The organism is Pseudomonas sp. NPDC087697, from assembly GCF_044743155.1.
Classification (GTDB): domain Bacteria; phylum Pseudomonadota; class Gammaproteobacteria; order Pseudomonadales; family Pseudomonadaceae; genus Aquipseudomonas.
The window spans coordinates 279,025-394,367 of record NZ_JBIUVW010000001.1; the positions used below are offsets into that span (position 1 = coordinate 279,025).

Sequence of the window (115,343 nt, forward strand, 5' to 3'; positions counted from 1 at the left end):
CCAAGCCGTCCACATTGACGAGCGCTTCGCACTCGAACGCCGGCTACGCCAGCTGCTACAAAAGCCACGGCGCATACATATCCGTAGCAGTTGCCGAAGGCGACGTTCGGCTGCGCAGCAGTCGTAAAACCATACCCTGCGGTACTTCAGGCTCACCGAGTCGTCCACATTGACGAGCGCTTCGCACTCGAACGCAGGCTACGCCAGCTGCTACAAAAGCCACGGCGCACACAATTCTGTAGCAGTTGCCGAAGGCGGCGTTCGGCTGCGCAGCAGTCGTAAAACCGGGCGCGTCAGTATCAGAACCAGCACGCGTCCCATAAGGGGTAATCATGAACCCGTTCAACCAACCCGGCACGAATCGGGTTTTGAATAACGTATCGCGCAAGGGTTTTCACGTCCTCGTCCTCACGAACAGCTCGATCGTGATACCCCTTCTGCCACAAACGTCCTTTACGCCCTAACGCCTGATTCACCGCCAGGCTGCTGCGTGACTTGATACGACACATCACTTGCGCCAACGTCTTTTCTCGCAGTTCAAGCAAGCAATGAAAATGGTTTGGCATCACGACCCAGGTCAAGAAGTCTGCCCAGTCATCTTCCTGAACGAGCCTAAGTTGCTCCACTACCAACCGCCCCAAGCGCCAATTCGCAAAAACCGGCTGGCGCTGATGGACGACCGCAGTCAGCAAGTAAATCCGCCCAGCCTCCGACACCCGCCCCTTGCGCAATCGTCCAGCATTCGTTGAAACAGGCATTCCTTGCCCTCTCATCCATTCATATGAGGCTCAGAACTTACAACGTTAACGACATTCAGGCTGGCGCAATGCTCAACGAGATGTAACCACTCAACTCCCGGTCCGAATCTTGTTCCATAACCGTGTGCGGACTCGGTCGATGTTCAGCGGCATGGACTCCAGAGCGAACAACTTGCCCATCATTTCCGGGCTTGGGTAGACCTTGGTATCGCTCTTGATGGCCGGGTCGATCAGGCTGTCGGCCTGTTCGTTGCCGTTGGCGTAGTGCACGTAGTTACTGATGCCGGCCATGACGTCCGGGCGCAGCAGGTAGTTCATGAAGGCGTAACCGGTCTTCTCATCCGGCGCGTCGGCCGGCATCGCGACCATGTCGAACCAGATAGCCGCGCCTTCCTTGGGGATCGAGTAGCCAATATCCACGCCATTCCTGGCTTCCTTGGCGCGGCTTTCAGCTTGCAGGATGTCGCCGGAGAAACCCACCGCCACACAGATGTCACCGTTAGCCAGGTCGCTGGTGTATTTGGATGAGTGGAAATAGCTGACGTAAGGCCGGACCTTCATCAGCAGCTCTTCAGCTTTTTTGTAGTCCGCCGGATTCTTGCTGTGATGCGGCAGGCCCAGGTAATTCAACGCAGCGGGCAGCAGTTCTGGACCGTTATCGAGAATCGCCACGCCGCACTTCTGCAGCTTTTTCATGTTCTCGGGTTTGAAGATCAGATCCCAGGAATCTACCGGCGCGTTATCACCGAGCACCGCTTTGACCTTGGCAATGTTGTAGCCAATCCCGGTGCTGCCCCACAGGTACGGGAAGCCGTGTTCGTTACCCGGATCGTTGTTTTGCAAAGCCTTGAGCAACACCGGGTTGAGGTTCTTCCAGTTCGGTAGCTGGTTCTTGTCAAGTTTCTTCAGCGCCCCGCCCTCGATCTGCCGCGCCATGAAGTGGTTGGACGGAAACACCACGTCATACCCCGATTTACCGGTCATCAGCTTGCCGTCGAGGGTTTCATTGCTGTCGTAGACGTCATAGCTGAAACCGATGCCGGTTTGCGTCTGGAAGTTTTTCATCGTGTCCGGGGCGATGTAGTCCGACCAGTTGTAGATCTTGACGGTCTCTGCGGCGTGGCTGAATGACGCAGCGAGCATCAGCGGAGCCAGCAGCAATGGGGTCAGCATTGATTGAGCTTTGGGCGTGCGGATCATGATTCGATTCCTGTATGGCGTTTTTATTGGCAGGTTTTCGGGTGATCAGAGGATCAAAAAATCAAGACGTAGGTTTTACGCACGGTTTCCTGGATGTCCCAGATTCCGGTGCTGTTGGCTGGCAACATCAGTGCATCGCCGGCTTCTATGTGCAGGGTTTCGCCGTTGTCCGGGGTGAACGTGCAACGCCCCTGGATGAAGTGACAGAACTCTTGAGCGACGATCTGTCGCCGCCAGCGTCCGGGGGTACATTCCCAAATGCCGGTTTCGACTCCGTCCGAGCGTTCCACGCTGGTGCTCGAAGTCACCGCCACCGGTGTGCCCAATGGCACGGCGACCGGTGCCGACTCTTCCAGAGTGACGAGATGAGTGTTCTTGAACTGGGTAATGCTCATGCTGATACCTGTCGAGGGTGGAAACGCGTTTACTGCATGAAACCTTCCATGAAACCCGCCACCTGACAGGCCAGTTTGCGGCGCCATGGCGCGCTGGTCGGGTCGGCCAGGGTCTGGTCCTCATGGATGAAACTACGAATGATCGCGTTGTAGCCCAACCAGCGCAGCGGCTCTGGCTCCCAGGCTTTGAGCACGTCGAGACCGCCCTGCGGATTAACCCACGGCTGACGAACCCGCTCGGTGTCGCGCCCAAGGATCAGGTCCGCCAGGGTCCTGCCGCCGAGATGGCTCGCGCCGACACCCTCGCCGCCGTAACCGCCAGACAAGGCGATGCCGCTGCGCTGATCGCAGAGCATGTGTGGCCTGAAGCGCCGGGACATGCCCAGGTTGCCGCCCCAGGAGTGGGTGATGTTGACGTTCTTCAGCTGCGGGAAAAGCTCGCCAAACAGATAGCGACGCAGCTCGACTTCACTCTGGCTCAGGTCAAAGTCGTGGCGCAGCTTGCCGGCGAACTGATAGCCGCCACGGGCGCCGAATACCAGACGATTGTCAGCGGTGCGTTGGCCGTAGGTCACCTGACGGCTACTTTCGCTGAAGGCCTGACCACGGCTGAGGCCTATCTCATCCCAGGTCGCGGCAGACAAGGGTTCGGTCGCCACCAGCAAACTCTGCACCGGCAACTGATAACGCCCCAACGGCGCCAACGTCACCGCGTAGCCTTCCACGGCCGGCACGACCCAGCGGCTGCGCACTGAAGCTTTGGCTGTACGCAAGCTGCCGGACTGCAACTGACTGACCGGACTGTTTTCATAGATGCTGACGCCCATGCGCTCCACCGTCCGCGCCAGGCCACGCACCAGCTTTGCCGGCTGGATAGTTGCGCAGTGCGGTGCATAAATTCCGCCATAGGGTTTGGCGACACGGATCTGTTGAGCGAGCTGCTCGGGGTTGAGCCAGCGGTAATCGGCCTCGTTCAGGCCCTGACGGTAGAGCGAGTCCAGATAGCGGCGCAGGCTGCTTTCCTGCTCGGGATAACGGGCGGCGCAATAGAGCACTCCGCCCTTGCGAAAGTCGCAGTCGATGCCTTCACGTTCGAGGACAATTTCCACTTCATCAGGAATGCTGTGCAGCAAATCAAAAGACGCGCGGCGCTGTTCCGCCGGCAAATCGGCAAGCAAACGATCCTCGCCCAGCAGATTGCCCATCAGCCAACCGCCGTTGCGGCCCGATGCGCCGAAACCGGCGGTCTGGGCTTCAATGATGGCGATCTTCAGGTCTGGCGCCTGGCGCTTGAGGTAGTAAGCGGTCCAGAGGCCGGTGTAGCCGGCACCGATGATTGCGACATCGACATCCAGATCCTTCTCAAGCGACGGCCGCGCCAGCAACGGCTCCTCAAGCTGGTCCATCCACAAACTGATAGTGCGCCACGCCGGCATGCAAGACTCCGCCACTCAAACTTCGATGGCGTCGATCCTAGTGCGTCAGTTCAGTGGCTGTCTTGCGCGCGTGCACGCAAAGAAATTTGCTTGGCATAGGCCTTGGGTGACAGGCCGGTGTGCTGGCGAAAGCAGCTATAGAACGCTGAGAGCGAGTTGAAACCGGCGGCGAACGCCAGCTCGTCGATGCGCAGCGGTGGCGTTGCCGTGTCCAGCGCCGTCAGCAAGTGCCGCAGGCGTGCCTGGTTGACGTAACGGTAAAAGCTTTGGCCAAGCACCTGGTTCAGCAGGTAGGAAATCTGATTGCGGCTATAACCGCACTCCTTCGCCACCCGTTGCAGGTCGAGCTCCGGGTCGAGATAGGGTTGCTGACGCTCGAAGTACTGCTGCAAGTCCTCGGCCATGAAACTCAGCTGACGCGGCGAAAGCCCCAGCCGACTGACGGCCGGACGCAAACTGACCGCCGATTTACTGGGCGCCTGTTCGTGCACCAGAGAGGCGTATTCATTGACGCGCCAGATCAGCCCGTCGCGCACGGTAATCGCCTCACTGGAGCGAAACGACACCAGACCTTCGCCGCCGCGTAAAGTCACACGGTACTGAATGAACGCGGTATTGCCGTCCAGGCGAATCCGGTCCGAATGCTCCAGTGCCTCATCCGGATCGCGCGGCATGCTGCTGCGCACATACTCACGCAGCTCACTCAAACCGAGGACGCGGTTCTGGAAAAAGTCGTTGTACTGGATGTCCGGGTGATACAGCGCCATGACGCCGTCCAGGTCCCGGTGCTTCCAGCACAAGTGATAACGCAGCACCGTCTCGCCGGTGGCCTGGGTTTGCAGCGGGCCATCATCATGGGCAGGCATAGAGCACTCACGACAGAAAAACCGAGCTTGCCGAACTTCGACCAAGGCTTCAATGCTCAATTCAACAGCCAGAAACAGCGGCGCTCTGCCCGGCGATCAACAGAACATGATCCAGCTCAAGGAAAACGCTTCAATCGCCAAACGGCCTGAAAGATTTCACGGGGTTTTCACGGGCGAGTGCTATTTTTAAACATTCAAACGGTTGGGCCAGTGAAGGCTCTTCCCTCCTAACCATGAGCTAAAGGAAGCGCTCGATGAAGAAGGCGGGCAACACATGAATAGAGTTTCGTTGAGCAAGGTTACGTTTCCGAACGCCTGCCAGCTGATGCGCTGGCATTTTCATCCCATGGGATTCGAGGCGAGCATGGATGCACCGGGCAGCATGATTGCCCGTTTGTTTGATCGTGCCAGTGGCGAGACCATGATCGCCATTGCCGGAATTCCCTGCGCCACGGTGATGAATGCCGCCGATGTCGAGCGGATAATCGAAGCGGTGGAAGATGAGCTTGAAGCCTTTGTTCCTCCTGTTGCCCTGAGAAGTCTTGCTTGAACCGCCATCTTTGACATCAAAGCCCACAGTCAGTGGGCTTTTTTATGTTCGAAGGTATTCCTGATTCCTGCGCCATCCTGCTCAGACTGAAAGCTTTCCGGCGCGCTGATCCGCGAAGAAGGGCTTGCCCTGCGCGATCCTGTCAGATGCCTTGGGCAGATTGACCGATTGATTGTCCTGGCCATCGACATACCAATAGCAATGCTTCACTGCTCGGGTGATGCCGACGTAAGCCAACCGCAAAATCTCGTCTTTCTGCGCACTGTCATAAGGCTCCGCGTCACCGTCCTTGCCCAACCCGGCCATGCGATAGACCTGATTCTTGTACGGTGAGCTGGTCAGGTGCTGGCAATCGCCCAGCAGGAATACCGCGTCTGCCTGAAGCCCCTTGGCACTGTGATAGGTCAACTGCTTGAGCCGTCGGGTTTCGAAAGGCAAGCTAGAATCAGCATTAACTACAGGTGAAATATGCTCTTCAATCAATAACTTATCGCTACTTTTTCGATACAACATCAAGATTGAATCACCGTTTCGATAGTGTTCCATCAGACGCTTGGCCATGGCCGCATCATCCCGATCATGGATGTTGACTGGCAACAGTTCCCCAGGCTCGCCACTGGCCTTGGCTTTTTTGCCCGGGATTGCCGGCGCGGCGCGCACGATATGCTCGGCGGCGTCGATGATGTGCTGATGGCTGCGATAGTTTTCGCTGAGCATCACCCGCGTGGTGCCGGGCGACGGGAACTCCTTGTTGAATTCCATGAAGTACTTCGGCGAACTGCCGCGCCAGCCATAGATCGACTGCCAGTCATCGCCGACACACAGCAGGGACGAGCGCTGAGCCCCACGCCCAACATGCATGGCCGGACCACGGCTGCGGATCTCCGTCAGAGTTGCACGAATCCAGGAGACAATTTGTGGGGATACGTCCTGAAATTCGTCGATCATCAAGTGCGACATCGGTCGCAGCAACTCATCGCTCAGCAGTTTGAGGTTTTCCGGCGAATGTTCGCTGAACAAGGCGAACATGCGGTTGTAGGTCATCACCGGCGGCGACTGATCCAGCAGGTGATCCTCCAGGGCTCGCCAGTACAGGCTAAGGGCCTCAAAGAACAAGCGATCCGGATCGTCCTTGGCGAAACTCATCTGACCCACGGCAGCAGGAACATCCAGCCCGAGGTTTTCGATAAAGCTGGCCGCCGCGACAAAACAATCGAGCAGCGGCGCGGAACCCAGTTCACCCTTGACCTTGTAGTCGAACCCCGGCCCGGCGCTGGCATCCCCTGCGAGCGTGGCCAAAACGCGCTTTGAAGATTCGTAACTATCTAGCCAAATCAAAGGTTTACGGCAGAAAGCTTGAAATAGGGTGCGCTTGACTGCCCATTCGGCGCGAACCGTCAGTTTGGCGTTGGGACGGCTGACTTGCGGGTTCTCACGGGGATCGAAGCCCAACACGACCCAGGCATCGAGCGTCGGGATATAACCGTGACAATGGAAGGTCGAACCGTTGATCTCGAATGTCTGGCGGCTGGGCTCAATGCCCTTGATCGGCCAGGCGCCTGCGCGAATCCACAGATCTTCGACGGTATCGCAGAGTTCTTCATCGCGCTTGGCTGCCAGCTCGGTCACCGCCATGCGCTTTTGCACATCCGGGTGATCGCGCTCCAGCTCCTTGAGCTGCAAGGCATGGCGCGACAGCGGCTTGATCAGTTCGCGAAAGCGCTCGTCTTGAGTAAACAGCCGGTGAAAACAGGCATTGAGTTGCTGGCGCTGAGTGTCGTTGATCCGCAGATCGAACGGGTTGCTGTCGACCTCTGCATCATCGAGCAGAGAACGTGCACTGAGGTTTTCGAAGGCTTGCAGCCGCTCGAATCCCGGCAGGCTGCGGACCATCGGCAGAATGCGTGAGTGAAAGGTTCGCACCAGGTCGCGGGCGTCTTTCTGAGAAAGTGTGCGACCCCATACGGCAAACAGCCCTATCAGCTTGTTGATGAAGTCCTTGCGCGATTCGCGGGTGAACGTCACCACGGTCAATGAGTCGAGTTCAAACCCCAGGTAATGGGTCAGCAGCAAAATGCGCAGCGCCAGGGTCGTCGACTTCCCGGCACCCGCGCCGGCGATCACCGAGGTCGAGGGGGTGTCGCTGAAAATCATTTTCCACTGTGCGGCGCTCGGCTGCGCCGACTCTGGCAACAGTCGGGCGACATCGGCCTTCATGCGTTTTTTGACATCGGCGCTCAATGGCAACCGCCAGTCGTCGAACAGGTTTTCATCGATACGCGGTGCCGGATGCTCGGTGGATCGGCTGTCGCGAATCAACAGCACCTGGCGGCCTTCTTCTATTCCTTCGAGCTTGCCTTCCTTGTAGCCGTAGTCCACGCCCGCGCTATGACCGCTGCGAAAGCCATCGGCCTGGCCGTGCAGCCAGGACGCCCGGTGTTGAGCGCGCAGGCGGTTGAGGCCGTGGCCAAAAAAACGCGCGGCCAGGCGTTTGAGCAACGGCATCTCGGCCAGGGGCAAAAGCTCGGAAGGAAGATCGGGATTGTGTCGCGGCACGCTGACTCCAGGGTGTGAGGCTGTTGCAGGCTATGGTGTCTTCATTTGCCGGCGAGTTCTAGTCAAATGCTTATCCATCATTGGCTTAAGCGATGAAGTGAATGCTGAAACGCAGAATTTAGCCTTCAATTTATATCTACTAAACTGATTGAATTGAGGCAGTTTTTACGCTTTTTATCGATTGTTAACTGATAGATGATGCTCGCCATCAACCACCGGTTCTCGTTTTGCGGCTCAAGCGTTCCGCCCCATGACGAACCTTTTCAGGAGACGATCATGCTTGAACTCAGACCCTTCAACTCCCTGGGCGGCGCCCATCATGGCTGGTTGGATGCCCATCACCACTTTTCGTTCGCCGAGTACCATGACCCAAAACGCATGAACTGGGGCAATCTGCGGGTGTGGAACGACGATGTGATTGCGCCGGGTACCGGTTTCCCGAAACACCCGCATCGGGACATGGAAATCATCACCTACGTTCGCGAAGGTGCGATCAGCCATGAAGACAACCTGGGTAACAAGGGCCGCACCGAAGCCGGTGATGTACAGGTCATGAGCGCCGGCACCGGGATTGCTCACAGCGAGTACAACCTGGAATCGACGGCGACGAAGATTTTCCAGATCTGGATCATCCCGAATGAAACCGGGCTGGCACCGTCCTGGGGCGCCAAACCGTTTCCTGAAGGTCAGCGCGAAGGTTTCGTGACCCTGGCCAGCGGCAAGGCCGGCGACGACCAAAGCCTGCGGATCCGTGCCGATGCAAGGTTGGTGGCGGCAAACCTGAAGGCCGGCGAAACCGCCGAGTACCGACTGGACAACGGTCGCCGGGCGTACCTCGTACCCGCCACTGGAGTCATTGAAGTCAATGGCTTGCGTGCACAAGCTCGAGACGGTGTAGCGGTTGCGCAGGAGCAACTTCTGCGAGTCACAGCGATAGAAGACAGTGAAATCGTGTTGGTGGACCTGGCTTGATGCGCTGAATGCCGGACAAAAAAAAGGGGTGACCATTTTGGTCACCCCTTTTTTGTGCCTTGTGGCAATTACTTCGCGCTGATCGCGCTATCCACCAGTGTCTGAGCTTCGCTGACCAACTGCTTGAGGTGATCGTCGCCAATGAAACTTTCGGCGTAGATCTTGTAAATATCCTCGGTGCCCGAAGGACGAGCCGCGAACCAGCCATTTTCGGTCATGACTTTCAGGCCGCCGATCGCCTGATCGTTGCCCGGCGCCTTGCTGAGAATGCTCTGGATCGCTTCGCCGGCCAGTTGTGTCGACTTGACCTGCTCCGGTGACAGCTTGCCGAGCAAGGCTTTTTGCTCAGGGTTGGCCTTGGCGTCGACGCGTACCGAGAACGGTTCACCCAGCTCATCGGTCAATGCGCGATAAGCCTGGCTTGGATCACGCCCGGTGCGAGCGGTCATTTCAGCCGCCAGCAAGGCTGGAATCAGGCCGTCCTTGTCGGTGCACCAGACGCTGCCATCCTTACGCAGGAACGACGCACCGGCGCTTTCTTCGCCACCAAAGCCCAGCGAGCCGTCGAACAAGCCGTCGGCGAACCATTTGAAACCGACCGGCACTTCGTACAGACGACGATTCAGGCGTTTGGCAACGCGGTCGATCAAGCCACTGCTGACCACGGTTTTACCCACGGCAGCGTCGGCGCGCCATTGCGGGCGGTTCTGGAACAGATAGTCGATGGACACGGCCAGGTAGTTGTTCGGCGCCAGCAAGCCACCGGACGGGGTGACTATGCCGTGACGGTCGTGGTCCGGGTCGCAGGCAAACGCCACGTCGAAACGCTCTTTCAAGCCGATCAGGCCTTGCATGGCATAGCTGGACGATGGGTCCATGCGAATCTGCCCGTCCCAGTCGACGGACATGAAACGGAACGTTGGATCAACCTGGGTGTTCACCACGTCAAGGTTCAGACGGTAATGCTCGGCAATGGCCGACCAGTAGCGCACCCCTGCTCCGCCCAACGGATCCACGCCCAGACGCAGATTGGCGCCACGAATGGCGTCGAAGTCGATCACGTTGACCAAGTCGGCGACGTAAGTATTGAGATAGTCGTGACGATGGGTGGTGCTGGCCTTGAGCGCCTGCTCGTAGCTGATGCGTTTGACCCCGGCGAGCTTGTTGGCCAGCAACTCGTTGGCCTTGGCCTCGATCCACTTGGTGATGTGGGTATCGGCCGGGCCACCGTTGGTGGGGTTGTACTTGTAGCCGCCGCTTTGCGGTGGGTTGTGGGACGGCGTGATGACGATGCCGTCCGCGAGCCCCGAAGTGCGGCCGCGGTTGTAGCAAAGAATGGCGTGGGAAATGGCCGGGGTCGGCGTGTACTCGTCGCCTTCAGCAATCATCACGGTCACGCCATTGGCGGCCAGGACTTCCAGCGCACTGGCGCCGGCCGGCGTCGATAGCGCGTGGGTGTCGATGCCGACAAACAACGGACCGTCAATGCCCTGGGCTTCGCGATACAGGCAGATGGCCTGGCTGATGGCCAGAACGTGCCATTCGTTGAAACTCAGCTCGAACGAACTGCCACGATGACCTGAAGTACCGAACGCAACGCGCTGGGTGGAGATCGAAGCATCGGGTTGGCCAGTGTAATAGGCCGTTACCAGTCGCGGGATGTCGACCAACAACTCTGCCGGCGCCGGTTTGCCCGCAAAAGGACTGAGTGTCATGCAAAACCTCTAAAGAAGAGTGGTTCAGGAATAGGGACGCAGTTTACTGACAGTTTGACCAGAGAGCGACGATATCTATCCAGACGAAATCTATCCAGCCTTCAGCAGGCTATTTTACTGCCCGGTCAATCGGTAAGTTCGAGCCTCAACGCATCCGCCAGCATCGTCAATGCAACATCGAGATCATGCTGTCCACTGAATGTGTGGCTTAGCCTGACGTTCTGCGAATGCAACCCATGCAGGCTGAACAACTCGCCTGGCGCAATCACCACGTGTTGCTTGAGCATGCGCTGGAAGACCCGACGCACATCGACCGGTCGCAATGAGCGCGCCCAGATGGTAGCTCCACCCACCGGCTCGACAAACTCCAGCGAGTCGCTCAAACGCTCCTGCAGCAGCTGGGTCATCCGGGTTTTGCGCTCTTTCAATAACCGACGCAGCACCAGCAAATGCTGATCAATACGGCCGCTGCTGTACAAACGTGCGATAGCTTTCTGACGGATCGGCGACAGGCGAAATGAGCGCAGCAAAAAGTGTCGTTGCAACTCCACGCTCAATTGTCGCGACAGCAGATACCCGTAAGGCGCCTCAGGCCCCATGAGCTTCTCGAAGGTGGAAAACACGATCAGGCGATCAGGATCGAGCAGATCGCGAAAGCGACTTTCATTCGGCTCGTGACCGAGTTCGCCGTACACATCGTTCTCCAGCACCCAACTGCCGTGTTGCTCCAACAGCTCGGCGGTGGACTGCCTGTTGTCGGACGGCATCAGGCTACCGCGCGGCATGCTGACGCCCGATGACAGCACTACCAGGCGAACCGCCTCGGTCTTGAGCAAATGCCCAAGCGACTCAAGGTCAAGGCAGCCGTTGTCGTCTATCGGCAATTCGATTACCTGCACACCGGCGGTCTGGAACAAACGCAAAATGGTCCAGTCACAGGGCGATTCGACCAACACAGTCGCGTCTTTGAGTCCGAGCACCGCGATCAGTATTTCCAGCACGCCACGCAAGTCGGCACCGATGTAAACGTCATCGGCATGCCAGCAGCGTGCCGGTGAAGTGGTGTAGCGTGCCGCCAGCGCGATACGTAGCTCCAGCTCGCCACATGGTTGCGAGTGAAGCTGCGGTTGCCGCGGATACTGGCGCACCAATTCGCGCTCCAGCAGTAACAACGGACTGTCCAGGGATTGCAAGAGCGCCGGCTCGTCGGTGCTCAAGATCAGCATCCCCGGGCGCCTTGCGCTGACATAGACCGATTCAAGCAGGTCGTTGACAATGCGGAGGGCATGGCGTACTGGATGGTTGAAATCGACACGCTCAACCGGTCTGCAAGCTGCCTCAACGAAGGCAGTTTGATCGGTGTTTCAGCCCCCATTTCATTGATCAGGCTGGTCAAGTATCGGTACACGGCCTGGTAGGCAAAATCGGTTTCTCTTTGTCCTTTCATGGGCGGTGGCCGATTGCTGTACGCGTGTTTTTTGAATCGGTCAAACCAGGCTCCTTCAACGTCTCGCCGACAGTTCACTCAGCGCATCAGCCTCCTCGAACTCTCCCTGCTCTTCAGTGTTCAAGCCCGGATCAGCCGTCTCAAGTCCGATTCCGGCAACCGAACGCATGCCGTAGAGTTTGCAGATCAAGCTGATGGACAAACCACTGACGTCGATCATCCATTGCACGACTTGCTCGGGAGCGGCATGGCCCTGCATCGCTTTGTGCAACTCGGGCATCGCTACCAACATGCCGGGATGACAGCGGCGTAAAAAGTTTTCCAACCCGGCACCTGCATCGACAAAGGGTGCAAAGAGCAGGCACAGCTGCTGTGTTTCATTGAGTCCCAGTGTTTGCTGAGCCTCGACCGCCGCCTGGGCCCGCAGTTCTGGCATTACCTGCCGATTGCCGTAAACGTCCAGCACCTGATCGCAAAGGCGCTCGGGCAGGCGTCGTCTGCGCATCATCAACAGCGCCCGCTGAATGTACGCTCTGAATCCGCTTTCGTAGGTCAGGCCTTTCACGAAACTGGCCTGCAAGCCCCGTAAATGGGCCGAAAGCAAAGGACTGGCGTATTCGTTTTCGCGCAGGTGGGCGTCAACTTCATCGGGTTGCAGCCCGAGAAAATCGGTGAGCAATGGCCAGCGCTCTTCCATGTTGCCGGTTACCAGGTCCTGGATATCGATGTAGTCCGCACCGCGTCGCGTCTCAAAACTCTCGCGTGGCCGCCACTCGACGGTTTCATGGCCCGCGTAAAGCTCGCGATAACAATCGCCACCCAACTGATCGAGCGTTGAAAACAACCCGTCGAAACTGCAGGCGGGATGAGTGATCGCCGGTAGACCGGCCTTTTGCGCACCTCGCGCCAGTCCCGCCAGAAACTGCTTCTGCTGACGCGCTGTCTCACCGCTGATCAACGCATCGACACCGCCTTCCCATCGGGTCATCTGCGTGTAGAACTCGCCTGTGGCCAGATAACAGTCGTCACACGCTTCGAACACCCCGTCTGTCCCTCGCAGGTGACCGAGCATCAGCATGTTTGTGCGATTCAAATCGCGGCCAGCGTCAGACATCGGTGCCAAATGACTGAATGGCAGCACCTCGCGGTTATCAACCATCAACACCTCGATCCGAGGATCGTCGTAGACAAACAGGGCACCGTAGCTGCGGTGAATATTCTCCATGATCGTCGATGTCGTCCCGCCCAGACGTAGCGTGGCGACACGCAGCTGGAAGGTCGCTGGTGCTCTGCCCGCGATACTCAACTGCGCGGCACGCAGGAACGCCAATGTGTAGCAACTGTCTCGTGTTCCCGAGTGCATCATCAGCACCTTGTAAGTGCCGATTCTCTCCATGCCCCCGGCAACCACCACCAGACGCTGGATTAAAAGCTGCAATGCAGTACGCTCCGCGCGGGAAAAGAAACTCAGCAACCGCTGCAAAACTTGCTGGTAGACATAGTTCATCGCTTGATCATGAATAGAGCTCATTGTCATTTACCTGATATTCAAAAAGTCGACATCGAACAAACAATCATTTGCTTGCACGACCTGCGATCGGTGATGGCTGATTACGGCTTGTCGTGAGTATCTGCTGTCAAATGCTAACACTTTGATTGTGGTAACTATTTGAAACGATTGTTTAGCAATAACTTTCATGAATGGACAAATCGCCTACACCGCCCGAGATAGAGAGCTCCAGCAGACAGGAAGGACGGCCTAGGACTATTCCGACAGCGTCCCACAGACAATGAGCACGAGAAATAAAGAAACCAGAGCAGTGCAATAGTTCGGCAACTAATAAGCGAACCGATTACTTCCCATATTTTAACGCGAGGCGCAGATGAGCAATGGTCCGCATACGTAGTACCAGAACCAGCACCGGTTAAAAGAAAATGCCCAGCCATGACTCATTCCTTGAGATGAAAGTAATCACTCAATTATCAGGGCTTATATGATGATTAGAAGATACAGATCAGGAGCAAAAACCAGTTCAGTTGCTGAACCAATAAATCACGAAGGGGGAATTAGAGGTTTGTAAGTCCAGCAAAAACGCAAGAGTCCGTAAACACGGACTCTTGCGCAAGGGTCATGCCGGTTCGACTTGAAGCGCCACACGTTCGCGACAAGGACACTCATCCATGTAACGGTGCGCCTCGACAAACGCGGTAAACGGGAAGACCCGGGTCTTGAGTGGCAGCAGAACACGGTCAGCCGTCAACTGGTTGATATCACGCAAGGCCCGTTGCAGTGCGACCTGATCCTGAACGATGCCAAGTTCCGGTTTGCCCGTGAAGTTGCCGATGCAGTGCACGAAGAACTGAATGTTTTTCTGGAACGCTGCACATGCCGGGAATGGTGTCTGGTTACCGCCTTGCAGACCATACAGCACCAGGCTGCCACGAGGCGCCAGCACGTCACCGAGCAACGACATCTGTGGACCGCCAAGGCCGTCGAATACCACGTCGACACCGCGATTGTCGGTGAGCTTGTTGATCTGCATGAGCAGATCCTGCTCTTCAGTGACAATCACCTTCTCGGCACCGAGGGACAACAGGTACTCGCGCTCTTCGGCGGTTTTGGTCGCGGCAATGACCCGCACACCCAGAGCCTTGCCCAGTTGCACAAAGGACGGTCCGGCGCAGTGGCTCGCGTCGGTTACCAGCGCAAACTGCCCCGGCTTGACCCGTGCCAGATCGGCGTAAGCAAAATAGGCAACCAACAGCGGCGTGTAATGCACGGCGGCTTCGACCGGACTCAGCACATCCGGGTAACGCGTCAGCGCCGAACGCGGCAGAACGATTTGCTCGCCATAAACGGGATAGTCATTGGGGCTTTCTGCCGGGAAGCTGGCGACCTTGTCACCCACCGCCAGATCATCGACACCTTCGCCGATGGCCGTCACCACGCCGGCCATTTCATGACCAAGGCCAGACGGTAACCGGGCATGGGAAGACGCCAGGTTCTGACGCCAGAGGATGTCATACCAACTGATGCCAATCGCCTCGACACGCACCTGCACTTCGCCCGGTGCTGGCAGAGCGGCCGCATGCTCTTCGCATTTGAGCACCTCGGCTGGACCAAACTTGTGAAAACGGATCGTGCGGGACATCGCAAACCTCGTCAAAGTAACCTCTAATGCCCTGAACTCTATCTGGGCTTTCTGGCCAAGACCATCAGTGGCTATTAATAGTCGACATGCCTGTCATTGATTCCGCAGCTCCGGCGATACGTCAATCAACGTAGAAAACCGAACCAGCATTTTGGGAAAACTGAATTACTCGGTGCAGAGTACCAGTCTTTCCCCGTAAGATTCATGCCGGCCATTGTTCTCATATGGCCGCTCCCGTCAAGTTTGCTGACTCTGCCAGGACTCCAGATGAATCGTAATGACCTGCGTCGTGTCGACCTGAACCTGTTGATCGTGTTCGAAACCCTCATGCATGAACGCAGCGTGACCCGCGCGGCAGAGAAACTGTTTCTCGGCCAGCCGGCCATCAGTGCCGCGTTGTCGCGCCTGCGCGGTCTGTTCGACGACCCGCTATTTGTGCGTACCGGCCGCAGCATGGAGCCTTCAGCCCGGGCAGTGGAAATCTTCGCCCTGCTCTCTCCGGCCTTGGACTCGATTTCTACCGCAGTCAGTCGCGCCGCAGAATTCGATCCGGCCACCAGCACCGCCGTGTTTCGCATTGGTCTCTCGGACGATGTCGAGTTTGCGCTGCTGCCAATGCTGTTGAAGCGCCTGCGTGCCGAGGCACCCGGCATCGTGCTGGTGGTGCGTCGAGTCAATTACCTGTTAATGCCGGGATTGTTGGCCTCGGGTGAAATCTCGATTGGCGTCAGCTACACCACGGATCTGCCAGCCAACGCCAAACGCAAAGTCCTGCGCCGCAGCATGCCGAAATTGCTGCGCGCCGACACCGTACCCGGCGCCTTGAGCCTGGACGATTTCTGCGCTCGCCCGCATGCGCTGGTGTCCTTTGCGGGCGACCTCAGTGGCTTCATCGATGAAGAATTGGAAAAACTTGGCCGCAAGCGTCATGTGGTGCTCGCGGTTCCGCAGTTCAATGGTTTGAGTACATTGCTGGCAGGCACCGACATCGTTGCCATGGTGCCGGACTACACCGCCGATGCGCTGACCGCTGCCGGTGGCGTGCGCGCTGAAGACCCACCGCTGCCGGTGAATGCCTTCGAGTTGCACATGGCCTGGCGCGGCTCCCAGGACAACGACCCGGGTGAACGCTGGCTAAGGTCGCGGATTCAGATGTTTTTTGGCGACCCTGAAAGTCTTTGAAAGGGGCTGGCACATCTCTCGCCAAGGGTGCGTTAGCTGGATTTATTACCATCCAAACGCCCGCTGCCGCCGATTGAGACCAGCTCTACTCCACCGCCATTTTGGGGGGGAGTTATTGGGGGCAAACTCTGTCCACTAAAAAGTATGCCCCCAACCATGATTTCCCACCTTGAGACATTACAAGGCGAAAGCTTCGGTGATGCTTGAGTCGGTCGCTTGGCGATCTCACGGTCAGCGAAAGATCGCCATTCGCAGCTGTAACTTATTTACTGCAAGCGCATTCGTTTTATGTCCCTCTGCGGCGGTTCTCCGAACAGACGGCTGTATTCGCGACTGAACTGCGACGAGCTTTCATAGCCCACCAATCCCCCCGCACTGCTTGCGTCGACATTCTGACTTAGCATCAACTGTCGAGCCGCTTGCAGCCGCAATTGTTTCTGATACTGCAGCGGACTCATGCCTGTTACGGTGCGGAAATGCTGGCGAAAGGTAGACGGACTCATGTGCGCATTCGCCGCCAAGTCGTCCATGCGTAGCGCATGGCGAAAGTTAAGTTTCAGCCAGGCAAGCGTCTTGGCGATGTGTTGGCTCGGTGAGCCCGCGGCGACGACATGTAGCAACTGCGAACCATGAGCGCCGCTTAACAGGCGAGCTATGATCTCTTCCTTGATCAGCGGCGCGAGTGTTTCAAGCAGTTCAGGCTCGCTGAGTAGTCCGACCAAACGCTCCAGCGCATCAAGCACCGCGGCGTCCAGCGCCTGTACGGTGATTGGGCGGAACCCTTCATCCTTCATGCGCTGTGACAACCGCATGCGCTCGGCGAGCTGTATCACCGTGGCGCTGTCGAACGTAAGCATCATGCCCAGAAACGGATGTGCAACGCTCGCTTGGGTCACATGTGAAATGACCGGTAGGTCAACGCTGGTAACCATGGACTGACCGGGCGCGTAACTAAGCACCTCCTCCCCCACCATGACCTGCTTGCAGCCTTGCAAGGTCACCCCAATCCCCAGTCCGTAAATACAGTGCACAGGCGCAGTGGAAGACTTGCGTCGATGCAGGCTCAGGCCGGGAACGGCGGTGATCAGGTCGCAATCACTGCGCACAATCTGGCTGACGATGCCGGCGAGACGACTTGTGTCGCTGACAATTTGCTGACTTTTGGTAGCAGGCTGCACAGTGGTCTCCTTGAAAACACGAGGTCTATAGCTGGTCACGAACGACACCGTTGCTGACACGAACAATGTCTGCCATGACCGCCAGGGCAATCTCCGCCGGGGTCTTGCTCCCCAGCCTTAAGCCGATAGGTGCATGAATCCGCTCAAGTACCTGATCTTTCGGTATACCGATGCGCCTGATCCGCTCAGTTGAGTTTTATAACGTCGACTAGCCGTAGCCAGATATTACGAAGTATTTCAGGCCATCTTAATGCCTAATCCAATGAACCCGTTCTACAGTCGATGGAAGATGTGGTCGACATGCGGCCACCCATCCGGAGCAACACCCGCCGCCTGCAGTTGCTGTTGTAACTCAGGGTCATCGATTCGTATCTTCCAGTCGGGGCTTGTTGCTGCCCTCATCCCGATGTCGTAATGATGAATGGCCCTAAGTAAAGACGTTCGATCAGGCAAATACACCGCCAGGGCATTGCCCTTCCAGGCGGCAAAGTTCAGCACCATGGCTTCACAAAACGCAATCTTGGTCTGTGCATCGTCCCTGTCGGCCTGACGGGAGCGATCGACTTGATCGGCAAGTACCGGGTCGACGATCCGGTCGGTGAGCAAGACCTCCGGGGCATTGCTTGCCTGATTCAAGCAGATTGCTGAGCGACCAACGCCCGGCACAGCTGCCAGGCGCTGGAAGTGTTGAGCACAGCCCCATGAGACAACGTCAGCCAATGTGCTTCGCGAACCAGTCCAGGATCAGTTTAGGGTACTGTCCGAAGTAGTTGTAACCCTGAAATCGAAGGTCTGTTCCTTCGATCCAGTACAGCTCTTTGTCTTTGGAAGACAGGGTGTCGAAGATCTCCTGAACATTGGAAGGCTTGGTCAGGAAGTCATTGCGCACTTGAGCGACAAAGGTCGGCAAGGTCACGGCTTTGGCATATTCCATGGGCCAGACATCCGACAAGTGATAGCCGGTGCGCCGATGCAGCGCGGCATCGAAGCGATCGACGCCATTAGCAATTTTTTGCCGCTCCACCGCTGTTTCCACAAATACCCTTGGCGTTACCGGCTGCAGCGCCACCAGCGCTTTGACGTGTTTGAATTCTTTCGGGTGCTTCTTGATCCCGACGATGGTGGCGTGTGAGGGTGTGCCAGGAGGGAGTTGCCGGTTCTGCTGCTTCTACTGCCTGATCCAGTGAATTGACGCTCAAGGTTAAAACAGGTGTCCGTTTGCGGATGCATGGACACCTGAGGCCGCCGTCCTGCATGGGCCACGGATGCCAATTACCCATGGCGACCATGCCCTGAGTTCGACCGTGGACCTATAGCGGTACCGCACCGATCTGCTGAAGCAGACCCAGCAGGTCAGGCTGACCATGCTCTTCAACTATTTGACCATCAGTGAACCGATAGAAATTTACCGCCTTGACCTCGATAGTCTTTCCGGAGGGTGGAACACCCAGGAAGCTTCCATGATGCGTACCGCGCATCGTGAAGCGCGCGGCCACCCTGTCGCCCTCAATAATCAGCTCCTCAAGCGTCCACTGAATATCTGGAAAGCCTGCGCGCATCATCGCAATGATCTCCTGATAGCCGTCCGGCCCCTGCAAAGGCTCAGAACGCCCCGGAACGAAAAACATCGCCTGCGGAGAAATTAGCTCCCCGGCCAACTCATCGCTCGCGGTGTTTATGAAATCAGTGAAGCGCTTCATCAGAAGCTTTTTTGATCCCGTTTCCATGTTGGTTTCCCTTTCTATGTGAGTCGCTTGTAAAACACCGCCTCGAGTTCGTTAGAGGGGCGACTCATAGAGAGCCCCTCGCTGAAGAGCCCTTAAGCCTGGTCGGTGGGCATGATCCACAGTTCGCTGATGGCGGCATGACGTGGGCGGGAGACCATGTAAACCACGCCATCGGCGATGTCCTCGGCCTGCAGCACCTCGGTGCTCTCGTAGAAAGCATCAATGCTGTCGCGCATCATTCCGCTGTTATGCGAGCCCAACTCCGTGTCGACACCGCCAGGCTCCAGCACGCCCACGCGGACATGCTTCTTGGTGATCTCCTGACGCAGGGATTCGGTGAATCCGTTCACGCCGAACTTGGTCATGTTGTAGACGCCATAGTTGGCCCAGGCTACACGGCCAGCGATTGATGAGATGTTGACGATATCGGCGACCCGGCGAGGCCCGTCTTCGGCTGCAGCCAGCAGGTGCGGCAAAGCCGCATTGGTCATGTACAACAGGCCTTTCTGGTTGATCGCAATCATCCGCTCCCATTCCTCGGGATCGGCGCCGACGATAGGGCCAAGCAGCATCAGCCCGGCGTTGTTGACCAGAATGTCCAGCCGCCCGAACCGTACGACGGCGGCCTGAACAGCCGCCTCGGATTGGGCGCGATCGGTGATATCGGCGAGCACCGTGAGGGCGCTGCCACCTACTGCCTGGATTTTCGCAGCGAGGGCATCCAGGCGATCCTGGCGACGAGCAACCAGGACGACACTGGCGCCCTGAGCGGCGAGCGCCCGCGCGGTGGCGTAGCCAATCCCGCTACTGGCGCCGGTGACAAGTGCAACGGTACCTGCAAGTGGTGATGTCATGAGCGTGTCCTTTGTGAACCAGGGTGAAAATCGAGCGTCAGGCGTCGTCGTGAGCAAGAGAGGACGACAACTGACGGTAGGCGTCGGCCTGTGCCAGTAGCGCATTGGCCTTGGACTCGAAGGTCTGCACCGCATCGGAGCCCGCGGCGAAACGAACCGGCGGCTCGTCGAGCCCTGCGAGGTGCACAATCGCGTCGGCGAGCTTGGCAGGGTCACCGCCCTGTTTGCCGTCCATGCCACTCCAGGCCGTGACGGTCTCTCGCGTCCGCTGGGCATAGTCGTCGATAGAGGGGAGCGCGAAGGTGGTGGAATCGGCCGTCAGCAGTTCTGTTCGGAAGAAACCGGGCTCGACCAACATCGTGCGAATGCCGAAGGGTTCGATCTCTGGCGCGAGCGACTCGATCCATCCTTCGAGGCCGAATTTCGCCGCCGCATAGGCCGTACAGAACATGCCGCCAGCGATGCCCGCCGTAGAGGAAATGGTCAGCAACAGACCGGAGCGCTGCTTGCGCATCACCGGCAGTGCTGCACGAGCGACATTCATCGGACCGAACAGCAGCGTTTCGATCTGGCTGCGCACCTGTTCCGGGCTGAGCTCTTCGAAGAAGCCCGCATAGAAGTTACCCGCGTTGTTGACCAGTACATCAATCCGTCCGAACTTGCCGATAGCGGCCTCGACGGCTTCTTGGGCGTCATCGGGACGGGTAACATCGAGCTTGAGGGTCAGCAAGTCTTCATGCTCGCCGATTGCCGCCAGCACTTTCCCGGCATCACGGCCGGTGGCAACGACGGCATGTCCGGCAGCGAGTGCCGCTTTGGCGATGTCTACACCCAGTCCACGGCCTGCACCGGTGATAAACCAAACTTTTCTCTCAGTCATGTGATTGCTCCTTTCTAACGAGTGCCTATTGTGTCGAGCCTCTCCTTTTGGTTGCTGCATCAATCGGCGTATTCATTGCCTAAAATGACGAATATTGTGTCAGTTCAGCCCTCTTCGCTCTGACCTCTCGCAGCAGTTCTTCACGGCTCGTGAAGGGGCCCTCCTTGGGCGAATACAAACTGCCAGTAACGAGAACGCAGTGACTCGGATCTCCAAGTCCTCCACCAGCTTTTAAAGTATGCGTCGACCAATCATCCATAGAGTTGCCCGATCCAGTTCTTTCATTGCCTTATTCAATCACCGCTTCAGGAATTTCAAGCGTCGTGAGTCGCGCGCTTTGAACGCTCAGCTCATCCGTCAAATTGGGCAATCATTGAAGCAGATCGCGCAATCGATCCAGGAAGCACAGCGCTACAGTTGGCAAACGCCCGGAACACGATCTCACTCATTCATGGAGAGCTGTCCCACTATGAGCGCCCTGAACATCAATGGCCGTGACTATACGGTTGACGTAGACCCTGGCACCCCGATTCTCTGGACTTTGCGCGACGCGCTGGGCATGACCGGCACCAAGTTTGGCTGCGGGGCAGCACTGTGCGGGGCTTGTACTGTTCACCTTGATGGACAGGCCATTCGTTCCTGTGTCACGCCTATCGCGGCCGCCGAGGGCAGGAAGATCACCACCATCGAAGCAGCAACCAATGGCAGCGACCCGGTTGGTACCGCCGTGCACGAGGCATGGGTCAAACACGACGTGGCGCAATGCGGTTATTGCCAGAGCGGCCAGATCATGAGCGCGACGGCTTTCCTCAAGACCCAACCCAAGGGAAAGCAACCCACGGCGGCCGAGATCGACTCGGCAATGGCTGGCAACATCTGCCGCTGCGGCACTTACGCTCGTATCCGCGCGGCGGTGGCTGATGCCGCCAAAGCCCTCGCCTGAATGGAGTTTTCGATGTTCAACGACACCTATCCAGACGAGCTCCCCCGCGCGTTGCAACACATGCTCGAACGCGACCAGATCGACGGCCCCACCACGCTCCCCCGCCGCAGTTTCCTGAAAATCCTTGGTGTCGGCGGCCTGGTGTTGGGGGCATTTCCTCACCTGGCCCTGGCGCAACAGCCTGGCGACAACCGCGCAGAAACTCTCAAGCCGAGTCAGCAACCCTCGGCATTCGTGCAGATAGCGCCCAATGGGGAAGTCACCGTAACCATCAACCGGTTGGAGTTCGGTCAGGGCGTGCAGACAGGCCTACCGATGATCCTCGCAGAAGAGCTTGATGCTGATTGGAGTCTCGTGCGCAGCCGCAATGGTACAAGCGACATCGCCTACCAGGACCCTCTCTTTGGCATGCACCTTACTGGCGGTTCCAATTCGATCAAGAACAGCTATACCCAGTACCGCGAACTGGGTGCCCGTGCTCGCGCCATGCTGCTCGCCGCGGCGGCCGCGCGCTGGAATGTGGATGTGGCCAGCCTGAGTACGGAATCCGGAATGGTGCTCGGCCCGGCGGGCCGCAAAGCGAGCTATGGCGAACTGTCGGAGGCCGCCATGGCGTTGCCTGTGCCCGAAACGATCACGCTCAAGAACCCCAAAGACTTCCGAATCATTGGCCATGCCACCACCCGCATCGATGCCAAGGCCAAGAGCAGTGGTCAGCAGGATTTCGGCATCGACATGAAACTGCCGGGGCAACTAACGGCCGTGGTGGCCCGACCGCCAGTATTCGGTGCCAAAATTTCCTCTTTAGATGACAGTGCTGCACGTGCCATCAAAGGCGTGAAAGCGGTGCTGCGTGTACCGCTCGATGGGGGGGCTGAAGGCGTAACCGTCGTCGCTGACGGTTACTGGCACGCCAAACAAGGGCGTGATGCACTCAAGCTGCAATGGGATACGACGACTATCGAAAAGGTCGATAGCGACAAGCAGTTGGCCGACTACCGGGAGCTGGCGGCTCGTCCTGGTCCACGGCTCTTCGAGGCGGACATGGCGCCACTGGAAACAGCACCACATCGATTGGAAACCGAGTTCGTGTTTCCTTACCTGGCCCATGCGCCAATGGAACCGTTGAACTGCACAGTCAAACTGTCCGGAGAACGCTGCGAACTATGGGTGGGCACCCAGTTTCCCGGGGCTGACAGCGCGGCAGCCGCACGTGTACTGAACCTTAAGCCCGAGCAAATTCAAATTAATGTACAGACCGCTGGCGGAGGTTTTGGCCGGCGTGGCATAGCCACCAGCGACATAGTGGTACTGGCATGCGAGGTGGCCAAGGCCGCGCGAATGGCCGGTTTAGATGTACCGGTGCGCACCCTGTGGAGCCGCGAGGACGATATCAAAGGCGGCTATTACCGCCCCATGCACCTGCACCGTGCTCGTATCGGTTTTGACGAAGCCGGCAAGGTGCTGGCCTGGGACCACGTGGTGGTAGGACAGTCCATCATCAGTGGCACCATGTTCGGGGGGCGGGTGAAAAACGGCATAGACCCCACGGCAACAGAAGGTATGCGCGATCCCTATCCACTGCCGATGCGTTTGACGGTGCATCACCCGAAACTCAACGTGCCGGTGTTGTGGTGGCGTAGCGTAGGGTCCACCCACACAGCTTTCGTGATGGAGACGGTGATCGATGAGATCGCCCGAACAACCAAACAAGATCCAGTGGCTTACAGGATGAAACTGTTTGCCGATCAAAGTCCGCGTCATCGCGCTGCATTGCAACTGGCGGTGGACAAGAGCGAGTACGGCAAACGCGAGCTGCCTGCTGGTCGAGCCTGGGGCGTTGCGGTACATGAGTCGTTCAGTTCGGTAGTGGCTTACGTCGTGGAAGCTTCGATGCAGAACGGCCGTCCGGTACTGCACCATGTGACCGCCGGCGTCCACTGCAACCTGGTCGTCAACCCGCGCAGCGTTGAGGCCCAAGTACAAGGTGCCGCCCTTATGGGGCTGTCAATGTGCTTACCGGGCGGCGCCATCACCTTAAAAGATGGCGTCGTGCAACAGAGTAATTTTGCAGACTTCAACGTTCCACGCATCACCGATATGCCGGAGTTTTCCATTCATGTCGTGCCAAGCGCCGAGCCTCCCACAGGGATGGGTGAACCCGGCCTTCCACCGTTGGCCCCCGCCTTTGCAAACGCGGTCGCACGCCTCACGGGTAAGTCGGTGCGTGAGCTGCCCTTCAAGCTGACGCGACAGAGCCGGGGGACTGACGGTCAAGAGCCTTAATCAGCCAGAGGCCCATCCACTTGAGAAAGCCTTTGGCAATAGGACCGGGATCGACGAGTCCGGACATACGGACTCGTGGTCCTCTCGGCTAATAACCATCACAGCCACTTTGCCGGTACTACGAATATGGGTACTTTCCTCGGTCGCTCGTGTTCTGCGTGCGAGCGGGGGCAATATTGGGGCAACGCAAGGTTTTTTCGCCTTGAAAACACTGACCTGGAGCCAAGTCAAAATGTTTTTTGGCGACCCTGAGAGTCTATGACTGCACTGAGATCAGCGATTACGCCGTCTGATTTCTAACCCACGGACACGATAAAGCCCCGAAGATTCGAGGCTTTATCGTTAAATCCAGCGAGAATTCCAGCGTGCCGTGTCGTACCGCCAAGACCGGAGAAAGTCGTAGAACTCTCCCCTGCCTCTTGGCTGGCCGACTGTCAGAAATCAACCGATGCCGAAAGCTGAAGGGTACGTGGCGCGCCCAGGCCGCCGGACAGGCCACTGCCGTCGCCGCCGCTGTAGGAACCGATCCAGTATGCCCGGTTGGCGATGTTCTCTACGTTAGCCCGTAAGGTCACAGGTTTGGACATAACCTTGGTGGTGTACCGACCGCCCACATCGAAAACGGTGTAAGACGGCAACTCCATCCGATGGTCGTCCGTGACGTAGCGGCTGCCTACGTAGTTCGTGCCTGCGGTCAGGGTCAACCCAGGGACCATCTCCAGGTCGTACTCGGCCCCAAGCTTGGCGATGATTTTCGGAACGCCGGTCACCTGATTGCCTTCGTTCGCCGTTACCAGCGCCTTCGTCAACACCGCCTGCGTGTAGGAAACACCGCCCATCAAACGCAGATCTGGTTGGGCTTCACCGAAGAAGCTCCATTCCACACCACGGTTGCGCTGCTCGCCATTGACGCCAAAAATATTGGTGATCGGGTCGGTAAAGGTGCTGGGTTTTTCGATCTGGAACACGGCCAACGTGGTGGCGAACGTACCCAGGTCAAGCTTGGCGCCCACTTCATACTGCTTTGTCTGAATCGGGCTCAGGATTTCACCCGAGTTGGCTGCCGTCGTCGGAGCCGTCCCCCCCTTAGACAGACCTTCGATGTAGTTCGCGTAGACCGACACATCGTCGGTGACCTTGACCAGCAACGCGGTAGCCGGCGAAACACGGCTCTCGTCGTAATGGGAAGTCTTGACCCGCGCCGGGGTCAGGTTTGAGCTTTCCACCGACTGATGTCGCCCGCCCAGCGTCCATTGGATACGACCATCAAGGAACGAAAGGGTATCGAGCAAAGCAACACTGCCCAGCTTGTCTTCGGTCCGGGAGGTGACAGCACCAAATTTGCCCAAGGGCGGCGTTGGGCCGAAGTCGAGGTTGTAGTAGTTGGTGGTCACGTAGTTGGGTATCTGAAGATCCTTGTAGCTCATCTCCGACTTGTACTGAGTGGCCGCCAGCGACCATTCGTGGCCTACGGGGCCGGTGTCGAAGCGGCCCTTCAGACCAGCCTCGCCCGATTTCTGGGTGCCCTGCCCATCCGAGCGATAAGCCAGAACATTGATATCACTGGCGTTGTTGACCAGCGTGTCGCGCGTCATCAGGGCGTTGCGGCCACCGTCCCTCTGCCCATAGGCCGCAAAGGCGGTGAGCGAGTCATTCAAATCGACCTCGCCTCTGAGCAAGAAGGTTTCGGTGTCGTTGGTGGTATATGCCCAGTCAGGTGCCAGCGCGTAATCACCCTTCTTCGCGCGGGGTACGTTGGTGACCTTAGGGTTGATCGAGGCAATACCGAAATAGTTGGCGCCCTCCAGATGTTCACGTTGCTTGTAGGCGTCCAACGACAGGCGGATGCGCTCGGCGCGCCAGTCCAGGCCCAGCGCATTGAGCTGCATGTTTTGTTTCTGATCGTCTACGGCGGTGTCGCCGTCGCGGTACACCCCGTTGTAGCGGATACCAAACTGATTCTGCTCGCCAAAGCGCCGACCCACGTCGGCATGCGCACCGTATAAACCATTGGATTCAAAAGAGGTCGTCAGGCGCGTCAGGGGTTCGTCGCCGGCGCGCTTGGGGACAATATTGATGCTGCCTGCGACGCTGCCATCTGGTGGCATGCCGTTCAGCAGAGCGGACGGGCCCTTGAGCACTTCGATGCGCTCGGCCAGCTCGGTCGCGCCACGCAGGTTCGGCGCCATACCGATCAGGCCGTTGTAGGTGATGTCGTTGGCGCTGGTATTGAAGCCACGAATAAAGAAGGTTTCGATGATGGCCCGTTTGGAGGGGACGTTCACCGATGGATCGGTTGCACCGATTACCGAACCGATGTCCTTCGCCTGGTGGTTGCGCACGAAGTCATCGGTGTAGCTGATGGCGCTGAAGGGAGTCTCCATAAAGTCCTTGGTGCCCAGCAGCCCGACTCGACTGCCAGTGGCAACCTGGCCTCCAGCATACGCAGGCGGCAGGTCGGCAGATGCGCCCATAGTACCCTCCACCGTCGTTTCAGACAGGACAAGGCTACCTTCGCCAGTGCCCGTCGGAGACTGCGTTGACGGCTCAGGGGCAGGCGCAGCGGCCACAGCCATCGCCCCCCCGGTCAGACCTAGCAGCAGCGCCATCTGTACGGCAGAGAAAGTGCGATTCAAGGTAAACGAAAAAGCGCGTTGCGTAGCCTGCGATGAATCAGGGTTGGCGCTATGTAGGCGGCCGTGTTCCGACATGCTGGATTCCTTTCGATGCAAATAATTGGAGTGCATTCACTAGGTTTCCGTACCAGAACGCCAAATCCTCAATCTAAATGATAAATATTTACAATCATTCGCCGCGCACTATTCGAAATGTCGCCCGCTACACCGCTGCTCTAAAATTGCTTTTGCTCCACTGGTCAGGCTGTAGCTCTTGTCGTGATTGCGGGTAATGACGCCCACGGAACAAAGGCGCTTGAGCGCATCACGAACGCTGACGAGCGATAACGCCAGCGCTCTAAGTTGATCATGTACCGACTTCGCATTCACCGTCGTCCCGTTGACAGCCGCAGCGCATAAAATATTGATGATTTTGAAGCGCAGTAAGCTGGTACGTAGCCCATAGCGATATAGCATCTCGCGAATGTGCTCGTTGTTACTGTCGCAATCGAAGGGGCGATGCGTGGATGAGCTTTGCAATTGCTGGGGCGCTAGAGCTTCTTGCGAGGCTGATCTGTGGTACATGCGAATAGTCCATTTCTATTGTTTTAGACGCCATGGGATGGCTGCCGTGCCTGAAATCACCAATGGCGATCCCCCATGACCGAAGCAAAATGCGAAATCCACAAAAAGGGCCGGCGCCTGAACAGGACCAGCCCTTTGTGCTGCAGATACACGTCGCGAATCAGCCCTTGTAGCCCTGAACCACCTCGTCAGCCATTCGATTGAGACAGGTCACGCTAGCGGTACACAGATACCAGGTCTGAGCATCGACAAAGATTACATGGCCGTTGTTCCAGGCCTTGGTCTTGCGCAGCAGCGGGTTATCCAGGCTCTTGATGTCCAGTGCCGGACGATGCTCCATCACCGCGGTACGGTCGATTACATAGAGAATGTCGGGATCGGCCTGCTGGATAAACTCATTGGAAATCGGCTGTCCATGCAAACCGGCTTCGATGTCAGTGCTGGCCGGTTTCACGCCCAAGGTGTCGAAGATAAAGCCGTAGCGCGACTTCACGCCGTAGGAGGTGAAGGCGCCGTTGTTATGCAGCACGATCAAGGCTTTCTCTGGACGCCCTTCGGTGACACGGCGGGTCTGTTCCACCTTGGCTTCCATTTCCGCGACTTTCTGGCGGGCCAGTTCCTCTTTGCCGAGGATGCGTCCCAAGAGGGTCAAATGCGCCTTGGCTGTGCCGATGAGATTGCCTTGCTTGTTGGTCAGGTCCACGTCGTCGTAGACGGTCGGGGCGATCTGGCTGAGCTCCTTATAGCTTTGTGCCTGGAGCGGAGAGATCAGAATCAGATCAGGCTTGAGCGCATGCAACCGCTCGAGATTGGGCTGAACAGTCGCCCCTACATCCATAACATTCGAGTCGTCACGGTATTGGGTGAGAAAGCTGGTGACGTAGTCCTTGGCGATGCCCACCACCGGTGCCCCCAACTGATCGAGTGTATCGAGCTCGCTCATATCGAAAGCCACTACGCGTTCGGGTAGTTTGGTCACCACGGTTGTGCCCAGAGGATGCTCGATCTTGACCGGCTCGTAGTGCGCCTGCGCACTCGCTGGCGGCGTGGCCTCTGCCGCCGGCTTGTCACATCCCTGCAGCCCGGCCGCTACGGTCATTGCCAGTAGCACTCCACAGAGTTTTTTCGGGTGATCAGTGCTCATATCAGTTCCCTTGAAGGTGATGGGTTGAAGTAGTTGCAGACGAACCCTTGTTCGCTCTGCAGGATTTCGAAATCCAGACCAAAAAGTTCGCGCAGGTGCGCCTCGGTAACAACCTCCGCGACCGGGCCGTGGCAGTGAATTCCCCCGCCTTTCATGGCAACGATATGATCGGAATAGTTGGCCGCGAAGTTGATGTCATGGACCACCAGGATCACTGTGCGGCCTTGCTCGTCACACAAGCGACGCAAGGCACGCATGATTTGTACGCCATGCTTCATGTCGAGGTTGTTGAGCGGCTCGTCCAGCAACAGGTAATCCGTTTGCTGGGCAATGGTCATCGCCAGGAACGCCATCTGCCGTTGTCCGCCGCTGAGCTCGTCAATGTAGGAGAGGCGCAGGGACTGCAAAGACAAGAACTCGATGGCCTCATCGATTGCCTCGCGATCCTGGGCGGTAAGCGCTCCACGACTGTAGGGGAAGCGCCCGAAGGCTACCAACTCCTCGACGGTCAGGCGCAGGCTGAAATCCGGGGACTGGCGCAAGGTGGCCACGCGCTTGGCATAGTCGCGAACGGGCACATCCAAAATGCTGCGCCCGCCTATCAGAACGTCGCCCCGGGTCGGCGCCAGCAGGCGTGCGATCAACATCAGCAGCGTGGTCTTGCCCGCCCCGTTCGGGCCGATCAGCGACGTGACCTGCCCCGGTGGAAACCGGACGCTGACGTCACTAAGGACATGCTTGGTGCCATAGGCCTTGTAAACGTGATTGAGGGAGATCATGGGGTGCCTCGGGTTCGAATCATCAGCGCGAGGAAATACACACCACACACCAGGTTGACGAGAATGCTGACGGAGGTGTTGTAGTTGAATATCTGCTCGACTAGGTATTGGGCGACAATGAAAATGCCAATGGCGATGGCGCAACTCATGGGCAACGTGACCCGGTGCCGAGCGGTTCGGGCAAGCGCATATGAGATGTTCGCAACGAACACTCCCATGAATGCCGTCGGCCCGACGAGGCTCGTCGAGATCGCCACCAGAATTGCAATAAGTGCCAGTTGAAGTCGCACGCTGCGCAGGTAATCGACCCCCAGGGAAATGGCTTGGTCACGTCCCAGGGAAAGCACATCGAGCACCGGCAGGGTTCGTTGGGCGATGCAGCACACCGCCGCGACCAGCACGCCCGAATAGATAACCTGCCCAGGTTGCGCCTTGTTGAAGGAGGCGTAGTTGAACCCTTGGAAAATCGAGAATTCTCCGGGGCTGATCTTCAGCTGGATAAATTGGGTAAACGTCCCCATCACCATACTCAGTACCAGTCCCAACAGGAGCAGCAGGTACACGTTGTTGCTCCCGTCACGGAACAGCCAACGGTGAATAAGCCATGAATAGCCGAGCATCAGCAGGACCGACAACAGGACGTTACCGTCACGCCCCAGCAATACCAGGCTCTGGGTGCCCAGCACCAGAATCAGCAGTGCCTGGAACAGCAGGTAGATCGCCTCATACCCCATGATCGCCGGCGTCAGTATCCGGTTGCCGGCGATGGTCTGGAAAATCACCGACGAATAGGCAATGCACACCCCGGCAATGCACATCGCCGCCAAACGGGTGAGTCGTTTGGGAATGACGTAGTCGAAGTCGAAGCCGGCCCCCAACAACAGGAACGCGATCGCCAGCGCCAAAACCAGCAGCCAGAGACCATAACGGGTAGCCACGCGCCTCATGTGTACTTCCTGATCAGCAGCACGAGAAATAATAGGCCGCCCACGCTGCCGGCGGTGAGGCCGATAGGCACTTCGAAGGGGTAGATCAGCAGGCGGCCGAGGATATCGCAGGCCAATAACAACGACGCGCCACACAAGGCGACGATGGGCAATGTTCGCTCCAGGTTTTCGCCGTAGTGCAGCGCCACCAGGTTGGGAATCACCAGCCCGACAAAGGGGATCGCCCCCACGGTGATGACCGTGGCGGAAACGGTGACCGCCACGAGCATCAGACCTAGCGCCGCATTGGCTGCGTAGTTCAAGCCCAGACTGCTGGCCATGCCCTCACCCATCCCCAGTACGGTAAAACGGTGCGCATAAAGGTAGGTGAGCACGACGATCGGCAGGATCAGATAGATGATCTCGTAATTGCCCTGCACGATTTTGGAGAAGTCACCGAGCATCCAGCCCTGCATGCTCTGCAAGATGTTCTGACGGTAGGCGTAGAACTCGGCGACGGCGCTCAATACGCTGCCATACATCAGACCTATGACCGGAACCATCACAGTGTTCTTGAACTTGATACGGCGGATGATCGCGACATAGATCAGGCTCGCGGCAAAACAGAACGCCAGGGCAAACAGCATCCTGCCGGCAGCACCAGCGGCGGGGGCCACCGTCAGTGAAATCAGAATGCCCAGCTTTGCAGAATCCAGTCCACCGGACGTGGCGGGCTCGACGAACCGGTTACGCACAATCTGCTGCAGGATCACGCCGCAGACGGCCAGCCCTACCCCGGTGAGTATCAGGGCCGCGAGACGCGGAAGGCGGCTGGCAGTCAGTGTCAGCCAGGCATCATCGGAAAATGTGAAAAGTGCTGTCCAGGAGACCTGCTTGACTCCCACCATCAGCGAAAGGCAACAGAACACAACAAACAGGATCAGTAAGGCTGCACGACTCAAGAATCGTCCTCACTGCCAAACGCCCCGGCAATGCGCCAGCCCTTTGCAGCCCGGCGCTGGGCGAGAAAGTGCGCGTAGAGCCCTGGCTTGGCACTCAATTGCGCGTGGGAACCTTGCTCGCTGAGCTGGCCGTTATCGAGCACCAGAATCTGGTCGGCCATGGCCACCGTCGAGAGCTGGTGCGCGATGACGATCAGCGTACGAGTACCACGCAAGCGTGCCAGTGCCTCAGCGATAGCGGCCTGGTTCTCGGCGTCGAGCGCGGCAGTAGCCTCATCGACCAACAGAATCGGTGCATCCTTGATCAGCGCACGGGCGATGGAAATCCGCTGACGCTCGCCACCAGACAGTCGGGCGCCGCCCTCGCCCACTGGTGTATCCAGGCCTTGAGGCAGTCGTTCGACGATCTCCACGACGCCGGCTTTTCTTGCCGCTTCCATCACCTGGGCATCACTGGCATCGGGTTTGCCGATGCGGATGTTATCGGCGATGCTGCCCTGGAACAGGTAAGCATCCTGGAATATCTGACTGATCTGGCCGGCCAGTTGCTCGCCGGACATCTGGCGCACATCCACACCGCCCACGATCACACAGCCTTGAGTCACGTCGAAGAAACGCGCGATCAGCCTCACCAGCGTGGTCTTGCCCGAGCCGGAAGCGCCGACCAGAGCGGTCATGCTGCCCGGCTCGATACGCAGGCTGACATCCCGTAATACATCAGCCTGGTCCTCGGCATAACGAAAGCTCACGTTGCGCAGTTCGACGGACCCATCGACGGGTGCCTGTGGCGTCTGCGGTTCAGGCAGCGGCTTGACCGCAAAGATCTCACGCACGGCTCCCAACTGGCCACGCGCGCCACGCAACACCTCGCTGTAGCCAGCCACTTCCAGCAACGGATCGATAAAGCGGCTGACCAGCAGCAGTGAAACAATGACCGCGATGACCGTTCCCGCCTCCAGGCTTGCGCCCAACAGCTCACCCAGCCATAGCGTGGCGGCCACCAGCAAGGCTGCGAAGCTCGCCTGTACAGCCCAGGCATTGAACACCACCGACATCGCCGAGACGTGAATCAACCGTCTCGCGGAGTGCTGCTGGCGCCCGATGGCCTGTTCAAGAAACTGAGTACCACCGTCCTCGCCATTGAACGCCCGCAGCACCGATTGCGCCTGGGCGAACTCGACCATGCGCTGGCTGGTGTGGGCCGCGTTGTGCTGGAAGTCCTGGTCTGCACGCTGCCCCAAGCGAGCGGTCAACACAAAGACACCCAACAGGATCGGCAGCGTCACCAGCGCGATCAGGCCCATCTGCCAGTGCAAGGCGAACAGTGCAATGAGGATCACTACCGGCGTGACCACGCCTGTCATCAGCGGCGTGAAAACGTGAGCGGGAAGCTGCGCCATTTCCATCATGCCCTGGGACGCGACATGGCTTAGCCGCGCGGTGTTTTGTGCGGTGAACCACCCCACCGGCAAACGCGCCACATGGTCGCCGAGCCGATGGCGGCCCCGCTGGAGAACGGCGATGCCTACACGGATACCGGCTTTCTCCACAGTGCGTCGTAGCGCCCAGCAAATCACCACGCCGATCACCAGCGCGACCAACCATTGCCCCGCTGCGCGTGTTTCACCGCCCAGCAGGCTGGTGAGTATCGGCACCAAGGTGACAATCGTCAGCCCGCAGAGCAGGCCGTAGACCAGAGTCATATAGAGATAGCGCCGCAGCACCGGGGCATCTTCACCCAACAGTTGAATAAAGGTTCTCAGCATGCCGATACCGCCTGTTCCTTGGCCTGTTCGTAGCCGCCCAGTGCCCACAGTCGGGCGTAGCGGCCTTTGCGGGCGAGCAGCTCGTGGTGACGTCCCTGCTCACAAATCGTACCGTTGTCGATCAGAATGATCTGGTCGGCGTGCTTCACCGTATCGAGCCGGTGAGCGATCACCATCAAGGTGCGGCCCTGGGCGAATCGCGACAGCGCTTGCTGGAGCTTCACCTCGTTCTCGGCATCGGCTGCCGCCGTGGCTTCATCAAGCACCAGCACCGGTGGGTCCAGCAACACGGCGCGGGCAATACTCACGCGCTGTAACTCGCCGCCGGAGAGCTGCACATCCTCACCGATCACCGAGTCATAACCCCGTGGCAAGGCGAGGATGCGCTCGTGAATATTCGCGGTGCGCGCTGCGTCTTCGATTTCCTGCTGGCTGGCCGATGGCCTGCCCAAGGCAATGTTGTCGCGCAGGCTGGCATGGATAAGACGCACTTCCTGCAACACAAAACCGATGCGCCGGTACAACTGCGCGCTTTCGATCTGCCTGATGTCGACGCCGCCCAGGGTAATGCGCCCTTCAGTCGGATCGAAGAAGCGCAGCAGCAGGCGCGCCAATGTCGACTTGCCGGAGCCGGAAGCACCGACAATCGCCGTCACGGTGCCGGGCTTGAGGGTGAAGCCAATGTCCTTGAGCACCGGGTTCTGGCCGTCGTAGCTATAGCCGAGTTGCTCGACGCGAATTTCGGCATTTTCGGGCAACTGCTGTGATTCGCCCGCCAGGGTTTCCAGTACCGGCGTTTCCAGTAGCGTATGCACACGCTGGGCAGCGGCGGTAGCATTGTTCAGGTCGTGGGTGATGTAGCTCAACAGCAGCAGTGGCGCACAGATGCCCGGCGCCACCAAGGCGAAGGGCAAGACCTCGACCGGGGTGATCCAGCCCAGGCTCACCAGCAAAGTGCCAAAGGCCAGCACCACCCCGAGTACCGCAACCGGGGTAATCATTGCATGGGCATTGGCCATCGCGCTGACCAGCGGCCGTGTGAAGTCGGTGAACGCCTCGGCGAAGGCATCCACCGCCTCACGGTAGCTGCCATGGGCCTTGCCCTCGACACCGAAGGCCTTGACCACGGGAATGCCGTTGACGAACTCAACCACTGCGTTGTTGATACGTGCCATACCGGCGCCGAACGATTGCATGTTCGCCCCACTGGCCTTGGTCGCCCTGGAGAAAAACAGGAAAAACAGCGGGAATGGCAGCAGGGAGACAATCGCCATGCGCCAGTCCATGGCAAACAGGTACAGGATGGCGATGAGGATCGCACCAACGGTACGGCCCAGCGTGGTAAAGAAATGCGCAGTCAGGCTGTGCAGCGTACCGATGTCATCCTGCATTGCCTGTTTGACTTCACCCGAAGCCCGACTGGTAAACCAACCCAGCGGCACCTTGGCCAGTCGACGAGTAATCGCCAAACGCAAATGGCCGGTGATGTGATTGTCGGCCAGGTGCGCGACCATCTCGCCCATCGAAATCAACGTCATGCCGAGGAACAGGCACACCAGGCTGACGCTGACAACCCGCCAGACCTGATTCTGCATCTGGACCCAGCCGGTAGCGACCTCGGCCTGCCCCATCGAGAACTGGGCGATATGGGCGATGCCGGCCAGTGGCACCATCGTCAGGATGGTCCCGATGGCGGCCAGTACCGCGGCGACAATCAGCCGGCCGCGTACGGGTCTCAGTATCCGAGATACCGAGCCGGCGGCGGGTTTGTCTTTAACACTCATGAGCTCTCCTGAATAACCACTGCCGGCAGCCTGAAGGCATGCCTGACTTCCTTTGTGTTCGAGCGTTTTGCGCGTTGCGTACCTTGTATTCCGAACGGCGACGCAAAATCCTCAATCGAAATACCGATTAATCCGTTTGCCGCGGTGAACCGAACGACCGATCACAGGCCCGCCCCCGACGCGAATGGGTGACAGGCCCGAAGGCCCGCAGCGATGTATTTCTCGACGGAGGACACCGACACCTTCAACTCGGCCGCGATATCCCGGTGACCCATGCCATGCAACTTGCACAGCAGCAACGCTTCGCGGGCCTTGAGTGGCTTGTTATGCAAGGCAACATCGATCTGAGACAGGGCCTCAGATGCCAGTGCGCGAACCTCTTCTGATGGCACCAGAGGCTCGGCTTGCTGCATCAGCCCTTCCAGATGGCTGGCCTCAAGATGCCGGCGGCGATACAGATCTATCACCATTCCTTTGGCGATTTGAGTCAGATAACTGCGCGAGTTCTCGGTCGAGGGAACCTGGCCCTTCCTGATGAGGTTGAGATAGACATCATGGGCAAGATCCGCGGCATCCACCGAATTGCCCAGCTTGCGACGCAACAAACTGCACAACCAGCGGTGATGGTCGACATACAGCTTTTCAAATTGCTCCTTGGACGCGAACGCTCCGTTGTCCACAACACCTCTCCTGAGACGATGGTCTTCGCGATCAGATTTTGACTAATGCGAATAGGTATGATTATTATTTAGCATCATACGGTGTTCATGGAGCCCCTGCAATGCGACCTCATTGCAACTCCTTTGACGCCCGGGATCCTGGGCGTTACACCAGACCGAGGATCGGTCTGTCGGCACTCGGTGCCACCTCTACTTCTTACTGTTCAGTTTGATAAGGCGGGAAATTTCCATGATGGAACTCAGTCCAGATTCGTTACCGAAGCTATCTGTCAACGGTTACGAGGAGCATATCTGGCTCTTGCAGCAGCAATACCCCGAACGCATCCTCAAACACCTCTGCGCCTGGCGGCTCGACGCTGATGTCGATCTTTCAAGGCTCGAGTTGGCGATCAAGGCCGTCATCGAAACACTGCCCGATCTGAATGCACGCTATCAATTCAACGACGACGGTGAAGTGGACAAAGTCCACGCCAGTGACTGGAAGTCCTGCGTCGAACTCATTCGTTCACACTCCGACGCCGAAGCCACCGAGCAATTGCTCTCGCGGCAAGCGGCATCGTGGGACGCGCAAAGCCAGCCGCCGTTCAAGGCGCTGATGATTCAAACCAGGCAGAACGTTATCCTGGCGTTCGTGATCCATCAGATCCTCGACCAGACCTGCCAGGAGATCGACCTGTATCGCGGGGTCCTGAACGCCTATGTCGGTCACTCGACCAGCGACACCCCCTGGTTGCGCCGTCAGGCAGATGGCAAGGTTGCAGCGCCAGCAGCCAGTGCACCCAGCGCCCGGCCAGTGGCCAACAGCAGTGAAGTGGCGACGATTATCCTTGGCGAATTCCGTGGTGCCCTGACCGAGCCCGACATGCAACTTACGGATGACTTCTTTGACTTCGGCGGCCACTCCCTGTTGGCCACCCGCATCATTGGCAAGCTATTGAGCAACCACGGCATTGAAGTCCAGTTCAATGACTTTTTCAGCGCCCCTACGGCCGAGGCCTTGGCATCGCGGGCCCACGTCATCGTGCAAAACAACCCGGCAGCGTCTGCGGCAGACTTGCCGCAAGACGTCCAGCGGGCGCCTTTCGCGCTGGCCCAGGCCTCCCTCGGGCGGGCCTATGTCGCTTATGAGTTCGGGACGATTTTCAACCTGCCCTTTGCCTTGGATTTCCTCGATAACGTGGATGAAGCGCTGTTCGAGCAAGCCTTCTGCGACCTGCTCATACGCCATGCCAGCCTGCGCGCTACCTTCCACTTCCAGGACGATGAGGCGTACCAGCAAATCGTGCCGATCGCACAACTGTCCCACTACAAATGGTTCTGGCCTAGCCATGAGAGCCAAGGCGCAACGCTGGAAAGCGAAGCCTCTTATCAGTTCGACCTGGCCCGCGAACTGCCCCTCAGGGTTCGCTTCATTTACGACTCGCAGCGCAAGCGCCAAACCCTGTCTTTGCTGATCCATCACATGGCCATTGATGAATGGTCGCTCAACGTCATGATGGAAGAACTGGCCCAGGCCTACCTCGCCCGTGCCGCCGACAAAGCGCCGACCTGGGAAGCGCCTGCACGCTCATTCCACGAATTCGCCGTGCAAGAACAGAGTACCGGCGTCAATCAGCAGCATCTCGACTATTGGACGAGCATGTTGCGTGATGCAACCCGCCACTTGACGCTGCCCTCCCCTGACCATCAGGCGAGCGCGCCTGCCAATGCCGTTTCGACGAAGGCTCAATGGTTCGAAATCAAACCCGACCAGGGCCTCACCGATAACCTGTATGCCTTCGCCAGACAGAACAACTCGTCGCTGTTCGGCGTGGTCTATACGGCCATTGCGCTATCCCTGCATAAACTGGGTGGCTTGCAAGATCTGGTGATCGGCACATCGGCTTCCGGGCGAACCGACCCCGGGTTTTACGAGACGGTCGGTTACTTCACCACCATGGTGGCGCACCGGGTGCAGTTCGATCCTCAGCAGACAGTGGGCACGCTGATCGAAAACGTCACCCACCTGATCAATGACTCCATGGCCTATGCCGATGTGCCGATGGAGTTGATTCAACAGGCCTTGGGCATGACGGCTGCGGACGGCCTGCTGTTCGACGTCTATATCCAGATTCACGCCAACAACGCCTTGAACGGCACCCTGAGCACGCCAGACTCAGAAACGATCCGCTACCGACAGATTGATCCGGACAAGAACCAGTCGATGTTCGGTATTCAGTTCGAGATCATGGAAAACCTGATCGACGGCAAACGCTCACTGCGCCTGGTGATCACCTACCGTTCGGATCGTTACAGCGCCGAACAGATGGCACGCCTCAGCGCCATGATCGATCACGTGTTCGCACTCTTCACAACGCCCGATGCAGCCGGCATCGCCCTGGATCATATCCGCGCATAACCCTCAACCAGGGTCTTGGTAACACCAAAGGTGTTAACAAGACCCTGCACATCAAGCTCTACGCCTCATGCATCCCGTAGCGCTGGAACGATGAGCGCTTGGGCAAGCGGTAGTGCGTTCGACCGAGTAACTGGTTGGCAATCGTCGCATTGCGAATGGCAGCTATCCCGAGATCCGGCGAACCAACACCATGCTGAAAGATCTCCGCGTTCTGCACGAATATACGGCCCGTGCCTTCGTCGCAGCGGCGCGCCGTAAAATCTTCCTGAACGATACAGTCACCATATTCATCGGTTTCAAGCACAGCGCCCTTGAGCCGTTCAAACCACTGCGGCCAAGCGTGCCCGTATCCCGTCGCCGCAACAATGGCATCTGCCTCGAGGGTACTGGTCTGATCCAGTTCACGGTGCCGGTAGGCAATTCGCAGCGTGCCGTCAACATCCTCCACGGTCTCGACCTCGCAGTTGGAAAGCAACGTCAGACCTGTATCAGCGCCGCCAATCGAGCGTTCGTAGATCAGGTCGTAGATGTCGGCAATGGTCGAAAAACTGATGCCCTTGTACAGCAACCCCTGCCCCGCAACGATGTCTCGGCGACGCTCCCGTGGAATACTGTGGAAGTACTCCATATAGGATGGCGTAAAGCACTCCTGCCCAAGTTTTGAATACTCCATGGGATGGAAGCCCGGCGAACGCGTGATCCAGCGAATCGAAGCACCGACCGCGATCCGCTCCGGGGTCAACTCGTTGAACAATGCCAGCACGCACTCCGCCGCACTCTGCCCGGAGCCAATGACCGTGACCCGCCGGCACTGCGCCAACTGCTCCCGCCTTTTACCGAACTCCGCCGAATGCATGACCGGCGCCGTGCTCTTGAGCTGGGCCCACTTCGGCAACAGCGGCACGGTGCCGACACCAATCGCCAGGTCCCGGCTGTAGTAACGGCGTTTGAAGCCGGACACGGACTGGCTTTCAATCAGGAATCGGTCAACGCTCGCGTCATAGCTCACATCACAGATGTCTTCGCCGAAGTGGCAGGCGGGCAACTGCTGCGACGCCCATCGGCAGTAATGGTCGTACTCGCGCCGCGGCACCTGAAAGTTCTCGTAGTAATAGAACGGGTACAGGCGATCGTGCTGATGCAGGTAGTTCAGATAACTCAGTTGATGCGTGGGGTCCGCCATCGTCACCAGGTCCGCCAGGAAGGGAACCTGAAGCGTCGTGCCTGGCAAGAGAAGCCCTTCATGCCAGCGAAATTCCGCTTTGCGATCGAGGAAAATACCCGTCACGCCCGGGTGTTTAGACAGTAATGCAGCCAACCCGAGGTTAAAGGGCCCAATGCCAACACCGGCAATATCTACAGTGGGTATATCCGTCATCCGATCCATCTCCCTAAGGACTGCTGTTTGGGTAGAAGGGAGCACGCTCTGTGGTGCCCCACTCCATTCATTTCAATATTATTCAGAGGCGCTCACGAACCTTCAGCCACGAGCAGCCGTTCGACGTCTTGTGCATTGCGGCAACGCAGCAATTGCCCGGGTGAAAGCACCACCGAAAAGTCTTCCTGGAACCGCGCCGAAATGGCTTTCAAATGCTGGGGACGCAACCCCAGGCTGATGAAATCCACCGCGTCATTGACCCCGTCTTCCAACGGGCGACCCAGTACACTCAAGTAGATGTCCAGCACCTTGTTTCTCTTGGTCGGCACGATCCTGGGGGCAGGCTCGGCCACTTCATTCGCCGGCGCAGTGAGCAGGCTGCGGGCACACTGGCGATCAGGCTTGCCGTTTTGCGACAGCGGCAACTCATCCACTCTCAAGAACCGCGTGGGTACATGGGAATGCGGCAGATGTTGGCGGGCATAGTTGCGCAACTCGGTTGCCGTCAGCTCTGCGGCACCCTGCTGGCCGACATACAGCGCACCGATGCAAACCTCACCTCGACGCTGCTCGCCATAATCCACGACCAGCACGTGCCTGACCGATGGGTGATTGATCAGTTCGATCTCGATATCCGGGAGCGACACCCGTACACCGCGAACTTTCACATAGCCATTGACCCGACTGTCGAAGATCAAGGTGCCATCGCGACGGTAGCGACCACAGTCACCGGTGCGGAAAGCACGGACGGCCTGGCCATGTTCATCGCTGACGGTCACGAACTCGCTCTGTGTCAGCTCGCCGTTTTCCAGGTATCCCAGTGCGAGATTGACACCAGCCGTGTGAATTCGGCCGACAACGCCCGCCGGGCAATGCTCACCCTGTGAATCAAGGGTGAAGTAACGGTTACCGGGCAAGGGCCTTCCGTAGGGGATCAGCGCTCGGTCATCGGCTGTGATTTCGTGCCAGATACTCCAGATGGTTGTCTCCGTCGGCCCCCCAAGGGAGATCAACCGAGAAACCGGCAGCAGCGCGCGCAGCTCGGCAATGACGGCGGGCTTAATGTAGTCACCGCCCTGCGCAATCAGGCGCAGGCTCTTCAAGTCATGAGTGGCGCGGCAAGAAAGGAGCATCTCCAGGATGGCGGGCACCGAACACCACAACGTCACCTGATGCCGGGCAATCAACTGATTCCAGCGCACCGCATCCTTTTCCTCGCCCTGGCCAGGAAGTACCAGCGTCGCCCCCGCTGTCAGGCAGCCCAGCACGTCGAAAACCGACATGTCATGGTGAAGCGGGGTTACGGACATGAACACATCGCGTTCGGTCACTGCCCAGCGCTCAAGGGTGCTGCCAATGACATTGGCTGTGGCTCGGTTGCTCAGCACCACACATTTTGGCTTTCCGGTGGTGCCCGAGGTATAGAGGTAATAGGCCGGCGCTTCGCTTGACGACAGGTCATCCATCACCGGTGGAACCTGGGCTTGCGCTGCCAGCAGCTCATTGGGTGTCGCGTAAGGATGCTCGACAGGCTCACCCTGGGTGATCACCACCAGATCAGGTCGACAGTTTTCCAGCAGGAAAAGCCGTCGTTCCTCAGGCGCTGAAGCATCGATGGGGACCCAGATCAAGCCCGTCAGTGCACAGGCCAACGTCACCATCGTGTGCTCCGGGCTGCGGGGCAGGCATATGGCAACCACATTGCGCCGAGAAACCCCGCGCGCTTTCAACGCCGCGATCACCCGGCATACGCCGTCGCCAAGTTCGGCATAGCTGATGTGCCGGTCGCCGCTGATGAGGGCGGTTCTGGCGTTGGTACGATCAAAGATATTGCTCGCGATCCGCCCGAGAAACGTTGCGTGGCACGCATCAGTAACCGGGCTATTCAGCCGGTAGTGGCGCCTGTCGATAATCGCCGGGGCATCAATGGCAAAAACACCGTTTGCCGTGATCTGACTGATCGCCCTTTCGAAGGCACTCAAGATATCGCTGACCACAGCCGGATCAAGTACTTCGCGTGCATAGTCAATGTCGAACACCAAGGCACCCTCGGCGTTGGCCGAGAAGCGAATATCCATCGCCACCTGTGGTGTCTGGGTCAGTCCGCCACACAGGCTCATGGGACTGTCCGTCGGCGAGACCGGCCAGGAGAAACCGTTGGTGATCACCACGGGCAGGACGGGGCCTGGACCGCGGGATTCGAACAGCAACCGGGCAAGATCAACCCCTGAAAAGGCCAGATGCTGCAAACCTTCCAGCACATCTACTTGCAGCTTGGTAGCCCGCTGCGCGAAACCGTCTGGATCGGAGTTCCAATTGACCGCGATAAAGCTTGAGCGATTGGCAAAGGCACCACCCGTTTGCGGAGCAACAGGCACCGCGACGCACAATCCCCCTTCATCGACCCAGTGGGAAAGCACTTCCAGCACCAGCGCCATCAGGGTGGAGTTCTTGAACAGCCGTTGCCGCGCTCCCAGTTTGCAGAACGCGCTGAACGCCGCTTTGGGCACCAACAGACTCTGTCGCTCATAGCGAGAAGCGCCCACCTGGTCCAGCGGAGTGATCCACGGCAAACGTGGAGCACCGCTCACGGAGGCGAGTTTGGCTTTCCAATAAGCGGCATCCGCCTTGCGTTGGCAGGCGAGGTCCTCTGGCTCGGAGGTAACCTCTGTGAACGGTTCCTCGCCGACGACACCGTCGAACAGTTCAACCATGAGGGTTGCGATCGATCGCCCATCGAGGATCAATGCATCAAGGCGCACAAAAACGCTCAGATGACCTTCCGGAAGCCGGAAGACCGTGACATTCCAGGGCGAGCGATCCAGTTCGAACAGCGCATGCGCATAAGCCTCACGACGCTCCTCAACGTAGCCAAGCGCATCTTCTGGCGACAGAGCAGTGAGGTCGATTTCCTGCAGGTTTATCTGCACCTCATCACTGACAAACTGCACGAGTTTTTGCGCATCGATCCGTGTTCTCAGGCTTTCGTGGCGCTGAACCATCCCGGCCAAACGGCTTTGCAGCAGAGCAGGATCCAAAGAACCGCGGTACTCGCGAAACTCCTGCATGGCCACGCCGCCCAGCGGCATCTGCGCGCTACGCCCAAGCAGATAGGCCTGCTGAAGAGCGGTCAACGGCAGCGTGCGCCGAGAAAACGGTTGATCCAGAACAGCAGAGCAGAAAGACACCTCACGCACGACCGCCACGAAGCGATCGAACAGATCCGACACCCAGGCTTCCGGCAGAGCATCAAGACGAATGTCCCAATTGATCAATATGCCGCCATCGGCGCAGGCAATCTGCGCGTCGAGTGCAACCTGGGGTCCTTGGGAGATCACCCAGTTCATCGGCCCGAAGACACGCCGGACGCGCTCCGAGAGAAGATCGCCGCCCGGCATGTCCAGCGCTGCGGTAAACACCACCGGCGCCAGTTGCGGCGAACCATGATGGCGAGAAAGATCGCGCATCAGATTCACTCCGGGATAGGCGCAATGTTCGAGCAAATCGACCATCTTTTTCGCCATCTGCGTGCAAAGGGCTGCGGGGCTCCGGGCCGACTCGATATCCACATCGAGAATCAGCACGTTGGCAAAATCGCCGACTACCCGCTCGACTTCATCCACCAGTGGCGGACGCCAGAACGTGGGCACGTTGAGGCGAAATTTCCGGTCCCCTGTCTGCGCCCCGAGTACAGCCGCGAAAAGCCCCATCATCAAGGTCGACAGGGTCATTCTTCGCTCACGGGCCAGACGCTGTAACGCCTGACGCTCATCGGGGCCAAGCCATGTGCTCAATCGATGGCTCCGGGCTTGATCAGGCTGAACCTCGAGAAACGGCAATGTGGGCGCAGGAGCGACTTCAGCCAGGCGCTCACGCCACCAAATGCGGTCTCGTTCTCGGGCGACTTTGAGCGAGGTATCGGTACGCGCCTTGTCGTACCAATCGAAGAAAGAAGGCGTGTGTGGAACCGGTCCGTCGGGGTCATCATAAAACCGTGCGAGGTCTTCGATTAACGTGCGGAAACTCGACGGGTCGATGGCGATCATGTCCGTATCGACGTGCAAGCGGCACTTATCGTCCGCCAGCAGGCTGACCGAGAAACGGGCGCCAGGGCAATGGCTGAGATCAAGCTGCTGATGAGTCCATTCCTCACGCTTGCAGAGCAGATGCCGTGCCACTTCCTGCTCGGTCATCAAGCGTAGATCTTCGACCTCCAACTGCGGTGACTGGTCCATCGAAGCAATGGATTGCAGCCCTTCTGCATTCAGCCGAACCCGCAGCATGGGATGCAGCAGGCATACCCGCTCAAGTGCCTTGCGAAGCCGCTCCAGGTCGATGGAACGACCATCAAACTCGGCATAAAGATGAGCCGAAACTCTCCCTAAAGACGCATGAGCAGCGCGCCCGATCCAACAGGCGGCTTGCATTGAAGTTAACTCTCTCATGGCTCACTCATGTGGTTGACAAATCTTAATGATTTACGTTCTTATTAAAAACGAAAATGATTATATTTCAAGATTTAATTTTTTGACCCATAGGCCACGGAGGCTTCCCCCAAATGAGAACGGGCACCCTGAGAGCGAATGACACGGATGAGGTGCAAGCCATTGATGGAAAAGAGAGTTTTTCATTCACCTCCGGCGATCGAGAACTAACAGTCGCCGGGATGCTTCAGCGAATCGAAACACCTGCCATCGGCGGCGATGACGCCAATAGCCTGTTTCAGAAAACCGTTGTGCAAGCCCTCGACCGGGCGCGCAAGGCCGGCCAGAGCAACCCGATAATCGTCGGTGCCATCCCCTTCGATCCTGCTGAAGCCTCTTGCCTCTACATCCCCGAACAGGCCGAGTGGCGAGCACGAAGCGCCACCGTGCAGACAGGCGTCGCAACATTGCCTGAACTGATCGAGCAAAAAAACATACCGGACGAGCAAGGTTTCAAACGCGCGGTAGAGCACGCCATCGTCAACTTCCGCCACAGTGACGTGCGCAAAGCCGTGCTCTCGGTGCAGCGCGAGTTGGTGTTTGCGCAGGATGTGGATGTGGGCGCCATGCAGAACAATCTGCGGGCCCAGAATCAAAGCGGCTATCACTTCCGTGTACCCATGCCGGACGGCGCTACGCTGATCGGCGTCAGCCCCGAGCTACTCGTCCACAAGGACGGTCTGAACTTCGTTTCCAACCCGCTGGCAGGTTCGGCCAAACGCATGGCTGATCCACAAGCGGACCGGCGCAACGCAGAGTGGCTATCAGCGTCGATAAAGGATCACTACGAGCACCGTCTCGTGACCGAGGACATCACCAGTCAACTTGGGGAGCTGTGCACACAGCTGAATGTACCCCAGCGCCCTACTCTCATCAGCACGCCCGCACTTTGGCATCTCTCCACGCGCATCGAAGGCACATTGGCGGACCCGACCGTCTCGGCCTTGCAGCTTGCCTGCCGCCTGCATCCAACCCCTGCCGTCTGTGGGTTTCCCACCGAACGCGCACGGCACCTGATCCGTTTCGTCGAACCCTTCGAGCGCGGCCTGTTCACCGGCATGGTTGGCTGGTGCGACGCCCAAGGCAATGGCGAGTGGGTGGTGACCATCCGCTGCGGCACCGTCAAGCGCAACAGGGTCCGCCTGTTCGCCGGTGCTGGCATCGTCGAAGCCTCGAGCCCCGATTCCGAATGGACAGAAGTCCAGACCAAACTCGGCACCATGCTGCGCGCATGCGGTTTGGCCCACTAATACGAACTTTTTCAGTAGTGACAATCATGACTTTAAAATTCAATCACTGGCCCCTCGACAGAGCACAGAGCTATCGGGAAAAAGGCTACTGGATCGACAAACCACTCACACAAATTCTCCAGGCACGCAGCCAGTCGCAACCTCACGCATCGGCGATTATTTGCGGTGATCGTCGTTTCAGCTATGCCGAGCTGGAGCAGCTGTCGTCCAACCTGGCTTCGCGCCTGGCGGCCAGCGGGCTTGGCAAAGGCGACACCGCTTTGGTGCAATTGCCCAATATTGCGGAGTTTTACATTGTCTTGTTCGCGCTGCTCAAGGCCGGGATTGCGCCCCTCAACGCGCTCTACAGCCATCGAAAACTGGAACTCAAGAGCTACGCCAAGCAAATCACGCCAAGGCTGCTGATCGCCTCTCGTGAGCATGAAGTCTTTCGCGACGACAGCTACATCGCAGACCTCAAGGAAGTGGGTTCCAGCCCTGAAATCACCCTGCTGCTGGGCGAACCGCGTCACGAAAACGACCTTGCCGCCTGGATCAAAACCCCAAGTGAGAGCCACGTGGACTTCTCCCCCAGCGAACCGGGTGAAGTGGCGCTATTCCAATTGTCGGGCGGCAGCACAGGCACCCCCAAACTCATCCCGCGCACCCATAACGACTATCACTACAACGCTCGGGCGAGTGCGCAAGTATGCGAGCTCACACCACAAACGCGCTTTCTGTGCGCCCTGCCTGCGGCGCACAACTTCTTGCTCAGCTCGCCCGGTGCCTTGGGTGTCCTGTATGCCGGCGGCACTATCGTCATGGCTCCCAGCCCGGAACCGTTGACTTGCTTTTCGATCATTGCGCGCCATGAAGTGAATACCGTGGCCCTGGTTCCAAGTGCGGTCGCCTTGTGGTTGCAGGCCGCACCGGAGCACAAAGAGCAACTGCAATCGTTGGAATTCCTCCAGGTCGGCGGCGCCTGCTTCGCCGACTCGCTGGCACGCCAGGTTCCCGGAGTGCTCGGCTGCAAGTTGCAGCAGGTGTTCGGCATGGCCGAGGGCCTGATCAACTACACCCGCCTGGACGACTCAAACGAACAGATCTTCACCACTCAAGGCCGTCCGATCAGCCCGGATGACGAAATCAAAATCGTCGACGAACAAGGCATTCCCGTCCCGCACGGCGAGCCTGGCATGCTCGCCACTCGCGGTCCTTACACGTTCTGCGGCTATTACCGAAGCCCCGAACAGAATGCCCAGGCGTTTGACAATGAGGGTTACTACTATTCCGGCGACCTCGTTCAGCTCACACCGACAGGCGATTTGCGGGTCGTCGGCAGGGTCAAGGATCAGATCAACCGCGGTGGCGAAAAAGTCGCCTCGGAGGAAATCGAAAACCTCATCGTCCTCCACCCGGACGTGACCCACGCCGGCCTGGTGGCCATGCCCGATGACAGACTAGGGGAAAAGAGCTGCGCCTTCGTCGTCTCCCGCAACCCCAATCTCAAACCACCCGCCTTGAGACGCCACTTGATGGAACTCGGCATCGCCGAATACAAACTGCCCGATCGCATCCGGCTCATCGAGACCATGCCGCTGACGGCCGTGGGCAAGATCGACAAAAAGCAACTACGCCAGCTCCTGGCGGCGGAAACCACCCGTGCCTGGTTACAAACCCGCGTACTGCAACTTGTCGAGGACTGTGAAGACCTGGACCCAGAGGAAAACCTGATTTTCTACGGCCTCGATTCCTTGCAGGTGATGAAGCTCGCTGCGGAGCTCAAAGAACGCGGCATCGCTGTCAGCTTCGAAGAGCTGGCGGCCTCGCCCACGCTCGCCAGTTGGTGGTCGCTGGTAGACACGAAGCAAAAAGCCGCCTGACCGGGCGGCCTCTAAAAGGAGTTGGAAATGACTTTATCCACTGCCGACCAAAGCAGGCTTGAGCGCTTCTGGCAGCACTGCGTGACGAATCAGTACTTCAATATCGGGTACCCCGAATCAGCGGACTTCGATTACTCCCAGTTGCATCGTTTCCTGCGTTTTTCGATCAACAACTGCGGGGATTGGAACGAGTACAGCAACTACCTGTTGAACTCATTCGACTTTGAAAAGGACGTCATGACGTACTTCTCCGAGCTGTTCAACATCGCGCTCGAAGACAGCTGGGGCTACGTCACCAACGGGGGGACCGAAGGCAACATGTTTGGCTGCTACCTGGGTCGCGAACTGTTCCCGGACGGCACCCTGTACTACTCCAAAGACACCCATTACTCCGTGGCGAAGATCGTCAAGTTGCTACGGATCAAATGTCGTGCAGTCGAGTCATTGGCCAATGGCGAAATCGACTACGACGACCTGATGGCAAAAATAATCGCCGACCAGGAACGCCACCCCATCATCTTCGCCAACATCGGCACCACCCTGCGTGGAGCGGTCGACAATATCGCCACCATTCAACAGCGTCTGCAGCAGGCGGGCATTGCCCGTCATGACTACTACCTGCACGCAGACGCAGCGCTGAGCGGGATGATCCTGCCCTTCGTCGATCATCCACAGCCCTTCTCGTTCGCCGATGGCATCGACTCGATCTGTGTCTCCGGCCACAAGATGATCGGCTCGCCCATTCCTTGCGGGATCGTCGTGGCCAAACGCAAGAACGTCGCGCGCATCTCGGTGGAAGTGGACTACATCCTGGCCCATGACAAGACCATCAGCGGCTCGCGCAATGGCCATACACCGTTGATGATGTGGGCGGCACTACGTAGCCACTCGTTCGCTGACTGGCGCCAGCGTATCCACCACAGCCTGGAAAAAGCACAGTATGCGGTGGATCGATTCCAGGTTGCGGGCATTGATGCCTGGCGCAACGAGAACTCCATCACCGTAGTGTTCCCTTGTCCGTCGCAGAGGATTGCGAAGAAATATTGCCTGGCGACGTCTGGCGATACAGCGCACTTGATAACGACACCCCATCATCACGACAACCTGATGATCGACGCATTGATCGATGAGGTCATTACCGAGCTTGAGACGGATGCCTGGCGATTTGGGGGGGCGCATGTCAAACAAGGGGGCAATGAGCGACGACCTTCAAACTCCGTCAGGGAGACGTGTCCCCGATTCGACGTCATCTGAAATTGGCTACTTCCATCACAAATCGAGACAAGCACTATGTCGCCACTTAAAACGCCTGAAGCCTGCGAAAACCTCAATGATATTCGGGCAGGCATCGATTTTTTTGATCGCCATATCCTTGAGTCCTTGAAACAACGCCTGGGTTATGTGAAAGCCGCTGTGCAATTCAAAGCCAATGAGCAGGCTATCCCCGCTCCTGAGCGGGTCGCGGCGATGCTCGAAGACCGCCGCGAGTGGGCAGTCGCCGCCGGTTTCGAAGTGGCCTTCGTCGAGAAGCTCTATGAGCACATTATCCATTGGAATATCCAACAGCAGATTCTGCACTGGCAGGTAACTTATCCCGACCGAAATCAGGCATAAGCCCACTTGTGAGCGTATGACCAGGGATACTGTGTAGACGTTTCTGAGTTTGTGGTTTTGAAAGGGCGCCAGAGAGGGGCGCCCTGCACTTTCAATCGGTTTATCGTCCGAGTGAATGGCCAGGCGTACAGAGTTCAATCATGGCTATTGCCAATCACCGGTCGCCACAATCGATACTCCTGAGCAGCAGGCTCAAGCCGTCTGAAAAACGGGTTGGAGCGGCCAAGGAAAAACGCTCAAGCAGTCGACTGTTGTCGGCTCGTGAATGCCTGATATCGCCGGAACGCGGCGTGTCGTAGTTCAACGCCAAAGGCCGGCCCAGAATATCGCTTAACGTTGCGGCCAGGTCGTTGATGCTGGTCGATCGGTTAAACCCGACATTGACCGGGTCGCTGCTCGTGCACGACTCGTCAAGCGCCTGTACCAACACCGTTACAAGATCCTCTACATAGACAAAGTCCCGTGTTTGTTCGCCATCACCATAAACAGTAATAGGGATGTTTTTGCGGGCTCTCTCGCTGAAAATACTGATGACCCCGGAGTAAGGCGACGAGGGGTCCTGACGCGGTCCGTAAATATTGAAGAACCGTAGAATGACCGGGTCCAGACCGTATTGGCGCCGATAGAAATCCAGGAAGTGCTCACTGGCCAGTTTGTCGGCGGCATAGGGTGTCAACGGGGCTTTAGGGCTGTCCTCGGTAATCGCCGTGCCTTCGCCATTGTTGCCATAGATCGCCGCACTGGATGCGAACACCACCCGTTTCACACCAGCCTCGCGCATGGCTTCGCAGATATTCAGCGTCCCGACGAAATTGCATTGGTGAGTGGCGACCGGGTCTTCGACCGAGGCCTGAACCGATGCAACCGCGGCCAGATGCACCACGGCCCTGCAATTTTTCAGAGCGCGCACCACGGTCGGTGCGTCTGCGACATCTCCCACCACCATGCTCAAATGCACACTATCCACCGGCAGGTTGGCCAATTTACCGGTTGAAAGATCGTCCAGCACCCTGACGCTATGCCCGTCTTCGAGCAGTGCGTCGACAAGGTGCGACCCAATGAACCCGGCTCCGCCCGTCACAAGAATTCGATCAGCAGACATGATTGATTCACTCCTGGGTGGTCGTGGTTCGATCCATTGCGATGAAGCCCTCGAATCGTTCGATGAGTTCACGGCTGCCACTGAACAGTTGTTGCCAATCGGTGGGAAAGCGAACATTCAACGGCAGTTGATCGATCCGCCAGCGCGGCGGCAGCGCTTCATCAAACCGGGCCGCGACCTGCAACCCCATTTCACTGGCGGCAAACGGCCCCCGTAATACCGTCGGCGTACGTCCGGCACTGTCTACAGCCTGGACCACATGGGCCGGTAACCAATCGCCGTTCGGCATGCGCACACGCAGGGGCTGACCGATAACGGCGTAGCTGATATTCAGCGGTTCCAGATAAATCCACAGCAGTGGTTCCTCCAATCGCTCCAGGCGCATCAGCAATGTGCCTGCACCGACGTTCTCGCCCGGATTGACCAGTACTTCGGCGATCCGACCACTCTGGGCCGCCTTGACGGACAAAGCGGCCAGGCGCGTCTTCAGCCATTGTTGTTCGGAGTTCTGTTGAATGATCTCCCGCTCAAAGCCGGATGGCGACTGGCGCGCCAATTGCTCTCGGCGCTCAAACGCCAACAGGTCTGACCGATACCCGTCGCGATCGGACTGCGCCGCCAGTACTTCCCCGCGTGTTGCGGCACCTTGTTCGACGAGGTTTTCCAGCGCCCGAACCCGTTGCTCCGCCCTGCCCACCCGGGTCTTGAGCAACTGACGCTCCTTCTCGCCCAGAGCAGATTGCCCGGGTGGCACAGCATTTACCGGCATGGCGGCCAGTTGCAGCAACCGGGCACGCCACTCGGGATTGTCCAGACTGATCAGCTGTTGGTCGGCCTGCACCTGCTCGCCAGCCGTCACAAATAACTGATCGACCCGGCCGGCCTCACGGGCGCGAACCTCCAGAATAGGCAGGCGCAATTGTGCCGGTGCGTCGATCATCAGCATGCCGTACACCAGTTTTCCACCCAGCCAGAGCAACGGACTGGCAACTAGCAGCAGGATCAGATACCAGCGCATGCGAAACGCCATGCGCTTGCCGGGCGCATACAACACACTCAGCCCGTGCTCCTGCGTGGGGTTCAGTTCTTTACGACTATCGAATCGAATTTTCATGAGCGGCTCACCGTTTTGGAAAGTCTCGCCAGTCTTGCCAGTCAATGCCGGCAATCCCATGAGGTTGCAACTGTTCGCGCCAGGCGCTCGCCTGGCGTTGCAACTGTTGCGTCGACGCCCCCGCCCAACTTTCCGTGGCGGGCAATTGCGATTCCGTGCTTTGCGCCAGGCGAAATTGCAGAACCGGCCAGCGTTTGGCGATCTGCTCTGCCAGTCGTGCGCTGCTTTGCGGGTTGCGGGTGTATATCATCAGGCTGACCTGACGCACGCCGACGTCAGGAAGTGCACACGGCACACAGGTCTGTCCCGGGGTTGCCTCAGAGAACCAGCGGTGATGACTGGAAATCTCGACCGGCCAGGGGCTCTCTTTTGACACCGCACGCAAGGTCTCGAGCCAGTTTTTCAGGCGCTGATCAGGCACTGGCATGCCCAATTGCTCGACCTCCAGGTCCAAATGAAGGCTTGCGAATGAAAGTCCCTTCAATGTCTTCAGCAGATCAATCAGTGACTGACGTTGCTGTGGCTCGATCCAGCCGGGGTCGCCGAGCAGAAGGCTCACTTGCAGCCCCTGGCGTGCCGCCTCCTGAAGCAGTTGCTCGATTCTCGGACGGGTGACGGCAAGATCGTTGAGTTGCGAGGCCTTGAGTCCGAGATAGATTTTATCCATACCGGCCTTGCGCAACGCCTGCAGCTGCGCCGAACGTCGGGCAGGATCGAGCAACGCCTCGCTGTCCCAGACGTAACTGGCCTGGGACCATTTGCCCGGCCCCGGTGATGGCAAGGTACGGCGTGGTTGCGCAGGATCGGCAAGACGGGACGCGGCCAGTGTGGTGTTCGGCGGTGACCATTGTTGTTGTTCCTCGCCCAACAGTGCCGCAAAGCGCGGGTTGTCATCGGTGAGGAGGTTCAAATCCGCCTGACGCAACCAGGCTGCATGCCAGGCCGCAATCGAATCGAAGGCTGTCTGAAAATAAATACGTTGAGTGGTGAGCGAGTTTTCCAGATTGCCACCCGGTGCCTGGCGTCGGCTTTCCTCTTCATCGAAGGCCCTTTGAGCAATTTGCGATTGCTGACGAGACTGATTGATCGTCGCCAATGCTCCGCTGTACGCCCGCAATACCCTGCTCAGCTCCAGCCCCAGTGCACGCTGTTCAGCGACGACACGCTCAGTGGCCGCTTCGTAGCGCGCATTGGCGACTTGTTGGCGAGCACGAGTATTGCCGACCAGGTCGAATGGCACGAAAAAAACCAGACTGGCCACCAGACTACTACCCGCTTTGTCAGAATTGTTGTTGTACTGCTGAGAGTCGGCCAGTACCACATCGGAATCGATGGAGGTGTACTAGGGGGTGTCGCGCTCACGATCAGCCTGGTCGCGCAGGCTCTGCTTTTCGGTCACCCGCGGATGCTGATTCAACAGTGCCTGCCATTGCACCAAAGGTTGTGGTCTTATCGCCAAAGGTTCCGCGACGGCCTCCGCGGCCGGGGGAATGTCGCTCATGCTGATGCGGGCCAGATCCTCGCGAATGTCAGCCTCGACCTGGCGCAACGCGTTGCAACGGTTTGCAACCCCCTCCCACTCGCTCATTTGCAACTCAGCCTCGGAACCTCGCATCAGCTGGGACTGCAACCGCGAGCGAAGGGTCGTGCCGGCCCGTTCGGCAACAGGAATGAGTTTGCCGCACAATGCGACTTCCTGTTGCACGCGCCACCAATCGGCGTATGCACTGCGCAGGGCCAGTCGCTGGCTGGCCTGTTCCAACGCAATGCGCAACTGCTGTCGTTGACGCTCGTATTGATTGGCTTGCACCAGATCCAGTTGGCGCTTGAGGCTCCCCAACAATGGGTGACGGATGCCCAGGCTGACATTGCGACCGTAGTAATCATTGCGGATATCTTGTGTCACCAGCTCTCGGTAGCGACCGACGCTAGCACCGGCAAAAGCATGCCATCCGGCCTCGTCTTCAGAAAGTTTGGACTCTGCTTCAAGCGCGTGCAGGTCAGCCTGGCCTGCAAGAAACAAAGGATCGGATTGTTGCTTGTCGATCAACGTCTGAAGGGTCAGGGGTTGCGCGACCAGCACCGCAGGGGGCAACGACAGCGTCAGGACCAGAAATATCGATCGCATATCAAAATCTCGTGGCTCGTTTGAGAACCCACCAAGGCGCCATCGAGGATTCCTCATGGCCACGACGAAATATCTCGTTGAGCATGGCCACTGCACTCCAGCACCGCATAAGCATCATGAACAACGGGAATAGCGGCACCAGCAATGCCAGACTCATGTCCTGTCGAGGTCGGTCGGACACCATCAACAGCATGGCGCCGAACATCATCGCGGTGATCATCAGGTACAAGAGATAAATCAGTGCAAACAGAAACAACAGCGTCGAACCGGGTAGCACAAATAACGCCAGCAAGGTGTAGCCGAAGATGATGAACGGCAGCACCAACTGAAAGAAAAAGCCGCTGACCAAAATCATCAGGAAGGCCGGCCAACCCAACAAAGCCGGGTTGATGCTGTGGTTGTGCTTTCTGACGTACAGGAAAAACAGGTCACCGTCCCAGCGCAGTCGTTGCATCAGAAACTGCCTTAGGGTCGCCGGTGCGTCGGTATGCCCGATCGCCTCCGGCTCGAACGGGATCCTCAAGCCGTGACGCTTGAAGTAGCTTTTGATCCGCAGCGTAAGATCGAGATCCTCCGCTGTATGGGTGTTCCAGCCGCCGATCTTCACCAGGAAACTACGACGGAATGCGCCAAAAGCACCGGAGACGTTGTTGACCAGATTCCATTCGGCCAAGCCGATTTTCGACATATGGATCGATAGCAGGTATTCCAGCGCCTGCATCGCGGTGACCCAGGAGCCCCATACATTACGTACACGCAGACTGCCGGCGACCGCAGGCACCAGGGGATCCTCGAAATTGCGCACGATGGCGCTGACCATCGTGTTATCGAAGGAGGTGTCACCATCAAGCGCCATCACGATTTCTCCGCTGGCATGGGCCAGGCCGGCGTTCAATGAAGACACCCGCCCCCCCCTTTGCCATTTGGCAATCGGGCGCAAATGGCGGCGAGGGTACAACTGCGGGTCGACCCGAAACTGGCGAACGGCACTGAGGGTCGGCTGGTTCATCGTGGCCCCATCGACCACCGGAATCATCTCGATGTGCCCGGGGTACGTTTGCTCGCACAGACTTAACAGCGTCGTCTGAACATCCATTCCTTCGCTGTAGCAGGTGATGATGCAGGACACTTTGGGTCGGTACAGGCTGAGCGGCACAACACTGCTGCGCTTGCGGGCAAACCAGCGCAAAACGCCCAGCATCACCATGAACGTCAGTGGCAGTTCAAAAAGCAGAAACATTGGAAAGAGCATGTAGAACAACCGACTCAATCCATCCGGTCCCGCGAGCGCGCCAAGCGCGTTATAGAGTTGCTCCAGTAATGGGCTCATGGTCACACCAGCTCGCTGGCCAGACGGGCCAGCAGTAGTTCGCCATCTTCTTGCTCAAACAAATCCTCAGGTGCAGTGAAACTGACGACACGCAGGGCGATGTCACTGACTTCTGGCGCGGAAAACAACTCAGCGACCCGGCTCAAGCGCTGTTTGACACTGACCAGGCCGGCCTTGTCGGTATGTGGAAGCATGATCCAGAAGAACTCTTCCGTACTCCGGGAACAACGGTCTGTTTCCCGGACGGTTTCTTTCAGCCTATCGGCAAGGCTATCGATGAAGGCATGCCCGCGGTGCTCGCCCAGACGAGACAACGTACTGGTCAGATTGACGAAACGCAGGCCGATCACTGAGAAAGCCGGAAGTTGATAACGGCGCACGACCTGGAGCTGCCAGGTCAGAAGTTCATAAAAGTCTTTGCCACCCAACAAATTCAGGCGGCCGAAGTGATCGACTGATCGGTCGTTGAATTCCTGACGACAGCGCAAACGCCCTGCCTCTGCCAGCCGGAAGTCTCTGACTTCCCGCACCCGCAACTTATCGGGTGCGTGCGAAAGGCCGCAGTCCAGACACCGCGCCTGCACATCAGCGTCGACAAAGAATGCCTGGCATGACCTGCAGCGATAATTCTCCAGCGGACGATCATAGTCACTGCCGATATGTCGCAAACGGTTCAGGCAATTGGGACACAGCAAAACGTTGTCTTTGAGAAAGGATTCCTGAGGCCCGACATGCCCACAGGTAAAACAGTGCAAGGAGGGCTGCCTTGAAATGTCCAAAGCCTGGCATTCGGCACACACGTCAATGTAATTAAGCCGGCCCGAGCCACAACCTGAACAGAGACGGATGCGATCGACCAGAACCCCCTCTTCGAGCCAGTCCTGTTGCACCATTAAACTGAGCCAGACGAAAGGATTGACCTGCTCGTTATCGGTCAGTGCTTCGAGCAAGGGATAGCGATAATGCTGGGGGACTTCCGGATCTCGCAGGGCAAACACATGGGCGTTGGCGCGCAACCACAACCATGACAGCACCCGACTTTCAAATCGTTCGGGAGCCGAACCCTGCGTGAATAACGCGAGGCGTTCTTGCCACACGTCCCATAGCATCTTTATTTCACCGGTTTCGGCAGGGCACGCTCCATCTCCCAACGCTTCACACCAGCCGTCCTGGTCTCGACAACAGTAAATGAGGTTGTAGCGATAAGGGGGAGCCGAGCGTAACTTGCGAAGCACTCGCCCAGCGTAAGTCGCCGGCATGTCCAGCAGCAGAACATCAAATACCGGAGCGGCCAGCAAGCTGCTTATATCAGTAAAGTGCTCAAATTCGAGAACATTAGAGCTGGAAACCCTATTGCCAAGAATCGCAATCCGAGGATTTGGAGCCAGCATGTCGCACTCCCCCCTTACAGGTAGGCGAAATGTGATTAATAGAAGATTACCAACACTAGCACCACATCAGGAAAGTGCCTGATCTATTGAAAAGTTTTTTCTGACACTAAAAACGCCAAAATATCGTCACCCTGACATGCTCAAACCAGCAACCATTAATAGCCCTATGTAATAAGTGGCGCTAAATCCAATAAATTACTTATTTTTCATATTGTTATGCTTCCGCAAATTACCGAGAAAATGTAAACCCAAGGTATCTATTATTTAACAGCCATTATTTAGCCATCCACCAACCGCACTGCCAAAGCGCCATAAAACAAACGCTCAATATTTTTCGGCAAAAATTTAACCTACCATGCCGCTTAACAATCGATGAACTCATGATTTTCGCTGGCACAGCAACCCATCAATATTTATTCCAGTGCTTAGTTAATGACTATAAGTTGTTACTCAGTCTTTACACTGCTAGCGCATTAATATCAGCTATTGAAAATACATTAATTAGCTTTGGGGACATTTAGTGCACACAGGTTTGGTGCCCGGCAAAGATCCACAGTGTGGGAGCGAGCCGGCTCGCGATGGCCGCGACCCTGTTTTCTGCCTGACCTTTGCATTCCGTGCAACACTGAATTGTCATCGCGCAGATTGATAGCCGCCTAACGAAAGCCCCATGCTAGAGGGCTCACTTGGGGCTTATATCATTCCGAATGATAGTTACCTTCGCTTCATTCGATTCGTGAGATACAAGCCCGCCGAGCATCATCCGTCCATCTCAATACAATTGGCGGATGCATCCATGGAACAGTCACTCAAACATTTGCGCTTCCCCTTGGCCGTCTTGGCCTTGCTGGTGATGAGCGCCTGCGGCAAGACCCCAGGCACCGCTGCCGCCATGCCTGCGGCCAAGGTCAGCGTGGCCAAGGTGCTGGAGCAGCCCGTCAACGAATGGGACGATTTCACCGGCCGCCTTGAAGCACCGGAAACCGTCGAGATTCGTCCTCGGGTGTCTGGCCAGATCGATGAAGTCGCTTTCACTGAAGGCGCACTGGTGAAAAAAGGCGACCTGCTGTTCCAGATCGACCCTCGACCGTTCCAGGCTGAGGTCCGCCGCCTTGAAGCCCTGGTTGCCCAGGGCCGCGCCAATGCTACCCGCAGCGAAAATGAAGCCCAACGCGGTGAGCGCCTGCGCACCAGCAACGCGATTTCCGCAGAACTGGCCGACTCGCGCACCAGCGCCGCCCAAGAGGCACGGGCTGCTGTCGGCGCTATCCAGGCGCAACTGGACCTGGCCAAATTGAACCTCAGTTTCACCCGCGTTACCGCGCCCATCAGCGGTCGTGTCAGCCGTGCCGAAATCACCGCCGGTAACCTCGTGACCGCCGATGTCACCGCGCTGACCAGCGTGGTCTCCACCGACAAAATCTACGCCTACTTCGACGCCGATGAGCGTGTGTACCTCAAGTACACCCAGCTCGCCCGCCAGGGCCAACGCGGTCAAACCACTCCGGTTTACCTTGGTCTGTCCAATGAAGATGGCAACCCGCACTTGGGCCAGATGAATTTCGTCGACAACCAGGTCAACCCGAAAACCGGCACCATCCGTGGTCGCGCCGTGTTTGATAACAGCAAGGGTGAATACACTCCTGGTCTGTATGCGCGCCTGAAACTGGTGGGCAGTGGGACCTACTCTGCCGTGCTGATCAACGACGAAGCCGTCGGTACCGACCTTGGTAAAAAGTTCGTGCTGGTGATGGACGCCGACAACAAACCGGCCTATCGCGCCGTCGAGCTGGGGCCGAAGATCGAAGGTTTGCGCATCGTGCGCAGCGGCCTGAACAAGGACGACACGATCATCGTCAAGGGTTTGCAACGGGTACGCCCGGGCTCCCCGGTGACGCCTGAAGTGATTCCGATGGCCAGCCAGGAAACCCTCGCGGCTCTTGCTCAACAACGCCAGGCGCTTGAAGCCAGCAACCTGCCCCAAGTCGCACCTGCCAAGGTTGCGCCGGGTACGGCTGTGAAGCTCGCCGCTGCGACTCCACGCGGTTAAGGGACGACAACTCCGATGAATTTTTCCCAATTCTTCATTTCACGGCCGATCTTCGCAGCGGTGCTCTCGCTGCTGATCCTGATCGCCGGCAGCATCTCGCTGTTCCAGCTACCAATCAGCGAATACCCGGAAGTGGTGCCACCGACCGTGGTGGTCCGCGCCAACTTCCCGGGTGCCAACCCTAAAGTCATCGGTGAAACCGTGGCCGCTCCGCTGGAGCAAGCCATCACCGGCGTCGAGAACATGCTGTACATGTCCTCGCAGTCCACCGCTGACGGCAAGATCACCCTGACCATCACCTTTGCGCTGGGCACCGACCTGGACAACGCTCAGGTGCAGGTGCAGAACCGCGTCACCCGCTCCGAGCCCAAGCTGCCCGCAGAAGTGACCCGGATCGGCATCACGGTGGACAAAGCCTCGCCCGACCTGACCATGGTTGTGCACTTGACCTCGCCGGACAAGCGCTACGACATGCTCTACCTGTCCAACTACGCCCTGCTCAACATCAAGGATGAGCTCGCACGGCTGGGCGGCGTGGGTGACGTGCAACTGTTCGGTATGGGCGATTACTCGCTGCGGGTCTGGCTCGATCCGAACAAGACCGCTTCGCGTAACCTGACCGCGACCGATGTGGTCAACGCAATTCGCGAACAGAACCGTCAGGTTGCCGCCGGTGCCCTGGGTGCGCCGCCTGCACCGAACGCCACTGCGTTCCAGCTCTCGGTCAATACTCAAGGTCGCCTGGTCTCCGAGGAAGAGTTCGAGAACATCATTATTCGCTCTGGCGAAAACGGTGAAATCACTCGTCTCAAAGACATCGCTCGCGTCGAACTGGGTTCCAGTCAGTACGCCTTGCGTTCCCTGCTGAACAACCAACCGGCGGTGGCGATCCCGATCTTCCAGCGTCCAGGCTCCAACGCCATCGAGATCTCCAACGAAGTGCGCGCCAAAATGGCCGAGCTGAAGAAGAGCTTCCCCGAAGGCATGGACTTCAGCATCGTGTATGACCCGACGATTTTCGTTCGCGGTTCCATCGAGGCTGTGGTGCACACGCTGTTCGAAGCACTGATTCTGGTCGTGCTGGTAGTAATCCTGTTCCTGCAAACCTGGCGCGCCTCGATCATTCCGTTGGTGGCGGTACCGGTATCGCTGATCGGTACGTTCGCAGTGATGCACCTGTTCGGCTTCTCGCTTAACGCGCTGTCGTTGTTCGGATTGGTATTGGCCATCGGTATCGTGGTCGACGACGCCATCGTGGTGGTGGAAAACGTCGAACGAAACATCGGACTGGGGCTCACGCCAGTCGAAGCGACCAAGCGCGCCATGCGTGAAGTAACCGGCCCGATCATCGCCACCGCGCTGGTGCTGTGTGCGGTGTTTATCCCGGCCGCGTTCATCTCCGGGTTGACCGGACAGTTCTACAAACAGTTCGCCTTGACCATTGCGATTTCCACGGTGATCTCGGCCTTCAACTCACTGACCCTGTCGCCAGCCCTGGCTGCCGTCTTGCTCAAAAGCCATGACGCGCCCAAGGACCGCTTCTCGAAAGTCCTCGACGGGATCTTCGGTGGCTGGTTGTTCCGTCCGTTCAACCGCTTCTTTGATCGTGCCAGCCATAGCTACGTGGGCACCGTGGGTCGTGTGATCCGCAGCAGCGGCATCGCCCTGCTGCTGTACGCCGGCCTGATGGCGCTGACGTTCCTCGGTTTCTCCAGCACACCGACCGGTTTCGTACCGGGCCAGGACAAGCAATACCTGGTGGCCTTCGCCCAACTGCCGGACGCGGCGAGCCTGGACCGTACTGAAGATGTGATCAAGCGCATGTCCGACCTGGCCCTGAAACAGCCGGGCGTGGAAAGCGCAGTGGCCTTCCCTGGTCTGTCGATCAATGGTTTCACCAACAGCCCTAACGCCGGCATCGTGTTCGTCACCCTGAAACCGTTCGACCAACGCAAGGATCCAAGCCAGTCGGCCGGTGCGATTGCCGGAGCCTTGAACGGCCAGTACGCCGGGATTCAGGAAGCCTACATGGCGATCTTCCCACCGCCGCCGGTACAGGGCCTGGGCACCATCGGTGGTTTCCGCCTGCAGATCGAAGACCGGGGCAACCTGGGGTATGACGAGCTGTACAAAGAAACCATGAACATCATCACCAAGAGCCGCAGCGTGCCGGAACTGGCCGGGCTGTTCACCAGTTACACCGTGAACGTGCCACAGGTCGATGCCGCCATCGACCGTGAAAAAGCCAAGACCCACGGCGTGGCCGTCAGCGACATCTTCGACACCCTGCAGATCTATCTGGGTTCGTTGTATGCCAACGACTTCAACCGCTTCGGTCGCACCTATCAGGTCAACGTTCAGGCCGAGCAACAGTTCCGCCTCGAACCGGATCAGATCGGTCAGCTGAAAGTGCGCAACAACAAAGGCGAGATGATCCCGCTGGCGACCTTCATCAAGGTCAGCGACACCTCGGGCCCGGACCGCGTGATGCACTACAACGGCTTTATCACCGCTGAAATCAACGGTGCCGCCGCCCCAGGCTACAGCTCCGGCCAAGCGCAAAAGGCCATTGAAAAACTGCTCAAGGACGAACTGCCTAACGGCATGACCTACGAGTGGACCGACCTGACCTACCAGCAGATTCTGTCCGGCAACACCGCGTTGTTCGTGTTCCCGCTCTGCGTACTGCTGGCGTTCCTGGTACTGGCCGCGCAATACGAGAGCTGGAGCCTGCCACTGGCGGTGATCCTGATCGTACCGATGACCCTGCTGTCGGCGATTACCGGGGTGATTTTCTCCGGTGGCGACAACAACATCTTCACCCAGATCGGCTTGATCGTTCTGGTGGGACTGGCCTGTAAGAACGCGATCCTGATCGTCGAGTTCGCCAAGGACAAGCAAGAGGAAGGTATGGACTCGCTCAGCGCGGTACTGGAAGCCTGCCGTCTGCGTCTGCGGCCGATCCTGATGACCTCCTTCGCCTTCATCATGGGTGTGGTGCCTCTGGTGTTCTCCAGCGGTGCCGGTGCAGAAATGCGTCATGCCATGGGTGTGACGGTGTTCTCCGGGATGCTCGGGGTGACCTTCTTCGGTCTGTTGCTGACGCCAGTGTTCTACATATTGATCCGTCGTTTTGTGGAGCGCGGCGACGCACGCAAAGCGGCCAAGGCCCTGAAACTGGAGGCGCAACAATGAGTCTGAAAGTCTTCCTGCCGAGCTTGCTGGTACTGGCCCTGAGTGCCTGTGCCGTAGGCCCGGACTACAAGACGCCGCTTACTGCGGCGGCCAACATCACGGCCGCCACCGACGGCGCAAACGGTCAGAAGAACTTCGACCGCGCACGCTTCGAAGGTATCTGGTGGAAGCAGTTCGACGACCCGGTCCTCAATCAGTTGGTGACCCAGTCGTTGCAGGGCAACCGTGATCTGCGAGTGGCGTATGCCCGCTTGAAGGCGTCTCGTGCGTTTCGTGATGACGCGGCCACCCAGACCACCCCCAACGTCACCGCCCGCGCCAGCAGCGATTTGGCCAAGGGCCAGATTCCCGGCCAGACCACCGACCGCGTCAACAGCGAGCGCTATGATCTGGGCCTGGACATGGCCTGGGAAGTCGACCTGTTCGGGCGTATCCAGCGCAATCTGGAAGCGGCCGATGCCGATCAGCAAGTCGCCGAAGCCGATCTGTACCAACTGCAAGTCAGCATGATTGCCGAACTGGTGGATGCTTATGGTCAACTGCGCGGTGCGCAACTTCGGGAAAAGATCGCGCTGGCCAACCTGAAGAACCAGCAAGAGTCGAGCAAGATCACCGTGAGCCTGCGTGATGCCGGCGTCGGTGATCAGCTCGATGTGGTTCGCGCCGATGCCCGCCTCGCTTCCGTCGAAGCCAGTGTGCCGCAGTTGCAAGAGGTGCAGACACGCCAACGCAACCGGATTGCCACCCTGCTGGGTGAACGGCCGGACAAGCTGACCGTCGACCTCAGCCCGGCCAACTTGCCGGCGATTGCCAAGGCTTTGCCAATTGGTGATCCGGGTGAACTGCTGCAACGCCGTCCGGACATCCGCAGTGCCGAACGCAAACTGGCCGCCGCCACCGCCCGCATCGGCGTGGCCAAGGCTGATCTGTTTCCACGGGTCAGCCTCAGCGGCTTCCTCGGCTTCACCGCCGGGCGTGGTTCGCAGATCGGTTCGTCGGCAGCCAGTGCCTGGGCACTTGGCCCTAGCATTACCTGGGCAGCGTTTGATCTCGGCAGCGTGCGCGCTCGCTTGCGGGCAGCCGATGCTAACGCCGAAGGCGCACTGGCGACCTACGAACAGCAAGTGTTGTTAGCGTTGGAAGAGTCGGAGAACGCCTTCTCCGATTACGGTAAACGTCAGCAACGCCTGATCTCGCTGATCCGCCAAAGCGAATCGAGCCGCGCTGCGGCCGACCTGGCGGAAATTCGCTACCGCGAAGGCACCGCGGATTTCCTGGTGCTGCTCGACGCGCAACGCGAACGCCTGGCGGCCGAGGATTCCCAGGCTCAGGCCGAGGTTGACCTTTACCGTGGCATCGTCGCCATCTACAAGGCGCTCGGCGGCGGCTGGCAACCCGAGACAGTCGCCAGCAAGTAACCCAGTCAAGAGCTCCTTTGGTTGGCCGCAACCAACCAGTTTTTTTGCCCCGCGCCTCATTCGGTCGCGGGGCTTTTTTTTGATCTTTTGCAGGAGCACGGCTTGCGGCGATGGCGGTCTCACGGACGCCATCGCTGGCATGCTCCTACGGGGGTGGGGGGTGCCGAGATTACGGGCTTGCGCAAATCCTGTAGGAGCACGGCTTGCCGGCGATGGCGGTCTCACGGTCGCCATCGCGGGCAAGCCATGCTCCTACGGTTTGGTGGTTTCCAGAACCGTCACCGTTGCGGTGGTGCCCGCGCGCAGGCGGTTTTTGCCAGCATAGTCGGCGTCGATATCGATCCGTACCGGCACCCGTTGTGCCAGTTTGACCCAGGTGTAGCTGGGATTGATGCTGGCCAACAATCGACTGCCCGGCGAGTTCTCCCGGTCAGCAATGGCGAACGCGATGCTTTGAACCTTGCCGCCAAACGTTTCGCCACTCATCAGCTGAATCCTGACCCGGGCCCCCTCCTCGATTCGCGGTAATTTGGTTTCTTCGAAATAGCCGCTGACATAAAAAGAATCGCTGTCGACCAATGCCAGCAGTGCGCTGCCGGCAGCGGCATAATCCCCCTGACGGGTCAGCAGGTTGGTGACGTAACCACTGACCGGCGCCTCGACCCGTGTGCGCTGTAAATCCAGCTCAGCCTGGGTCAACGCGGCAATCGCCAGTTGCACATTGGCTTGAGCCAACCCCAGATTGGCTTGATTGCGCAGCAGGTCCGCCTGCGCCACCGCCACTTCAGTACTGGACTTCTCCCACTCTTCCCCGGAAACCGCAAACCTCTGCTTGAGGGTGCGCCGCCGCTGCTCTTCGCTCTGGCGTTGCTTGAGCAACGCATCACTGGCGACGATCGCAGCGTGTGACTGACCCAGCGCCGCCTTGGCCACCTCCACCGAACGCTTGGCACGCTCGACCGCCAGGGTGTAGCGGGCAGGATCGATTTCCAGCAGCAGGTCGCCCTTCGTTACATGCTGGTTGTCCTGGACATGCAGACCGACAATGCGTCCGGACACGTCGGCGGACAGTGTCACCACGTCGGCGCGAACCCGTGCATCGCGAGTCCAGGGCGCACGGGTGTAATGCTCCCAGGCAAACCAGCCAAGCACGATGGCCAGCACCACCACCATCAGGGTCAAGCTTTGAGCGAGGATTTTCTTCAACGTCATCAAGCTCCCATCAGCAGAATCACGGTCGCGCAGACGCACGCGTACAGCGCCCCCTCGAACAGCGCCTCATGCCAGACCAGGCGCAGCAGGCCGACACGGCGCAAGGCCCAGTCCAGCAGCAAAAAGATCGGCAGCGCCAGCAACAAAGCCTGGGCGATCGGCGGCAAGTAAACGCCACCTATTTCGAAATCAATGGGCAAGAACCGGCACTCCTTCTTCTGATGGCACCAGCAGTGAACGATAGCGCTCCAGAAACGCCGCGACGATCAACAACGAAACGCGCATGCGGAATATCGACCACAAGGTGTCGTGGGCGGTCTGCTGTTCATCGGCGTGCAGGTCGTCGAGTTCATCACCGAGGATCCGCAAGTCATTGAGCAACGGCGCGAGCTCGACATCGCGCCGGCCGGCAACCAGTCTTCCCGCCTGGCGTACAGCTGTCAGCAGACGTGCTCGCATGTCCTGGTTCAGCAAGACGCTGCTCAGGCTTTGCTGTTTCAATTGGTTCAAGGCCACGCCGAATGCCATACACCCGAGGCTGGCTTCAAAAAGCTCGTTGGAGCGCGGGTTATTGGCGGCCGGCAATACCCCCAACATCATGGTCAAGCGGTCGACCATGCGACTTTCAAAAGCAAACTGCTGTTCATCGGTGGCCGAGGTTTTCTGCAAGGCGTACACCTGCTCGCGGTTCTCTTTGAACAATCGACGAATACGCAGCGCCGGATTGAAGGGAAAAATCAACGCATACACCATTACTGCAAGCACACACGCACTGCTATAGGCGCCCGCAAACTCGAACCACTGGCTTGCCGTGTTCTGCCCAATACCGATGTTCTGCGGAGCGATCATCAGAAAGCCCGAAAGCCCCAGCCCCATGCCGATGCCGGCGGTCGCAGGGCTCGACAATCCCACGGCAACCACATAGAGCAGTGGCGCAAATATCAGCGCCAGCAACTCGAAGCTGTTAATCGCCGGCACCAGCATGAACTGGTAGAACGCCGATACCACCAATCCCAGCCCTAGCCCCCTGGCGTAGTTCAGGCTAGCCAGCAACGGACGGGGCAACGTCGCCATCAGCGAGCAGAGGATGCCTATCAGGACCATCCCGGCACGAGCGCCGTCCCAACCGGTTTCGATCCAGATCACACCGCCAACCACCAATGCCGTAAACGCTCGAATAGCGTTCATCGTCGCCAGGGTGAAATCCAGGTGCAAATGATTGGTCTGGCCCTCCCGGTAAATACAACTGGCCACGCGTCCTTCCTGTATCGCCTCGCTGAGCTCAAGAATCTGCTCCAGTTGCTGCAGCATCCGGGCCTGCTCCCACCGTAGCGCCCAAGCCAGTGAGCGCAAGGTCGCCGGCATCGCCTCGACCCGTTGTTCGGCTTTTTGCGCCTGTCGGTCGAAGCGTTGCTGCAGGGCGACAAAGTGCTGGCGAGACTCAGTCGAAAGCGCGCGCCCGTGAACGGCTAACTCATCAAGAAACGCCAGTTCTTCTGCTCGCAAACGCTGGATATCCTCAGGAAGCTCGCCTTTCCAGCGCTCACTGAGTAGCAGCCGCTGATGGCGCAGGACGGTCAACCGCGAACTCAGCAACACCAGTTGGTTACCCAGCAACTGCACCAGACCATTGGCCTCGCGCAAGCGTGGCGCATCGAAATACAAATGCCGACGCAAGCCCTCCAGCGCGCTGATCTCGCCCAGGAGTTTCATTTGCCGTTGATGAAAATCGGCCTCGCTTTCTTCGGTACGAATCACCGCCGCCGCGTGAGTTGCCGTTAGTTTGATCAATTGGTCGACCTTGGCGAAGTAACCGCGCGCCACGGCTTCCGGCCGTGCTGTCAGCAAACTCACGACACAGACACACGCCACCGCCAGCAGGTTTTCAGTCACCCGGGTGATGGCCAGCATCAAGGTGTTGTCTTGATCGGGTTGAGCCAGCAGCGCGACGACTACCGCGGTGTAGCCGCTCAACACAAATGCCTGGGAACTGGTGTAACGCAGCAATGTGCCGCCTGCGGTGCAAAGCCCCAGCCATATCGCCAGTGTGACAATGAACGGCAGCGGCGCTTGCGGAAAAATCGCCATGATCAGTACCGCTACAGCGGCACCGAGAGTGGTGCCGATGACCTGACCGAAACTCCGTGCCAACGCCATACCGCCCAACGGTTGGCTGACAATCACCACGGTCATGATTGACCATTTGGGTTGATCCAGATCGAAGAGAAACGCCAGATAAAGGGTCAACAGGCCAGCCGCGATGGTCCTCAACGCAAACAGCAACGTTGCCTGACCAGGGTTCATGACCAGTTTGAAATAGTGGATCAGCGGCTGCATGGGTTAGCTCGATCAGTCATCTCCAGCAAGCGTAGTCACTGCAACGCCACGTTGAGAGGTTTCAGCAGCTACAGGTCAGCTTGAGCCGATCGAGTACGTGTTGAACTGAGTCCGGGTTTGACTCACAGCGCCAGCTGACCGAAGCTGACAGCTTTGCAAACGCTGTCAGATTCCGGATTCCTGCATGTCCAAGCCTCGCCGCCACCTGTTCATCAGCCTGCTCGTCCTGTTTGCCGTCGGCATTGCCTGGTTTTCTCTGCGCAGCACGACGCCCGAGGTGCCGCTCGCGATCAAGCAGGGCTATCACGACGCCATGGAAAAAGCCCGCAATGGCCAGCCTGGTGCGGCGCGCGTGCTTTATCAGCAACTGGCGCGCCCGGACTTGTCAGACACGCGCCGTGTCTTGTTGCATGCCGAACTGCCGAATTACCCGAGCCCGCAGGCGCTGAAACTGGCAGACGCCGACCTGCAAAACCCGGTGGTCGAGGTTCGCCTGGCCGCAATAAAAAGCATTGTCGGGCTGGTGCCCAATGGCCAGCGCAGCCTGTTGCTCGGGCCATTGCTCGATGACAGCGAGCAAGCCGTGCGTTTTGCCACAGCGAACGCATTATTGGGGCTTTCGCCGGATGATCTGGGGTTGTACTTCGGCCCCTTGCAACAGGTCATTGATCAGTATGAGCACACGCTCAAAGGTCAGCCCGAAAGCGCCGAGACCCACTATCAACTGGCTCGCCTGCACCTGCACAACGCCGAACTGAAGGAAGCACAGCAAGCGCTCGATCAGACATTACACCTGGATCCGGGCAACCTGCCGGCATTGGTGATGCAGATAGAAGTGCTGGATAAACAGGGTCAGGTCGATGCTGCCCAGCAAATGCTGGCCAAACAGCTGAAAACCCAACCTGATTCTGCCTATCTGCAGCACGCGCTGGGGTTGTGGTTGCTGCATCACGGACAAAGCGAGTTCGCACTGCTCGGTCTTTCAAAAGCCGTGGAGCTGGAACCCAACAACAAGGAATACCGCTACGACCTGGCGACTACCTTGCACGCTCAGGAAGAGCTGGAAGCTGCGCAAAAGCAGCTGCAAGAGATCGTTCAGCGCCACCCGGCCGATCGCAAGGCACGGGTGTTGCTGATCAAGTACTGGAAGGAAAGCGGCCAGCTGCAGAACGTTCAGGTGCTGCTGGCACAGCTTGAGCAGATGAATCCGGATGATCCGGCGTTGCAGCAGGGGCTGTAAAAGATGAGCCGTGGAGCGTAGGAGCTGCCGAAGGCTGCGATCTTTTGATCCTGAAAAGATCGCAGCCTTCGGCAGCTCCTACGGGTATTGAGTGGGGCTTACGAAAGCATTTCCTGCATCAATACCTGCAATTCATCCAGGTCGAACGGTTTGGCGAGGATCGGGGCCTTTTGCGCGATTGGACTGCCAGACTCACGAATTTCCTGCGGGTAACCACTGATGAAAATCACTTTGAGCTCCGGTCGCAGCTTCACCGCCGGTTCGGCGATCTGCACACCGGAGATGCCACCGGGCAGACGGTAATCGGTGATCATCATATCCAGGTGCGGTTTGCTGGCCAGAATTTCGAAGGCCTGCTCACCATCTTCAGCCTGCAAAACCCGATAGCCTTCACCCGACAGATAGGCGACCAGTACCATCAGGATCGAGGGGTCATCTTCGACGATCAATACGACGTCTTGTGCATCTTCACTCATGGGAAGCCTTTGTTCGGTCAATAGCTGCTGATACGACCCGAAGGTCACGCAGAGGTTGCGTTGCTTTGGCAGTTTTCCTACAGAGGTAGGCAAACACGAAATAACGAGCCTTGATTAATCTTGCTCTCAACCGTGATAGATCCGCCATGGGCAGCGACGATCTGCTCGGAAATAAACAGCCCCAAGCCGAGTCCGGCCACCGCGGTTTTCGCCGACACACGCTCGAACTGCTGGAAAATACGTTTCTGGTTTTCCTCATTGATACCAATCCCCTGGTCGCGGACCTCCATCCGTGCTTCGCCGTCCTGACTGTACACGTGTACCTCAATCGGACTCTTGGCACCGTAACGCAGAGCGTTGGTCAGCAAGTTGGACACCACCTGCTCGATGCGGAACTCATCCCAATTACCTTCCACCGGTTGCGGCGCGACAAACGTCACCGACGATTCAGCGGACTCCACCTGCGGTGCAAAATTCAGCAACAGGTTGCCCACCAACTGCGCCAGGTCAAAACGGCTGGGGCGGATGGACAACTTGCCGGTGCGAATCCGAGATACATCGAGCATGTCCTCGATCAAGCGAATCAGGCTCTTGATCTGCCGCTCATCGCGATCGACCATCGCATGCATCTTGTCCAGGGTAAACGCCGCAGCATTATCCCGGGCCAGGTGCATCTTGCGCAGCTGGGTTTCGAGGATCAGGCCGTTCAAGGGCGTGCGCACCTCGTGAGCGACGATCGACATGAAGTCATCGCGCATGCGCACGGCCTGCTCCAGTTCGTTCTGAGTGGCCTGCAACTGTTTGAGTAACGCTTCCTGCTCACGACGGCTTTGCTCCAGAGCTTCGACCTGCAGCTTCATCGCCTTGCGCTGTCGGTAGAGGTCGACAAACACATTGACCTTGCTTTTCACCGCGTGGATATCCAGCGGTTTATGCAAAAAGTCCACAGCGCCACTTTCGTAACCCTTGAACGCGTAATTGCGCTCTCGCCCAGCCGCACTGACGAAAATAATCGGAATGCTCCGGGTTTTCTCGGTACCGCGCATCAATTCGGCCAGTTCGAAGCCATTCATGCCGGGCATCTGCACATCGAGGATGGCGATGGCGAACTCGTGTTGTAGCAACAATGACAAGGCTTCGTCTGCCGATAGCGCCTTGTACACCGTACGGTCTTCACGCTTGATCAGCGCTTCGAGCGCCAGCAGGTTCTCTGGCAGATCGTCGACGATCAGCAATTTGGCCTGGATATGACTCAGCATGATTTGCGGTAGATCCGTTCTTGTTTGACCAACGGCTCGAACTGCTTGCCGTAGGTCGAGAAATCCAGGGTTTCCTTGCTGCCCAGCACCAGGAAACCACGGTGACAAAGCGACTCATGAAACAGACCGAAGGCGCGATCCTGTAGTTTTTTATTGAAATAAATCAATACGTTGCGACATGAAATTAATTGAGTTTCTGAAAATACACTGTCGGTCGCCAGGCTGTGGTCGGCGAAGGTGACGTTCTCGCACAGGGCCTTGTCGAAAATCGCGTAGTCATACGCTGCCGTATAGTAGTCGGCGAACGAGCGCAGACCACCGGCTTGTTGGTAGTTGTGGGTGTAGGCGCGAATGTTCTCCAGCGAGAAGATCCCTTGTTTGGCCTTTTCCAGCGAGCGCGGGTTGATATCAGTGGCGTAGATGATGGTGCGCTCCAGCAAGCCCTCTTCGCGCAGCAGAATCGCCATCGAATAGACCTCTTCGCCCGTGCTGCAACCGGCAATCCAGATTTTGATCGAGGGATAGGTCTTGAGCAGCGGCACCACTTCCTGACGGATCGCCTGGAAGTGCGCAGGGTCGCGAAACATCTCGCTGACCGGAATCGTCAATAACTGCAGCAACTGCATGAACGCCTTCGGGTCGTGCAACACCCGTTCCTGCAACGCGGAAATGGTCTTGCACTCGAACTGATGCAAGGCGTGATTGACCCGACGCTTGATCGAAGCGCAGGAGTAGTCACGAAAATCGTAGCTGTATTTGAGGTAGATCGCTTCGATCAACAGTCGCAGCTCGATTTCACTATTTCGCTCCACTAAATTCTTTCCATCTTCGGTAACCACACGCGAATCAGCGAGAACAGGCGATCCAGATCGATGGGCTTGGCCAGGTAATCGTTGGAGCCTGCTTGCAGGCAGCGTTCCTGATCGTCCTTCATGGCCTTGGCCGTCACCGCGATGATCGGCAGCTTGCGCCAGCGAGGGTCCTTGCGGATCTCGATGGTGGCTTCAAAACCGTCCATCTCCGGCATCATCACGTCCATCAGCACCAGGTCGATGTCATCCACTTCATTGAGTTTCTCGATCGCTTCACGGCCGTTACGGCCAATGACCACGATCGCGCCCTTGTGCTCCAGTGCGCTGGTGAGGGCAAAGATATTGCGCACATCATCATCCACCAACAGCACCTTGCGACCTTCGAAAACCTTGTCGCGACTGCGGGCAGTCTTGAGCATCGTTTGCCGCTCATGGGACAACCGCGATTCGACTTTGTGCAGAAAAAGTGTCACTTCGTCGAGCAGGCGCTCTGGCGAACGTGCGCCCTTGATGATGATCGAGCGTGAGTACTTGCGCAGATCCGCCTCTTCATCACGGGTCAGGTTGCGCCCGGTGTAGACGATCACTGGCGGGAACGAGCAGATGTCTTCGGTGGACATGCGCTTGAGCAAGTCATTGCCGAGCATGTCCGGCAGTTTGAGGTCGATGATCATGCAGTCATAGATAGTGTCGCGCAGCAGGTCCAGCGCCTCCTGGGCCAAGCCGACGGCGGTGATTTCGATGTCATCGTCACCGATCAGCCGGGCAATGCTGTCGCGTTGCAGGTCATCGTCTTCCACCAGCAGCACGCGTTTGACCTTTTGCGTCAACTTGGCTTCCAGTCGCGCGAATACATCCTTGAGCTCTTCGCGAGTAGTCGGCTTGACCGCATAACCGATGGCGCCCATGTGCATGGCGGCTTCGACACGGTCCTCGACGGAAATCACGTGGACAGGGATGTGGCGGGTTTCGGCATGTTCTTTCAGGCGCTGCAATACCGTCAGCCCGGAATGGTCCGGCAGACGCATGTCCAGCAAGATGGCGTCCGGAATGAACTGTGTCGCCAGGTCATACCCTTCATCGGCACCGTGAGCCACCAGACATTGATACCCCAGTTCGTGGGCCAGATCGAAGAGGATGTGCGCAAAGTTCGCTTCATCTTCCACCACCAGGATGCAGCGGGTGGTGAATGGCGCGTTACCACGGTCATCGGCAAAGCGCGGAATGTCCACTTCAGCGATCGGCGGTACGGGCACGGCGCAAACCTTGTGTGCAGCGACGACTGACGCGATCTTCATCGGCTCAATAGGCTCGTCACCGGGTTCGACGTACTGCTTGGGCAACACCAGCGTGAATGAACTGCCCTGCCCCGGTTCGCTGATAAGGCCGATCGAACCGCCGAGCAACGCCGCCAGGTCACGCGAAATCGACAGGCCCAGCCCCGTGCCGCCGTAACGACGGTTGGTGGTGCCATCGGCCTGGCGGAAGGCCTCGAAAATACTTTCCTGCTGATCACTGGCGATGCCGATACCCGAGTCACGGACGATAAAAGCAATACCCTCGCCCGGCTGCCGGGTGACGGTCAGACTGACGCTGCCCTTCTCGGTAAATTTGACGGCATTCGACAGCAGGTTCTTGAGCACTTGCTCCAGACGCTGACGATCGGTGAACAGCACCAACGGCGCATCCGACTGCAATTCGACATTGAACGCCAGGTGTTTGTCCGCTGCCAGCGGTTCAATCATGTCGCGCAAGCCGTCCACCAGACGCGCGACGCTGGTGTTTTCGGGGCGTATTTCAAGCTTGCCGGCCTCGACCTTGGAAATGTCGAGAATGTCGTTGATCAGGTTGAGCAGATCGTTTCCAGCCGAATAGATCGACTCGGCAAACTTTACCTGCTCGACGCTGAGGTTTTCGTGTGGGTTCTCTGCCAGCAACTTGGCGAGGATCAACGAACTGTTCAGCGGCGTGCGCAGTTCGTGGGACATATTGGCGAGGAATTCGGACTTGTATTGGCTCCGCTCCTCAAGCTGTACCTGGGCCAGATTCAGCTCACCGTTCTTGAGATCCATCGCATCGCGCTGCTCGGCCAGGATTTGTGCCTGTTCAGCAAGCTGCTCGTTGGTCTGCTCAAGCTCGATCTGCTGAGTCTCCAGGTGCGCCTGAGACTCTTTGAGCACCCGCGATTGTTCTTCCAGCTCTTCGTTGGCGGTCTTCAGTTCTTCTTGCTGCACCTGCAACTCTTCATTGAGCTGCTGGGTTTGGGCGAGCACTACCTGCAGCCGCTGGCGATAGCGCGCCGCTTCTATGGAAGTACCGATATTCCCGGCAATCAGCTCCAGCAACTCGACATCGCGCTCGGTCAGGGCGCGCAGGAAACCCAGTTCGATCACACCGTTGACCCGGTCGTCATCACTGGTTGGCACCACCAGCACACTGCGCGGCACGCCCTCACCCAACCCGGAGCTGACCTTGAAATAGTCGGCAGGCACTTCATCCAGACGAATCAGCCGACCTTGTTGTGCCGCCTGGCCGGTAATGCCCTCGCCACTGTCGATCGCTTGCTCGCGCTCTTCCTGCTCACGGGAGAAGCCATAAGAGGCTATGCGCTTGAGGCCTCCGTGTTCTTCTTTGACGTACAACGCGCCGACAGCAGTGCCCAGGTACTGCGCGCAGAATTGCAGGATATTGCGACCCAGCAAGTTCAACGTCAGTTGCCCAAGTACCTGTTCCGCCAACTCGGTCTGGCCGTTGCGCAGCCAGGCTTGCTGTTCCAGACGTTGCGCGCTCTTCTGTTGCTCGGCGAGGTTGAAACTGTAGCTTTTCGTCAGGCCGAGCAGATCGCGCCGGCCGACATAGGCCAATAAGCCACTGACACCGGCTACAAACAGCACATACAGGGAAATGGTCCAGATCGTCGTGCGCCGAACCTCTTCGTTGCGCGTGGTGCGCAACTGTTGCTCCGTGTCGATGACATCTTCGTATTGCTTGCGGATTTCATCGGTCAGTCGCTTACCCCGGCCAGACTTCACGGCAGCCCGATAATCACCGCTGTTGCGCTGCAAATCGATCATGGTCTGCGCGTAATCGTTCCACTCGACCTGCAAAGCCTCGAGCCTGTGCAAGCGATCCACCTGTGGCGGGTTGTCGGCCGTCAGTTCCTGCAAGGTCTTGAGTGCGACAATGATTCTCGGTTTGGCCGTTTCGTAGGGATCGAGAAAATGCTCGTCACCGGACAACAGAAAACCACGCATCCCGGTTTCCAGGTCGACCGTCAGCTTGACCGCTTCGTTGGCGTTATTGATCACCCGGTCCGTGTGCTCGACCCACTGGATCACCGACAACAGATAGGTGATCAAAGAGACGAAAAACACCGCGCTAAGCACGCCCACACCCAGCGGCAAACTGACGTTGCGGCTCAGGAGTTTGCGGAAACGTTGCTCATCAGCCGAAGACGAAGAAGTCATTGGGTGGCCTTGGTGAACTGTTGTAAATGGCGGAGTTTGCCCCATAAACGCGTTCAGGATCTATTTTTCTGACGCCTGCGCCAACGATATCCTGCAGCGCTCTACAATGACTCAAGAAGAACGGTTCTGCTGTCGACTCCTGTACAGTGGTTCTCTTTTGTACAGCGTCGGGAACTTGTCGGGATCCGCCACTTACTGATGCAAGAGGCCGGTGTTTTCGATCGACCGATGACCGCACCTACTGTTGAGAGCCACGCCTATGTCCGCCACAGCGCCCACCATCCTTGTAGTCGAAGACGACACCATCGTGCGCATGCTGATTGTCGACGTGCTGGAAGAACTGGAGTTCAAGGTGCTTGAGGCCGACTGTGGCAAAGCAGCGCTTGCCCTGATCAAAGATAGCGCTCAAATCATCGATCTGCTGATGACCGATGTCGGATTGCCGGGGATGGATGGCCGAGAGCTGGCTGCACAGGCGCACGTGCTGCGCCCGGTGTTGCCGATTCTGTTTGCCAGTGGTTATGCGGAAAGTATCGAGGTGCCCGAAGGCATGTCGGTGATTGGCAAGCCTTTCTCTATCGATCAGTTGCGGGACAAGATTCGCGGCATGCTCTGAAAATATTTTCCGGGTACCCGTCTGGATGTATTTTTGATATCGATATTTTCCACAATCGTTATTTACCAAAGATGTAAGTCACAGGCAGCGCCGTCACGTAACAAATATGAATCACGCAACGAGGGTGATTGACCGTTTTAGCACTGCTCCAGCGCCCGCCCATGCCCCGCCACAAGTTCTACTATTTTATTGCACTGACTGCGCCTGCTACTTGAGCGTAACTGCAGCATGCCTGCTCACGCCCGCTAAACGGTCGAAATATCGATTTATATATAATCGCTTGCTTGTCCGCGAGAGATACAGAAGTATTTCACTCACAACTAACCAAACTAACAAATGGACTTCCCGTGATCGAATACTTCAAACCAACTTATCGAATAGAGGCATATGAGTCTGCAGATGCGACCGACATCAAATACAAAAAGCAGGAAAATAGTGATCGCCTTGAGCGCCGACAAATCATCGAGGATCTGAAAGTCAAGACGAACGGAAAGTCGGAAAAAAAATACGACAATCTGAAGGTCGACTGGAGTCAATCCAACATCCCCTTGATCGGCGGATCGTCACTGCATGTAGCCCATGAGCCCGGCGAAGTGATAATGGCGAGAATGATAATAAAACCAGCATTTATAATGCATTTGCGAACAGTTGGGGATTACTGAAAAGAATTCGCGGGTAGAGAGTAGCGGTCAAATCCTTTCGCTTCGAAAGCGTCGCTGGGAGAATATTACAGAGTGGGTCAAGCGTGATCCCGATCTGGACAATGATTTACGGGTCATAGCTGACATCGCTGCAACCACTGGAGGTCTGGTAGATCAGATCGGGCTCACAGGGATTACACATTGGCTTGATTTTCATGAGTACAACGTACCGGAAAAAATTGCACAGACAAGAAACCTGATCCGCTTTCTGGAAATGAAGTTACCCTCTGCCCCAGCGCTTGGAGACTACTGGGAAATACTGACAGCAGCCCAGAATATGCCACTGTCCCTGAGTGCCTCGCAGCGACAGAAGATTCGCAGTTTGACTTCAGATTTCCTGGAAGGCTCAAAAAAACTGCTCGATCATCTACAGCAATATACCTTTGGTAATCAGGTATTTAATCCTTCACGCTCCGAGAGCGATGAGACCTTACAGACCTTACTCTCCAGCTACGAATCCCTATCCTTGGCCAAAGCCTACATAGCTGAACTCGGCTGGTATGGTTCTAAGCCAGGTCAAACAACATCGGATGATGTATCTTCAGCAAGTTATCGCAACGGCCATTCTTTTAGACCTCCATCCGGAAATAGGAGAAGCAACAGCTAGAAACCATGTCGCGGGCTACGACATCTACTCACCTGAAAACGTTGAAAAAACCCTGTCCAGCGTTCACTCCGAACTGGAAAGCCATCTCGTTAACAACCTCAAGGTATCCAACGCTACTGCCTCTTTAGCCTCGCACATACTGTTGTCAGGTATCGCACCCGAGTTTCTGGTCAAGGACCTGCCTGCCTCCCTTCTTCTTGGCTCTATCGACTGGGTCACCTTGCGCCGGGCAGTGGCGCTGGCAGAACTGAACGCGCCTGGCACCTCCCGGTTGATGACCTACTCGCAAGTACTGGCGTTCGTAGAGGTTGAGCCTGTTAACAAACACCTTGAACTTCTAAACAGCCTGACAGCACTAGACCCTATCGTCGACTGGGCGCTAATCAACAACATTATTAGCGCCCATGCTTTAGAGCAACCTGATACACAGGCTACGGACAAGGCCATTTCGGCCTATGAGCAGTTCATAGGCGTGTTCGCTCATGTCGCGGATGTACTGTCTACCCCTCTGCCCACCAGGAAAGATGTCGGGCTGCAAGTACTTAAAACCTTTGTGCCTGAGTGCAGTTTTCTCGAAGAGGAAATACTTCTTCATAAAAACGCTCGCCCTTTCTCGCTGTTCACCCCCCCGCCACCGAGCACTATCGTAACAAACGCCGTTTCTACTGACAGCTCATACCTGGCAATGTCCCCAGTGGATCTATATATCTCCCATGACCTTGCCAGCGGCATTTGGGATCGAGCTACCGGCACAAGTATTTATGAAGAGTTTCCGCGCCTGCGCACGCTGTATCCGGTTGAAAGTACATTCTATGAAAATTTCGACACTCATTACACCGATCGCAAGACCGCTTCCATCGAGAACATCAAACTTCTCCTTTCGTCAGTCCCCTATGAGGACCGAATATATTTTCAGCGTGGAGAAGTCAGCTTTTATACCATTCGTTCCTCTGTAGCGGTCGAACATAACTCTACGGCGAACTCGGCTGGCATATCATATATTGGAACGCGACGTCCAGTTCTCCTGGAAAGCCAAAAAGACAAGGATGCCGCGACAGGTCGTTATGGCGTAGTGATGTGTGCATATTATCAAGGCAGGGTTATTTGTTATGAGGTACTCACCCTGCAACGCCAATGTCGAAAAAACATCCCATTGGCAAAGCTGATCATAGAATCTGGAACCTATCATTCGCCTTCAAAGTTAGCATTCACGGAGAACCCCAAAGCATACAGTAAGCCAGTACGCCCTCTCGAACTGCCTGTTGATATTGAGTGTTACACACACGGCGTTGAACCGCGCCAGGGTATTTCCAGCATGGCAGTCATAGAAAAGCTAGGAGAACTGCCCGCCCCTGCGTCATCGACAGAGAGCCAACGCAGTGCCTATCAGAGTTACCACAACAACCCACAACTCGATGCTATCGCGAAATTCATCGAAACACATCGACCGCTGGCAACGTATGAAGAGTTGAGGCACCAGGCGTGGGGGCAGACCAAGTTGGAGCTGGAGCGGGAAACGACGAACAACCGTATTGAGATCGCGATTAATATACTGGTTCCGTTCAAATCGTGTATTGAAGATATACTTTCAGATGATGAAGAGCAGCGGGCTGAGGGCGTACTCTCGTGCACACTGGAGGCCGCTTCGTTAATCTTTGTGGTCATCGCCGCGGCCGGGAAAATTGTCGGCATTGCAACAAAGTCCATATCGGCGGCATCAAAAGCTGCCAGCATGGCAAAAGCCGCCATCCGGTTAGGTATTTCTGTTCTTAACCCACTGGATGGAGCTCCACAGTTACTTTATGGCGGTGTAAAGTTATTAAATAAAGGCGCCGTGCGATTGGGTAAATACGGACTGGAAGCACTGGACACTGCAACTTTCCAGTTACGCAGACTTACCGGCAGCGCACAATCTTATGATCTAATCAAAGCAGCCCAGCGCAATGATACCGTACGCGGCATCATCCGGACGCTGGGGAATTCAGGAGAAGACGTCGTTGTGTGGGCAACTCGCGAGAACGGTCAATTTTATGCCTTCAATACCACGCATCGAGACATAAGAGGCGGCATCCTGAAAGAGTTCCGAATCAGCGATGAACTCATGCACGTACCGCTGCTCGGTAAACTTGCACCTAAAAGCTATGCAAGAACCATCATTGCCAACGGCATCCCTATTGGGCATCGCAAGGTTGATTTCGCCATTGCCACCTTAAATAAGTCAGTTGTCGACAGTGACAGCAAGCTTTTGCTAAAGGCCTTCTTTGGCTCCGATTCCGATGACGTGACCGAGTGGTTCCTGGATGGACTTAACGCCATGAAAGAAGACTACAAAATGCTCTCAATCACTAATATCGAAGTTAAAAGCCTTGGCGATAAAATGTAATGGGTGGGCTTTACACCAACCGTTACAAGGCGTGGCAGGCAGCGACAAAAGCAGATGGCGTGCACGAAAAGTTTATTCAGTTTGATCCTGCCTCATTGAATAACTATTACCGACACTCGAAATTCGACGACGGCCGGATTGGCGACTTGATGAATCATGAGCTGTCCCATGGCCGCCAGGGCACACAGGACTTTATTTACGCGGACATCTCCCACATCGATAAGAGCACCCCTGGCAGCACCGATATCTCCCAACTGCTCAATCTCGGTAAAGGGCCTGAATTTGTCGACTTTTCCGGAACGAACCGGTTTCGTGGTGCGGACCTTGACAAACTTCGCAATCCACCCCTTGGAGAAGGTACAGCTATCTGGAGTTTTCTGGATGAGGCGCCAGGCATGCTCAACGCCGACTCCCAGTCAGTAGTCATATCGCTGATGAGCCAAGCCAAAACGAATGCTCCAGCCTTTAGGAAAAATCTTGCCACGCTGCGCCAAGCGCTGAACCAGGCTCATGGCAAGTCCCTGACGAGGCCCGTACGACTGGCTCTGGGGCAAGGGGCGTAAAGCGTTTTAACTTCAGTGCCTCTTGCTCACGTCATTGAGCATACTCGCCACTTTCAAGTGCCGATAAAGTAGGGTCGACGCCCATTCCCGGTCGCCCTGTTCCAGCGCTTCGATAATTTCCAGGTGTTCACGGCAGGAGGTACGAACCCGCTCCAGGTTCGACACGGTATGAAACTCGGTAAGCCTGCGCAGGCGATTTTGCTGCTGCACGGTTTGCAAAATGAAGCTATTGCCCGAGGCGGCGGCGAGTAACTCGTGGAACTCGGCGTTGGCTTCGAAAAAACTCAGGCTATCGGGAGTGCCTTCGAGCAGCGCCTGCTGTTTTTCACGGCAGCGCTGCAAGCGCTCGCGGGGCAGATTGAAGGTCGGTTCGAGCAGACCGGCAGGTTCCAGAAGCATGCGAAAGCGATAACTTTCGAAGCGCTTCTCGGCCGAACTCAAGGTTGGCAAAAACATCCAGCCGTGTCCGTGCTTGCGCTGCATCACGCCTTCGTCGGACAAACGCAGCAAGCAACGGCGCAATACCGCCTTGCTTGCACCATAACGACGCAATAGATCACTCTCCATCACCTGATCGGGTATCGCCTGCGCCAGTCGATCATCAATCAGTCGCTGATACAGCTCCTCATCCTCGCCGACCGGCAGGCTGACCTTGGCCAACTCGTCGCTGAGCGGTGTATCCAGTACACAGTAACCCTGATGAGGCAACCGTCCGATTACCTGCTCTTGCGCCAGATAGATCAGCGCCCCCCGGATCGGCGAGCGCGACACGCTAAAGCGTTCGGCCAGTTCGACCTCTTTGAGGTGACTGCCGGGTGTTAACTCGCCAGACCGGATCGCAATGAGAATCTGCGAGGCGACTTTAGTCTGAAGTGCGGTGGGTTGGGTCATTGAAAAACGTCCATGGATCAGCAGCCAGACGCTAACTCATGAACTGAAAAACTTCCAGTCAATACAAGCGCATAACGTACCCTGGGGCGATTGCCGGGCACAATCGACACCGCCAGCTGTGGTTTAATTGCGCCCCTCGTTTCTCCCCTGTCTTCTGCCTGCATCAAGGAAATCCCGTTCATGAGTCAGCCTCGCGCAACCAAAGTCCTGGTCATTGGTTACGTGTGGCCCGAGCCACGCTCGTCTGCGGCCAGCGGCCACGTGATGCAAATCCTTGAAACGTTTTTGCAGGAAGGCTGGGACATCACCTTCAGCAGCCCGGCCGGTGTCGGTGAACACAAGGCAGACTTGGCTGAGCTGGGTATTCGTGAAGTCTCCATCGAGCTGAACAACAGCAGTTTCGATGCCTTCATTAGCGATCTGGCTCCGGATATCGTGCTGTTCGATCAGTTCATGATGGAAGAGCAGTTCGGTTGGCGCGTCGAGAAACATTGCCCTGACGCCTTACGCGTACTTGAGACCTCTGATCTGCAAAGCTTGCGACATGCCCGGCACCAACGTCTCAAGGAGCGCTTGAAGGCCAGTGACGACGCCAATGACTTCAGCACGTTGTTTGCACCGGCGTTGCGTGAAGAGTTCGAACTCATGGCCGATACCGATCTGGCCAAGCGCGAAATTGCCGCGCTGTACCGCTGTGACCTGAACCTGATGATTTCGCAGGTGGAAATCGAGTTGCTGGTGGAACAGTTCAAACTGCCACGCCAGTTGCTGCACTGGTGTCCACTGATGATCGACCCGATCACTCAGCCGTTCACACCCTTCGAAGACCGCGCGCACTTCCTCAGCATCGGCAATTTCCGCCACGCCCCGAACTGGGATGCGGTGCTCTGGATGAAAACCACGCTCTGGCCACTGATTCGTCAGCAACTCCCGGGGGCACAGTTGCATATATACGGCGCGTACACACCGCCCAAGGCCACCGCCTTGCACAATGCGGCGCAAGGCTTTCACGTCATGAACTGGGCCGAAGACGCACTGCAAGTGATGTCGAGCGCACGGATCTGCCTGGCACCCTTGCGTTTTGGCGCGGGCATCAAAGGCAAAATTATCGACGCGATGCTCTGCGGCACACCGAACGTCACCACGCCTGTTGGTGCCGAAGGTATGCACGGCGGCTTACCTTGGGCTGGCGCGATAGCCACGTCGGCCAGCGCCATGGCACACGCCGCTGTTGAGCTTTATTCAGACAGGACCTGCTGGGAACAGGCTCAGCATGCCGGTACACAATTACTGACCACTCAATATCAGAGAAACACTCATGGTCCTGCACTGGTGGATCGACTCAATAGTTGTCGTCTGAATCTGGAGCAATTACGGCGCGATAATTTTATCGGAAGCATGTTGCGCCACCATCACCATAAAAGCACTCAATACATGGCACAGTGGATTGAAGCGAAAAACCGTTAGCACCGAGGCACGCATAACAACATCAATACATCACGACAACTTCCCGACACCGAGAACAACTCTTTCTCGGTATTTCCAGTCATTGCCTATTTAAACATCCCACCTTATAAATACCCGCGACTCGTTTGCGCGCACTGCACCGCAACGCGATTACCACTCAACCTATTTATAATCTGGATTCTTAATGGACATTACTAACGCACGTTATCGCGCCACCCGTAACTGGATGAGTTCCTCTCCCGGTATCGATACATTGACCTTTGGCCAAATCATCTGGCCGGGCGCTCATAATTCGGGGATGGACTGGGGCCTTCCCCAACCTTTATACGACTCCGTGATATCGAACTGGATCTTGTGCCAGAACCAGGACTTCCTCTGGCAATTGAGAAACGGTGCCAGGGCCCTGGACCTCAGGTTTGTCAAAGCCCAATCAGGTTTCAGGACATTCCATGGACACGTTCTTGGCCGGTCCCTGGGGGAACTTGTCTCAGCCGTGAATGCCTTTCTGAATGAAAATCCGGATGAATTCATTATTCTTGATCTTCATCAACTCGAAGGGACCGGAAACATCAACTTCGACTACAAAATCTTCAATCAAGCGTTTCTATCAGGGTTAGAGTCCAGACTTGTCCCTTGGGAGCATCAACACCACACCTTGCAACAGCTGAAAACAAATAAGCGGCGACGCGTGGTCGTTGCGGCCTCTTATCACCCTGATCTTGATAGGCGTTATTTCTGGGCCGGCATACGCCATAAGTGGGCGGGTGAGGCAATCGTTAATACCGCTGATATTAGTCGACATATTGGAGATGTATTGAAGAGTCCCCCAACGAATACGCCGTGGTCGTTATCCGCCACGAGCTATAGCCCGTTCAAAGGCCCAACAAAACTGACGAAAGAACTTAATGATTGGTTCTTTCCTGGCGGAGGACTTATTGAGTACGCGAGCATTATCAATGTCGATTTTTTTGATGAGAGCGAGATCGTTAAGTATTGCGCAATGGCGACCGATCGCGTTGCCGAGAATCAAGCCCTGCACCGATAAGCACCAAAAGTATTCCGTGCCCTATCATGGCCATTCTTGAGCAAATATTTCAGCGCCTTGAAATAACGTAATGCACTGCTACCCTTCCAAGTACTTCAATCACAGAATATTTCGACACTCTCCCTTCACGGATGACAGGGGATAGTTTAACTAACAGGGAGTAACCATGCCACAAATGACCACTGGACACCTCAACAAGCAGGGCTGGATGGGTGAAGTACTTAATATTCAGTTCATGAAGCTCACTGACATTATCTGGCCCAGCGCGCACAACTGCGGCATGGATAAAAAAGCCCCCAACTACGAGGTCGTTATCGGTAACTGGACCACCTGCCAGAACGACTCTTTTGGCTGGCAGTTATCAAGCGGGGCGCGGGTATTCGACATCCGACTGGGATACAAGCGCGGTCTAGACCAGGATATTTTCTACTTCCATCACAACGGGCATGAGTCCCACCGGGTGCTGGAAGAACTGATAGACGCTGTCTTGAGTTTTCTGGCGCAACACTCAACCGAGTTCATCATTCTTGACTTTCACGCATTGGCTGACGGTGACAAACCGTTCAACTTCAAAGCCTTCAACGATCTACTTATACGCAGACTCGGTTCCAGAATCATCCCACCCTCGAACATGGAAAAGTCTATTGGTGAACTAAAACGCATCAGTGATTTAAAAAGAATAGTCATGAGGGCTCCCGCTTCGCGGGATCTCAACGATGATTATTTCGGGTACACGATTCCGCATAAATGGAATGGAACAACGTTCACCGATGCTGACGATCTGAAAACACACATAACCAGCACACTGGATACCCTCTACCCGCGCCTTACCTGTGGTCCTTGTCGGCAACCAGCTTTACGTTTCTGGGCGGCCCCATCGACATCAAGAACCATATCAACGACTGGTTTCATTCATCCCGCGACTGGATTGCGCGGTGCAGCATCATTAATACCGATTTCATCGATGAGTCCGAGATTGTTCGCTACTGCTGGGTTGGCAGCAGCATGAAAGGCGCTTACATCAGAGGCTGATGGATAGGCGCCCAAAGGCTGGTGCTACACCACGCTAAAGAGGCATGATCAGGGCGCAATAACAATAAAAGTGCCCAGACATGACCCGAGCAGCCAGAGTCACCGACCCTTCCTACGAATTGATGGACGACCATAACGGGTTGTCCATCATCTATCGCCAGCACGGATTTCCCTGCCCGCTGGTGCGCTGGCATTTTCACAAGGAATACGAACTGCACCTGATTGTCGCAAGCTCGGGCAAGGTGTTCATCGGCGACTACATCGGCAACTTCTATCCCGAAACACTGTTCCTGACCGGCCCCAACCTGCCCCACAACTGGATCAGCCAGGTCGCCGAAGACGAAGTGGTGCCCAAGCGCGACATGCTGGTGAACTTCACCGATGAGTTGTTCGAAAGTGGCCATCAGGTGTTTGCCGAACTCAAGAGCCTGACGCCCCTGCTGGAGCGTGCGCAGTACGGCATCGAGTTTCGCTGTAAACAGACGATCCGCCAGGCCATGACCTTGATGCAGCGGATTGCCGACGCCAAAGGCGTTACCCGCCTCGGGTACTTTTTCATCCTGCTGGAGCTGTTGGTTGCCTGCGACGACTACCAGTTACTGTCCGGGGCAACCACGCCACAGCTAGCCGACGAACATAACATCGACCGCACCAACCGGGCGGTGGATTACATCTTTGCCCATTACGCTCGCGAACTGCCGCTGGAAGAAGTCGCCGAATATCTGGGCATGAAGCCGACCTATTTCTCCCGGGTTTTCAAGCAGGCCACCGGGCGTTGTTTTGTCGAGTTCGTCAATCGCTTGCGCATCAGCAAATCCTGCGAGTTACTGGCCGATGGCGATAAACCGGTGACCGATGTGTGTTTCGAGTCGGGCTTCAACAATATTTCCAACTTCAACCGGCGTTTTCAGCAACTCAAAGGCATGACCCCTTCCCATTACCGTCGCCTGGCGGTGCAACGTTTGACTGAGCAAAATCTCGGTTAGCCCAAGAGATCGTCCGAACGCGGCCCGAACCTTCGGCAGCTCCTACGTGGGTAATCCTCTGTAGGAGCTGCCGAAGGCTGCGATCTTTTCATGTGCAAAATAGTATCAGTACTCGTGCTACCAACGATTTGTCATCGCGTGTGTTGAGAGCTGTAATTGGTCTCAGATTCTTCCTACCTCCGGAAGACACAAAAACAATAACTGTCCTTCTGCTGTCCCCTGGACTCAGAAGAGGAGTGCGTGATGAAACCCACTGTAAAAGCTCTGCTTGCCTGCACCTGCATGACCCTCAGCGGCGTCAGCCTTGGCGCACAAACCCTGACCATTGCCACCGTCAACAACAGCGACATGATCCGCATGCAGAAGCTCTCGAAAACCTTCGAGGCCGAGCACCCGGAGATCAAGCTCAATTGGGTAGTGCTGGAAGAAAACGTGCTGCGTCAACGTCTGACCACCGACATCGCCACCCAGGGCGGCCAGTTCGATGTGCTAACTATCGGCATGTACGAAGCTGCACTCTGGGGCGCCAAGGGTTGGCTGGAACCGATGAGGGATCTACCCGCCAGTTACGCCCTCGACGACGTATTCCCCTCGGTGCGTGAAGGCCTGTCGGTCAAGGGCACGCTCTACGCCCTGCCGTTCTACGCCGAAAGCTCCATGACCTATTACCGCACCGACCTGTTCAAGGACGCAGGCCTTGCCATGCCCGAGCATCCGACCTGGGAGCAGATCGGCGAATTCGCCGGCAAACTCAACAAACCCGATCAGGAACAGTACGGTATCTGCCTGCGCGGCAAGGCCGGTTGGGGCGAGAACATGGCATTGATCACCACCATCGCCAATGCCTACGGCGCACGCTGGTTCGATGAGAAGTGGCAACCGGAATTCAGCGGTCTGGAGTGGAAGAATGCGCTGAACTTCTACGTCGAGACCATGAAGAGTTCCGGCCCGCCCGGTGCTTCCAGCAACGGTTTCAACGAGAACCTCGCACTGTTCAATAGCGGCAAGTGCGCGATCTGGGTCGACGCCAGCGTCGCTGGCTCGTTCGTCACCGACAAGACTCAAAGCAAAGTCAGCGACCACGTCGGCTTCACCTACGCCCCCCATCAAGTGACCGACAAAGGCTCGGCCTGGTTGTACTCCTGGGCGCTGGCGATCCCCTCCAGCTCCAAAGCCAAGGATGCGGCGAAAACCTTCAGCGCCTGGGCCACCTCCAAAGAGTACGGCGCACTGGTGGCCGAGAAGGACGGCATCGCCAACGTGCCGCCAGGCACCCGCGCTTCGACCTACAGCGACGCTTACATGAGCGCCGCGCCGTTCGCCAAGGTCACGCTGGAGTCGTTGAAGGTTGCCGATCCGGGCAAACCGACCCTCAAACCGGTGCCTTACATCGGCATCCAGTTAGTGACCATTCCTGAGTTCCAGGCTGTTGGCACCCAGGTCGGCAAGCTGTTCTCCGCCGCGCTGATCGGCCAGACCACGGTCGACCAGGCGCTGGCGGCCGCCCAGCAAACCACCGAACGTGAAATGAAGCGCGCGGGTTATCCCAAATAATAACTGCCTCTGTAGGAGCAAGGCTTGCCCGCGATTGCCGCAATGCGGTCTGTCAGATGAACCTCATTATCGTTCATCGCTAGCAAGCTCAGCTCCTACAAGAGCTGTCACCAATCGGTTCTGATCGCCATGAATACCTCGACTATCAAAGCACATATGGAAATCCCGGCGCCGCTGCGTAAGAGCCGGCTGACCAACCCAGGCTGGTTTCTGGTCAGCCCTTCGGTGGCCCTGTTGCTGCTGTGGATGATCGTGCCACTAGGCATGACCCTGTACTTTTCATTGATCCGCTACAACCTGCTCTACCCCGGCGACAACGCGTTCGTGGGGCTGGAGAACTTCAGCTACTTCCTGACCGACTCGGGCTTCCTGCCGGGCGCCACCAACACCTTATTACTGGTCGGCAGCGTGCTGTTGATCAGCGTGGTGTTCGGGGTACTGATCAGCGCCCTGCTGGAAGCCAGTGAGTTCCTGGGGCGCGGTATCGTGCGGGTGATGTTGATCTCGCCGTTCTTCATCATGCCCACCGTCGGTGCGCTGATCTGGAAGAACCTGATTTTCCATCCGGTCTCGGGGATTCTCGCTGCCGCGTGGAAGCTCTTCGGCGCTCAACCCGTGGACTGGCTGGCGCACTACCCGCTGCTGTCGATCATCATCATTGTCTCGTGGCAATGGCTGCCCTTCGCGATCCTGATCCTGATGACCGCCATGCAGTCGCTGGACCAGGAACAGAAAGAAGCGGCACGCCTGGATGGCGCCGGACCGATCGCGATCTTCTGGCACCTGACCTTGCCGCACCTGGCACGGCCGATTGCCGTGGTGGTAATGATCGAAACTATCTTCCTGCTCTCGGTATTCGCCGAAATCTTCACCACCACCAACGGCGGCCCCGGCTACGCCTCGACCAACCTCGCCTACCTGATCTACAACCAGGCGCTGGTGCAGTTCGACGTCGGCATGGCCTCCGCCGGAGGGTTGATCGCGGTGGTGATTGCCAACATCGCAGCGATCATCCTGGTGCGGATGCTCGGCAAAAACCTGACTGACAAAGCCTGAGGCCTGCCATGACCCTTCAACAATCCCGTCGTTTGCAAAGCCTGTTGCTCGGCACCCTGGCCTGGGCCATCGCGATCCTGATTTTCTTCCCGATCTTCTGGATGGTGCTGACCAGTTTCAAAACCGAAATCGATGCGTTCGCCACGCCGCCGCAGTTCATCTTCACCCCCACTCTGGAGAACTATCTGCACATCGAGGAGCGCAGCGGTTACTTCAGTTTTGCCTGGAACTCGGTGGTGATTTCGTTCAGCGCTACAGCTCTGTGCCTGCTGATCGCAGTGCCGGCGGCGTACTCCATGGCGTTCTACGAAACCCAGCGCACCAAAGGCACGCTGCTGTGGATGCTCTCGACCAAAATGCTGCCGCCGGTGGGCGTGCTGATGCCGATCTACCTGCTGGCCAAGAGTTTCGGCCTGCTCGATACACGGATCGCGCTGATCATCATCTACACGCTGATCAATCTGCCGATTGTGGTCTGGATGATTTACACCTACTTCAAGGACATCCCCAAGGACATCCTCGAAGCCGCCCGCCTGGATGGCGCCACCCTGTGGCAGGAAATGGTCCGGGTGCTGCTGCCGATCGCCAAGGGCGGGCTGGCGTCGACCGTGTTGCTGTCGCTGATCCTGTGCTGGAACGAGGCGTTCTGGTCACTGAACCTGACCTCATCCAAAGCCGCGCCGCTGACCGCGTTGATCGCCTCCTACTCAAGCCCCGAAGGCTTGTTCTGGGCCAAGCTCTCGGCGGTCTCAACACTGGCCTGCGCACCGATCCTGATCTTCGGCTGGATCAGCCAGAAACAACTGGTCCGCGGCCTGTCCTTCGGCGCCGTGAAATAACGCCCCTTTCGAATTATTAAAAGCGGAGGCCCGTCATGGCCCACCTGAAAATCAAGAATCTGCAAAAAGGTTTCGAAGGCTTTTCCATCATCAAAGGCATCGACCTTGAAGTGAACGACCGCGAGTTCGTGGTCTTCGTCGGCCCGTCCGGCTGCGGTAAATCGACTCTGCTGCGGTTGATTGCCGGGCTTGAAGAAGTCACCGCTGGCACCATCGAACTGGATGGGCGCGACATCACCGAAGTCAGCCCGGCCAAGCGTGACCTGGCGATGGTGTTCCAGACTTATGCCCTGTATCCGCACATGAGCGTGCGCAAAAACATGTCTTTCGCCCTCGACCTGGCCGGCGTGAACAAGGCTGAGGTGGAGAAAAAGGTCAACGAAGCGGCGCGTATTCTCGAACTCGGGCCGATGCTCGAACGCAAGCCGAAACAGCTCTCCGGTGGCCAGCGTCAGCGCGTAGCGATTGGCCGGGCGATTGTGCGCAACCCGAAGATCTTCCTGTTCGACGAACCACTGTCCAACCTCGACGCCGCCCTGCGGGTACAGATGCGCCTGGAACTGGCGCGCCTGCATAAAGAACTGCAAGCGACGATGATCTACGTGACCCACGACCAGGTTGAAGCCATGACCCTGGCCGACAAAGTCGTGGTGCTCAACGGTGGCCGGATCGAACAGGTCGGCTCGCCGCTGGAGCTCTATCACCAGCCGGCCAACCTGTTTGTCGCAGGCTTTCTCGGCACACCGAAAATGGGCTTTCTCAAGGGCAAGGTCAGCCGCATCGATCGCCAGGGCTGTGAAGTCCGGCTCGATGCCGGGACGCGCATCAGCCTGCCGCTGAGCGGCGCCAATCTCAACGTCGGTGACGCAGTGACGCTGGGTATTCGCCCGGAACACCTGAACCTCGCGCAACCCGGCGACTGCACCTTGCAGGTCACCGCCGATGTCAGCGAACGCTTGGGCAGCGACACCTTCTGCCACGTTCTGACCGCCTCCGGTGAAGCCCTGACCATGCGTATTCGCGGTGATCTGGCGAGTCGCTATGGCGAGCAACTGAACCTGCATCTGGACGCCGAACACTGCCACTTATTCGATGCCAACGGGGTGGCCGTGGCCAGACCGCTGCGCGCCGCTGCCTGATTGCCGAGACCCGACATGAAATTGAATAAACCCAACCTCACCCGTCTGGCACCAGAAGTGGCTCTGCCCGCCTACGCCCTGAGCGCTACCCGCCACGGCATCGCCCACATCGGCGTCGGCGGTTTCCATCGCGCCCATCAGGCCTATTACACCGATGCCTTGATGAACTTGGGCGAAGGTCTGGACTGGAGCATTTGCGGCGTTGGCCTGCGCGCCGAAGATCGCCGCGCCCGGGACGATCTGGCCGGCCAGGACTACCTGTTCACCCTGTTTGAACTGGGCGATACCGATGACACTCAGGTCCGGGTCATCGGCGCCATCAGCGACATGCTGCTGGCCGAAGACGGCACTCAGGTGCTGATCGATAAACTCGCCAGTCCGGACATACGCATCGTCTCGCTGACCATCACCGAGGGTGGTTACTGCATTGACGACAGCAGCGGCGAGTTCATGGCCCAGCTGCCACAGATCCAGCATGACCTGGCTCACCCAAACAGTCCGAAAACCGTGTTCGGTTTCCTCTGCGCAGCCCTGGCCAAACGCCGTGCCGCCGGCACTCCAGCATTCACTTTGATGTCCTGCGATAACCTGCCACACAACGGCGCGGTCACCCGCAAGGCCCTGCTGGCCTTCGCCGCGCTGCGCGATGCGGACTTGCGGGACTGGATCGCCGCGAACGTCAGTTTCCCCAACGCCATGGTCGACCGCATCACCCCGATGACCAGCTCGGCTCACCGCTTGCAACTGCACGACGAGCACGGCATTGACGATGCCTGGCCAGTGGTCTGTGAACCCTTCGCGCAATGGGTGCTGGAAGACAACTTCGTCAATGGCCGCCCGGCCTGGGAGAAGGTCGGGGTGCAGTTCACCGACGACGTGACGCCCTATGAAGAGATGAAAATCAAACTGCTCAACGGCAGCCACCTGGCCCTGACCTATCTGGGCTTTCTCAAAGGCTATCGCTTCGTCCACGAAACCATGAACGACCCGCTGTTCGTGCGTTATATGCGCGCCTACATGGACCTGGACATAACCCCGCAATTGGCACCCGTGCCGGGCATCAACCTGGCGGATTACAAGAACACCCTGGTCGAGCGTTTCTCCAATCAGGCGATTGCCGATCAGCTGGAGCGCGTTTGCTCCGACGGTTCGTCGAAGTTTCCCAAGTTCACCGTGCCGACCATCAACCGCTTGATTGCCGATGGACGAGAGACCAAGCGTGCGGCGTTGGTAGTGGCGGCGTGGGCCTTGTATCTGAAGGGTGTCGATGAGAACGGCGATACCTACTTGATTCCTGATCCACGGGCGGAATTCTGTCAGGCACTGGTGGCCGATGATCCGTTGATCACTCAGCGACTGCTGGAAGTTGAAGAGATCTTTGGCACGGCGATACCCCATTCTCCGGAATTTGTTGCAGCGTTCGAGTGGTGCTGTAACAGCCTGCGTGAACATGGCGTGACACGGACCCTGGAGCGGGTGTTGGCGTGAGCACGGTGGTGAACGTGCTGCCGTCTTCGCGAGCAAGCCCGCTCCCACATTAATCGTTGTCGAACACAAGATCTGTGTTCACTGAAGATCTACTGTGGGAGCGGGCTTGCTCGCGAATGGGTTCACCGAGATCGACCTGACACACCTAGGATCTTCCATGACAAACCAATTATTCCTCGGCATCGACTGCGGCACCCAAGGGACCAAAGCGCTGGTCCTCGATTCGAGCAGCGGTAAAGTCCTCGGCCAAGGCGCCGCCGCCCACAACCTGATCAGCGGCGCCAATGGCCGTCGTGAGCAAGACCCGGCCCAATGGCTAGAGGCATTAACCCTCGCCACTCGCCGGGCCTTGCTCGCCGCCAACATCAGCGGCCAGGAGATTCTTGGTATCGGCATCTCAGGTCAGCAACACGGGCTAGTCCTGCTCGATGAACAAGGCCAGGTCCTGCGCCCGGCCAAGCTGTGGTGCGACACCGAAACCACCGCAGAAAACCACCGGTTGCTGGCTCATCTGGGCGGTGAAAGCGGCTCGCTGGAACGTCTCGGCGTGGTCATCGCACCGGGTTATACCGTGTCCAAACTGTTGTGGACCCAAGAGCAGCATCCGCAGATTTTCGCCCGCATCGCTCACATTCTGTTGCCCCACGACTACCTCAACTATTGGCTGACCGGGCGCTGTTGCAGTGAGTTCGGCGACGCTTCGGGCACCGGCTACTTCAATGTGCGAAGCCGCCAGTGGGACGAAGAGCTACTGGGTGACATCGACCCCAGCGGACGTTTGCAAGCGGCGCTGCCCGAACTGCTGGAAGCGCATCAAGAGGTCGGCACGATTTTGCCGAACATTGCCGAGCAGTTGGGCATCAACCCTCGGGCATTGGTTGCCAGCGGCGGTGGCGACAACATGATGGGCGCCCTCGGCACCGGCAATATCCAGCCTGGCGCGATCACCATGAGCCTGGGCTCTTCGGGCACCGTGTATGCCTACGCCGAGCAACCCAAGGTCAGCCCGGACGCGTCGGTCGCCACATTCTGCTCCTCCAGCGGTGGCTGGCTGCCGTTGATTTGCACGATGAACCTGACCAATGCGACCAGCGCGGTTCGTGAGCTGTTCGATCTGGACCTTTCGCAGTTCAATGCGCGGGTCGAACAGTCACCGATTGGCGCCGAAGGTGTGAGCATGCTGCCGTTCCTCAACGGCGAGCGCGTTCCCGCCCTGCCCCATGCCACCGGTAGCTTGCTGGGGCTGAATATGAGCAACCTGACCCAGGCCAACCTCTGCCGTGCAGTGGTCGAAGGCACGACCTTCGGTTTGCGTTATGGTCTTGACCTGCTGCGCCACAACGGATTGCACAGCCGCAGCATTCGCCTCACCGGTGGCGGCTCAAAAAGCCCGGTATGGCGGCAGATGGTCGCGGACATTATGAACACCCCTGTGATTTGCACCGAACACAGCGAGGCCGCGGCACTCGGCGCGGCGATTCAGGCAGCGTGGTGCGAGTCGCAGACCGGGACCCAGCAAAGCCTGTTGGCGTTGTGTGAGCGCTGTGTCAGCCTCGATCCCACCAGCGAAACCCAACCCGTCGCGGCGAATGTAGCGGCCTACCAACAGGCCTATGAGCGCTATCGACAACAGGTCGCAACCCTTTAAAGAGTGAACAATTATGTATCTGGTGTGTGGCGAAGCGCTGTTCGATTTCTTCAGCGAAAACGAGGCCAGCGGTCAGGCTTCAAAAGTGAATTACAAGGCGATTGCCGGCGGATCACCGTTCAACGTCGCAGTCGGCCTACGTCGTTTGGGGGTGGACGCGGCGCTGTTCGCCGGGCTGTCCACCGACTACCTCGGCCGCCGCTTGCAACAAGTGCTGGCGGACGAAGGGGTATGTCCGGACTATCTGCTGGACTTCGATGCGCCCACCACTCTGGCGATGGTCGCGGTGGGCGCCAACGGCTCGCCGCATTACAGCTTTCGCGGTGAAGGCTGCGCTGATCGTCAACTCACGCTTGCCCATCTGCCAGAGTTGAACGACCAGGTGCGTGGTCTGCACATCGGCTCGTTCTCGCTGGTGGTGCAACCGATTGCCGACACACTGCTTGCGCTGGTGCGCCGGGAAAGCGGCAAACGCCTGATCAGCCTCGACCCGAATGTGCGACTCAATCCCGAGCCGAACATCGAATTGTGGCGTTCGCGGATTGCGGAGTTGGTCACGCATGCCGACCTGATCAAAGTCAGCGACGAAGACTTGAGCCTGCTGTATCCGGATCGCGACCCGCAGAGCGTGATCGACGGCTGGCTGGAGCATCGCTGCCAATTGGTGTTCCTGACCCGTGGCGGTCAGGGCGCGACGGTGTTCAGTCGTCGCCACGGCAGTTGGTCCGCGCCGGCGAGCCCGGTGGTCATTGCGGACACCGTCGGTGCCGGCGACACCTTCCAGGCCGCGTTGATTACCTGGCTGACCGAGCAACAGCTCGATTCGGTCGACGGCTTGCAGCGCTTGAGCCGCGAACAGATCGACGCGATGCTCAGGTTCGCAATAAGCGCTGCAGCCCTGACCTGCAGCAAGACCGGACCGGATTTGCCGTATCGACATCAGTTGGAAATGCGCTGAATGTGAGGGACTCTTCGCGAGCAAGCCCGCTCCCACACTTGATCTGAGGTGCTCACAAATTTTGTGTCCACCGACAATCCAATGTGGGAGCGGGCTTGCTCGCGAAGGCGGTCTATTTCAAACCGCCATTCTCACAGTCACAACACCGAAAAGTTGTAACTCACCGGCCATTTGCGCCTTGAACCGATGGATTTAATCCTGCACCATCGCGCCCTGGTTATTCAAAGGACGGAATCAAAGGCATGCTGGATGCTAACGCTACCCATATTTCTCTTACGCTCGAAGGTGTTTCCACTGACCTTCAGGTGCTCAGTTTCGTAGGCCGCGAAGCCCTCAATCAGCCGTTCTGCTTTGACATCGAGCTGGTCAGTTCCCGTCCCGACCTCAAGCTTGAAGAGTTGCTGCACAAACCCGCCTGCCTGACCTTCGGCAGCACCGGTGAAGGCATCATTCATGGCCTGGTCTACCGCATCGCTCAGGGCGATTCGGGCAAAAGCCTGACGCGCTACAGCATCAGCCTGACCCCGCAGCTCAACTACCTGCGGCACAACCATGACCAGCAGATATTCCAGCAGTTGAGCGTGCCGAAGATCATCGCCCAGGTCCTCGAAGCCCGCGGCATTCTGTCCGACGCCTACCGCTTCCAGCTTGGCGCGATCTACCCCGAGCGCGTGTACTGCGTGCAGTACGACGAGTCCGACCTGCATTTCATCCAGCGCCTGTGTGAAGAAGAAGGCATTCACTTCCACTTCCAGCACAGTGCCAGCGGCCACACCCTGGTGTTCGGCGATGACCAGACGGTGTTCCGCAAACTCGCGCCCGTGAGCTATCAGCAAGACTCCGGCATGAGCGCCGACAAGCCGGTGATCAAGCGTTTCAACCTGCGCCTTGAAACCCGCACCAGTCGCGTCAGCCGCCGCGACTACGACTTCGAAAAACCGCGCATCCTTCCTGAAGGCGCGGCCAGCAGCACGTTCCTGCCAGACCTGGAAGACTACGACTACCCCGGCCGCTTCACCGACCGTTTGCGCGGTAAACAGCTGGCGACCCGTGCCCAGGAGCGCCACCGCAGTGACTACCAGTTGGCCGAAGGCAAAAGCGATCAACCGATCCTGGTCAGCGGTCACTTCCTGGCCTTGAGCGAACACCCCAGGTCTGAGTGGAACGATCTCTGGCTGCTGCTGGAGGTCATTCACGAAGGCAAGCAACCGCAAGTGCTGGGCGAATCCATCACCAGTGACGTCACCCAGAACAAGGATGACTTCCACCAGGGTTACCGCAACCGCTTCCTCGCGACCCCGTGGGACGCGCACTTCCGCCCTGCCCTCGAACACCCGAAACCAAAAGTACTGGGCAGCCAGACCGCTGTGGTCACCGGCCCCAACGGCGAAGAAATCCACTGTGACGAATACGGCCGCATCAAGGTGCAATTTTACTGGGACCGCGACGGCCAGGCCGACGACAAAACCAGTTGCTGGGTTCGCGTAGCCAGCGGCTGGGCCGGTAGCGCCTACGGCGGCATCGCCATCCCGCGCATCGGCATGGAAGTGCTGGTGACCTTCCTCGAAGGCGATCCCGACCAGCCTTTGGTCACCGGTTGCCTGTACCACAAGGAAAACGTCGTCCCCTACGACCTGCCGGCGAACAAAACCCGCAGCACCTTCAAGACCCTCAGCTCACCGGGCGGCAAGGGCTACAACGAGCTGCGCATCGAAGACAAGAAAGGCGCCGAGCAAATCTACCTGCACGCCCAGCGCGACTGGGACGAAAACGTCGAGCACGACCAGAAAATCCGCGTCGGCAACGAACGCCACGACACCGTCGAAGCCAACACCCTCACCGAACTCAAGGCCGAAGAGCACCGCATCACCCATCTGGATCGCAAGACCGAAGCGCGGGCGGACGACCACCTGACAGTCGGCGTGACTCAGCATGTGAAGGTTGGCACTGCGCAGTTTGTCGAGGCAAGTCAGGAAATTCATTACCACGCCGGTGAAAAGGTCGTGGTGGAAGGCGGGATGGAACTGACGGCCAAGGCTGGTGGGAGTTTTGTCAAGGTTGATGCAGGGGGTGTGACTATCAGCGGTGCCAACGTCAAGGTTAACTCCGGCGGCGCTCCAGGTGCGGGGACAGGCATTCAGATTCTCGAACCGGTCATCCCATGGGCTGCCGCCAAGGACGAGGCTGGCGCCCTGCTCGTCCCGGCTGCCGTGCAAATGTCCATGGCCAAAGCCGCCCGCGCGGCCGGCGATACTCGCTGCCCGATTTGCGAAGCCTGCCGTGAAGGCAAATGCGATTTGGGGACGGCGGCATGAGCGATGTACTCAACAGCTGGCTCAGCGAACAGGCCCAACTCAACCGTGTCCTGATCCTGTCCCTGGACAGCCTCGCCGAACCGAACCCGGTCAACTCGCTGTACAGCGCCGGCCTGATGCAACGCTCGGTACAACTCTATCGACGCACCCCATACGCCGACTTCGCCGCCATCAGCCCTTGGCTGACCGAACTGCACAACCCCGGCGCCGAGGCCTTCCGCCAACTGCTGGACGACCCTCAGCGCAATTGGGGCTGGATTGGCAGCATGGACAAAGCCGACCTCGACGCTCTGACCCAACACTGGCAAGCGCGAATGGTCATCGATGAAGACGGCGAGCGTTCGTTGTTCCGTTTTCAGGACAACCGGGTGATCGCTCGCTGCCTGACCACCCTCAACGAAACCGAATACCCGCTGCTACTTGGCCCGATCAGCAGCGTGCTGTATTGGGATGTAGACCAGTGGAAAAGCGTGGACAACGCCAGACCCGGTGTGTACCCGGTGCCGAATCCAGCGCCTTGGTTGCGCACCCCGGAGTCAGGCGAACAAGCCCGCAGCATCCTGCGCGACAACCTCAAACGCTGGCTGCTGACCTACCACGTCGAAGCCGCCGCCGGCCTGGCAGAAACCCGTGTGGTCAGCGAGTGGCTTGAGGAACAGATGGACCTGATGGACCTGTGGCAATGGAAAACCCCGGAACAAAGGGAGTTGATGCTGAGCCGCAGATTGAATCCCAAGTGCATGGAAGATGCAGCCTGGGAGCCATTGCCGGGTGAAACGCCGGATGTGCATTTTGCGCGGTGCCAGCGAGTGTTTGCTGATACGAATGTGGATACTGACGTTTGAGTGCCAGTAAATGGGCAATGCTGGGGTTAGGACTGGCGCTTGGCGGGTGTAGTTGGGTTGGCCAGATGGCGCAGGACAGTGTTGAGGGTGCCACCAGTTATTACAGCTCAGACCATTTCACTTTGGTGGTGACGGTGCCTGCGAATTTTGGGTTTACCTCTAAAGCACAGTATTCGCCTAAAGAGCGTCAGGACTGCACGGTTTACAGTCCGGGGTTGGGCGGTTCTGTTACTCGCCAGCAGCAGAAATCCGATAAGACCGTTGCAAAAAGTACTGAGCAAACCCTCTCAACGGAAATACCGTTGGAATACCACATTGCGGGTTGCGCGATGGAAATTACCAGGGTGGATTATGAGGTTGATGCTACTTATGGTTCCGACGCTTGGGACCATGATCTCGACCATGCAGGTGGATTGGCAATTGTAGAGACAGCATCGGCAACGACTCCCGACGGCACCGAACAAAGAGGTTTGTGTACTTGGCTTTTCCAAATAAGTACTGCAAAAGCTAAAAAAGGTGAGATTGAAAAAATCCTGTCTTGCTCCGCTGCAGATATCGCATGGAATGTTCCTGAGGATCGGTTCAAAAAACGTAAACCCGGAGGTGTCGCCGTGAGAAGTGAACTGACAAATAAAACCGTCAGCGTGACGTTCAGGCAGTCTGCTAAGGAAAAACCTAGCTACCAAGGGTATTGGTTCAAAGCTCCAGACGGCTGGAAACCTTGTACTGGTAGGTGGGGCACTGAACGTGAAGAGCTGTGTACAACTCCTCCAAAATTTAGAACTTTTAAGATGGGCGTTCATGAATGTACCGTCTATCCAAACTGTACTGAGCAGGGAGCATTAAATGACTAACAATTTTTTTTCATGCGGCTTCAGGTCTGTATTTTTTCTTGCTCTACCGATGATGGGCGCTTGCAGCTGGGCCGGCCAAATGGCCAAGGACACAGCTGAAGGTATCACCAGCAATTACGGGAGCGAACATTTCACTCTGGTGGCCAGCCTCCCTGCGAATTTCGGTTTTACCTCCAAGGCTCAGTACACACCCAAAGAAGGCCAGGACTGTCAGGTTTACAGCCCAGGCTTAGGTGGCTCGGTGACTCGCCAACAACAGAAATCAGATAAGACCGTTGCAAAAAATACGGAACAGACGGTTTCTACAGAAATACCGCTGGAGTACCACATTGCAGGGTGCGCGATGGAGCTCGCCAGAGTGGATTACGAAATTAATGCCACGTACGGTCCTGACGCTTGGGATCATGGCTTGGATCATGCTGGAGGACTGTCAGTGATAACCTCTTCTACTGACAGCGAATCCAGATCATATTCAAATATTCAAGAACAACGTGCGCTGTGTACGTGGTTATTTCAAATCAGTACGGCGAAAGCAAAAAAGGATGGCATTGAAAAAATCCTGTCATGCAGTGCAGCTGATGATAACTGGAAAATATCAAGCAACTACTTTGAACGACGAAAGCCTGGTGGCGTAGTAAACAAAGAAGTACTAAACCAAAAAACAGTGAAGATTACCTTTCGCCAATCGGAAGTTGAAGAGCCTTCAAAAAACAACCGTTGGATTCAGACCGCTACTGGTTGGAAGCCGTGCCAAGGCACTGCCACGTCAAACCGTTGTGCGTCTCCCCCAATCTTTAAAACATTCAAAATGAATGGACGCGATTGTGCGGTTTATCCAGCCTGCAGTGAATAAGGACGTTACTAATGCAGACTCAGCAAAATAGCTTACTAGGCGATCAGTCGCGATCCTGCCCACTGAAAGGTGATTGGCTTAGTTTCAGACTTGTAGATGAATTCGGTGATGGCAAACCTTATGCGAGTTTAAAATTTGAGCTCACCGATTCAGAAGGTGAAAAACAATCTGGCACGTTGGACGCCGATGGATATGCAAAGGTTATTGGACATTATAGTGGTCCGCTAATACTGACTCTTGCTAATGGCTATTCAGGTAAAGAAAGCTGGTACGAAGATCTATACGATAGAAAGGATTACCGAATTCCACTGACGGACCTTCAAGTAGCTGCTGAAAAAACTCTACGTCGTCCTATTGGCAGCACCGGAAAAACGGGCGCGTATCGAGCAGCGGCAGAAAAAGGCGAGTATCACAATGTAGAAGTGCGCGAGCTTGTTAAGTTTACAAAGCATCTGCCTCCGGCAGCAAAGCTGTCCAATCCTGTTCCAGCCGGTTGCGCCAAACTGGCTCGTGATTTCGCAGGCGATAAAGTGCCGAGTTTTGGCGTAGGGCTGCTCCCGGAAAAGCATTACGTATTGGAAGTGCGGGCGCTGCGTGCATTTCGACCGTTGCTGTCACTGGCCCCTGAATTCAGCGCCCTCAACCTTTATCAGTTGTCGCTGCTGGCCACACTGAGTTACGGCGCCTTCGGCCAGGTCCCGGAAACGCTGGCAAAATCCGAAAAGCCCAAAAAAGACTTTGCCTTTTCCTATCCGCAGAAAGGCACTATCGGGCACGTGTTGAATACATGCCTGGCCTGTTACGAGGAGCCAACGCGTTACGCGGACTCCAAGCAATCCGCTTATCCGCTGGTTGAAGATGTGCCCTATTCAAAACGCTTGGAAATCGTTCCCTTTGACCCGGAGCGTTATCCGCAAAATGACCCTGCATCAGGGGAGAAGCTGGAAACACCATCGTCAGTACACTTCTTCAACGATGCCAGGCAGGGAGCAACTGACTGGACAAATACCGATACGCAAGCCTATGCCACCCATGATGATCGAGTAGTGTTGATTGGCGTCCGGGGAACAGCTGAAGGCTGGGACGGCTGGCGTGACGCAGATGCCCAGCAAGTACCCATTGAAGGTGGAGCAGGCAAAGCACACCAGGGTTTCTATGAAGCCTTCATGGCGCTCCGCCCTTTCATAGAAGATTACATACGCCGTTTCCGTACGGACCAAAAAATCCTCGTCTGTGGCCATAGCCTCGGCGGTGCTATTGCTTTGTTACTTGCGGAATGGCTGCGCCGCAACATCACAGATGACGTAATTCTCTACACCTTCGGCTCGCCACGTGCTGGCGACAAGGATTTCGTCGAAGGTGCGGCAGCACTGGTTCATCACCGCATCGTCAATCAAAACGACCCGGTTCCCAGCGTCCCCGCTGGCTGGATGGATACCAAGAAGCCGATCTGGATCACTGGCCTCGCCGCAACGGTGTCAGGTGTTCTGACACCGGCTGTCGGTGGCCTGGTATTCGCAGCGGGCATGACTCGTTTTGGTGGCAAGCCTTACTGGCACCATGGAGAACAGCGGCACTTCATGCCACTGCAGTTACCGGGACGGGTCGTATCCTCCGTACTGTGGAAGCCGGGTTGCGAAGGTTACGAAGAGGCCGCAATGGCACGCTGTGTTGCGCAGATGAAAAACAATGACATGCCTGATCGCAGCCAATTCATGAAACAGGTAATGAACGCAGCCGATCACAAGATGCTCGACGGTTACATTCCAGCATGCTGGGCGTCGTTGCGGCGATGGCAGGAAACACAAAAGACCGGCGGCTGCGTCATCAGCACGACAGAATCGAGTCGATTGCAGCTAGAGGTCGAGACCTATCGTACCGAGCTGAAAAAGTGGCAGAGCAGCACCAACTCAGAGTTTCCCGGTGGAACCTTCGAAGGCCGGCCACGGGATCAGGACCGCCAAACGGCCATCAACCAAGCTGTACGACACAATGAAAAAGAACTGGCAGCCATCGAAACTACGCTTAAGAAGCTCACTGTGTTGAGCAGCACCAAGCTTACGCTCGCCGATGTCTATGGTGATCGCACCGAACTGGCTGATCTTGGTGTCCACATCGACCGCTGGTCCGCGCACACGGAAAACCAGGCGTCAGTGCGGATCGCTCAGATTCCGCCGTCCACCTCGGTGAGCATGGCCTGATCAGGGCATTAACGGTCGGTTTGAAGCGGGCATGGTTTATGGCGGGGCGGAGGGTTATATGCGCCCTGCCCCTGCAGCCCGACTCAACGCAGGTATTCAGGAATATGGTCAGATGAGAACACAGGAAAGGAGGACAGATTTATTTAAATGCCTTTTCTGATGAAATTGGCTCTTAAACAAACCTATCCCCTATCTTCTCAACCAGCGACTAACCCTACACCTTAACCCGATACTCCACCGGATTCGGTGGGTCGAGGTTGTCCATGGCGCGGTCTATCAGCAGTTGTGCGCCTTCGGCCATGCGGTAGATGGCCAGGGCGACGTTGCGGCGCGAGCCTTCGATTTCGAAAGCGAGGTCGCCGGCGATGGCTTTGATGGAGGCGATGTCTTCGGAGGCGTTGGCCAGGAGGCTGTCGGTGTCGACGTCTGGGGCGACGATGAAGAGTTGGCCTTTGCGGGCATCGGCGAGATGGATTTTGTTGCGTGGTGGGATCAGGTGGTGGTCGAGGGCGCGTTCGGCGGCTTCGTGGAGTTTTTTCGAATCCAGAGATTCGTAGGGGGAAGTTGCTGGGTCTTCTGGTGGGTTCGGTGTTGGTTTGAACATGATCGGGCTCCACTTTATCTATGGAAGCTGACCCGGTTCGCTTGCACGCGAATGAGGGTGGCAGCCATGTGCGGGGTGCAAGACCGAGTAAACCGCCCACAAAACCTCGGCAGACCCGAAGGTCTCCCGCACACAGCCGCCATAAAGCATAAGTAACGAGCATAGATCGCCCGATGCATGGCTAGTGGTTTTTGAAAGGTGGTTCTTGTACTCGGACTTGCACGTCCGTGTCACCGTTTTTTGGTGACAGGGTGAGACTAGCCCTGACTCGCAGGCCGGGATAGTTACTGAACACCGCTACAAGTTGAAGGAAATTTCCGAGGGGGCGCAAACCGGTACGCATCCCGAATCCTGACCAGCTTCACAGCTACTCGCCTTACGGCGATTGCTTCGAGCAGGAAAGCACCAACCGTTGGTACGCACGCTTTGATCAGGAATCTGAAATCTAAAAAGCCTACGTCAAAAAATTCGGCATGCCTTACGGCTCTTGGTAACTGAAGAAACGGAGATCCAATGAAAGGAATCGTTCAACTGGCCTACAGTCTCGCGCTGATCAGCTTTGCCAGCGTGCAGGCATCAGAACAGAAAGAGTTGGCGGGGCATTACTATCTGCAAGGTGCGATGGAGATGGGGTCGGAGTTGTTGCTGCGCGACAACGGTCGGTTTGAAGCAGGCATGGTGTATGGCGGTGCCGAAGGTTATGCCAAGGGCGACTGGACGTTGGAGGGGCAGAATCTGACGCTTCATCGCGACCCTGCCGGCCCCGTTTCGAAGGACGATATCGGGCAGTTGTTTGATGGTCTGATACTCCTCGTTCGTCCTGGCTGCCTGGCACTGCAAGAGGATGGCGGGTGTTACGTCAAAAGCGTCAAGAAAGGTTTGGCCCAGTAGTCGGTGACTACACTGAAAAATCACCGTTTCGGCACCATCCTCCGCATCAAAACATCCACCACTGCCCGCACGCTGGGCAGTTAGCGACGTTAGTGCTCTTTACCCTGACTCAATACAGGTCTTACGGCATATCATTCAAATGAGACAAATTTCGCTTGGCATCTCGCTTGTCCTATTCTGCATTCATACCTTTGCTGCACAACCACAGATAAAAGTTGTCGCCAGCTGTGAATTGGCAGGCCCCAAGAACACGGTCGAACTGTTACGTGATTCACCCATTGCTGACTCTTACGTCTACAAAATCCGCTATACCCAAAAAAGCCGATTCATCTTTGACGGCCTGGAGGCCTCTCGAGGTGCCTCGGTTCAGTGGCAGTGCGCATCCACTCAATCGAACATGAAAGTACTGGTGGTCTCTGGTGAGTTCACTTCGAACTATCTCCAGGGGGCTTTTTTCTACTTTGACCCGAAAGCAGGAAAAATAGAGCGTGTCGATTTCGCCGAAAGAAATCGCCCGCGCTGGGTGCAGATGTCCGAGCAAGGGGCTCGCGTGATTTTCGAGAACATCGGTAATGAGAGCTCGCACAAGTATTTGGTCTACGGAAAAGGTGACACTTATCTGGAGCTCGACGAGTTGCCGCACGCATCTAATGCAAATGAGGGCCCCCTGATCGAACTGAATGCCCCCCAGCAGTAGTCGATCAACCCGCTACGTCCGTCAGAAGCCCCCACAAAATTTAACCCTTGGTTAATCCTGCGGTCCAACAGTTACTGGACCGCGTTCGCGCAGAACCTTCTGACGCCCTCCGCGGCAGGGCCGACATCGTCAGGTGTCGCGCTGACTTCAAGTCTGCACCGGAGATTTCTCATGAACATGCGTATGTTGCTGGTGGCCTCTGCCCTCGCCTGCACCGGATTTGCCGGGCTGGCGCTTGCCGACACGGCGCCCACTCAGCCTGTGCCGTATCACTACGGAATGCCGCTGCACGTGGAAAAAGTCATTTCAATGACCGAACCCACGACGCACGACTGCGTGGTGGTGACGGCGGAAATGAAATTCATCGACACTGCGGGTAAACAGGAGGACATCAGCTACCTCAAGCTGTCGGATGCCTGTAACTATCAGAACTGAGTGATCGCTGTGCGTAACAGTCATTGATGATGGGCGGGAGCCAGGCCAAAGGTTATGCTTTGGCCTTCGCTCTCACTGCCGCAAGGATTCGCCATGCAGATTTCGTTTCGCACACTCTCTACATTTACCGCCGGCCTGTGTTTTGTTCTGGCGCTGATCTGGGGCTTGATGCCCGAAGTGATGCTGGCGATCTGGAGTGTGGGGTACTCAGAGGCAACAGGTTTGGTAGCCAGACGCGGCGCGGTGTTGTTTGTGGCGCTAGGCGTGATGTTTTACCTGGCTCGAAATACGCCACCGTCCGCTACGCGCAGTGCACTGAGCAGCGGTTTGATGGTGGGGGTATTCGGGTTGGCGGCGCTGGGTGTCGGCGAATGGCTCAACGGCCATGCCGGCCCCGGCATCTTGCTGGCAGTTGCGGTGGAGATCGCGCTGGGCCTGGCATTTCTCCAGACCCAGCGTATCCCCGTCGAACTCGCAGAAACCGTGGATTAATGCGCGCGGGCTTTTGACTCGATCAGGTAGCTCCCGGGCTTGTGCTCAAGGTCGTGGCGCAACTCGGCGATCAGTTCGTTGATTTCACGACAGCCGTTAAGAACGGTCGCGTCGATACCGGTCACCACCAGGTCCAGTTGGTCCGTCTGGTGGTCGCCGTAGACCTTGACGGTCATCGACAGGTCCGGTGACAAGGTGCATTGGCAGCGTTTAGGCAAAAAACTGCTTTCAATGATATTGCGAAGTTCCAAGGCAGAAAGAAACATTACGACCCTCCCTTTTTATAAGACCGCCGAACATTCATCGGGTTAACCGCAGTCGGTTGTGCCTGTCCTTATCTCGCGGTTTTTCCTCAGCTGCATAAAGCATAAAGCACGCCCGGGAATTCGCACGACGGACCGTCGGTAATTCAGGGATTTGTGACGAGCCAGCCAATGACCTCGTGCAAAACGCGAGAACCACCACACATGACCCCGCCATTTTCCAGCTTCGCCGTCGTAGTTTGCATTGAGCGGTCAGCACAGTAAGAATGCTTGCGTTCACTGACTCAACCCAGAGCAAGGAGGCGTCATGCGCTCAACTACCCTCACCGCGGCGGCGGTGCTGCTGTCCGGTCTGTCCACCCTCGCCTGTGCTGCGAAACTCGAAGACGTTGCCCCCTACCCCAAGGCTGAAAACGGCTTTACCCGCCAGGTGATTCCCCTGGCACCGCAAACCCGGGAAGACAACTATCAGGTCGAGGTCCTCGCTGGTAAAACCCTGACCGTAGACTGCAATCACCAGCGTTTGGGTGGTGTGCTAGAGGAGAAAAACCTTGAAGGCTGGGGTTATCCGTTCTATCGGCTGGAGAAAGTCACCGGCCCGATGAGCACCTTGATGGCGTGCCCGGATGGCAAGAGCAAACAAGACTTCGTGCCGGTCGTCGGCGATGGCTTCCTGCTGCGCTACAACAGCAAGCTGCCGATTGTGGTCTATGCGCCAAAGGACGTCGAAGTGCGCTACCGGATCTGGTCAGCGTCGGACAAGGTCGAGAAAGCCCGTCAAGAATAATCGGAGCGCACACAATGATTACTTGCCACGTCAAATACGTGATCGACCCTTACCAGCTCGCCGACTTTGAAGCCTACGCCAAGGCCTGGCTCGGTATTGTCGAACGCCTGGGCGGCACGCACCACGGGTACTTTCTACCGTCTGAAGGCGCAAGCAATATCGCTTACTGCCTGTTCAGTTTTCCTTCGCTGGCGGACTACGAAAGCTATCGGCATGTGGCCTTGACCGACACCGAAAGCACCGCGCTTGTGGCGCAGGTGGTGGAGAAGAAGTTCATCCTCAGTTACGAGCGGACGTTTCTGCGTCCGCTGCTCGCCTGAGCCCCTTTCAGCGACTTACACCAGGGCGCCGCTCAATGCCGCGCGTTCTGCCACATGTCGCAAGCTATCGAAATTGATATTGGCACCAGAATCGATCGCCACCAGGGTCTGACCCCGAACACCGGTTTGCGCCACGTACTTCTTGATCCCGGCAACAGCCAGCGCGCCGGATGGCTCGGTGATTGAGCGGGTGTCGTCGTAGATGTTCTTGATCGCCGCGCAGAGCTCGTCGTTGCTGACGGTCAGCACTTCGTCGACGTGATGGCGACAGATCTCAAAGCCATAAGCGCCGATCTGCGCAACCGCTACGCCATCAGCGAAGGCCCCCACATTCGGCAGCACCACTCGTTCTCCCGCCAGCATTGCCGCTTGCAGACACGCGGAATGTTCCGACTCGACGCCGACGATACGGATCTCCGGTCGCAGGTATTTGACGTACGCGGCGATGCCGGCGATCAAACCACCACCGCCCACCGGGACGAAGATCGCGTCCAATGGACCTTGGTGCTGACGCAGGATTTCCATAGCCACCGTACCCTGCCCGGCGATTACGTCCGGGTCGTCGAAGGGCGAAACGAAGGTACGACCGGTTTGCCGGGCCAGGCTCAGCGCGTACTCCAGGGCGAACGGAAAACTCTCGCCATGCAACACCGCATCCGCGCCACGACTGCGCACGCCGATGACTTTCAGCTCCGGCGTTGATGTGGGCATGACGATGCTCGCCTCGATCCCCAACTCCCGCGCCGCCAGCGCAACACCTTGGGCGTGATTGCCGGCGGATGCGGTGATCACGCCGCGAGCCTTTTGCGCGTCGCTCAGTTGAGCCAATTTGTTGTAGGCACCGCGAATCTTGAAGGAAAAGGTCGGTTGCAGATCTTCGCGCTTGAGCAGGATCTGATTGCCCAACACCTCGGACAGCGCCGGTGCGACTTGCAACGGTGTGCGTACCGCCAGTTCATAAACCGGTGCGGCGAGGATTTTTTTCACGTAGTGCTCAAGCAGGGCCTGCTTGGCGGTGGCGGTGCTGGTATCCATCAACGTCTCCTGGCTTTGTTCGGAGCCCTGGAGACAGAAAATGAAAACCCGCCTCTAGGGCGGGTTGGGTGCAGTCGTCAGCTAGCCCGCCAAATAAGGAATGGCGGTAATAATGCTTGGCTGGCGGCGCGATACGGTGGAAGTCATGGCTCGAAATTAGCCGGGCGTGAAAGGCAAGTCAATGGCCAATGCTCTGTCGAGTGCGATAGTTGATCACTAACGGGGTTCCAGTGAAAACGTCAGCGCCATATGCCCGGTCTGCACCTGCATCGTGTTGAGCATTGGCGGGTGATGCCAGGCACTGAGCTGTGCACGTTGCTCGGCAGTACCGATGTTCAGCTGCGCCAATACCTCGCAGACCACCGCATAGAGGACAGCCTGGTTACCGTCCTCGACTTTTACCGCGATACCCCGCGCCTGCTGGCCATCCATACCGCGTACGCCAATCGCATAGCTGGCGTCGGCGCCGACCTTGCCCACCAGTTGGCCGTCGAAGGCCTTCATCATCGTTGTGCAGAAACGGCCCTCCCCGGCGACCAGTTCAGGGTACGCGGTCATGGCCCGGTAAATTCTCGCCAGCCCAGCCTCACGCGGTGACCGGGCACTCTCGTCGATATCGGCAGCAGCGGCAATTTTGGCAAAGAGCAAAGCCAGCCGGTCCAGCGCGAAGGCCGGTGTCGGCAGGTTGCAGCCATCGGTAGCCCACTGAATGGCGTTACCTGAAACCTCGCATACCTGCGCCACCGTCTGCATCACCCACTGCTGAAGCGGATGAGCTGGAAGGTGATAACCCTCCAGCGTTGAACCCAACGCTTTGGCGGCCGCCAACATTCCAGCGTGCTTGCCTGAGCAATTGCTGCACACCGGGCCGGGTACAAAGTCACTTTTGAGCCAGGCCCGATAGACCTCGTCCGAGATGGGCGGATGACCGCCACAGCGCATGTCTCCTTCGCTGACGCCGGCCTTGGCCAGCATGCTCAGCGCTCGCCGGATATGCCGTTCTTCGCTGCTATGGGAGCCGCACATCAAGGCAAGGTCAGCATCGTTCAGACCGAACTGTTCAAGTGCACCGGTTTCCATGACCGCCAACGCTTGTGCAGGCTTGGCGGCGGACCGGGCCAACGTCATGCGCAATGAATCACCAAAGCCGCTGAGCAAGCGGCCCTTGGCATCGACGACCGCGACATGAGCGATATGGGTGTTTTCAATGCTATCGCCGCGGTAGACGACCGCGGCAATCGCCTGTTCCCTGTTCATTCGGCATTCCTGTTGATTGCTTGAAAACCATGTGCGGATGCCACCGCACTTATGCAGGGGAGCGTAGTTCAGCTTAAGGATGTTGTCGGCTTGAAAGCCTGTTTACCAAGCCTGCCCGCGACGCTTGAGTTCAAGCCTGCGGACGAACTCTTCAAGTACCAGTGAATACAGATCATCCTGCAAATAGGCGTCTTCGATACCGGCGTCGATGTTCGGGTTATCGTTGACCTCGATCACCACCACTTTGTCGCCGGACTGCTTGAGATCGACACCGTACAGGCCATCGCCGATGAGGTTGGCGGTTTTCACTGCAAGGTCCACTACGGCCTTGGGCGCCTCATGAACCGCCAGGGTACGGCACTCACCGTTGATGTCCTGGCCCTTGGCCTTGTGGTTGTAAATCTGCCAATGGCCCTTGGACATAAAGTACTGGCAGGCAAAGATCGGTTTACGGTTGAGCACGCCAATGCGCCAGTCGTACTCGGTGTAGAAGAACTCTTGAGCTAGCAGTAATACCGAATGCTCGAACAGCTCGGCAGTGGCTTCGAGCAAGGCTTGCTGACTTTCGACCTTGATCACCCCGCGAGAGAAACAACCGTCGGGAATTTTCAGTACCAGTGGAAAGCCCAGGCGCTCGCCCACCCGCTCGAAATCTTCCGGTCGCTCCTTGTAGAGAATTTCCGTGGCCGGCATGCCCAGTTGATGGCTGTTGAGTAAGTCAGTCAGGTAGACCTTGTTGGTGCAGCGCAGGATCGACGTCGGGTCGTCCATCACCACCAGCCCTTCGCTTTCGGCTTTTTTCGCAAAACGGTAGGTATGGTTGTCGACGCTGGTGGTCTCGCGGATCAGTAACCCGTCGTATTCGGCGATACGGGCGTAGTCCTTGCGCTCGATCAGCTCGACGTCGATGCCCAGACCCTTGCCCACCCGAACGAAATTATCCAAAGCCTTGGCGTTGGATGGCGGCAGCGCTTCCTGCGGATCGTGGAGGATCGCCAGGTCATAACGGGCCAGGCGTCGTGAACGCGGCATGCGCCAGATCTTGCGACTGAAACTGTCCAGGGAGTTGGCGAAGTGATCTTCCTGATCTTCTCGCAACTTATGTAACGCCCCAGACTTCACCCCTTCGATGTGCCAGCCGTTACTTCGACGAAACTCCACCAGCAATATCGGACAGGGAAACACTTCAAACAATTGACGCGCTAAATCCTGCAACGGCTCGATATTGGTTTTTCCGAAATACAGCGTCAGGGTAAACCCTTCAGTGTCGCTGTAAAGATGATGATTCAGCGCCTTGTCCAAGGCTTTATCCAGATCATCCAAAGCCAGCCCGTAAAGCGACTTTCGGGTCAGTTCACTGATGGTTCGCACCGAGGGAATTACCTTGTGTCCACGGGCTTCGGCCAGCAGTGAGCAGTAATAACCATGCCCCAGGTACTTGTAGCTGCGGCACAGGTTGATCACCTGAACCCGCTTGCCCTGCTCGCTGCCTCGGGTTTGCTCGAGGTATTCCTGGGCACTGACGATGTCTTCACTGGGGAAATAGGACGCCCAGTCTTCCTTGCGCTCGACAATAATAATCAGCTGGCTGGAAGTTCTCGAAGCCTCTGATAAATAAGTGGCTTGTGTTATTGCTGTCGGCAATCTTTGCTCCGATACTTCACGCCAATGACCTTGTAGCGCTGACATAGTGATTGATCCGTTGGAGAACATGACACTTCTTATTAAGCACGAACTTTTTCGAAAGTCCCGTTTCGTTACGCAACTTTTACGGCGGCCATATGAATCTTGTCTTTCGCCTTGCAGTACTGGATGACCTGGCAGCACTCCTTAAACTTGAACAGCAATGTTTCACCACCGACCGGCTTAACAGCCGTAATTTTCAATGGATGATCAACCGCGCCCACGGGCAGTTGATCGTCGCCGAGCGCGCGGATCAATTGCTCGGATACGCCCTGGTGCTGTTTCACCGTGGCACCTCGCTGGCACGGCTGTATTCGATTGCCATCGCGGTTCAGGCTCGCGGCACCGGCCTGGGCAAACAGTTGCTGGAGCGAATCGAGGCCTGTGCGCTGGAGCACGATTGCGCCTATCTGCGGCTGGAGGTGCGCACCGACAACCCGGCGGCTATTGCGTTGTACGAGCGTAACGGCTACCGGCGTTTTGCACTGATTCACGACTACTACGAGGATCACGCGGATGCCTTGCGCCTGGAAAAGCGCATCCTCGAACACCGCGATGGCCACAGCATCAGCGTGCCCTACTACGCGCAAACTACCGATTTCACCTGTGGTCCGGCGTGCCTGTTGATGGCCATGAGTGCGTTGCAACCGGCTCGCGTCATGGAGCGTCGCGAAGAAGTACAACTCTGGCGTGAGGCGACCACCGTGTTCATGACCTCTGGCCATGGCGGTTGCAGTCCGCAGGGTTTGGCGCTGGCAGCCTGGCGGCGGGGTTTTCGCGTGCGGTTACAGGTGAGCATGGCTGGGGCATTGTTTCTCGATGGTGTACGCGATGAGCATAAAAAAGACCTCATTCGCCTGGTACACGATGAGTTCGAAGCGCAGCTAAGGCACAGTGATGTCGAGCAGGTGCCCGGCGGCTTGCTCGATCTGCCTCGTTTGCTGGCGGAGGGTGGCCAGCCGCTGGTGTTGATCAGCAGCTACCGCCTGACCCGCTCCAAGGCACCGCACTGGGTGATCATCACCGATTGCGACGAAGAGTTCGTCTACCTGCACGACCCGGACATCGACCACAGCCAGCACCGTCAGCCGATGGACTGCCAGCACCTGCCGGTCAGCCATGGCCAGTTCGACAAAATGTGCAGTTTTGGACGCGGCAAGCTGCGGGCGGCGGTGGTGGTGTATGGCCGAGAGGGGTCACCCCATGTTTAGGGTTGAATATTGCGCCACCATCGCTGGCAAACGAAACGCCACCCGGTAGCGCCCGCAATACGGTCAATGCCACTCAATAACCGATAGTGTCCGAATCTCGGGGTGGCCGGCTAGGCGGGACATACGGTTTGACCGAACCCGGCGCGGTGCCGCTGCGTGGATAGCCATTGCCTATCCCGCCGTTTTCGAGAGTCGGTGGACGGGGAACCGGCACGGTGTTCGGCCCGCGAATGACCGGCACGCTGGGCTGGGTGCCCTGCATACTGTTGGGGTTGGCCCGGCGAATCGGGTTGTTGTAGGGGTTATCGCTGTTGTCAGGGAGATTCTGGGCGAGAACGACTGGATGCCCCACCACTGCAGCCAGCATGCCAATGTCTGCTCCGGCCTGGGCCAGCGTGCCAAGCAAGCCACTCAACGCCAGTGCGGTGGTCCCGAGCACAAACCTGTTCATGGTGGAATTCCTCCCATACATGCAGATAAAGTCTTCGATAACACGCTACGCGCAGCGCTCTCCCCTGTGAAGAGAATACTCCAGCGCAGATGTAACACCGATTGACCACACCACAGACCGGCCGGAAAACCTCAACGCAGCGCCAGCAAAGACTGCTGACGCGTTGGTCGCGCTCAGATCAAAACAATAATGGCCAGCAAACCGCCGAAAATCGCCCACTTCTCCAGGTAGTAGCGCGTCCGGTTACGCTTTTTCAGTTCTTTACCACGCAGACGGACTTTGTAGATCTTGCCGAAAAACCGGTTCAAACCACCGGTTTTATCGCCTGCATCGTTTGGCGCGCCTGCAGCGGACATCACGTTGCGGCTGAACCAGCGATTGAATGCTGTAGCCCAGCGGTACTTCATCGGGCGCTCGATATCGCAGAACAGGATGATGCGGTTCTGCTGGGTGGTGTTCTCGGCGTAGTGAATGTAAGTCTCGTCGAACATCACCGCCTCGCCGTCACGCCAGTGGTAACGCTCGCCGTCGACGTCGATGTAGCAACCCTCATCGTTAGGCGTTTCCAGGCCCAGGTGGTAACGGTACGAACCGGCATACGGGTCGCGATGACGGACCAGCTTTGAACCCGGTGGCAATTCGGCGAACATCGCCGCCTTGATTGAACCGATGCTTTGCACCAGCTCTGTGGTACGCGGGCAGAGCTTGGTGGCCGACGGATGGCTGTCGCCATACCACTTCAGATAAAAGCGCTTCCAGCCGGTTTTGAAGAACGAGTTGAAGCCCACATCGTCGTATTGATCCGAGCGCTTGATCTCCCCTGCCCTCAGCAGGTTCTGGCCTTCGGCGCGGATTTCCTGCCAATTGGCCTGTAACGGGCTCAGGTCCGGGAAGTCGGCCGGATCCAGATAAGGCTTGTTGGGGATTTTCGAAAACAGGTAGAGGAAGCAGTTGATCGGTGCCAGAAAGGTCGAATGATCACTCAACTGGCGACTCAGCTTGTGCCGGATACGGCCACGCAGGTGCACATACGCAATGGATAAAACGTAGAGGGAGACAATGATCAGCTTCACGGGAATTCGTCACAGTTCAGAAGAGTATATGCCGCGCGCCACAAGGCTGATATGAACGCAGCGTTCGAGATTTAACCATCAAGTGAATCGGCAAAGCATGGGAGTTTGAGCAAAAAGCTAGCTCTTGGCCACTGGTTCGTATTCTAGTCACACTTTGTAACCAAGGGTTAACTTACATTTGTGAAAATCTGTGGGGAGAGTTGTGCCAGAAAAACGCCTGTTCAGCTCAACAAACACAGGGCAACATGGGTAGCTGCCGATGCCTGCCTGCCGGGCGCCCCCTATTCATGGATGAATACTTGATGATCTTAGCCGCACTTTCCAGTCACATCCATAAAAGCGCCACGGCCTTGCTTGCCATCCTGGCGGCCTCGACGACCTGCGCGGCCGAGATTCCCGACGCCACCGCCAGCGACCCCGCGAAACTGGGCTGGATGGTCGGCTCGCCACCGCCGGCCAATCGCATCATTCGGTTCGAAGATGGCAGCTACTTCAAGTTTCCGGCCCTGCGTTGGAGCGTCTCGAACTTCCGCCAATTGATGCCCACGATCAACGTTTCGCGAGGGCTCGGGTCAGTCACGGCGCTGCCAGAGGCGCTGGATAAACACATTGATGCGCTGGAGTTCAAAACCCTCGACTCAAAACAGTCGCTGACCTGGGAGCAATCGCTGGCGGCCACCTATACGGACGGGATTGTTGTCCTGCATCGCGGCAACGTAGTCTACGAGCACTATTTCGGTGTGTTGAAGCCCGACGGCCAGCACGCCGCAATGTCCGTCACCAAGTCGGTAATCGGCACTCTGGGCGCGACCTTGGTGGCAGAAGGTCGTATCGATCCTGACAAACGCGTCGCTGATTATGTGCCCGAGCTGACCAGCTCAGCCTTTGGCGAGGCCACCGTGCGCCAGGTACTGGACATGACCACGGGCCTCAAATACAGCGAAGACTATGCCGACCCGAACGCCGAAGTCTGGGCTCATGCCAACGCAGGCAGCCCGCTGCCCAAGCCAAAGGATTACCAGGGGCCGCGCAGCTACTATGAGTTTTTGCAGACTGTGCAGCTGCAAGGCCAACACGGTACCGCATTCGCCTACAAGACCATCAACACCGATGTACTGGGCTGGGTGATCGCCCGGGTAACCGGTCAAAACGTTGCGCAATTTCTCTCGGAACGTATCTGGAATCGCCTGGGTGCTGAGCAGGACGCTTATTTCACCGTGGACTCGATTGGTACGCCGTTTGCTGGCGGCGGCCTGAACAGCGGTCTGCGCGACCTGGCTCGCTTTGGCGAGATGTTGCGCAACGACGGCCAATTCAATGGCCAGCAAATCCTGCCCAAAGCGGTGATCGATGACATCCGCCACGGCGGCGACAAAGCTGCCTTTGCCAAAGCTGGCTATGGATTGTTGCAAGGCTGGAGCTATCGCAACATGTGGTGGATCAGCCACAACCCGGATGGTGCATTCATGGCCCGTGGGGTTCACGGGCAAAGTATCTACGTCGACCCGAAGGCAGAAATGGTGATCGTGCGCTACGCTTCGCATCCGGTGGCGGGTAACGCAGCCAACGATCCGGTCACGCTGCCAGCCTTCGATGCACTGGCCCAATATCTGATCAAGCAGCCTTGAAGCGCTAACGCCAACCCGTCAAACGATCTCCAGCCGGGGATCGTTGTTGCCCTTGCTGAAATTCCCTCTGGGATGCTTGACGACCCGAGCCATGTCGATGCTGCAGGCTTCCCAGCAGCAATCACACTCTAAACAACAAGCACCGCGCTCACAGCAGAACCAGCAAGGCGCACCGGGCCCTGACTTCGACAGCTTCGACGACGAATTCTCCTTCGCGCCCTTGCACCATTTGAACGGAACATGAAGTTGGGTGCTCGTACAAACTGTACCGCCTCATTATATTTCTGCATTTAACAATTTGGAGTTTATATGTCTCACGATACTTTAACTCAGGCGACAGACACACTATCCGCCGCCAATAAAAATCTTGTGACGGAGGTCGGAACCGCGCAAGTGGCCAATGTGACTACCGAAGATGCTGCTTTAGTTAGTTGGACTCGGGCACCCATGGCGTCCGTTAGTATCGCCACTGTCGCTGCCTCATTAGACACTACCTGGATCAGTGTTTGGGAGTTCACCAATCTGATTACCAATAAGCCTAACCCGTCCGATCCTACGACATGGGACTGGTCTCCGGCTATTGCAGGTGCGCAGGCTAAAGCGCGGTCTATGACACAAGTTGCCTATGGAGGCTATGGCGTAAGTTTTACTGCCGGAATATATCCGGTTACCCGAATCATTCACTACAGTGGCACACCGCTTCAAGGCATGGGCTCTCGTAATACTTTTATCACCGCCCTGCCTTTTGATCCTGCCAATGGCAAGCCATATGGCATGCTGGAACTGGCCCCCGGGGTAGTACAGGGTGCGCACATCAGTGGCGTTACATTTTGCGGATCGCCCTCTTATGTGTACGGGACAGCTGCAGTCAACCCAAATCAATGGGGTTTCTACTGCCATGCACAGTACGATGCTAATTATGTAGAGGGCGGTTTCTGGAACTCAAATCTGGTCGATGTGTGTTTTTGGAACTTCAAAAAAGGCATCTGGTCTCGTGGCGGTTATACCCAAGCCAACTCTAAGAGACCACACCAGTGGATTGACTTTTCTGGTGTTCAAGTTGAGGTACAGGATGGGGGTGAGCCTTGGCTGTTTACTGGGCAACATGGCCAGATCTCAGTACGCGGCGGCCTCGGCAAAAGCATTAGCTCCGCTGTTGTCAAGCGCGCGCTGTACTCGGTCAAAGTGGCTGTTGACCCTGATCCTTCAACAACTGCGTATCAAGGTATCAATGGCGAGAGCACGTCGGATGTTTCTGGTGTAGGTAATGCCACTCGAGCCGGCCACAATATCACTTTCAGTGATGGTTTCTCGTTTCAGGGGTCGCAGAAGGGTCTTTGGGTCAATGGTTCTGCGCGTAATATTACATCTGATGGTTGCTGGTATGAGACCTTGGCACAAGCAGTGACTATGGTAGGTGACGGTAATATTAGTCTGTCTAATAACCATTTTGCCAATGCCGGCATTGGCACCACGGCAGGCGGTGCGCCCGGAACAGGTTATATTGTGACGCTAGGCTCTCAAGGCCAGATTGATTGGGCCCAGGGTAACGTCGTAGAAGGGTCTTATGACCACCTAGTTTCCGATACGTGTTCCGGGGCCAACGAATGCAATGGTATCAACTGGTGGGGCTACCTTCGTAATGATGCTACCGGACCCACCCTACTACCTACCTTGCCACAAAAATCGCCTGCTATGGACGCTAGTGGCAAGATTGATATGGGCTCACATAATTTCGGGACAATAGCCCCTAATGCTGATCGCACTGTACGATTGTCCCATATATCCAGCAACGTGTTACCGGGGCAAACTTTAGTACTGCGAGCAACTACCGGCCCTGTCACTATCAAGAATGCTTCTGGCAGCAACATAATTACGGGTGCGGGTCGGGACATTACTATCCCCGCTGGTGGTATAGCCACCTTTCTGCGCATACAGCCTTACGTGGTCGGTTCAGAATTCTTGCTTCAGTCTGTATCTGCTCACTCCGCTTCTGCCGTGCCTACTGACGGGTTTTATTACACTCAAGGGCATGTCATTGAAAACATTGCTACAGGTGCCGGTGTGCCGGACCGATGGAAGTGCACTACTTCAGGACTGGCTGGCACTACAGCAGTATTCAAAGCCGCCGCTGTATTAACTTGATCATCGGTATCGAGGGGATGCGCGAGGCCGTGCAGAACCTGATTCTAAACGCTCAAATGTGCTGAGCTGTTTCCTGGCTCGGCAGCATCTGCGGCGGGATTCGTGTCTTTCGGGGGAGTACGCTCAGCTTTGGCTGGACGGGAGGTAGACGAGGAAGGTACGCGAGGTAATTACAAGGGGCGCTGAATCTGCACTGGATGCCTCATTTGGCGCTGATCCGGCTCGATCTGAGCTTCACGATGGGCTTACGCAGAATCATTGCTTTGCTCTACCAGACCGAGCACGCCGTACAACTGCCGTCACACATATGGTCCCAGCGGGTATTAAAGATCTCATGCCGAATACGCATAACCCCTCTCCTGGCGTCCTGCTGACCAAAAGCCCCCCTCTATTGCCTCAAGATTTCCTGCTGCTGCGCCGCGACCTCTACTAAGGCATTGCGATGCAAAACTCAGACTGCTTCCTCTGCAGCTCAGCCATTGCTCGACTAGGCTATAAATCTCCACAGGAGCCAAAGCCATGGAAGACAAGAATCCGGTTTATTTTCGCTCTGATTATCTAAATCTGACGCAGCACGTATGTGACTTCGGAGCCAATACCGGTCAGTGTTGGCCAAATAGATTCAACATTGGAGGGAGCCATGAGTAATTTCATCGCCACCGGCGAGCCACCTGAAGCCGTCCGCCTCATCATCAAGGTTTATGCCAGCTTGCTGCTCGCAGGATTTGCGTTTATTCCGGCCTATCTGATTGGCTACCTATTCTTCTTTCAGGACCCCACCCTTATATTCGAGGACCACGCATTCCATATAATTGCGATCACGGCAGCCACCCTGGAAGGCTTGTTTGTTACTTACGTGACGTGGCGCTGCTATCAGTCATCGGGAGAACCGCTGCTGCGATGGATGACGCTTGGCTTTCTCGGTTTTGTACTGATCTACGCATTGCATGGTGCGTTCACTGGGCTCGCACACCACAATATCTGGCTCTTTCTGCTTTATGGACCGGCCTCTCGACTGGTCATGGCGATTCTGCTGTTAGTCGGAATGCTGTCGTACCACCGCCCACCCGATGCCGCGGACCAACGAATGAAGCCCCGCCCGTGGCTGACCTGGATAGGACTGTTCCTGCTGGTTGACCTGGCAGTTGCGTACATCGCAAATTCGCCGATCGCCGGCACTCCTGCGGTGCGCCTCTCGATGGAAGGTGGTGCCCTCGTTTTTTCCACATTGAATGTGGCAATGCTCCTGATGCGCCGTATCCGTTCGCCGCTGATGGTGATTTTTATCATCTCGACCACCACGTTTGCGTTGTCATCTCTTGCATTCATCCTTGCACGTCCGTGGAACCACATGTGGTGGCTGGCTCATGCGATTTTCGCCGCTGGATTCTTCCTGTTGAGCTATGGGGTAGTGCAAGCGTTCCTCACCACGCGATCGTTCTCGACTATTTACAGCCAAGAGGAACTGATGGTGC

92 protein-coding genes and 3 pseudogenes (1 of these 95 running past the window's edge) are annotated in these 115,343 nt (G+C 57.2%); 46 read left to right on the forward strand and 49 right to left on the reverse strand.

Going from position 1 to position 115,343, the window contains the following annotated elements:
• Positions 1-299: 299 nt before the first annotated feature.
• The 5 genes from ACIPIN_RS01215 to ACIPIN_RS01235 all read right to left on the reverse strand — a co-directional run bounded on the left by ACIPIN_RS01215 (position 300) and on the right by ACIPIN_RS01235 (position 4,655).
• Positions 300-758: an REP-associated tyrosine transposase gene (locus tag ACIPIN_RS01215; RefSeq protein ID WP_401114155.1), complete on the reverse strand. Its 459-nt coding sequence runs from the start codon at positions 756-758 to the stop codon at positions 300-302.
• 90 nt (positions 759-848) lie between these two features.
• A complete protein-coding gene (locus tag ACIPIN_RS01220; RefSeq protein ID WP_401114702.1) occupies positions 849-1,931 on the reverse strand; it encodes a polyamine ABC transporter substrate-binding protein in 1,083 nt (360 codons plus the stop codon).
• A gap of 80 nt (positions 1,932-2,011) precedes the next feature.
• Positions 2,012-2,353: a cupin domain-containing protein gene (locus tag ACIPIN_RS01225; RefSeq protein ID WP_401114157.1), complete on the reverse strand. Its 342-nt coding sequence runs from the start codon at positions 2,351-2,353 to the stop codon at positions 2,012-2,014.
• 29 nt (positions 2,354-2,382) lie between these two features.
• Positions 2,383-3,789 carry an NAD(P)/FAD-dependent oxidoreductase gene (locus ACIPIN_RS01230; RefSeq protein WP_401114160.1) on the reverse strand — a complete coding sequence of 469 codons (1,407 nt, stop codon included), beginning with the start codon at positions 3,787-3,789 and terminating at the stop codon, positions 2,383-2,385.
• Positions 3,790-3,839: 50 nt separating this feature from the next.
• A complete protein-coding gene (locus ACIPIN_RS01235; protein WP_401114162.1) occupies positions 3,840-4,655 on the reverse strand; it encodes a nuclear transport factor 2 family protein in 816 nt (271 codons plus the stop codon).
• Positions 4,656-4,929: 274 nt separating this feature from the next.
• On the opposite strand from ACIPIN_RS01235, the gene ACIPIN_RS01240 reads away from it, so the two are divergent.
• Positions 4,930-5,205: a DUF1652 domain-containing protein gene (locus ACIPIN_RS01240; RefSeq protein ID WP_401114165.1), complete on the forward strand. Its 276-nt coding sequence runs from the start codon at positions 4,930-4,932 to the stop codon at positions 5,203-5,205.
• An 81-nt stretch (positions 5,206-5,286) separates the two neighbouring features.
• Here ACIPIN_RS01240 and ACIPIN_RS01245 read toward each other — a convergent pair whose 3' ends face one another.
• A complete protein-coding gene (locus ACIPIN_RS01245; RefSeq protein ID WP_401114168.1) occupies positions 5,287-7,761 on the reverse strand; it encodes a UvrD-helicase domain-containing protein in 2,475 nt (824 codons plus the stop codon).
• A gap of 276 nt (positions 7,762-8,037) precedes the next feature.
• Between ACIPIN_RS01245 and ACIPIN_RS01250 the strand changes: the two genes are divergently transcribed.
• Positions 8,038-8,733 (forward strand): pirin family protein, encoded by a 696-nt coding sequence (locus ACIPIN_RS01250; RefSeq protein ID WP_123424563.1) that lies wholly within the window; start codon positions 8,038-8,040, stop codon positions 8,731-8,733.
• A 68-nt stretch (positions 8,734-8,801) separates the two neighbouring features.
• On the opposite strand, the gene pgm is transcribed toward ACIPIN_RS01250, so the two are convergent.
• From pgm to ACIPIN_RS01270, 4 genes and pseudogenes are all read right to left on the reverse strand, one after another.
• A complete protein-coding gene (gene pgm, locus ACIPIN_RS01255) occupies positions 8,802-10,448 on the reverse strand; it encodes a phosphoglucomutase (alpha-D-glucose-1,6-bisphosphate-dependent) (RefSeq protein ID WP_401114171.1) in 1,647 nt (548 codons plus the stop codon).
• A 125-nt stretch (positions 10,449-10,573) separates the two neighbouring features.
• A pseudogene (locus ACIPIN_RS01260) lies at positions 10,574-11,895 on the reverse strand (aminotransferase class I/II-fold pyridoxal phosphate-dependent enzyme).
• A 55-nt stretch (positions 11,896-11,950) separates the two neighbouring features.
• Positions 11,951-13,426: a hypothetical protein gene (locus ACIPIN_RS01265; protein WP_401114174.1), complete on the reverse strand. Its 1,476-nt coding sequence runs from the start codon at positions 13,424-13,426 to the stop codon at positions 11,951-11,953.
• Between the two features lie 598 nt (positions 13,427-14,024).
• Positions 14,025-15,047 carry a zinc-dependent alcohol dehydrogenase family protein gene (locus tag ACIPIN_RS01270; RefSeq protein WP_401114176.1) on the reverse strand — a complete coding sequence of 341 codons (1,023 nt, stop codon included), beginning with the start codon at positions 15,045-15,047 and terminating at the stop codon, positions 14,025-14,027.
• A 267-nt stretch (positions 15,048-15,314) separates the two neighbouring features.
• On the opposite strand from ACIPIN_RS01270, the gene ACIPIN_RS01275 reads away from it, so the two are divergent.
• Positions 15,315-16,229, forward strand: coding sequence for a LysR family transcriptional regulator (locus ACIPIN_RS01275; RefSeq protein WP_401114179.1), 915 nt, complete (start codon positions 15,315-15,317; stop codon positions 16,227-16,229).
• Between the two features lie 266 nt (positions 16,230-16,495).
• Here the strand turns inward: ACIPIN_RS01275 and ACIPIN_RS01280 are convergent, their stop codons facing one another.
• From ACIPIN_RS01280 to ACIPIN_RS01310, 7 genes and pseudogenes are all read right to left on the reverse strand, one after another.
• Positions 16,496-17,407 (reverse strand): AraC family transcriptional regulator N-terminal domain-containing protein, encoded by a 912-nt coding sequence (locus tag ACIPIN_RS01280; RefSeq protein WP_401114704.1) that lies wholly within the window; start codon positions 17,405-17,407, stop codon positions 16,496-16,498.
• Positions 17,408-17,432: 25 nt separating this feature from the next.
• Positions 17,433-17,594: pseudogene (locus ACIPIN_RS01285) on the reverse strand (XdhC family protein); the annotation flags it as partial.
• An 86-nt stretch (positions 17,595-17,680) separates the two neighbouring features.
• The gene (locus ACIPIN_RS01290; RefSeq protein ID WP_401114182.1) at positions 17,681-18,043 is read right to left on the reverse strand and encodes a hypothetical protein; all 363 of its coding nucleotides are present in this window, start codon (positions 18,041-18,043) and stop codon (positions 17,681-17,683) included.
• A gap of 76 nt (positions 18,044-18,119) precedes the next feature.
• Complete coding sequence (locus ACIPIN_RS01295; protein WP_401114184.1) at positions 18,120-18,476, reverse strand: hypothetical protein; 357 nt, start codon at positions 18,474-18,476, stop codon at positions 18,120-18,122.
• A gap of 241 nt (positions 18,477-18,717) precedes the next feature.
• Positions 18,718-19,134, reverse strand: a complete 417-nt coding sequence (locus ACIPIN_RS01300; RefSeq protein ID WP_401114187.1) for an ester cyclase — start codon at positions 19,132-19,134, stop codon at positions 18,718-18,720.
• Positions 19,135-19,226: 92 nt separating this feature from the next.
• On the reverse strand, positions 19,227-19,988 hold the full coding sequence (locus ACIPIN_RS01305; RefSeq protein ID WP_401114190.1) for an SDR family NAD(P)-dependent oxidoreductase: 762 nt from the start codon (positions 19,986-19,988) through the stop codon (positions 19,227-19,229).
• Between the two features lie 37 nt (positions 19,989-20,025).
• Complete coding sequence (locus tag ACIPIN_RS01310; RefSeq protein ID WP_401114192.1) at positions 20,026-20,868, reverse strand: SDR family oxidoreductase; 843 nt, start codon at positions 20,866-20,868, stop codon at positions 20,026-20,028.
• A 469-nt stretch (positions 20,869-21,337) separates the two neighbouring features.
• On the opposite strand from ACIPIN_RS01310, the gene ACIPIN_RS01315 reads away from it, so the two are divergent.
• Complete coding sequence (locus ACIPIN_RS01315) at positions 21,338-21,811, forward strand: (2Fe-2S)-binding protein (RefSeq protein WP_401114195.1); 474 nt, start codon at positions 21,338-21,340, stop codon at positions 21,809-21,811.
• Positions 21,812-21,823: 12 nt separating this feature from the next.
• Positions 21,824-24,097 (forward strand): molybdopterin cofactor-binding domain-containing protein, encoded by a 2,274-nt coding sequence (locus ACIPIN_RS01320; RefSeq protein ID WP_401114198.1) that lies wholly within the window; start codon positions 21,824-21,826, stop codon positions 24,095-24,097.
• 434 nt (positions 24,098-24,531) lie between these two features.
• Here ACIPIN_RS01320 and ACIPIN_RS01325 read toward each other — a convergent pair whose 3' ends face one another.
• The 9 genes from ACIPIN_RS01325 to ACIPIN_RS01365 form a co-directional block, all read right to left on the reverse strand.
• Entirely contained in the window at positions 24,532-26,844 is a 2,313-nt protein-coding gene (locus ACIPIN_RS01325) for a TonB-dependent receptor (protein ID WP_401114201.1), read from the reverse strand.
• Positions 26,845-26,916: 72 nt separating this feature from the next.
• A complete protein-coding gene (locus ACIPIN_RS01330; RefSeq protein WP_401114204.1) occupies positions 26,917-27,297 on the reverse strand; it encodes a fe2+ zn2+ uptake regulation protein in 381 nt (126 codons plus the stop codon).
• A 160-nt stretch (positions 27,298-27,457) separates the two neighbouring features.
• Positions 27,458-28,441 (reverse strand): siderophore ABC transporter substrate-binding protein, encoded by a 984-nt coding sequence (locus ACIPIN_RS01335; protein ID WP_401114207.1) that lies wholly within the window; start codon positions 28,439-28,441, stop codon positions 27,458-27,460.
• On the reverse strand, positions 28,438-29,220 hold the full coding sequence (locus ACIPIN_RS01340; protein ID WP_401114210.1) for an ABC transporter ATP-binding protein: 783 nt from the start codon (positions 29,218-29,220) through the stop codon (positions 28,438-28,440). Before ACIPIN_RS01340 ends, ACIPIN_RS01335 begins: the two co-directional genes overlap by 4 nt.
• Positions 29,217-30,167, reverse strand: a complete 951-nt coding sequence (locus tag ACIPIN_RS01345) for an iron chelate uptake ABC transporter family permease subunit (protein WP_401114213.1) — start codon at positions 30,165-30,167, stop codon at positions 29,217-29,219. The genes ACIPIN_RS01340 and ACIPIN_RS01345 overlap by 4 nt, the downstream gene beginning before the upstream one ends.
• The gene (locus tag ACIPIN_RS01350; RefSeq protein WP_401114216.1) at positions 30,164-31,108 is read right to left on the reverse strand and encodes an ABC transporter permease; all 945 of its coding nucleotides are present in this window, start codon (positions 31,106-31,108) and stop codon (positions 30,164-30,166) included. Before ACIPIN_RS01350 ends, ACIPIN_RS01345 begins: the two co-directional genes overlap by 4 nt.
• The gene (locus ACIPIN_RS01355; RefSeq protein ID WP_401114219.1) at positions 31,105-32,874 is read right to left on the reverse strand and encodes an ABC transporter ATP-binding protein; all 1,770 of its coding nucleotides are present in this window, start codon (positions 32,872-32,874) and stop codon (positions 31,105-31,107) included. The genes ACIPIN_RS01350 and ACIPIN_RS01355 overlap by 4 nt, the downstream gene beginning before the upstream one ends.
• Positions 32,868-34,658 (reverse strand): ABC transporter ATP-binding protein, encoded by a 1,791-nt coding sequence (locus tag ACIPIN_RS01360; RefSeq protein ID WP_401114222.1) that lies wholly within the window; start codon positions 34,656-34,658, stop codon positions 32,868-32,870. Before ACIPIN_RS01360 ends, ACIPIN_RS01355 begins: the two co-directional genes overlap by 7 nt.
• A gap of 161 nt (positions 34,659-34,819) precedes the next feature.
• Positions 34,820-35,338: a sigma-70 family RNA polymerase sigma factor gene (locus ACIPIN_RS01365; RefSeq protein ID WP_401114225.1), complete on the reverse strand. Its 519-nt coding sequence runs from the start codon at positions 35,336-35,338 to the stop codon at positions 34,820-34,822.
• Positions 35,339-35,567: 229 nt separating this feature from the next.
• Here ACIPIN_RS01365 and ACIPIN_RS01370 point away from each other — a divergent pair, with 229 nt between their 5' ends.
• Positions 35,568-37,736, forward strand: a complete 2,169-nt coding sequence (locus tag ACIPIN_RS01370) for a condensation domain-containing protein (RefSeq protein WP_401114228.1) — start codon at positions 35,568-35,570, stop codon at positions 37,734-37,736.
• A gap of 58 nt (positions 37,737-37,794) precedes the next feature.
• Here the strand turns inward: ACIPIN_RS01370 and basC are convergent, their stop codons facing one another.
• Positions 37,795-39,114 carry a putative histamine N-monooxygenase gene (gene basC / locus ACIPIN_RS01375; RefSeq protein ID WP_401114231.1) on the reverse strand — a complete coding sequence of 440 codons (1,320 nt, stop codon included), beginning with the start codon at positions 39,112-39,114 and terminating at the stop codon, positions 37,795-37,797.
• A 92-nt stretch (positions 39,115-39,206) separates the two neighbouring features.
• Positions 39,207-43,541 (reverse strand): amino acid adenylation domain-containing protein, encoded by a 4,335-nt coding sequence (locus tag ACIPIN_RS01380; RefSeq protein WP_401114234.1) that lies wholly within the window; start codon positions 43,539-43,541, stop codon positions 39,207-39,209.
• A gap of 131 nt (positions 43,542-43,672) precedes the next feature.
• Here ACIPIN_RS01380 and ACIPIN_RS01385 point away from each other — a divergent pair, with 131 nt between their 5' ends.
• The 4 genes from ACIPIN_RS01385 to ACIPIN_RS01400 are packed head-to-tail and all read left to right on the forward strand — an operon-like array spanning position 43,673 to position 48,324.
• Positions 43,673-44,848, forward strand: coding sequence for an isochorismate synthase MenF (locus ACIPIN_RS01385; protein ID WP_401114237.1), 1,176 nt, complete (start codon positions 43,673-43,675; stop codon positions 44,846-44,848).
• A gap of 26 nt (positions 44,849-44,874) precedes the next feature.
• A complete protein-coding gene (locus ACIPIN_RS01390; protein WP_401114240.1) occupies positions 44,875-46,710 on the forward strand; it encodes a (2,3-dihydroxybenzoyl)adenylate synthase in 1,836 nt (611 codons plus the stop codon).
• 27 nt (positions 46,711-46,737) lie between these two features.
• Complete coding sequence (locus ACIPIN_RS01395) at positions 46,738-47,964, forward strand: histidine decarboxylase (RefSeq protein WP_401114242.1); 1,227 nt, start codon at positions 46,738-46,740, stop codon at positions 47,962-47,964.
• A 36-nt stretch (positions 47,965-48,000) separates the two neighbouring features.
• Positions 48,001-48,324: an isochorismate lyase gene (locus ACIPIN_RS01400; protein WP_401114245.1), complete on the forward strand. Its 324-nt coding sequence runs from the start codon at positions 48,001-48,003 to the stop codon at positions 48,322-48,324.
• 154 nt (positions 48,325-48,478) lie between these two features.
• Here ACIPIN_RS01400 and ACIPIN_RS01405 read toward each other — a convergent pair whose 3' ends face one another.
• The 6 genes from ACIPIN_RS01405 to ACIPIN_RS01430 are packed head-to-tail and all read right to left on the reverse strand — an operon-like array spanning position 48,479 to position 55,389.
• Complete coding sequence (locus ACIPIN_RS01405; protein ID WP_401114248.1) at positions 48,479-49,426, reverse strand: NAD-dependent epimerase/dehydratase family protein; 948 nt, start codon at positions 49,424-49,426, stop codon at positions 48,479-48,481.
• A gap of 7 nt (positions 49,427-49,433) precedes the next feature.
• A complete protein-coding gene (locus ACIPIN_RS01410) occupies positions 49,434-50,540 on the reverse strand; it encodes an HlyD family secretion protein (protein ID WP_401114251.1) in 1,107 nt (368 codons plus the stop codon).
• 7 nt (positions 50,541-50,547) lie between these two features.
• A complete protein-coding gene (locus ACIPIN_RS01415; protein WP_401114253.1) occupies positions 50,548-51,861 on the reverse strand; it encodes a hypothetical protein in 1,314 nt (437 codons plus the stop codon).
• A gap of 21 nt (positions 51,862-51,882) precedes the next feature.
• On the reverse strand, positions 51,883-52,668 hold the full coding sequence (locus ACIPIN_RS01420) for a hypothetical protein (RefSeq protein WP_401114256.1): 786 nt from the start codon (positions 52,666-52,668) through the stop codon (positions 51,883-51,885).
• 1 nt (position 52,669) lies between these two features.
• Positions 52,670-53,998: a glycosyltransferase gene (locus ACIPIN_RS01425; protein WP_401114259.1), complete on the reverse strand. Its 1,329-nt coding sequence runs from the start codon at positions 53,996-53,998 to the stop codon at positions 52,670-52,672.
• Positions 53,999-54,000: 2 nt separating this feature from the next.
• On the reverse strand, positions 54,001-55,389 hold the full coding sequence (locus ACIPIN_RS01430) for a diguanylate cyclase domain-containing protein (RefSeq protein WP_401114261.1): 1,389 nt from the start codon (positions 55,387-55,389) through the stop codon (positions 54,001-54,003).
• A 796-nt stretch (positions 55,390-56,185) separates the two neighbouring features.
• Here ACIPIN_RS01430 and mexE point away from each other — a divergent pair.
• The 3 genes from mexE to ACIPIN_RS01445 are packed head-to-tail and all read left to right on the forward strand — an operon-like array spanning position 56,186 to position 62,052.
• Positions 56,186-57,439, forward strand: a complete 1,254-nt coding sequence (gene mexE, locus ACIPIN_RS01435; protein ID WP_401114263.1) for a multidrug efflux RND transporter periplasmic adaptor subunit MexE — start codon at positions 56,186-56,188, stop codon at positions 57,437-57,439.
• Positions 57,440-57,454: 15 nt separating this feature from the next.
• Positions 57,455-60,634, forward strand: a complete 3,180-nt coding sequence (locus ACIPIN_RS01440) for an efflux RND transporter permease subunit (protein WP_401114266.1) — start codon at positions 57,455-57,457, stop codon at positions 60,632-60,634.
• A complete protein-coding gene (locus tag ACIPIN_RS01445; RefSeq protein ID WP_401114268.1) occupies positions 60,631-62,052 on the forward strand; it encodes an efflux transporter outer membrane subunit in 1,422 nt (473 codons plus the stop codon). Before ACIPIN_RS01440 ends, ACIPIN_RS01445 begins: the two co-directional genes overlap by 4 nt.
• A 252-nt stretch (positions 62,053-62,304) precedes the next feature.
• Here the strand turns inward: ACIPIN_RS01445 and ACIPIN_RS01450 are convergent, their stop codons facing one another.
• The 3 genes from ACIPIN_RS01450 to ACIPIN_RS01460 are packed head-to-tail and all read right to left on the reverse strand — an operon-like array spanning position 62,305 to position 65,601.
• Positions 62,305-63,258, reverse strand: a complete 954-nt coding sequence (locus tag ACIPIN_RS01450; RefSeq protein WP_401114707.1) for a biotin/lipoyl-binding protein — start codon at positions 63,256-63,258, stop codon at positions 62,305-62,307.
• A 5-nt stretch (positions 63,259-63,263) separates the two neighbouring features.
• Positions 63,264-63,464: a DUF1656 domain-containing protein gene (locus ACIPIN_RS01455; RefSeq protein WP_123424530.1), complete on the reverse strand. Its 201-nt coding sequence runs from the start codon at positions 63,462-63,464 to the stop codon at positions 63,264-63,266.
• A complete protein-coding gene (locus tag ACIPIN_RS01460) occupies positions 63,454-65,601 on the reverse strand; it encodes an FUSC family protein (protein WP_401114271.1) in 2,148 nt (715 codons plus the stop codon). The genes ACIPIN_RS01455 and ACIPIN_RS01460 overlap by 11 nt, the downstream gene beginning before the upstream one ends.
• Before the next feature lie 184 nt (positions 65,602-65,785).
• Here ACIPIN_RS01460 and ACIPIN_RS01465 point away from each other — a divergent pair, with 184 nt between their 5' ends.
• Positions 65,786-66,841, forward strand: a complete 1,056-nt coding sequence (locus tag ACIPIN_RS01465; RefSeq protein ID WP_401114273.1) for a tetratricopeptide repeat protein — start codon at positions 65,786-65,788, stop codon at positions 66,839-66,841.
• A 98-nt stretch (positions 66,842-66,939) separates the two neighbouring features.
• On the opposite strand, the gene ACIPIN_RS01470 is transcribed toward ACIPIN_RS01465, so the two are convergent.
• The 4 genes from ACIPIN_RS01470 to ACIPIN_RS01485 form a co-directional block, all read right to left on the reverse strand.
• Positions 66,940-67,317 carry a response regulator gene (locus tag ACIPIN_RS01470; RefSeq protein ID WP_071555863.1) on the reverse strand — a complete coding sequence of 126 codons (378 nt, stop codon included), beginning with the start codon at positions 67,315-67,317 and terminating at the stop codon, positions 66,940-66,942.
• Between the two features lie 77 nt (positions 67,318-67,394).
• A complete protein-coding gene (locus ACIPIN_RS01475; protein WP_401114276.1) occupies positions 67,395-68,576 on the reverse strand; it encodes an ATP-binding protein in 1,182 nt (393 codons plus the stop codon).
• Positions 68,570-69,388: a CheR family methyltransferase gene (locus ACIPIN_RS01480; protein WP_401114279.1), complete on the reverse strand. Its 819-nt coding sequence runs from the start codon at positions 69,386-69,388 to the stop codon at positions 68,570-68,572. The genes ACIPIN_RS01475 and ACIPIN_RS01480 overlap by 7 nt, the downstream gene beginning before the upstream one ends.
• On the reverse strand, positions 69,388-72,855 hold the full coding sequence (locus ACIPIN_RS01485; RefSeq protein WP_401114281.1) for a response regulator: 3,468 nt from the start codon (positions 72,853-72,855) through the stop codon (positions 69,388-69,390). Before ACIPIN_RS01485 ends, ACIPIN_RS01480 begins: the two co-directional genes overlap by 1 nt.
• Positions 72,856-73,114: 259 nt before the next feature.
• Between ACIPIN_RS01485 and ACIPIN_RS01490 the strand changes: the two genes are divergently transcribed.
• The 5 genes from ACIPIN_RS01490 (at position 73,115) to ACIPIN_RS01510 (ending at position 77,725) form a co-directional block, all read left to right on the forward strand.
• Positions 73,115-73,471 (forward strand): response regulator, encoded by a 357-nt coding sequence (locus tag ACIPIN_RS01490; protein ID WP_401114284.1) that lies wholly within the window; start codon positions 73,115-73,117, stop codon positions 73,469-73,471.
• A 347-nt stretch (positions 73,472-73,818) separates the two neighbouring features.
• Positions 73,819-74,133: a hypothetical protein gene (locus tag ACIPIN_RS01495; protein WP_401114287.1), complete on the forward strand. Its 315-nt coding sequence runs from the start codon at positions 73,819-73,821 to the stop codon at positions 74,131-74,133.
• On the forward strand, positions 74,120-74,779 hold the full coding sequence (locus ACIPIN_RS01500) for a hypothetical protein (RefSeq protein WP_401114290.1): 660 nt from the start codon (positions 74,120-74,122) through the stop codon (positions 74,777-74,779). Before ACIPIN_RS01495 ends, ACIPIN_RS01500 begins: the two co-directional genes overlap by 14 nt.
• Positions 74,703-77,162 (forward strand): hypothetical protein, encoded by a 2,460-nt coding sequence (locus ACIPIN_RS01505; RefSeq protein ID WP_401114292.1) that lies wholly within the window; start codon positions 74,703-74,705, stop codon positions 77,160-77,162. Before ACIPIN_RS01500 ends, ACIPIN_RS01505 begins: the two co-directional genes overlap by 77 nt.
• Positions 77,162-77,725: a hypothetical protein gene (locus ACIPIN_RS01510; RefSeq protein ID WP_401114295.1), complete on the forward strand. Its 564-nt coding sequence runs from the start codon at positions 77,162-77,164 to the stop codon at positions 77,723-77,725. The genes ACIPIN_RS01505 and ACIPIN_RS01510 overlap by 1 nt, the downstream gene beginning before the upstream one ends.
• Before the next feature lie 12 nt (positions 77,726-77,737).
• On the opposite strand, the gene ACIPIN_RS01515 is transcribed toward ACIPIN_RS01510, so the two are convergent.
• Entirely contained in the window at positions 77,738-78,616 is an 879-nt protein-coding gene (locus tag ACIPIN_RS01515; RefSeq protein WP_401114297.1) for a GntR family transcriptional regulator, read from the reverse strand.
• 180 nt (positions 78,617-78,796) lie between these two features.
• Here ACIPIN_RS01515 and ACIPIN_RS01520 point away from each other — a divergent pair, with 180 nt between their 5' ends.
• The 16 genes and pseudogenes from ACIPIN_RS01520 to ACIPIN_RS01595 all read left to right on the forward strand — a co-directional run bounded on the left by ACIPIN_RS01520 (position 78,797) and on the right by ACIPIN_RS01595 (position 98,896).
• A complete protein-coding gene (locus ACIPIN_RS01520) occupies positions 78,797-80,083 on the forward strand; it encodes a glycosyltransferase (RefSeq protein ID WP_401114298.1) in 1,287 nt (428 codons plus the stop codon).
• A 184-nt stretch (positions 80,084-80,267) separates the two neighbouring features.
• Positions 80,268-81,128 carry a phospholipase gene (locus ACIPIN_RS01525; protein ID WP_401114301.1) on the forward strand — a complete coding sequence of 287 codons (861 nt, stop codon included), beginning with the start codon at positions 80,268-80,270 and terminating at the stop codon, positions 81,126-81,128.
• Positions 81,129-81,294: 166 nt separating this feature from the next.
• A pseudogene (locus tag ACIPIN_RS01530) lies at positions 81,295-82,160 on the forward strand (phospholipase).
• Positions 82,161-82,240: 80 nt separating this feature from the next.
• Positions 82,241-83,146, forward strand: a complete 906-nt coding sequence (locus ACIPIN_RS01535) for an AraC family transcriptional regulator (protein WP_401114304.1) — start codon at positions 82,241-82,243, stop codon at positions 83,144-83,146.
• 243 nt (positions 83,147-83,389) lie between these two features.
• Positions 83,390-84,700, forward strand: coding sequence for an ABC transporter substrate-binding protein (locus tag ACIPIN_RS01540; RefSeq protein WP_401114306.1), 1,311 nt, complete (start codon positions 83,390-83,392; stop codon positions 84,698-84,700).
• 129 nt (positions 84,701-84,829) lie between these two features.
• A complete protein-coding gene (locus ACIPIN_RS01545) occupies positions 84,830-85,756 on the forward strand; it encodes a carbohydrate ABC transporter permease (RefSeq protein WP_401114309.1) in 927 nt (308 codons plus the stop codon).
• An 8-nt stretch (positions 85,757-85,764) separates the two neighbouring features.
• Positions 85,765-86,595 carry a carbohydrate ABC transporter permease gene (locus ACIPIN_RS01550; RefSeq protein ID WP_145016082.1) on the forward strand — a complete coding sequence of 277 codons (831 nt, stop codon included), beginning with the start codon at positions 85,765-85,767 and terminating at the stop codon, positions 86,593-86,595.
• A 35-nt stretch (positions 86,596-86,630) separates the two neighbouring features.
• Entirely contained in the window at positions 86,631-87,734 is a 1,104-nt protein-coding gene (locus tag ACIPIN_RS01555; protein WP_401114312.1) for an ABC transporter ATP-binding protein, read from the forward strand.
• Positions 87,735-87,749: 15 nt separating this feature from the next.
• The gene (locus ACIPIN_RS01560) at positions 87,750-89,222 is read left to right on the forward strand and encodes a mannitol dehydrogenase family protein (RefSeq protein ID WP_401114314.1); all 1,473 of its coding nucleotides are present in this window, start codon (positions 87,750-87,752) and stop codon (positions 89,220-89,222) included.
• A gap of 157 nt (positions 89,223-89,379) precedes the next feature.
• The gene (gene xylB / locus ACIPIN_RS01565) at positions 89,380-90,870 is read left to right on the forward strand and encodes a xylulokinase (protein WP_401114316.1); all 1,491 of its coding nucleotides are present in this window, start codon (positions 89,380-89,382) and stop codon (positions 90,868-90,870) included.
• A 13-nt stretch (positions 90,871-90,883) separates the two neighbouring features.
• A complete protein-coding gene (locus ACIPIN_RS01570; protein WP_401114318.1) occupies positions 90,884-91,828 on the forward strand; it encodes a carbohydrate kinase in 945 nt (314 codons plus the stop codon).
• Between the two features lie 242 nt (positions 91,829-92,070).
• On the forward strand, positions 92,071-94,143 hold the full coding sequence (locus ACIPIN_RS01575) for a type VI secretion system tip protein VgrG (protein WP_401114321.1): 2,073 nt from the start codon (positions 92,071-92,073) through the stop codon (positions 94,141-94,143).
• Entirely contained in the window at positions 94,140-94,988 is an 849-nt protein-coding gene (locus tag ACIPIN_RS01580) for a DUF4123 domain-containing protein (protein ID WP_401114323.1), read from the forward strand. The genes ACIPIN_RS01575 and ACIPIN_RS01580 overlap by 4 nt, the downstream gene beginning before the upstream one ends.
• Positions 94,985-95,842 (forward strand): hypothetical protein, encoded by an 858-nt coding sequence (locus ACIPIN_RS01585; RefSeq protein WP_401114326.1) that lies wholly within the window; start codon positions 94,985-94,987, stop codon positions 95,840-95,842. Before ACIPIN_RS01580 ends, ACIPIN_RS01585 begins: the two co-directional genes overlap by 4 nt.
• A complete protein-coding gene (locus ACIPIN_RS01590) occupies positions 95,835-96,695 on the forward strand; it encodes a hypothetical protein (RefSeq protein ID WP_401114329.1) in 861 nt (286 codons plus the stop codon). Before ACIPIN_RS01585 ends, ACIPIN_RS01590 begins: the two co-directional genes overlap by 8 nt.
• An 11-nt stretch (positions 96,696-96,706) precedes the next feature.
• The gene (locus tag ACIPIN_RS01595) at positions 96,707-98,896 is read left to right on the forward strand and encodes a lipase family protein (protein ID WP_401114331.1); all 2,190 of its coding nucleotides are present in this window, start codon (positions 96,707-96,709) and stop codon (positions 98,894-98,896) included.
• 214 nt (positions 98,897-99,110) lie between these two features.
• Here the strand turns inward: ACIPIN_RS01595 and ACIPIN_RS01600 are convergent, their stop codons facing one another.
• Positions 99,111-99,500 carry a DUF6124 family protein gene (locus tag ACIPIN_RS01600; protein ID WP_401114333.1) on the reverse strand — a complete coding sequence of 130 codons (390 nt, stop codon included), beginning with the start codon at positions 99,498-99,500 and terminating at the stop codon, positions 99,111-99,113.
• Between the two features lie 513 nt (positions 99,501-100,013).
• Here ACIPIN_RS01600 and ACIPIN_RS01605 point away from each other — a divergent pair.
• The 4 genes from ACIPIN_RS01605 (at position 100,014) to ACIPIN_RS01620 (ending at position 102,015) form a co-directional block, all read left to right on the forward strand.
• Positions 100,014-100,391: a hypothetical protein gene (locus ACIPIN_RS01605; protein ID WP_401114336.1), complete on the forward strand. Its 378-nt coding sequence runs from the start codon at positions 100,014-100,016 to the stop codon at positions 100,389-100,391.
• A 139-nt stretch (positions 100,392-100,530) separates the two neighbouring features.
• Positions 100,531-101,088 (forward strand): hypothetical protein, encoded by a 558-nt coding sequence (locus ACIPIN_RS01610; protein ID WP_401114339.1) that lies wholly within the window; start codon positions 100,531-100,533, stop codon positions 101,086-101,088.
• Between the two features lie 171 nt (positions 101,089-101,259).
• Positions 101,260-101,523, forward strand: coding sequence for a DUF2790 domain-containing protein (locus ACIPIN_RS01615; RefSeq protein WP_401114342.1), 264 nt, complete (start codon positions 101,260-101,262; stop codon positions 101,521-101,523).
• Positions 101,524-101,616: 93 nt separating this feature from the next.
• Positions 101,617-102,015 (forward strand): hypothetical protein, encoded by a 399-nt coding sequence (locus ACIPIN_RS01620; RefSeq protein WP_401114344.1) that lies wholly within the window; start codon positions 101,617-101,619, stop codon positions 102,013-102,015.
• Here the strand turns inward: ACIPIN_RS01620 and ACIPIN_RS01625 are convergent.
• Positions 102,012-102,281, reverse strand: a complete 270-nt coding sequence (locus ACIPIN_RS01625; RefSeq protein ID WP_401114347.1) for a DUF1652 domain-containing protein — start codon at positions 102,279-102,281, stop codon at positions 102,012-102,014. The genes ACIPIN_RS01620 and ACIPIN_RS01625 overlap by 4 nt on opposite strands.
• Before the next feature lie 304 nt (positions 102,282-102,585).
• Between ACIPIN_RS01625 and eco the strand changes: the two genes are divergently transcribed.
• Both eco and ACIPIN_RS01635 read left to right on the forward strand, forming a co-directional pair.
• Positions 102,586-103,065, forward strand: coding sequence for a serine protease inhibitor ecotin (gene eco / locus ACIPIN_RS01630; RefSeq protein WP_401114349.1), 480 nt, complete (start codon positions 102,586-102,588; stop codon positions 103,063-103,065).
• A 14-nt stretch (positions 103,066-103,079) separates the two neighbouring features.
• The gene (locus tag ACIPIN_RS01635; protein ID WP_401114351.1) at positions 103,080-103,385 is read left to right on the forward strand and encodes an NIPSNAP family protein; all 306 of its coding nucleotides are present in this window, start codon (positions 103,080-103,082) and stop codon (positions 103,383-103,385) included.
• A gap of 15 nt (positions 103,386-103,400) precedes the next feature.
• Here ACIPIN_RS01635 and ilvA read toward each other — a convergent pair whose 3' ends face one another.
• The 3 genes from ilvA to ACIPIN_RS01650 all read right to left on the reverse strand — a co-directional run bounded on the left by ilvA (position 103,401) and on the right by ACIPIN_RS01650 (position 107,366).
• On the reverse strand, positions 103,401-104,420 hold the full coding sequence (ilvA, locus tag ACIPIN_RS01640) for a threonine ammonia-lyase, biosynthetic (protein WP_401114354.1): 1,020 nt from the start codon (positions 104,418-104,420) through the stop codon (positions 103,401-103,403).
• A 216-nt stretch (positions 104,421-104,636) separates the two neighbouring features.
• Complete coding sequence (locus ACIPIN_RS01645; RefSeq protein WP_401114356.1) at positions 104,637-105,677, reverse strand: asparaginase; 1,041 nt, start codon at positions 105,675-105,677, stop codon at positions 104,637-104,639.
• Between the two features lie 102 nt (positions 105,678-105,779).
• Positions 105,780-107,366: a RimK family protein gene (locus ACIPIN_RS01650; protein ID WP_401114358.1), complete on the reverse strand. Its 1,587-nt coding sequence runs from the start codon at positions 107,364-107,366 to the stop codon at positions 105,780-105,782.
• A 92-nt stretch (positions 107,367-107,458) separates the two neighbouring features.
• On the opposite strand from ACIPIN_RS01650, the gene ACIPIN_RS01655 reads away from it, so the two are divergent.
• Positions 107,459-108,571, forward strand: a complete 1,113-nt coding sequence (locus tag ACIPIN_RS01655) for a GNAT family N-acetyltransferase/peptidase C39 family protein (RefSeq protein WP_401114360.1) — start codon at positions 107,459-107,461, stop codon at positions 108,569-108,571.
• 73 nt (positions 108,572-108,644) lie between these two features.
• On the opposite strand, the gene ACIPIN_RS01660 is transcribed toward ACIPIN_RS01655, so the two are convergent.
• On the reverse strand, positions 108,645-109,022 hold the full coding sequence (locus tag ACIPIN_RS01660; RefSeq protein ID WP_401114362.1) for a hypothetical protein: 378 nt from the start codon (positions 109,020-109,022) through the stop codon (positions 108,645-108,647).
• Between the two features lie 173 nt (positions 109,023-109,195).
• Positions 109,196-110,095, reverse strand: coding sequence for a lipid A hydroxylase LpxO (gene lpxO, locus ACIPIN_RS01665; RefSeq protein ID WP_262114174.1), 900 nt, complete (start codon positions 110,093-110,095; stop codon positions 109,196-109,198).
• Between the two features lie 302 nt (positions 110,096-110,397).
• Here lpxO and ACIPIN_RS01670 point away from each other — a divergent pair, with 302 nt between their 5' ends.
• From ACIPIN_RS01670 to ACIPIN_RS01685, 4 genes are all read left to right on the forward strand, one after another.
• Positions 110,398-111,723: a serine hydrolase domain-containing protein gene (locus ACIPIN_RS01670; RefSeq protein WP_401114366.1), complete on the forward strand. Its 1,326-nt coding sequence runs from the start codon at positions 110,398-110,400 to the stop codon at positions 111,721-111,723.
• 91 nt (positions 111,724-111,814) lie between these two features.
• Complete coding sequence (locus tag ACIPIN_RS01675) at positions 111,815-111,967, forward strand: hypothetical protein (protein WP_401114368.1); 153 nt, start codon at positions 111,815-111,817, stop codon at positions 111,965-111,967.
• A gap of 65 nt (positions 111,968-112,032) precedes the next feature.
• On the forward strand, positions 112,033-113,868 hold the full coding sequence (locus ACIPIN_RS01680; protein ID WP_401114371.1) for a hypothetical protein: 1,836 nt from the start codon (positions 112,033-112,035) through the stop codon (positions 113,866-113,868).
• Positions 113,869-114,508: 640 nt separating this feature from the next.
• Positions 114,509-115,343, forward strand: partial view of a GGDEF domain-containing protein gene (locus ACIPIN_RS01685; protein WP_401114374.1) — the 5' portion only. 596 nt of this gene lie beyond the right edge of the window; the window shows 835 of its 1,431 coding nt (coding positions 1-835); its start codon is at positions 114,509-114,511; its stop codon lies off the right edge, out of view.

Bases quoted from the DNA above. Each gene is read 5' to 3' on its own strand.
- ACIPIN_RS01610 (WP_401114339.1), top strand. From the start codon at position 100,531: ATGAGACAAATTTCGCTTGGCATCTCGCTTGTCCTATTCTGCATTCAT.
- ACIPIN_RS01445 (WP_401114268.1), top strand. From the start codon at position 60,631: ATGAGTCTGAAAGTCTTCCTGCCGAGCTTGCTGGTACTGGCCCTGAGT.
- ACIPIN_RS01645 (WP_401114356.1), bottom strand. From the start codon at position 105,677: ATGAACAGGGAACAGGCGATTGCCGCGGTCGTCTACCGCGGCGATAGC.
- ACIPIN_RS01385 (WP_401114237.1), top strand. From the start codon at position 43,673: ATGAGAACGGGCACCCTGAGAGCGAATGACACGGATGAGGTGCAAGCC.
- ACIPIN_RS01335 (WP_401114207.1), bottom strand. From the start codon at position 28,441: ATGAGCACTGATCACCCGAAAAAACTCTGTGGAGTGCTACTGGCAATG.
- ACIPIN_RS01360 (WP_401114222.1), bottom strand. From the start codon at position 34,658: ATGAGTGTTAAAGACAAACCCGCCGCCGGCTCGGTATCTCGGATACTG.
- ACIPIN_RS01560 (WP_401114314.1), top strand. From the start codon at position 87,750: ATGAAATTGAATAAACCCAACCTCACCCGTCTGGCACCAGAAGTGGCT.
- pgm (WP_401114171.1), bottom strand. From the start codon at position 10,448: ATGACACTCAGTCCTTTTGCGGGCAAACCGGCGCCGGCAGAGTTGTTG.
- ACIPIN_RS01430 (WP_401114261.1), bottom strand. From the start codon at position 55,389: ATGCTGGCTCCAAATCCTCGGATTGCGATTCTTGGCAATAGGGTTTCC.
- ACIPIN_RS01595 (WP_401114331.1), top strand. From the start codon at position 96,707: ATGCAGACTCAGCAAAATAGCTTACTAGGCGATCAGTCGCGATCCTGC.
- ACIPIN_RS01470 (WP_071555863.1), bottom strand. From the start codon at position 67,317: ATGAGTGAAGATGCACAAGACGTCGTATTGATCGTCGAAGATGACCCC.
- ACIPIN_RS01535 (WP_401114304.1), top strand. From the start codon at position 82,241: ATGACCCGAGCAGCCAGAGTCACCGACCCTTCCTACGAATTGATGGAC.
- ACIPIN_RS01540 (WP_401114306.1), top strand. From the start codon at position 83,390: ATGAAACCCACTGTAAAAGCTCTGCTTGCCTGCACCTGCATGACCCTC.
- ACIPIN_RS01405 (WP_401114248.1), bottom strand. From the start codon at position 49,426: ATGTCTGCTGATCGAATTCTTGTGACGGGCGGAGCCGGGTTCATTGGG.
- ACIPIN_RS01300 (WP_401114187.1), bottom strand. From the start codon at position 19,134: ATGGAAACGGGATCAAAAAAGCTTCTGATGAAGCGCTTCACTGATTTC.
- ACIPIN_RS01320 (WP_401114198.1), top strand. From the start codon at position 21,824: ATGTTCAACGACACCTATCCAGACGAGCTCCCCCGCGCGTTGCAACAC.
- ACIPIN_RS01240 (WP_401114165.1), top strand. From the start codon at position 4,930: ATGAATAGAGTTTCGTTGAGCAAGGTTACGTTTCCGAACGCCTGCCAG.
- ACIPIN_RS01330 (WP_401114204.1), bottom strand. From the start codon at position 27,297: ATGTACCACAGATCAGCCTCGCAAGAAGCTCTAGCGCCCCAGCAATTG.
- mexE (WP_401114263.1), top strand. From the start codon at position 56,186: ATGGAACAGTCACTCAAACATTTGCGCTTCCCCTTGGCCGTCTTGGCC.
- ACIPIN_RS01410 (WP_401114251.1), bottom strand. From the start codon at position 50,540: ATGAAAATTCGATTCGATAGTCGTAAAGAACTGAACCCCACGCAGGAG.
- ACIPIN_RS01305 (WP_401114190.1), bottom strand. From the start codon at position 19,988: ATGACATCACCACTTGCAGGTACCGTTGCACTTGTCACCGGCGCCAGT.
- ACIPIN_RS01680 (WP_401114371.1), top strand. From the start codon at position 112,033: ATGTCTCACGATACTTTAACTCAGGCGACAGACACACTATCCGCCGCC.
- xylB (WP_401114316.1), top strand. From the start codon at position 89,380: ATGACAAACCAATTATTCCTCGGCATCGACTGCGGCACCCAAGGGACC.
- ACIPIN_RS01315 (WP_401114195.1), top strand. From the start codon at position 21,338: ATGAGCGCCCTGAACATCAATGGCCGTGACTATACGGTTGACGTAGAC.
- ACIPIN_RS01460 (WP_401114271.1), bottom strand. From the start codon at position 65,601: ATGCAGCCGCTGATCCACTATTTCAAACTGGTCATGAACCCTGGTCAG.
- ACIPIN_RS01340 (WP_401114210.1), bottom strand. From the start codon at position 29,220: ATGATCTCCCTCAATCACGTTTACAAGGCCTATGGCACCAAGCATGTC.
- ACIPIN_RS01550 (WP_145016082.1), top strand. From the start codon at position 85,765: ATGACCCTTCAACAATCCCGTCGTTTGCAAAGCCTGTTGCTCGGCACC.
- ACIPIN_RS01615 (WP_401114342.1), top strand. From the start codon at position 101,260: ATGAACATGCGTATGTTGCTGGTGGCCTCTGCCCTCGCCTGCACCGGA.
- ACIPIN_RS01600 (WP_401114333.1), bottom strand. From the start codon at position 99,500: ATGTTCAAACCAACACCGAACCCACCAGAAGACCCAGCAACTTCCCCC.
- ACIPIN_RS01420 (WP_401114256.1), bottom strand. From the start codon at position 52,668: ATGCGATCGATATTTCTGGTCCTGACGCTGTCGTTGCCCCCTGCGGTG.
- ACIPIN_RS01515 (WP_401114297.1), bottom strand. From the start codon at position 78,616: ATGACCCAACCCACCGCACTTCAGACTAAAGTCGCCTCGCAGATTCTC.
- ACIPIN_RS01390 (WP_401114240.1), top strand. From the start codon at position 44,875: ATGACTTTAAAATTCAATCACTGGCCCCTCGACAGAGCACAGAGCTAT.
- ACIPIN_RS01250 (WP_123424563.1), top strand. From the start codon at position 8,038: ATGCTTGAACTCAGACCCTTCAACTCCCTGGGCGGCGCCCATCATGGC.
- ACIPIN_RS01270 (WP_401114176.1), bottom strand. From the start codon at position 15,047: ATGTCCCGCACGATCCGTTTTCACAAGTTTGGTCCAGCCGAGGTGCTC.
- basC (WP_401114231.1), bottom strand. From the start codon at position 39,114: ATGACGGATATACCCACTGTAGATATTGCCGGTGTTGGCATTGGGCCC.
- ACIPIN_RS01215 (WP_401114155.1), bottom strand. From the start codon at position 758: ATGCCTGTTTCAACGAATGCTGGACGATTGCGCAAGGGGCGGGTGTCG.
- ACIPIN_RS01620 (WP_401114344.1), top strand. From the start codon at position 101,617: ATGCAGATTTCGTTTCGCACACTCTCTACATTTACCGCCGGCCTGTGT.
- ACIPIN_RS01400 (WP_401114245.1), top strand. From the start codon at position 48,001: ATGTCGCCACTTAAAACGCCTGAAGCCTGCGAAAACCTCAATGATATT.
- ACIPIN_RS01345 (WP_401114213.1), bottom strand. From the start codon at position 30,167: ATGAGGCGCGTGGCTACCCGTTATGGTCTCTGGCTGCTGGTTTTGGCG.
- ACIPIN_RS01655 (WP_401114360.1), top strand. From the start codon at position 107,459: ATGAATCTTGTCTTTCGCCTTGCAGTACTGGATGACCTGGCAGCACTC.
- ACIPIN_RS01490 (WP_401114284.1), top strand. From the start codon at position 73,115: ATGTCCGCCACAGCGCCCACCATCCTTGTAGTCGAAGACGACACCATC.
- ACIPIN_RS01660 (WP_401114362.1), bottom strand. From the start codon at position 109,022: ATGAACAGGTTTGTGCTCGGGACCACCGCACTGGCGTTGAGTGGCTTG.
- ACIPIN_RS01325 (WP_401114201.1), bottom strand. From the start codon at position 26,844: ATGCACTCCAATTATTTGCATCGAAAGGAATCCAGCATGTCGGAACAC.
- ACIPIN_RS01590 (WP_401114329.1), top strand. From the start codon at position 95,835: ATGACTAACAATTTTTTTTCATGCGGCTTCAGGTCTGTATTTTTTCTT.
- ACIPIN_RS01425 (WP_401114259.1), bottom strand. From the start codon at position 53,998: ATGAGCCCATTACTGGAGCAACTCTATAACGCGCTTGGCGCGCTCGCG.
- ACIPIN_RS01440 (WP_401114266.1), top strand. From the start codon at position 57,455: ATGAATTTTTCCCAATTCTTCATTTCACGGCCGATCTTCGCAGCGGTG.
- ACIPIN_RS01520 (WP_401114298.1), top strand. From the start codon at position 78,797: ATGAGTCAGCCTCGCGCAACCAAAGTCCTGGTCATTGGTTACGTGTGG.
- ACIPIN_RS01510 (WP_401114295.1), top strand. From the start codon at position 77,162: ATGGGTGGGCTTTACACCAACCGTTACAAGGCGTGGCAGGCAGCGACA.
- ACIPIN_RS01505 (WP_401114292.1), top strand. From the start codon at position 74,703: ATGATGTATCTTCAGCAAGTTATCGCAACGGCCATTCTTTTAGACCTC.
- ACIPIN_RS01570 (WP_401114318.1), top strand. From the start codon at position 90,884: ATGTATCTGGTGTGTGGCGAAGCGCTGTTCGATTTCTTCAGCGAAAAC.
- ACIPIN_RS01230 (WP_401114160.1), bottom strand. From the start codon at position 3,789: ATGCCGGCGTGGCGCACTATCAGTTTGTGGATGGACCAGCTTGAGGAG.
- ACIPIN_RS01675 (WP_401114368.1), top strand. From the start codon at position 111,815: ATGTCGATGCTGCAGGCTTCCCAGCAGCAATCACACTCTAAACAACAA.
- ACIPIN_RS01465 (WP_401114273.1), top strand. From the start codon at position 65,786: ATGTCCAAGCCTCGCCGCCACCTGTTCATCAGCCTGCTCGTCCTGTTT.
- ACIPIN_RS01525 (WP_401114301.1), top strand. From the start codon at position 80,268: ATGGACATTACTAACGCACGTTATCGCGCCACCCGTAACTGGATGAGT.
- ACIPIN_RS01310 (WP_401114192.1), bottom strand. From the start codon at position 20,868: ATGACTGAGAGAAAAGTTTGGTTTATCACCGGTGCAGGCCGTGGACTG.
- ACIPIN_RS01635 (WP_401114351.1), top strand. From the start codon at position 103,080: ATGATTACTTGCCACGTCAAATACGTGATCGACCCTTACCAGCTCGCC.
- ACIPIN_RS01580 (WP_401114323.1), top strand. From the start codon at position 94,140: ATGAGCGATGTACTCAACAGCTGGCTCAGCGAACAGGCCCAACTCAAC.
- eco (WP_401114349.1), top strand. From the start codon at position 102,586: ATGCGCTCAACTACCCTCACCGCGGCGGCGGTGCTGCTGTCCGGTCTG.
- ACIPIN_RS01475 (WP_401114276.1), bottom strand. From the start codon at position 68,576: ATGCTGAGTCATATCCAGGCCAAATTGCTGATCGTCGACGATCTGCCA.
- ilvA (WP_401114354.1), bottom strand. From the start codon at position 104,420: ATGGATACCAGCACCGCCACCGCCAAGCAGGCCCTGCTTGAGCACTAC.
- ACIPIN_RS01220 (WP_401114702.1), bottom strand. From the start codon at position 1,931: ATGCTGACCCCATTGCTGCTGGCTCCGCTGATGCTCGCTGCGTCATTC.
- ACIPIN_RS01605 (WP_401114336.1), top strand. From the start codon at position 100,014: ATGAAAGGAATCGTTCAACTGGCCTACAGTCTCGCGCTGATCAGCTTT.
- ACIPIN_RS01670 (WP_401114366.1), top strand. From the start codon at position 110,398: ATGATCTTAGCCGCACTTTCCAGTCACATCCATAAAAGCGCCACGGCC.
- ACIPIN_RS01485 (WP_401114281.1), bottom strand. From the start codon at position 72,855: ATGACTTCTTCGTCTTCGGCTGATGAGCAACGTTTCCGCAAACTCCTG.
- ACIPIN_RS01275 (WP_401114179.1), top strand. From the start codon at position 15,315: ATGAATCGTAATGACCTGCGTCGTGTCGACCTGAACCTGTTGATCGTG.
- ACIPIN_RS01380 (WP_401114234.1), bottom strand. From the start codon at position 43,541: ATGCAAGCCGCCTGTTGGATCGGGCGCGCTGCTCATGCGTCTTTAGGG.
- ACIPIN_RS01575 (WP_401114321.1), top strand. From the start codon at position 92,071: ATGCTGGATGCTAACGCTACCCATATTTCTCTTACGCTCGAAGGTGTT.
- ACIPIN_RS01225 (WP_401114157.1), bottom strand. From the start codon at position 2,353: ATGAGCATTACCCAGTTCAAGAACACTCATCTCGTCACTCTGGAAGAG.
- ACIPIN_RS01235 (WP_401114162.1), bottom strand. From the start codon at position 4,655: ATGCCTGCCCATGATGATGGCCCGCTGCAAACCCAGGCCACCGGCGAG.
- ACIPIN_RS01650 (WP_401114358.1), bottom strand. From the start codon at position 107,366: ATGTCAGCGCTACAAGGTCATTGGCGTGAAGTATCGGAGCAAAGATTG.
- ACIPIN_RS01625 (WP_401114347.1), bottom strand. From the start codon at position 102,281: ATGTTTCTTTCTGCCTTGGAACTTCGCAATATCATTGAAAGCAGTTTT.
- ACIPIN_RS01355 (WP_401114219.1), bottom strand. From the start codon at position 32,874: ATGCTGAGAACCTTTATTCAACTGTTGGGTGAAGATGCCCCGGTGCTG.
- ACIPIN_RS01555 (WP_401114312.1), top strand. From the start codon at position 86,631: ATGGCCCACCTGAAAATCAAGAATCTGCAAAAAGGTTTCGAAGGCTTT.
- ACIPIN_RS01265 (WP_401114174.1), bottom strand. From the start codon at position 13,426: ATGAGCTCTATTCATGATCAAGCGATGAACTATGTCTACCAGCAAGTT.
- ACIPIN_RS01370 (WP_401114228.1), top strand. From the start codon at position 35,568: ATGATGGAACTCAGTCCAGATTCGTTACCGAAGCTATCTGTCAACGGT.
- ACIPIN_RS01545 (WP_401114309.1), top strand. From the start codon at position 84,830: ATGAATACCTCGACTATCAAAGCACATATGGAAATCCCGGCGCCGCTG.
- ACIPIN_RS01395 (WP_401114242.1), top strand. From the start codon at position 46,738: ATGACTTTATCCACTGCCGACCAAAGCAGGCTTGAGCGCTTCTGGCAG.